The sequence below is a fragment of the Paenibacillus dakarensis genome (assembly GCF_001373415.1).
In the GTDB taxonomy this organism is placed as follows: Bacteria; Bacillota; Bacilli; order Paenibacillales; family Paenibacillaceae; genus Paenibacillus_AQ; species Paenibacillus_AQ dakarensis.
This window is the reverse complement of sequence record NZ_CDSE01000010.1, coordinates 1-115,343: the sequence shown is the minus strand read 5'-3', so window position 1 is coordinate 115,343 and position 115,343 is coordinate 1. Positions and strand designations below refer to the sequence as shown.

Genomic DNA, 115,343 nt, shown 5'->3' with positions numbered 1-115,343 from the left:
CCGTCATACCGTGCGGCGTCGTATAGCTGCCTGATAGTTCTTCATATCTAGTCTGTCGGTTGGCATCTTTCATATCGATATCGAAACTGAAGTTCCAGTTCCCTTCAACAGATTTTTCGTTCGTTCTGCCTAAAGATTCAATAATTCCTTCAATGGTAATCTTGTCCGTCTGCATCGGTTCATCGATGAATGCAACCAAATAATAAAAATCATTCGTAAATCCCATGTCATACATCGTATCTACCGTGTTTCCTTGATCATCTTTAATCGTAATATGGTTAACATCACCAAGAACTAACTTATCGCGTGCATGCTTTCCTTTCCGATCGAATAGTTGAAGAGCCATCGTCACTCTCGTTGGATCAGCCACAGCTTCATTGATCACTAACGTATAACCTTTGTCTTTCTCTTTGATATGAGGATTATTTACGAGCCCCAGTTCCTGCGCCTTCAAAAGGCCCCTATCCGGATGATTCTTAACAAACAATGACCGGATCATTTCCGCAAAAGTCGGGACCGTATAGAATGAAACTGTACTCAAAACGAACAAGAGAGCTATAGCCGCAGCTGCCCATCTCCATCGTTTCATCGGATAACCCCTTTTTACATGCTGCTCAGATAATGAGGAAAGTGAATTTTCTATAGCGAGCTGTACCGAATCAGGAACAACCACCACTTGTGCTTTGGAATTAAAAAATCGTTTAAGCTCACGGTCATCCGGATCATGATAATTCATACTTAGTCCCTCCTTCCTTAAAAACGAGCTTCGATAATTGCTGCCTTGCCCGGTGTAACCGTGATTTCACGGTTCCTTCGGAAACTTCGAGTACCTTCGATATTTCCTTGACTGAAAGATCCTCAACATAAAAAAGTGTAACAATCATTTGAAGCTGCTCATCCAGCTCATCAATAACCTCAAATAATTCGATTTGTTCATAGTCATCTATATATGAGGCTTTTCTGATATCATAGGGGGTTGGGTAGACCCTCTTCTTTTTTCTGAGTATGCGATTACACTCGTTGATCAAAATTCGTATGAGCCATGTTTTAAAGTAGGCCGGTTCTTTCAATGTATGTATATTAGAAAAAGCTTTGGCGATGGCTTCCTGGATCGCATCTGCACAGTCTTCATCATTTCTCAGAATAGATCTAGCTATAATATAAAGACTTTGCTGGCAGGCCCGTACTAACGCTGCAAAAGCTTCCTTATCTCCTTGCCTTGCGAGCGTGGCTGTCTCATATATATCCACGATGTTCCCCCTTTCTTTCAAATCCTTTTAACATATTAGATCATCACTGCCTTGATAAGGTTCACAATATAGCAGAAAAAATTAGATGAAACTAAAATAGCCTGTCAGTCTGACAGGCTCCTTCTCTATTTATAACATTGTTTATCCAATGTAGTAACTACATAGCATTGTAATCTGAAAAGTAGATTTCATCGCCATCTAACTTGTTATCCACCTTTAATATCCAGAAGCCCGCTGCATCGTATCCAAACTTTTTTCAGAGAACAGCAATCCATGAGAAATCTTTTCACAAGTCTCATACTAAAATAATGTTCATGAACAACGAAAAATGCAACTGCGGAAGAATTGACCAAGTCGTGGATATAAAAACTAAGGAGAATTAAAATGAGAAAAGTGGTTGTATCTGAATTTGTATCTCTGGATGGCGTCATGGAAAATCCGCATTGGACGATCCAATTCCGTAGTGTGGAAACAAAACAATTCAAGTTTGAAGAACTGAAGGCAAGCGATGCTCTTCTGCTAGGACGCGAAACGTACGATAATTTTGCAGCGGTTTGGCCTAATTTGATAGAGCAGGAGGGAGAATATGGCCTGATGATGAACGGTAATCCGAAGCATGTGATTTCAAAAACCTTGGATAAAGTGGAATGGAATAACTCATCGCTGATTAAGGAAAATATCACAGAGGAAATATCCAAGCTTAAGCAGCAGCCTGGTAAGGATATCTTGGTATTTGGCAGCTGCACGCTTGTTCAAACACTGATGCAGTTTGACCTCATTGATGAATATCGGCTCATGATTTTCCCAGTTGTGCTTGGAAACGGAAAACGTCTCTTTGGAGAAGGAATCGACAAGAAAGTACTGAAACTAGCGGAAACAAAGACATTCGACTCAGGTGTCGTTGTTCTGACTTATCTTCCGGAAAGATAAAAAATTAAATAGCCTGCCGAAACGACAGGCTTATTTGTCTCGATTATAACTCCGTATGTACTCAGATTAATCCATTATAGTCAATATCTATCCGACGGTAGTTACCACATTCCCATCTTGATCCCTGATGTATGTTTTAACGACTTGTATGCTCAGGTCTTTATATGAAGACAACCGAATCTCATCTTCCTGCGGCTGCAGTTTATGCATGAGCTCGTTAATAACCGTCTCATCAAGCTTCAAAAGGACTTTGTCCGCGTTCATTTCAATGCTTGTCGTTGCAGCGGGCTGCAATGTCACGCTTAAATCCCTGTTCGCCAATGTTAATTCTTTTCCTTTAAGCAGTCTTCCCCGCAGCAGTTTTTCAACCGTTTCTGCCTGCTTCGCACCAATTGTAAGCACAGACGGCTTCTTGCTGAACAGACCATTCTTTCCAGGATTCCAAGCCAATTGGTCTACAAATAAAAAACCTGTACTCGACCCGTCTCGCCCTATCCCACTATGCACACTTTCCTGTACAGCAGGGACTCGTAGAATGGATTCTCGAGATAGATCCGTGATATAACCCGGGATCTCGGCTTTTCCGGCTTCGAGTACGCCCCGTGTATTCCATGTTTTCATGGCTTCCAGCTCATCTTCAGTGATTCCAACCATTTGCAGGAATTCAACACGTCCATTAGGTGTATGTATCGGTTCAAGCTCTGGATCTGGTATAAAAGCAAGCGCTGTTAATTGCGTATCGGCTCCCAGACAAATCGGGCCATTAGCATCTAAGTAATCACCTGAAGCAAATACATTACCGCTGTTAAACACATATCGCCCCATATTTTGCAGCAGGTTTAACGCCCATGCCGGTGGCTCCTCCTCGTCCATCTGCCGGGCCACCCGGAAAGTAAGCTCAAATCCATACCCGCTATAATCGGGATTCTCCAACTCCTTCTCATAAAGCTCCGAGAATCCGAAGGTTACAATATGCCAGTGTGGAGAAGGTGATTCCGCTTTATAAGCACTAAGGCCATCTAACGGGTCTTGACCACCAAGCATATAAGGAATAGCGGTACCATAATGCTTCGGCTCCTGTTCCCCGTATAGCTTCGTTACTTCTTCTTCAATTGCATCCCAACCTGTCGTATTTACTTCGTCCGTCACGATTTCACCCTCCATGGCCGTCTATTCATTCTTAAACCCTACGATTACTGATTATAATATATTCACCTGGAAAAATGACCCTGTAAATACAAACAAGCCACCGATCAAAGATCAGTGGCTTGTTGCAATTCCTTATATCATAACGCAAGCTCGGCTGCTTACAAATCGCTCTATCCGTTCAAGCGCCTTGGTCAGATTCTCTGTTGAAGCTGCATAGGAGCAGCGGATATGTCCTTCGCCTCCGGATCCGAATACATGACCCGGTACTGCCGCAACGCCGACTTCACTCACCAGTTGAGTGGCAAATTCCTCAGAAGTAAGTCCTGTATGGGCAATGGAAGGAAATGCATAGAATGCACCCTGCGGCTCATGACAGGTAAGCCCGATTTCTCTCAATCCTTTTACGAACATCTGCCGGCGGCCATCATACACCGCCTTCATCTCTTCCTTCGCTTCTAATCCGCAGCGTAAAGATTCGAGTGCCGCAATTTGACCCAGAACAGGCGCACACATCACGGTGTATTGATGGATCTTCAGCATAGCTGCGATTAAATCCTGAGGTCCGCATGCATAACCGATTCTCCAGCCTGTCATCGCGAAGGCTTTAGAGAAGCCGTTAATAATGATTGTCCGTTCCTTCATACCCGGAAGCGATGCTATGCTTACATGCTGTTGACCATATGTCAGCTCTGCATAAATTTCATCCGAAATGACGATCAGATTGTTCTCAATTATAAGCTTGGCAATGGGCAGCCAGTCCTGCTCAGTCATCACCGCACCTGTTGGATTGCTTGGAAAGTTCAGCATCAGCACCTTTGTGCGCGGAGTTATTTTCTCCTGCAGCGCCTCTGCTGTAAGCTTGAAATTGTGATCCGCAGACGTCTCAACCTCCACTACTTTCCCGCCATACAGGTGGGTAATCGGTGCATAGGCAATGTATGTTGGTACAGGAATGAGAACCTCATCCCCCGGAGAAATGAAAGTCCGGAAAGCCAAATCTACCGCTTCACTGCTTCCTACCGTGACGAGAATTTCATCGCACGGCTGATATGTAAGATTAAAGCCATTCTCCAAATATGAAGAAATAGCTTCACGAAGCTCCATTAAGCCTGCATTCGGCGTATATTTCGTTCTTCCTTCGTTTAAAGCGCGCACGCAAGCTGCACGAACAGGCTCCGGTGTTTCAAAATCCGGCTCGCCAACACCCAGGGGAATGATATCCCCACTCCCCTGGGTCAGCTCGAAGAAAGCACGAATGCCGGATGGGGGAATATCTAAAACCCGTGATGTAATGAATTCATTCGACATTATTCATCTCTCCCCGTTTTTTTGTGCGTTCCTCCCAGGAACAAGCAATAATTCGGTCAAGCAGCTCACTGAAGGGAATCCCTGCCGCTTTAGCACTTTTCGGAAGCAGGCTGTTGGTCGTCATGCCGGGAAGAGTATTCACTTCCAGAACATACGGGATGCCGTCTCTGATCATCATATCTACTCTTCCGTATACGCTGCATTTCAAGACCTTGAAGCAATTCATAGCCATCGATCTGACACGTTCATCTAGCTTGGTTGGCAATGTAATGACTTGCTCTTCTGCGCCGCCATCCACGTATTTAGCCTGGTAGTCGAACCATTCGGATTGAGCGGAACGGATTCCTATGATGGGCAGAAGTTCCCCGTCCAGAATGGAGCATGTAATTTCTTCTCCTTTAATGTAACTCTCGATCATAACCGACTCATCCCAGCGAAAAGCCTCTTGAACCGCCTTGTGCAGTGCGTTCTCATCGGTCACAAGCTCTGTTCCAATGCTGGAGCCGCCGGAATTCGGCTTCACAATAACCGGGTATCCCATTCTCCCTATAGCCTCAGGATCATATTCCTCAATGCTGTTCCAGCAGACCCAGTCCGGTGTGGAAATTCCCTCCGCACGAAGAAGCTTCTTGGACAAGTCTTTATCCATACATATGCTGCTGGATAAAACGCCGCTGCCTGTGTAAGGAATGCCGAGCGTTTCCAAGGCACCTTGAACGGTACCGTCCTCCCCATAGGAACCATGCAGCGCCAGCAACGCAATATCGATGCCCTTCACCTTGTCGATTAACTCTTCCCGCTTCGTGATGGCGATCGGTTTAACGTCATATTTTTCCCGATCCAGATGAGCAAGGATGACCTCGCCCGTTTTTAGTGATACCTCGCGTTCTGATGAAATACCGCCCATAATTACGCCAACCTTCATAACCGCACCTCTATCCTCTCAGTTGTCTGGCTGTTTCGCCGATAATCCGAATTCCCTTGTTAATCTCATCGTCTGACACTCTTGAAAATCCGATGCGCATCGTATTCCGCCCTTGACCATCCTTCGTGTAGAAGTTGTCACCAGGCGTGAAGATGACACCTTTACGGGAGCAGGCTGCGAGCAATTCCCTGGTATCGAAACCCTCTTCAAAGGTAACAAACAGGTGAAGCCCTCCATCACCCGACAACCGCTCATAGGGAATGAATTCCTCACAGCACTGCTTTGTCCATTCGTATTTCCGCTTATATTCGGATCTTGCCTTTTTTAAATATTTTTCAAAATTGCCGTTATACAAGTATTGATAAAGAATCGACTGATCCAGTGTAGATGTATGAATACTGCGTGCACGCTTGATGCTAACCAGATAATCAATCAATTCCCGGTCTGCAAGGATCCAGCCGACCCGGAGCCCGGGAAACAATACTTTGGAGAAGCTGCCAATGTAGATAACGCCATTGCCCTGTCCTGCCGTAGCGATTAGCGGAGCTACATGGGAGCCGGAGTAACGAAGCTCTTCGTTGAAGCCATCTTCAATGACGGGAACCTGATAACGCTCCATCAGCTTCATTAGTTTTAATCTTTTCTCAGGTGACATCACAATCCCCGTAGGATTATGGTAGGAAGGAACAAAGTATGCACAGTCGAAGGCTTTCTCCGATAAAGCCTGTTCCAGCTCAGAAAGACTGATGCCGTCCTCTTCCATCGTAATTCCTGTTATCTCATATCCATGAAGCTTAAGATTCTTGATCGCGGTATTATGCGTCGGATTCTCGCAGATGATCGAGCCGTGCTTCTTGCTTAATGCTGACAGGACGATATCGAAGCCCTCCGTGAACCCATCGGTAATCAAAATATCCTTTTCCTTCAAATTGACGCCCTTTTGATCCATATAATGAAGCAGGTATTCGATTAACGGTTTATATCCCTTTGCATAACCGTAGTTAAGAAGGACATTGCCTTCCACCGACATTCGATCTTGAAATGCCCTTTTAACATTTTCGAGATCGAACAGCTTCTCATCAGGAGCAATGCTCGTAAAGGAGATCGTCCCCTTCCCGGCGCGAATTCCGCGTTTCATCATATCAAGCTCCGATGCTTGCTGCGCATACTCGTTCACGCGTGCCCCCCAGTCCAAATCCCAGGACGTGTTCGCTGCACTGCTTGAAGTTTCTGCAACATAACTGCCTTTTCCGTGTATGGTATAGGCAAATCCGTCATCCTCTAAGCCCTCGTAAGCCGAAATAATGGTGTTGCGGCTCAAATTCAGCAGTGTGCTTAGCTCACGCGTAGACGGGAGCTTTTGGTGAGGCTGCAGTACCCCTTTTATAATTAATCGTTTCAAGTATTCCTTCACTTGAAGCGATACGGGACGATCATTCATGGGCTTGAAATCATAAAACACCTTACATCGCCCTCCTATATCATTCTGGCATACCAATAAATATAACAAAAGAACCACTTCCATCGATTTTTCATCGTGGTGTGGTTCTGTGCCTAATCGTTCAGGTTAACCAGGACATCCATCGTAAATCGATGCTCTTCTCCGTAAGAAACAGATATCTGTTATTATAACGAAAGCGGCTCTGCAAAAATAGAACTAACCATCAATTCCCTTCCACTGTTCATTTAACCTAGTATAAAAGAAAAAGCCGCTTTTCAGCGGCGTGTTATATCTTCTCATCGATTCTTGGATGGTCCGGTTGACATTTCGGATCAGGTACCAATTCTAATTGAGCAAGCTTGGTTAAATAATAGCACTCTTCTCGCAGCATATGATCTGGCATAAGCGGGGATATGCGGTCGAGCACTTCAGCCGATAGCTCTAAATCTTCCAGTTCTTTCAAAAAACCTCTGAATAAATTCATTTCAACATTGACGTCAAGATGAAATTTACGGAATGCCGGAAAATCACAAAGCTGCGTTCGCATGTACCCCGCCATCTCGATACTTTTCATATAAAATTGAACAAAATGTTCTTCAAATGCCTTGCTTTTGTGAATCAAGCGCTTTTCAACAAGATCCAGATCACTTGCTATCGCAGCAGCATGACCAACGGCATCGGGCAGCCACAGAAAATCATGATGGAGTGCATCGAATCTCGGAACTCCCTTCCCTTCAAGCAAGCTGGTTAGAATTCGCAAATACTCTTCGAGCTCGTTTACCATATGATTGATAAAGGTTGGCGTCAGGCCAATCGTGATCTGGCCTAGCAGAAGCCGCTGAAGGATACTGAGCTTGAACTGTCGCAGTTCGGTCGTCAGCTTGCAGGCCTGCTGATTCAGAGAAGCAAGTTGTGAATCAGATTGGATGCTTCTTGCCTGATCCAGAAGCTGGTCGAATGCGTGTATGAAATATTCGGCGTTTTGAATATCTGTCGTTTCCTTCGGGGAGAGCGTGTTAAAAATAAATCTTCCATGATCACCTAATATCTGCAGCCAGAAGCGATGTTCAAAAAGGGCTGATTGGTTCAATGGCATACCTCCTTTGTTCCTGCTAACAAAGGTTTATGAACATATTTCATAAATAATAACAACATCTGAATAAAATGCTGCCGGCTGCTTGCCACTTAATTCTCTATGTAGCTACCAAGTTGATAATTCAGTTCTTTTCCAGCTGTCCTCGGCAACACAGACATAGACATACTGATCGTCCCAAGCCATTTGCCCTTGACTGCAGGAAGCTTTGGAGGAAGCAGGCGTATACTTTTCGCGGATTCGCAGCTTGTCTCCGTTTATATCAAGCTTGGTGTCCGGGTCATTCGCGCCAACTCCTATATTACCGTTAGTGCGCTGTATCGTAAGCGGTGCATCGATCACTTCGCCATCATCACCATAACGGACAAACTGCAGGTTGGTCCCCGTATTGTCCCCGGACTCCTTGGAGTTGTCTGCCCGTACTGTCCATCTTGGTGTTGTTGCATTGTCATTGCCGGACTTACTGAACTGAAGGTCCCGGTTGGTTTCGCTTTCACCTGCTACCCGCAGAACTCCGCTCATTACATTGAAATTGGATGAATGGGTACGAATCTCACTTACATCGGTGTCATAGGGGATTTCAAAGCGGGTAAATAACTGGTCTGCATGTTGACCTGTCGGGGACATTGTAGTTTCGATCGAGATATGCTTATGGTCCTGCTGCTCCGGATTATTGGCTTTTTCGTGGGAGATGATCGCTGTTTTATCTTTTCCTTTCTCGTCGGCCCATGCAATCGCCGGTTTGGCCCTTTCCGCCGTCCATTGCAGCCGTATCAGGTCGGACTGGTGTCCCTGTTCCTCAATCCACTTCTGGTCAGTGGATAAATTCAGACGCTCGTTGTGCGGTATTCTGATATCCTTTCCATTTTGTGATGATTTCTCGAGTGTTACCACCGTCTGCTCTATCTTTTCTGTATTTTTTTGATCTGCTTTTTTCTCATCAGTACAGCCTGTTGCTACCAAACAAATGCCACCTAGTACAATCAAAATTGCTTTCGAAATTTTCACAATTTTTCCCTCCATTAACGATACAGCCCATTTTTACATGTTATTTAGCAAAAAAGACATTTGTCTGATCGTATTACATACCACAGCCGGAGTACACCCATTTCATCGAATTTCCCGGAAAAATGATTCTTTTCGTCTATAAACTCCCGATCGATCATATCCGATATTAGCGGTGGTCCCGATTTAGGTATTTAGATAGGTTCCTTTGTCTCTACAGGGAAGTAATTATGGAATCATAGGTCTTTTCTAGTGAACAATTTTACCGTTAAGAAGTAAGAAGCCACAAATATCAGTAAGATGCCGATTGGGAGTAATAGCATAACCGGATCGTTGTAGAAATCTTCCCCGTTCACCAAAGTTATAAGCATAGCTGTTGGCTCCGATAAAATAACTAATGTTATTAAAAATACGATGTTTATAATTCCGGTACCTTTTTTGTTTAGAGCATAAAATAAAGGCATATAGATCGAAATTAAGATAAGCACGGCTCCAATTGGAATCAATATAGATAATAGAGAATAGTCCGGCTTTTGAAATTGCGGGAAAGCTAATTTTGCAATCCAGTGTATTCCATAGTTGGCGAACACCCCGAGAAGCATGAATACTACAGCTGTTATGAATTTGGCTTGGATAATATGTTTACGGCTAACCGGCAGTGTGACCAAAAAGGTATGGTTATTGTTTTTAATATCGATATTCGTTACAAGAAATATGGAAGCGAAAGCTGTATATATCCCTACAAAATACATGGACAATTCACTTTTTGGAATGAAAACAATACTATATACCGCGAGAAAAAAAAGCACCATCCAAAGTGAGCTTTTTAAGGCTATGAAATCTTTACGAAGCAAATGAAGCATCGACACGTCCTCCCCGGGTTGTAAAATACATGATATCTTCTAAAGAAGGTTCTTCCAAAACTGCATAATGGCCGAAGAGCATTTCTGCCTCCGGCTTATTGCTAACCAAGCCCTCAAAACCAACAGATGTTTCACGAAGCCCAAGAAACATTTTTCGAATATCGGAATCAAGAAGCTGGACATCACCTTTCACGATCGCGTATTTTTCAAACAGATCTTCTTTAGCTTCATTGAATACAGTCTGCCCGCGATTAATGAAGGTAATGTAGTCAGCAATACGGTCCAAATCTGTCGTTATGTGGGTTGAGAACAGAATGGTGTTTTTCTCGTCCTGCATCATATCCGTAAGAAGATCGAGCATTTCCCTTCTAAATATCGGATCAAGTCCGGATGTCGGCTCATCCATGATTAATAGCTCTGCTTCATGGGACAAAGCAATCGCAAGAGCCAGCTTCACCTTCATCCCTTTAGATAAATTTTGAACTTTCATTTTGTTAGACAACTCAAATTGATCAAGATAACTATTAAATTTCTGTTCATTCCATTTCTGATAAAAAGGTGCGATCATATTCTTCGTGTCACGAATCGTAAGATGGTCATAATAGAAGCAATCATCCGACACAATACCAACACGCTGCTTTATATCTACCTCATCTCCAGGCATTTCACGGCCCAAAATGGTTATACTGCCAGAGTCCGGACGGATCATGCCAAGCATCATCTTGATCAACGTGCTTTTACCAGCGCCATTAGGACCAATCAGACCTGTGATATAGCCTTTCTTAACATTCAAAGATACCTGATCAACCTTAAATAAAGAGTATGCTTTTGATAGATTATGTAATTCAATTGCGTTCATTACATTTCTTCCTCCTCAAACAATACAGTCAAATGATCAATCAGATCTTGTCTGCTCATATTTAATTCCTTGCTTTCCCGAATGATCTCCAGCATTTTTTCTTCTAACCGTTTCATTCGCTGCTCCCGTATAAAGTCCTTATTAGCCCCGGATACGAAACATCCCTTACCCACGATGGAGTCTATAAGCTGTTCCTTTTCGAGTTCTTCATAAGCACGCTTAGTTGTAATTACGCTAACTTGCAGCTCCTTGGCCAGCTGCCTGATGGAAGGAAGGCTGTCCCCAGCACTTAATTCACCACTTAGAATGCTCTGCCTGATCTGGTTCATGATCTGTATATAGATTGGATCACTGGATGAATTGGATAAAATAACTTTGATGATATTTCACCTCACTGCTTTTTACGAGTATATACCGTATATATATAATATATACACTATATACTTTATCGTCAACTCCCTGACATATAAAACAGTGAAGCTGCCCTTTCGTAGTGAACTACGATTAGACAGCTTCTAAAATTATGGTTTACATAATATTTATTAAGTAACTATGAATCACCTGGAACTATTTCATAGATCTTTGCCATCAGATCCTCTGAATTCGTATGGAGTATTTTGTTCGAATCGTTCCAGGATGATTTTAGAAAATACGAAGCATGAAATCGCCATTTCTGGTGATCCGGATTAAACTCTAGTTGAATTTCACGCCCTGGCTTTCCTCGGTAAACTTTGGAGCCTCGCTTGCGCCACCTTCCAATATGAGTGACCCTGTCCGGGTTCTGACCTGTAATATAAGTAAATCGCTCATTAAACGGAATGTCTTTCAAGTGAAACTTCGGACTGCCCACAGCAAAAACCTGGGTACACCGAAGACCAAAACTCTCCTCTAAGTAAAGTGCAGTTCTATAAGCAATAACACCTCCGGCACTATGGCCGATCAGGATCAGAAGTTTTGCGCTTTCTGCATGATCGCGGATGATTTGGGATGCTTCTATTACTCTTTTCGATCGGTCATGGGACAGGTCATAGCCTGCCTGAGCAAGTTGCCTGACGAGCAATCGCATTAATGATCTGCCCTCTAACCCATTTGCGGTTCCATAGGGAAAGATCGCCACGATCTTGGCATTTCTATATTTCAGAGCTAGCTCCCTCGCTGCATCTTCGAAATTATTACGGTAAGTCAAAACACCGGCAAAAAAGAAGATGACTGTTCGGCAATCTGCATTACATGTGCTGTTGGAGGATATGAGAGTCACGAACATGATGCCACAGCCCCTCTTTATAAATAATAAATATAAGCTTCTTATTCTACTTCTTCATATAGGATATACCCATATCTTTAGTCAAGCACCATCTACTCTCCTTTGAAGGCAATAATGATTTTACCCTACTTAATGCATTTTAAATAGGAATATATCGTCAGTTGTATCCTCATTTTAAAAGCCTCCCTCTCATTTGTGGACGAGAGGGAGGCTTTGATTATTATAGATCTATTTACGTCCATACCAATAACCAGGTATACCTTTTGCAAGACGCATTAGTGCTTCCAGATAGTAATAATCGCCCCAAATCGTATAGTCATCAGGGGAGAATCCACCAAGAACATGATACGAGCCATGCTTAAGGAAGCCTTCTGCTGCATCATCACCGATCGTAGCATAGTTGTTAATCAGCGATTGCATACTGATGGCCAGCATCTCCTCAAAATAAAGCCGATCTGGGTCAGCAGCATCCAAATGTGAGATAATCTCGACCAGTCCGGCTGCTACAATCGCTGAGGCTGAACTATCGCGATATGTATCATCAGCTGGAGGAGCATTGAAATCCCAATAGGCAACGCTGTCCTCGGGTAAATGCTCAAGGAAATAGCGTGCCATACGCTTGGATGTCTCCAGAAATGCCGCATTCCCGGTATAACGGTAGGATAATGCAAACCCGTATACTCCCCATGCTTGCCCCCTCGTCCAAGTTGAACCGTTGTTATATCCTTGATGTGTTGCTCCACCGATCGGAATACCCGTCTGCACATCGAAGAAAAAAGTATGATACGAGCTATCGTCTCCTCTAACGAGATAGCGCCGTGTTCTCTCAGCCTGAATCTCTGCTGCTTCACGGTACTTCGGATCACCTGTCTGCTCACTTGCCCAATACAATAACGGCAAATTAAGCAAGCAATCAATAATAATCCTTCCTGCTTCATGCTCGTTATCCTTTGCTCCCCAAGCTTGAATATAACCGCTGCCGTCGTTCGTGTTCCGCCAGCGTTTCATTAATACATCCGCAGCAGCAAGAGCCAACTCACGTGCACTTTCATCCCCTGTTATAATCCACTGTGCCTTGGCAGACAAACTATACAGGAATCCAATATCATGGTGGTCCAGGTTGAATTGCTGATCCAGCCGCTGGCGAAAACTAGCTACCGTCCCTTCAGCTGCCTTAAGATATCGTTCATCTTGTGAATATTCATAACATAACCACAGTATTCCCGACCAAAAGCCATTTGTCCAATCATCGTTATCATTCAATATATATTTTTCATCAATGCTCGCATGTGGAAAGCGAGTTTCAAACCTATCAATATTCATAAGCGTTTTCGATAGAATGTCCTCAATTGCCTGGATATAAAGCTCATTCACTTGCATATCCGTTGTTTGCTGTACCCCATTTGTAGACATCGCATCCAGTCCTCTCTTATTCTAATTAACGTTCACCGTTGTCGTATGCTCATGATAGTGAATTACGACTCTATCCTTTTCCAGCTTCACCTCAGGCAGCTTCAACTTGCAACCCGTTGGAACTCCTGCCATCACACTTACTAATAGATGCTTGCCTGGTTTAAGCTCAGCACGCAGTGCAGGCATCAATGTTCGCTCATAGAATAGATTGGTATTCGGCTCGGTGCGAATAATCTCCGCCTGCTTGAAACCTGCAATAGCCTTTGCGATCGTGAAACCGACAGGCGAATCGTAACTTGCCTTGCTTGTATCGATTACTGCTTTGTCGTCACTGCTGGCAGTGAGGAACGGTGCTGAGAAACTGGCATCATAAGCTATTAAAGCCCGGCTCGTTTCCAACTGGTGAATACGTACATGACTGTCACCACATGGCACAATCGTACTGCATATTTGAACTCCCAATAGCGGCTGCCAGTGATGTACAATATAGTCTTCATGCAGCTCATAGCTTAGATCGAGCGGCTTGTCACGATAATGTACGCCATCCTCACTAACAGCAAGCACACTATCAAAAGCACCTTCATAGTAATAATAGTTACTGCGCGGCACACTAAAGCCAAACAAGGTAGAGTAAACAAACTTAGAATACTTCGCACATGCATGATTTTGATAGCCAATAAATTGACCTGCCGGGTACATAAGCACATGCTGTGAATGATGAGTATGTTCAATCATCGCCTTCATACTGGGCAGCGACAAGCGGCAAGATGATATCATTTGCTCTGCTTCCTCTGTATGCCAATAAGGATGATCCTCGGCAACGGCCAGCAGCAAGAAGCTCTTGAACGCCCAATACGGAGAACCCGTACCATTATATCCTTCACCCATCACCAAATTCTGATAATGATAGCCCACGCTTAACATGCCATCTGTCGTAAAAATATGATGATTCATCCAGCTTCGCATATTGCGCGCATACAGACCTTTAATGACGCCCCAAGGCAGTGCTTCTACATCCGCAAATACAAGTGCGCTCCAGAAGCTTGCTTGAGCAAAGCGATATGTTAGACTGCGGCCAAAAGGAATGGCCTCCCCCTTACAATCAAACCAGTATTGATAGCTGCGGGCAAAGAGAACAGCCCGTTCTTTCAACTTAGCTGCCCGCTCCGGATCTTCATCCGCCATGAACTTAACATAGATTAAGCTATAGTAATGAAACGCCCACGGGATGTAATAATCAAATTGCTGGTCCACCCCGTCAAAATACCACCCATCGCCTGCATAGCACGACTCAATCAAGGTGAAATCTTGTTCGATCATCTCCTGTGAATATTTCATTCCTAATCGTTTCAATGCCACATTCACTAGGATGCGAAAGAAGTGCCAGTTGTTCGGTGGTAAACGCCGCTCATTAATTTGCCAGAGCCAATCCGCCAAATGCTGCTGTTCCGTCCTGGTAAGAACATCCCATGTTCGGTGCGGTGCAAGCAGCAGGGTTGTGGCGATCGATGCCATCTCGACCAATAGCTGATCATAGTCCGTAGTCTCGCCATAATAATGATCGCCGAGAGGGCTGCAGCCTGCGGTAAGGCCGCACCGATATTGCTGTTCAAGCTGCTCGTCATTATAATGAACAAGAAATGGGCCGAGTCCCCATAGCATTCTTAAGAATCCTTCCGCATGTCTGCGATTTTCAGTATATACAGTGCCATGGGTTCCTAGAGCTAAATGCCCCGGCTGTTCTGCTAACCGTGATCTGAGCGGCTGCACCATCGACAGGAAGGCTGCCGCTATTACGTCCCGATTATTCCATCGATTCCTGCGTATTTCTTCGATCACACGAATTCCCTCTTCCTTTAACAAAGACTAACAGCAAAAAGATTAGTCTCTGTTTCGGCTTCGTATTCGAGATTATGGCTGCTTGCCAATGTAGGCAAGGATCCCGCCATCGACATATAGAATATGCCCGTTGACAAAGTCACTCGCTGGTGAAGCCAGGAACACCGCTGGACCTGCTAAATCTTCCGTTTCTCCCCAGCGCTCTGCAGGCGTCTTGGCAATGATAAACGAATCAAAGGGATGACGGCTGCCATCAGCTTGACGTTCACGTAATGGTGCTGTTTGTGGCGTAGCAAAGTAGCCTGGTCCGATACCATTACACTGGATGTTATATTTGCCGTATTCCGAAGCGATATTGCGGGTTAACATCTTTAGACCGCCTTTGGCAGCAGCATAAGCAGACACGGTCTCCCGTCCTAATTCACTCATCATCGAGCAAATGTTAATAATTTTACCGCCGCCCTTTTTAATCATCCCTGGAATCACTGCTTTGGACACAATGAATGGTCCGTTCAAATCGATATCAATTACTTGACGAAACTCTTCCGCGCTCATTTCTGTCATTGGAATCCGCTTAATAATACCTGCATTGTTGACTAGAATATCGATGACTCCGATTTCAGCCTCAACCTGCTGAACCATCGCCTGTACACTTGGCTCATCGGTTACATCACACACATATCCACGAGCCTCAATTCCCGCTTCCTTATATGCTGCTGAACCGCGTTCAACACCCTCTTGATTAAAATGATTAAAAACCACCTTAGCCCCTGCTTGTGCCATAGAACATGCCATTTCAAATCCAATCCCATGCACTGCACCCGTAACGAGAGCGACTTTACCATCAAGACGGAAACGATCTACTGAAAATGGTGACATCCAAACACTCCCCTTTCTTAATGATCTATGGGTAATTGGTATCTACTTTAGATCGTTCATAGCGACCATATCCATATCCGTGTATGTGATATTCTCGCCGCACATTGCCCAAATAAACGTATAGTTGCTTGTGCCAACGCCCGTATGAATAGACCAGCTTGGGCTTATAATCGCTTGCTCATTGCCGACGACAAGATGCTTCGTCTCATCAGGTTTGCCCATGAAGTGAAATACCTTGTTGTCACCTTCCAAATCGAAGTATACGTATGCTTCCATACGACGCTCATGCGTGTGGCACGGCATCGTGTTCCACGCACTGCCTTCCTCTAGATGTGTATAACCCAGCTGCAGCTGACATGACTGGCATACATTCGGATGAATATACTGATAGATTTTACGCTTATTCATCGTGTTATCTGAACCAGTCTCCATCGGCTTAATATTTTCAATGGAAATGCGTACATTCGGGTACTTATGATGCGCCGGACTGGAAGCAACATAAAATTTCGCTGGATTACTGGCATCTTCGCTAGCAAACCGTACTTCTTTCGTTTCTTTGCCGATATAATAGCCATCCTGGTTGTTCATTGGCTCTTGTAAGCCATCGATCGTAATAAATCCGGGACCACCAATATTGATTACGCCTAATTCACGACGCTCCAGAAAATACTCGACACCTAAATCTTTACTGAGATTAATTTCGAGCGGCTTTCCCGCAGGTGTAACGCCTCCAAATATCAAACGATCATTATGCGTATAAGTCAGGCGAATTTCACCGGGAACAAACACCTGCTCCACTAAAAACTCCTTGCGCAATTCCTCGGTTGTCATGCGTTCGATTGACTGTGGTGCAAAGGCATAACGCGTCTCCATAGTTTGCATCGTTTGTAATTCCTCCTGATTTCATAGATTAGTCAATTGGCCTCCCGCCAACTCAACGGCATCCGCTTCTACGCTTATCCATACACTTTGTGCCGATGGATTATGAACAATCCGGTAATCGGCTGAGAAACGAAGCTGCCTCAATGCATGCATATAAGAAACGATTTCAGCGTTGGTAGCAAACCAGATATTTTCATTTCCGGCAACAAGCTCTCCAAACCGGTCGATCAAACCCCAATTGTTATCATTTTCAAATTCATAGCTGTGTCCCCAAACATACAGAAGAGCCATCTTGGTATGTCTCTGTTTTAAAGCCAATAATTGTTCGGCATAGTCTACCATTTGCCGATAATGACAGGTAGGATCCCATCTCAGGAAATCTGAGGGCATATTAAAGCCAAGCTCGTTTGCTGTTGTTCGGGCATACTCGATCCCAAGCGAAGGCAATAACGAGACAAGTTGATCGTTGTGTGTACCAAACGGGTAGCTCATTCCCCGCACGGGATAACCAACAAGCGCTTCCAGCTTCTTGCGATCCTCCGTGATTTCCTGAACCATTTGTTCGATCGGGGACTGTTCAAGAAAAGGATGGCTTACGGTATGAGCCGATACTTCATGGCCCATGAACAGAGGACGGATTTCCTCCCTCGTAAGAAATCCTTCTCTTCCAAGTGTACCGCTGTTTAAGTGAAACGAACCTTTGAGGCCATATTCATTAAACTTCTCGACCAGTCTCCTGTCATGAACCTGCCCATCATCAAAGCTCAGGGTGATTGCCTTGTGAACCCCACCCGGAAAACGATCATAACGAATTCTCATACCGATTCCCCTCAAACTATATTACAGACAAGTGTAGACCAGATTTCTCAAACGAGGATGTACATAGGGTTCCTGGTTGTTTAACATATGCTGGGCATACATGACGGTCAACTGAGAGGCAGGATCGATGATAGCCAGAGCACCGGCAGCGCCGCTCCAACCGAATTCACCGAGCGGGCTAAGTGATCCGCTAATCTCTCTCAACATATGAGTCCGAACACCCAAGCCATATCCATATCCCGCTAATTGCGACCACGAGAAATGACTGCGCATAGCCTCAGTCAAGTGATTCGTTCGCATAAGCTCCACCGTCTCTGCTGCCAGTATCCGTATGCCTTCAGGGCTTGTTCCCTTATTGGTAAGCGTATTCAGAAATACAGCGTAATCGTTCACTGTAGAGAATAATCCGGCACCGCCGCTCTCGTATTCTGACCCGATCCGGTAATCGTTCCCATCCTTGCGAATAGGTTTGCCTAAAGACTCACTGTATTCATACTGTGTGGCCAAACGGCTTCGATCCTCCTCCGGTACATCGAAGCCGGTATCACGCATACCAAGTGGGCCGGTGATTTCATCCCGAATGTAAGTGCCGAACTTTCTTCCTCCAACCACCTCAACTAAAGCGGCAAGTACATCATGGCTCAAACTGTAGCTCCACCTTGAACCTGGTTCGAACAGGAGCGGTTCTTTAGCAATCGCTGCCGCAACCTCGCGGGTCGGAGCTCTGCCGTCGGTGCGTCTTACGACTTCCAGGATAGATGGCGAATGGATATCGTAAGATAATCCCGCCGACATGGTAAAGAGATCCCGTACCCTGATCGGTCTCATTGCTTTCTCGAATGTAACCTCACCGCTGGGTAAGGTCATCTTCACAGTCATCTCTCCATACTCGGGAAGATAATTCGACAGCGGATCATTTAACAGCAGTTCTCCCTTCTCAACAAGCTGAAGTGCTGCTGTGCAGGTCATAATCTTTGTCAGGGAATAAAGCCGAATGATCTGATTTTCGTGGATGGGAATACATCCTTCCAAGTCGGCATAGCCTCGGCGGTACCGGAACACCTCGTGATTCTGGTGCAGAACGAGAACCTCTGCCCAGGGAATACGCCAATCCGTAATTCGGTCAATAAACTTTGATAGCGGTTTGAAGTCCATCGTTCTGCTTCCTTCCTATCCTAATTCACTCGTACTCGATAACGACCATCTGATGGCATTCAAGCTTTGGAATGGTGTAGAAGACCGAGCCATTCTCGAATGTATAGGAAATAGGCTGGTTTTGCGGCGCCAAATACACATTTTTCACATGACGGGGAGTCCGAATAGACACCTCAACATCATATAGAGGCAGAATATCCTCAATCACTTCGATGCTTTTCCCACGACGAACCGGTGACGCATACAGCAGGTGATTGACCAGTCGTTTCTCTTCCTTCTGTTCCTGCAAAGTGGTCACGCCTTGAGCTGGCAGATTGGTATTCAGCGTCTTTTTAGACTGCAGCAGGCGGTCCAGCGCGTACAGGATCGTCTCCTTCAATATCAGACTTCCTTGGTTTGCGTAATCCTCAAACACGTTCCAAGCCATATAAATTCCGCTGCTGCTCTCCACCATTCCAGGTCCTCCATAAACATGGCTGCAAGGTGTATGTTGGTGCGAGCAGAAGGTCAAGACATCGCGGTTAAAATAAGAGTCTTCCCTGCTTCCAAGCTCAGTCCCGCCGTCAAGTTCGAGCTTCTGGCCTTCCGAATACATAATAAAGGATGCCGCTCCCATGCTTGCAGGTTTGAACAAAGGACGGAAATAATCAGGGCGGTAAGGATTAACCCCCAGATACCGAGCTCCAAAGTCAAAGGTGAAGGAAGTGCAGTCTTGATCTAGACCCGACCAACCTGTAGCGAGAATCTTGCCTCCCTGCTTCAAAAACATATCTAACTTGTTCTTCAACTCGCCATTCACTGCCACATAATCCGGCAAAATCAATACTTGATAAGCCGAGAAATCATGCTCCATATCAATGATATCGAATAGGATTTTACCCTCCAGCAACATTCGTGTAGCACCTACATCTGAATCTGCTAGACTTCCGTTTTGTTTGGCTTTTGGATGCACGCCTGTTGCTTCTAATGACAAAATGGCTACATCCGCAACGTTCGTTGTATTTACGCACCATGCCTCCTTGCTCTCGACCTCCCGGTATGCCTTACCGATTATTTCATAGGTTACCGGATCCATAAATCCGTCAGGCTGCAGCTGATCTCCAATCGAACATCTTGCACCATGGGCGAGGCTAAGTGCAGCTTCATAACGGAGTGCATTCGGATGCTTATATCCGCCGAATTCCCCCCAAGCGGTATGGAATTTACCGGTCATGCCAAGAAAGTTGACTCCAAGCGTCTGTACGTACCTTGCCGAAAGCGGGAAATGGTCATAACCCCATCCACCTGTAGGCAGCGACTCCAGTTCCAAATGAGTATTCATTGAAGCCAAGTCTCGTCGTCCTCGTTTTATATGTCCACCGTTATGAAAAATGGGCAGACCTGGCTTTATCGATTCTACGGTATCCTTTACCCTGCCTGTATAATTAGCGTATGTGTTCTCCCAAAGGACCTTCATTGCTTCCTCATCACGAGGGTCCTTCCCTTGGCGGCGTATCGTTTCAACGCAGTTATGACAGTAGCATTTGCTTACACCTACAATATCTAGAAACAATCCGTCCGCATCATATCGAAGCAGAACTTCCTGGATCTGCTTGATCAGGATATCGAGATATGGAGAGTTCATGCAAAACTTATGATAGCCTGGTTCCATGAAGCCATCGGCCCAATTCGTTCGATCATTAATGTCACGGATGAGCCATTCTGGATGCCGCCGGGCTAGTTTTTCATCTAATCCAGCAGAAAGATATACCGGTGTTTTCACATTGATTTCATGGGCTGCCTCGATCTGGGCCGCAAGCAAATCGTAGCTTAACCCTGGATGAATCTCATTGGCCTCCGATGGATGGTAAGCCCAGCCGTGATGGCATTTGGAAAACACGGTTATGGAATCCACATGCCCTAGCTTCAGCATTTCCTGAAACTGTTTTTTGTCAAAACGGTCCCCGATCGGGGTAATGACCTCCGAAGTATGGAAGTCTAGATGAACTTGACGGAATCGCATGATTTCTCTTCCTTTCCCATTCATATAACTTTAATATAGTGCTTCTAACATTGAACGGATAGGTTCAAAGACGACTTTTTATAGCACATTTTAGACCACTCTTATTTCTGTTCATGATACAATAGAAACATAATTAACAGATGGAAAGGGCTGCCTGTTATGAATTGTCTTGAATTAACCATCCCACCGCTCCCGCAATTAGTAACGATCGGTCACTCGATCTGGGAACCGGGGCAGCAGCATCTGAGACGTAGCTTTGATGTGTATGACATGCTGTTCGTGATGAAGGGCACATTGTACATATCGGAAGAGGATGTGCCTTTCGAAATCAGAGAAGGCTCCATGCTTGTGCTCGAGCCGAACCGCCAACATGTCGGGTATCGACCTTGTGAGGAGGATACCGAAATTTACTGGCTCCACTTCGTTCACCCCGCACCTGTCCGAATGGTAGACAGTGGGCAAATTCCATGGTCGGTCCCTTTCACGAAAGGTTCTAATTTTGATGTCACACCGCACCGGCAGGTCATGTATATTCCAAAGTTCACCACATTGCATATTCCAAGCATCCTCCCGTTCCTGCAGCAAATGATGAAGTTCCATCAAGGCTTGTCACCCGCAACCTCCCTATCTCTGCAATCGCATCTGGCTGGCTTGTTGACAGAATTGCAGACCGCTGTTCGCTTGCAATATGCTTCGCGCTCCAGAACCCTGTGCGATCAAACGATCACCTATCTTCAGCAGCATGTAACGCGTCCCTTCGATGCGAAGCATATGGAAGAAACACTTCATTTCCATTTCGACTATCTCGCCCGCTGCCTGAAGAAATACACAGGACTAAGTCCGCTTCAATATCTTCATGAGCTTCAGATCAATAAAGCGAAATCTCTTTTGGAAAATACAGGACTTTCCATATCTGAAATCGGCGTGCAGGTTGGAATTGAGAACCCGAATTATTTCATTCGTTTATTTCGAAAAAAAATGGGAATGACACCCGGGCAGTATCGCATCACGCGATTGGGACAGACATAACAAAAACAGCAGGAACGTTAATTCGTTCCTGCTGTTTATTTATTAAGCTTATATATATTTTTCCCGGTATTCCGTAGGTGTACAAAGGTATATCTTCTTGAACTGGCGAGCGTAATAATTCTGGTCACGGAATCCGCTCTCTTGTGCCACTAGCAAAATGGAAAGCTCGGGATTACGCAGAAGCGTACATGAATAATCCAGCCTACGCCGGATTACATAGTCCATGGGCGTCGTATGGAAGTTCCTTGCGAATTCTCGAAGGAATTGCCTTTTAGATAAATAGGCCTTTTCCGCAAGCATCTCCAGATTCAGAGGCTGTTGAAAGTGTTCCTCCAGGTATGTAATGGATTCCGCGATTCGAAGCGCTTTATTCTGAGACCACCCATTGTTAGCTACATAGTAACGGGAGAGCAGACCAATCAGTGCCGTAAAGGTTGATCGGATAAGCAATCGGTAACCTTCCGGCCTGTTGTCATGCTCATCCAGGATTACATCCAGCAACCCCGTAACCTGCTGCAGCTGCTCCTCATTCAGGGTAAGCATTCCTTTAAAGTTCATTTCCTGCCGATAGAACGGTTCGAAATAAAATAAGGCTTGAAAGCCGGCCATCAGCTTCAGTTCCTGCAGTTGAGCGATCTGATCGGGATGAAACATCACGTTGACATACTGAATATGGTCCACGTCTTTATAGCCATGGGAAACATTACCGTGGATGAAAAATACTTGTCCAGCGGAGATCGGGTACTCCCTTCCTTCAATAATGTGGGTTGCTGTACCTCCAAGAATGACAACCAGCTCGGAATAGTCATGGTGATGGATAGAAATATCATGGGTTAAAGGGCACTTCTGTATGCGAAAAATAAAGTCCGGTTCCAGCCCCTGGTCGCGGTAGTGGCTTTTTCTACTCATGTCACTATTATGCTAAAGAAGGTCACTATCGTCAAGGAATCGTGAAACGTATTGCAGTAACATGAGGATGATAGACATAAAACGGAGGTGCCTTATGCATCGTTATCAATTCCGGGCTCACTGCCGGGAGAATGTGGACCCGCAACGATTATTTCGTGAAACTCTGCCTGCCCTTCAGAACCGAATGAGAGAACACGGAGCCAGTCATCTTAGTCTGTTTCATTTCGATATGCAGCTTTTTCTTTATTATGAAAGTTCCGCTCAGTCCGTTGATCCTCATGAACTCTTCGCTCACTGCGAAGACGCCTTGGAAGCTTGGCCCGGAACAAGTAATCCTAGAAGATGGATACCTATGACTGATATTTTTCACTATCAAAATCCGATCAGTGAGGAGCATTGGTTAAGAAAAAATGCTTCAGCCAGGCCGTATGCCAGAATTGCCCATCTCCAACCGGACAAAGTAGCCCGTTATGTGTTTTACCATTACCAGTACCAGGAGGAGAAGCCCGGTGATGGCGATAAATACGGAATGATTGGTCTTCATGAAAATCTGATGTTTTTCTACTCCGAAGATCCGGCGACGATCGAAATGCCTCCTTATTCAGGAGGTCTCTCGACTTCCAATACACCAACTGACTGGGCCGGAACAATGGAACCCCACTTCATACCCTGGAGTCAACCTGCGGAACCCTCCCGGATCTGGCTGGAAATTCCGCTCATCCTCCGGGCATAAGGAATATGGAATATGAAATGAAAGGAGTATACCTGACATGCGTATCGAACATTGCCTAAATGGCGAATGGAATTTCATGCCGTTATACGAGCAAGGGACCGGTTACGAGCTCCCTGCCGATCTTGTTTATGAAGAGCAGAAGGTTCAAGTTCCCTCCAGCTGGAGAAGCGCTTACGAAAGACTGCCGGGAAAGAATTTTGGGGTGATTCCAGAGCACGAGTATGCCCCATATGATCTGTTTCAGTATCCTAAGGAATGGACCCAAGCGGAAGCAGGAGTTCTTCACCGGACCTTCCGGTTGCCTCGAGCCATGGACGTTACAGGAATGCGCATCTTTCTTCGGATGGACGGAATCATGCAGAAGGCTGCTATTTACCTGGACCATCACCTCATTACTGTGTGGGAGGATGGTTACCTGCCGCTCTCGGTGGAAATCACTGAATTCGTCACGAAGGATGCCGAACATGATCTTCATGTGGTATGCGGCAATTTTGATAAGGTGGTTATTCCTTCAGCGCAGCAGAAAACCACGGGCCTTGTCGGCTCCTGGTTCGGTTTTATGGCCCGAGGTATTTGGCAGGATGTATATCTGGAAATCCGACCGGACGTCTATCTCGCGGATGTGTCGATCCGCACTTCGGTACGTGAGAACCGGCTGAATGTAGCTGCTGCAGTGATCCATCCCTCCTTGCAGTCTCTGAAGACATCCTATAAAGCAGTTCTTTCTGTACGTGAAAACGATGATTCGAAGTCCTTCCCTATTCTTCTGGCTGAAACCGAGGCGTTAGTCGTGAACGGCCAGGGGTATTCGAGCAGACTGAAGTTCCACTTGGATTGGGAAGACGCTAAGTATTGGAACCCTGAACAACCGACTCTGTACAAGCTGGAATTACAGCTTCTTGCCGGTGACGAGGTCATTGATCGCCTGGAAGAACGATTCGGCTTCCGGGAAATCTGGACCGAAGGCCCGCAGTTCATCCTTAACGGCACCCCCATTAACCTGCGCGGCGATTCCTGGCATTTCCAGGGCACAATTCAACAAACACGGGAATATGTACGTAACTGGTATCAGATGTGCAAGGAGGCCGGCGTTAACTGCGTTCGGCTGCATGCGGAGCCGCATCCGACTTATTATCTTGATATCGCCGATGAAATGGGCATGCTCATTGTTGATGAAACGGCTATTTACGGTTCGAGCAAATCCATGGCGGCAGATCATCCTGATTTTATTGAAAACTGTAAAGCGCATGTTCGCAGACTGGTGAAGCGTGACCGCAATCATCCGTCCATCATCCTGTGGAGCTTACAAAACGAGATGCGCTGGGTCGATGGACGTGATATTTTCAAACAACATATTCCTTCGATGATGGACCTCATTCGGGAGTTGGACGCTACACGTCCCATCATTCTTGAAGGTGATAATCGTCTCCTCTCCAAGAACCTCACTGAGATCGAAAGCAGACATTATAACATTGATGGCACGATTGACGGGTGGGATCGGAAGGTACCTCTGGTGTTTGGCGAGCATGGCGGCTGGTGGTATGTCTGTCCGCAAAACAGCAGTATGTATGTTGGATTATGTGCTTATCAAAATACAGATGACTGTGTAAAAGGTCTTGCTGAGAAGGAGCGGCTGTACGTGGAATATGCAAGGCGACAAGGAGTTTCCGGAATATCCACCTTCAACTTCGCCCATTACTTCATGCGGGCCATGCCGGAACACGATATTATGCTTCCTCCTTCTGATTTAGACACGCCAGGACCCAAACCGAAGGTCATTCCGAAATACTCTTTAACGCTTAATAACGGCCTTCTTCCGAAAGATTATCCGGCGTATATAAAGAATCCGTCTTTCCCGATCATGGAAGCTTCCTTCAAAGCAGCCACCATGATTCCGGCAGAATACAATCGTTCATTCTTCGATGATAAGCCGATTCTTCGAAGCTTCGATGTGTATAACGATACGTTCCATGCAAGTAAGACCCGAATCGAATTCAAGATTCATCAAGAAGGGAAGCTCCTGCACAGTGAGCACCTGGAATTCTCTCAAGAGCCTGCTGACCACAGACAAGTTACGGTCTCATGGAGTCCTGATCCAGTCAGCGTTAAATCATCAATCCAGCTCCGTGCCGTGATGTTTCACGATAACGAGCAGGTGCATGAGTTGAATTTACATTACAAACTATTCCCCTCTTATATGAAGAAAGATCCTGTATTGGTCGATCGTCCGGTTGCTTTTATTGGACAGGAGCAAGAGCTCCGTATCATAAACAAGCTTGTACCAGACTGCACACGAGTAAAGTCGAAACAAATCAAGGATCTTTCCTCAGACCATCTGCTCATTGCGGGCAGCAGACTTGAGGATGAGGACGGTCTGGAGATGTCTCTTCAAGAGTTCGTAGATAAGGGTGGGCGTCTGCTTCTGTTAGAACAGCAGCATCTGTCTCCTGGAACTCTGGTGATTTCCCGGCAGGACTTCATAAGGGCACATGCGGGCAGCTATAACCATCCTGTTCTTGAAGGCTTGGAGAATGATGACTTTATGTACTGGGATGAACAGATCCTTGAAAATGGCCCAGTTCCGATCATTCATGCCGCTTTCGAGAAGCCGCTCATTGGAAATTTCAATATGTTACTGGAATGCAGCGCGGGCGATTTCGGAGACGGCGGGGATCTATGGTCTCCGCTGCTGGAATACCGAAACGGAAACGGTCTATTTATCGCCAATCAACTACAGATCATGGAACATTTCCATAAGGTTCCTGCAGCTTGCTGCTTGCTTCGCAATATGGTGGCCTACGCAGGAAACACGGAAGTTTCAACGGTTCGTACCGGTGCATACGTAGAACCGGGAGGATCAGCAGAGCAATTTTTACGAAATATTAGCCTTTCCTTCGATGTAGTGGAGAGTGTCACGAGTGAGCTCATAAAGGACTATGGTCTCCTGTGTGTTCAACCGGAGCTCCTGGTGAATTCTGAAACTGCTTCTGCCATAAGCGAGTATGCTCATCAAGGCGGTACAGTCGTGGTTTTACCGGCAGAATCAGGGCAAGAAGCCGCAATATCTGAACTATTGAATCGCCCTGTCACCATTACACACCATGAAACTTACCACTTGGAGGCGGATTACAATATACCAGCTGCCCAGGGATTAAGTCCGGTTGATCTTTTCGGTTTCGACAAAGTGTTCCTTTCACCAAGAGAAGTCATGAATCATCCTCTCGCTTCTTTCAGTCTGAATGCCGATAATACCTCGGCTCTTTGCACCAGTGTGGAAGGCACAGCATGGAAGGATTATTTTGTGAATGAGCATACTTCCGAATACAGCAGACTGGCATTGGTCGAGCTCAACAAGGCGAAGGCTTCTCCTGCTGGAGAATTTGTTATTCAGGCAAACACAGGACAAGGACTAATTGTCATATCCCAACTGCTGCTTGAAGGAAAGAGCGACAAATCCATTCGTTTATATTCGCGGCTGCTCGCTAATCTTGGAGCTTCCTTCAACGACAAGCTGCTGAGTGGTACCAAAGGAGATCCACATTGGTCTGTCGAAAAGGTGATGGCGCTGCCTTGTAAGCCTTGGGTGAATTACGAAGAGATGAAGGCCTATTATACAGATCCGGAATTCTCGCTCAACAATCTGGGTGAGGGGCTTTACGGCTGGATGCTTAAGAAAGAACGAAACTCTTCTGACGGAACTTTCAGGATCACAAATGCTGAGCAAAACCGCTGGTTCCTGAGCTGCTTCGTTGATATATCAGATTTGGAATGCGGCCAAGGCAGCGGCATCCTTCATGGAAAGCTGAAAATAAACACGAACTGTGCGTTTGAGATTTATATGAACGGTGACCTTGTTTCGGAACCGGAGAAGCAGATCGAACTGCAATCCGGTATCAACCGGCTCATCGCGATCGTCCATGGAACTGCCGATGAACTACAGTTCGGCATGGTGTTTATGAATAAGGACGGTTCCTACATGAAGAACTTAAAGTACAGCCTGACCCTGGATGAAATTGAGCCTAAATAAGATCGGATTAGAAGTTGAGTTATCCCGAATAACAGAGAGGCGGATTCCATGCTTATGAGTTATAGAACTGCACTTGAGCTTCTGCTAACTGAGGCAGATGAGAGTCTGCTGCTGGATGCTCATGCTGTCTCGTCGTGGGAGATTCCTGGATTTTATATGGATGCTGAGGGGCATTGGGCAGCAAAGTTATTAATGGAGAAGGACGCTAAGACAGCCTATACAACCGCACTAGCCTACCATTTTACGGGGACAGCTGCCTACGCTAATAAAGTGAAGGATATTATCATGGTATGGGCAGAGGTCAATAAGCAAATTGCGGGTCCAGATGGACCTCTAGTATCTGCCTATCTCGGAGTTGGCCTGATCTTAGCCGCGGACTGGATCAAGGATTTCGAAGGCTGGAGCAGCAGTGAACGTAATTTATTCACCGATTGGTTAACGCAGGTGTGCCTGCCGAAGTGGGATCAAATCCCCCTCCGCAACAACTGGTGGAGCTGGAGTATATATGCTCAACTAGCTTTGTATCGTTTTACGGAGGATAAGCTCCATTTTGCAGAAGAGGTAAGTGCCCTTAAAGAGCATCTAGACCACTCTCTCTCCATCGAAGGATTCATTCCGGAAGAAGCATCCAGAGGTAAGCATTCCATGTGGTATCATTATTTTGCTCTCGCTCCGGTTACGGCCGCCGCCAAGCTGGTCTTGGACACGACAAGTGAAGATTTATTCCGCTGGATCTCTCCAGGCGGTAAAAGCCTCCAGCATGCTGTCGGACAATTCTTTCATTATGCTGATGGTCATATTAAAGAATGGCCCTACGACGAGGATCCGATTTTTCCGGAACAGCCCTCTGCCAGCACTTGGCCCCTCGATTTGTATGAGGCGATGTCTATCGTGTATCAGAACCCGGATTTTGAACGTTTTGTCGCTCCTTACCGTCCGATCAAGGGCAATACCAATTTAAACAGCGGATTTTACCATTCTTATGCCTGGGTATACCCGGAACTGCAATTCAAAGCATAGAAAAGAGCCTTCCCCCTGGTTTTGAGATCAGGGAGAAAGGCTTTTTTGCGTTGAAACCATTTCCTGGAATCAGGCGTATTAGCACTATATCGATTGTCTTTGGAAAGGATGAAATGTCATTAATATGGAGCTTTCCGCGAAGCTGTTAAAGCCCGCATCCATTCTTAAAATATTGGCTGTGTTCTTGGTGGGCGTTATGACCATTGTCTTTGCTAGATGGTACTTTAATGTGTATGTCTTCTATGTGGAGAATGACAAGTACAGGCAATCCGGCCAGCAGGAGCATCAGCTGACTTATGAGTCTTGGGGAGGTCCATCGCTTCAAGTAAATATTACTGACACAGATGAGCGTACGGTCATTTTAGAGGAAAGAGAATATCAGATCAGCCGCGTTACACATGATAACCAAACCTGGTTTTATGTAAAGTATCCAAGCGGCAGACGTTTCAAGGTGGAAGATTCCTCAAGATTAATTTTTTCCTATGACGAAAAAGGAAATCCGGTTTTTCCAGGCGGTACTTATTCAAACGGTCAAAAGCTGCTAAGCCCGGGAGAAGAATACTATTATCCCGGCGATTTCGTCACAGCCGCCTACCCGGAATACCACCACAAGCAAGGCACCCCATTCTATTATTGGCTTGGAATACTTCTTATCGTTTATGGCTGGTGCGCTTTCCGTTATGAAAAATTCCAAACGCTGACTTTTTGGCTTTCACTCCGGTGGATCTGGACCCAAGACCCGGAGCCGAGCGACTTTTATTACTTTATGGCCAAGGTTGGCGGTGTGATTACCATGATCGGTGGCGGGATGCTCATCCTTACATCATTGAAATAAGTAATAATTTTAAATAGTGCCTATCGAAATAGAACCCTTGAACATTTGTTCAAGAAAGTAGACAAAAGCGAAAAATGGCGGTGCATGGATGAGCTGAAGTTCTCCCTGGCACCGCCATTCTTCTTTAAGCGAGCTGCTCAATCGTGAAGCAGATTACTTTTGGAACAGCCCCTTATTCGTTCGTCAATTCTTTCGCTACAGCTCGCCCATCTCGAACCAGGTAGGCTGCAGCTTCCACCGTAATATGCTTACCGTTCTGGGCTTCAACCTCATGAAGGAAGGCTTCATAAGAACCATTATCCAGCTTCTTGAGTAAGCTGTTTGTGATTCCGGCATTGTCAATTAAGGAATGTTCCTGAAAGAGTGTTACTAACGCTTTCAGAGAGTTGACGTCTGCATAAGTAGAGAAATTAACCACAAATTTCTGTTCATTTCCCGCCTCATCCATTACGGTTACCGTGAAGGTATGGGCTCCTAACGGCAGTGTATAAAGCGGCACCACCGTCCCCTTCTCAATCTGCTGATCATTAAGCATTGCGGTGATTTTCAATCGATCTTCTTCGGACATCTCATCCACAGCTGTCCAGGCTAAATTCAGGGAATCTGCCCCTGTATAGTCTCTAGCGATCGGATCTGTCACCGATATGGTAGGTGCCGAGGCATCCAGTTTAAACACCAGAGATTTCGCTTCTTCTGTATTTCCGGATTGATCAAGCGACCGGTATAGAATCGAGTAACGGCCATCCTGGCTGAAGGTGAGTGAGTCTTGATATGCCAGCCAGGTATCCCCTCCATCCAGACTATATTCCGTAGATACGTCTTCAGAGCCATTTGATGAATGGAGCGTAACTGTTACTGGCTGTGTAAACCATCCATTCAAGCCATCCGGTTCATTCGGGCTCATGACGGCCGTGGTTTCAGGAGGAGTTCGATCGATATCGATTAGAGAAAACTTGATGTCATCAAACCACATTTCACTGAATCCGCCTACATAGAAACCTACCGTTCCAGATGCATTGTGTTTGATATCCGTTCCTTCAAGTCGAAGCTCACCGTTCACATATACACTAATCTCCGTACCTTCAACCCGTACGCGAATGTTGTACTCCGTGTCCGCCTTCAGATCCTCCTCAGGCAGGTTCATCGTTTTCAAAACATTCCAAGCTCCATCATATAGAAGCCATTGTGATGTGCCATCTGCCAGCTTCTTGTAGGCAATTTTACCTGATGTGCTACCCACGGAACGATCATAGACATACAGCGTTCCCGTTTCCGGCATAGCAGCTGGCATCTTCAGCGTGAAGTTAAGATCATAGTCCGTAAACTTCCTTGGATGATGAGCCGAAGCCCCTTTTAAAATTTTATATTTTTTGTTGCCGTCAACGTTTACTATGCTGCGGTTGGGGTCTACCGGCCATCCGTTCGCTCCGGAATCAAAATCTGTAAAGTGCATAACATCGGATACCTGAATACGTACGGCTGCAGTGGCTTCCGGATTGGCGACCGATGTTACGGTGATTTCAGCCTCCCCTTTCGCCAAAGCGGTTACCAGTCCGTTAGCGTCGACAGAGGCAATCTCCGGACGGGAGGAATGAAAGACGACCTCTTTATTCTCGGCATCAGACGGATCAAATTGAACATAAAGCTGCTTCTGTTCCCCGATTACCATATTAGCGCTGCTCTCACTAAGCAATAAACCGGACACTTCCGTACTTGGAACCTTGAATTTGATATCATCAAACAAGAGATCGCTGAAGCCCCCGGCATAAAACCCAACCTTGCCGGATGCATTGAATGTCGAATCACTTGCTTTCAGCTTAAGCATATTATCAACATACACACTAATCTCCGGACCCTTGACGACAATCTTCATATTATAAATGGTATCCGGCTGTAAATCGGGGGCAGGCAGTGAATTCAGCTTCACTGTAGCCCAGTTCGCATTATACAGCAGCCATGCAGATGTTCCGTTCGCATACTTCCGGTATCCAATCCTACCACCGTTTCCGCTTGGATTCAACCGGTCAAACACATATAATGTAGCATCATCCGCAATCACTTTCGGAGTCTTCAGCTTAAAGGTCAGCTCATAATTGTTATAATCATTATCGTTTAACGTAGTTGCTCCTTTAAGCAGCTTATACATATGGTTGCCGCCTTCAACCTCGACAATGCTCCGGTTCGGATCACTCGGCCAGCTGTTCCTGCCGTTCTCGAAATCGGTATAATCGATAATTCCATCTCCGACTTCGACCGTTACCTGTACCTCATCGCTTAGGTTCGGATTATCAACAGAAACTGCTGTGACGGTAGCATTCCCTATGCTAACACCCTTCAGATTTCCGCTTTGATCCACCTTTACAACAGAAGGGTCGCTCGAAGTGAACTGCAGCTTAGGATTTGATGCATTCCAAGGAAGTACTGCTGAATACAAAGAGTACGACTTACCAATCCCGAGGGTTACGTTCTCGTCATACAATCTGATTCCTTCGACAGCAATTCGATCCGAAGCCAGGTATGGACCAACTTTACCCACGGTTCCCATTTCGCTGAAAGGGATCGCTTGGAAGCCAGGTATCTTCGTGAACACTTCTGAATTCGCATTTAAATTCAAATCCCCGTCAGCCAGATTAACGAACCCAGGATCATGAGCTGTAATCCAGTTATTCGCATATTGAACCAGGTTAAATTTATCGTAAGCTCCCTGGTCATTCGTCGTACTGCTTATTTTTCTCGTTGGATTGTAGATCACATTGTTCTCAAATGTGTTGGTGTCCGGATAATAACGGTTTTCCGTGAAAAAGTCCGCCAGCTCCGGATATTTCTCCATATGTGGAGTCCCTTCGAAATTGTTGTTCTTTTCGAAAAGCGCCCGCCATTTTGGCATATAGTTCTTGGAGATTTGCTGTTCCGGTTTATCACCCAAGTACAGATCCGCATAATCATACGGCACTTTAGCATCGATAAAAATGTTGTTCCTGGTCTTGATATGAGCGCCTCCGTTATTTAAAATCGCAGAGTTACCCATTCCATTAAATATGTTCTCTTCAATGGTAATGCCCATTGTAAAGTTATCTGGATATACGCCTTGAACCCCAGCCAACCCTTCACCTATATTATGGAAGTAATTCCGACGGATCACCGATCCTCGTTCCTGAGGCGACTCACCCAGATTCATATAGATGGCACCAAGGTCCTGGAAGGTTTTGCAGACGTCATATATATTGTTATATTCCACGAGATGGTCATTACCAAAGATCAGCATTCCGGGATGGGGAGCATCATGAATTTCGTTATGGGAAACCTTGTTCCCTGCACCGGTCAGGAAGATGGCGGGATTATAGGCTTTATGATAGTAGGCAAAATCATGGATATGACTGTTCTCCACTACATTGTTGCCTGGCTCAAGCGTCTTTTTATCTCCCCCATTCAGAATGACCCCCGTGCCTCCAATATGATGAATATGAGTGCTTGTCACCGAATGATTCACTCCGTCGACTTTGGCGAAGTCGTTGTACAACCAGCGGCTCTGGGTATTAATCAATACGCCTCCATTGGAGAAATTGCGAATTTCGCAGTGATCGAATTTGACGCTGTCACCGCCCATAATGACTGCCGCCGAGTCACGGCCATTCTCCAATATCAGATCTTCAAAGGTCACGTGCGAGACATTGATTGCATTAATCATCGGGGTTTTAAGCATAGACACTGTAATCTCAGGTTGATCGCTTTCAAAGGACGCTGTAGGCATGAAGTAAAGAACGCCTTTATTCCGGTCGATGTAATACTCACCCGGCATATCCATCTCTTCAAGCAAATTCTGAGCGAAGTGGAAGTCCGGATACCAATTGGTAAACAGACCGCTCATCTCCCCGTATGCCAAAGTAATCGTCTTTTTACTTGTATCAATGGCAGCTACTTTGTTGTATGACCATTCCCAGCTATAGCCGAAAATACCGTCCAACCAAATATCATCCGCTTCTTTCCAGAGGTCTGGCCTTTCGTATGTGTAGGTAAAGGTACCTCCGCGTGTCTGCAGATCTGGATCATTGCGGGTGGGTCCGGGATCCTGGATGGTGCCCATCTGGACCGTTCCGTTGTTAGGCCAGCGGGCAAGCGTCATGCCTTGACCTTCGACATACAGCTCCATTGGAGGAACCTGGCTGACGTCATTGGCTTTATAATAACCGTGTCGGCTCATTACACCGTAATCGGTAATTCCCTGAGCCTTTAAGTCTGCCTGCAGGACTTTCGTTCTGGCATCCGGGCTGATGATTCGATTCAGAACCTTAGTGTCTGTTGCTGGAGTAAACCAGTTCTTTTGCAGCTCCAGTCCGCCGTTTAACCGCACGCTTTCTCCTGGATAGGCCTTGTAGGTTATCCGCTTATCCTCCGTGCCGGAATCCTGTTCCTCCAGAAGAAAGCTTTCACCTCGGCTATAGATGCCGCCTTTCAAATAGACCGTAATTCCGCCGTCAGGCAGCCCGGAACCCTGCTTCATTTGCCGAATCGCATCCCTTGCCTTTTCAAGCGTTCGAAAAGGAGCCGTCTCGGTTCCGGAATTCGAATCATCTCCATCATTCGAAATATAAAATACAGCACCAGGGTTCTGAGTGTCCTCTGCATACGCTCCGGCAACCGGCAGATAACCCGCCAGCAAGACAATGATCAATGACAAGATGATCCGTCTTCTCATCATCTTTAATAATCCCTCCCTATTACGTTCAATTTGATAAAATATAAATTTATCACTACCCTTTTACAGACCCAATCATGGTTCCTTTTTCAAAATATTTAAGCAAGAAAGGATACAATACAAGCACCGGCAGGGAGCTGACAATGACAGCCGCCATTTTCAAGCTCTCCGGAGCAGGCGGTTTAGTAAGCGTCGCCGTTGTAAACGGATCAAGCTTATTCTCGATAAGTATCTGGCGGACAACCTGCTGCAGCACGAATTTGGATGAATCGGTGACATAAAGCAAGTTATCCATAAATGCATTAATGTGATAAACCAGATTCCAGAGTCCGACTGTCACAAGAGACGGAATGGAAAGCGGGAGAAGAATGCGGAACAGTATCCGCAAATCCCTTGCCCCGTCGATGCGTGCGGCTTCGATCAGTGCGTCCGGAATCGAACGAAAGAACGAGATCATGACAAGTACGTGGAAAGCATTGGCTGCTGACGGAAGCACGTAGACCCAGTGTGTGTTAAGGAGATGCAGTTCTCTTATTAATAGGTACTGCGGCACAATTCCTCCATCGAAGATCATAGTGAACAACAGCAGCAAGACTAGCACGCGTTTCATGGGTAGATCCGGACGGGAGAGCGGATAAGCGGCACAGACGGTAACAAGAAGTGTTAACGTCGTCCCTACGACCATTCGGAACAGCGTATTTGCATATCCCGACCAAATTAAAGGATAATCCAGGAGCTCGCGGTATGCTTGCCATTCGAAATCCCGGGGATAAAAATGAAATCCGCTCCGGAGAGCTTCTCCCCTTCCGCTGAAAGAGACGGATATGACATGAATGAACGGGTATACGACGACGAGTGCCAGGATCGACAATGTAAGGTAGATAAAGGCAGGTGCAATTAGATCCTGCCATCTTTTTGTTCTCATGAATGTCTTCCTCCTGTCTTTACCATAGGCCACTCTCGCCACGGCTCAATTTTCTTACGGTATAATTAGCTCCCAGAATCAGCAGAAGCCCAACCAGCGATTTAAACAAGCCTATGGCCGCCGTGTAACTGTACTGGAACTGCTGCAGACCGACCCTGTATACATAAGTATCGATTACGTCACCGGTTTCATAATTGACCGGGTTGAGCAGATTGATGATTTGTTCAAAATTTGCGCTTAAAAAGCCGCCCAGACTCAGGATGAACATAATCGCGATGGTTGGCATAATGGATGGAATATTAATTCGAATGATTCGCTGCCACCGATTGGCTCCATCGATTACGGCCGATTCATGCAGCTCCGGATTGATTGCCGCTAAGGCAGCAAAGTAGATAATAGAGCCCCAGCCGATATCCTTCAGAATGGATGAAATGACCACAATCGGACGGAAATATTCCTTCTTACCCATAAAGAAGACGGGTTCCCCTCCGAACCATTTCACAATTTCTCCTACAACGCCTGACGTCGGGGATAGAAAATAAATGATCAGTCCGGACATGATTACCCACGAAACGAAATGGGGTAAATACATCGTCGTCTGGATAAATCTCTGGAAATATCTTGACCGAACCTCGTTTAGCAAGATCGCCAGAATGATTGGCGCGGGAAAAGAAAAGATCAGCTGATAGAGGTTCAGCAGCAGCGTATTTTTGAGTAATCGATAAAAATCGCCATTCTGAAACAGTTCCTGAAAATGGTGAAATCCTACCCACGGACTTCCCCATATCCCGTCAACTACCCTGAAATCCTTGAAGGCAATGACGACTCCATATAGAGGGCCATATTTAAATACGAAGAAGAACGCGAAGGCGAATAGAAATAGTAAGAGCAGCTCTCCGTGTTTTTTTATCGTTTTCATGACGCACTTCCTTGTAAAGCGAACCACTAAATCTCCCCGTAAGGGTTGTTTCAGCCCTTACGGGGGCTTAGGCCAAGTTCGGGTTATTTTTTAAACTGAGCTTGGTACACTTCATTGGCTTCTTTAGTTAATTCCTCGCCGCCCTTTGCCATCCATTCCGTGACGAATTTATCGAAATCATCCAGAGGAATTTCACCGCTGATGATTTGGGCGAAATATTTTTGCATGAGTGAAGTCAGATCTTGTTTGTATTTACCGTCAGAAGGCAGCGCCGAGAACAGAAGCGCATCGGTCCATCCAGGAGCAGATGAATAAGTTCTAATCGCCTCATTCAGCTTCGGATCGGAATATTTGTCCCTATAAGCTTGAGTTGTAATGTTACCGAAAGAGAACAAACGGACTCCAACTTGATCACGCTGCTCCTGCTTCTCGAAATTAGGCAGGAATTTTGTAGCTCCTGATGTAGCACCGCTCTCGACAAAATCCCATTGGGTTCCTTTTACGCCAAGGCTGGTCATATTGATCGTCTCTTCATCATTGCTCTGTGCCTGTAAAATTTCGAACAGCTTTTCAAGCTTCTCAGGCTGATCTTTCACTTTATTGCCGATAACGATAAAATTACTCTTTATTCCCCAATCCCATGATCCGTCACCACCAGGTCCCTTCGGATTTCTTGCAAACACCAGCTCGGAATCCGGGTTCAGTGACTTCATTTCCGTAACGATAGGAGATTCTGGCAGTGCACCTTTGGCAATCTGCTCCTCAATGACGCCAATCCGGTTATTATAGAGTTTCTTGCGGTATGAATCTTGTGTATCTGTGATAAATTCCGGATCAATGACCCCGTCCTTATACCACTGCTGAAGCTTCGCCAAAGCTTCCTTTGTCTCAGGCATGATCGATCCATTTATGATCTGACCATCTCTCTCCATCCACATCGTTGGTTCCACACCGAACGCCCCGAAGATGGAATAGAATCCTGAAGACCAGGTGGATGTAGCCGTTCCTGTTAAACCGTACGTATCCTTAACACCGTTACCGTCCGGATCCTTTTGTGCAAAGGCATAAACTGCTTCCTCGTACTCGTCCAAGGTCTCCGGCACTTTAGTGATTCCTACCTTATCCAGCCAATCCTTGCGCCATAACTGTGCTAAATCATATGGCTTCAAATCGATAAACATCGGAATTGCCCAGAGCTCGTTATTTACGCTAACGGTTTGGAACAACTCTTTCTTCTTCTCAATATCTGCGTAATACTCAGGCATTTTCTCTTTCAACATATTTGGATCAATGCTCATTAACACGCCTTGATTTTGGTAAGCGATTACATTCGAAGGGTCACCGAGCATGAATATGTCCGGCACTTCACCGGATGCGATGCTGGCATCCGTTACTTTCACCGGTTTGATCTTTACATTAAACTTCTGTTCCAGCCACTTTTGAACCTCAGAGTCATTTACGACTCCTTCAGCTGCAAAATGGATCCCCCATGTAATTTCGATCGGCTTGGACTGTGCTTCCGGCTTTTCTCCTGCAGCAGCAGGAGCCGGGCTTGCGGTCTCTGTCTTGGGATTGCATCCAGAAAGCAAGCTTGCTGCTAAACTTACTGTCAGTAAGATGGCGCTTACAAATTTGATTCTTTTCTTCAAAAGAACCTACCCCCTGTTATTTGATTTCGATTCGATGATCCGTGCCCCTAAGGTTATGACCCGGCCGGGTATTTATTGGGAACGGTTACACACCTAACCTTAAGCCTTCATCCCGGCGGTATACAATCATCTCATTCCGTTTTTATTATGTTTTTGGCGTTATTGGCCTTTTAAGGACCATGACGTTATTCCGTTTTTTATATGTTTTTCGATTTCTATCTGTCCGAATCCCGCTTATGTAAGATATAATTGGCATTGCACATCTGGTGAAAAATCATCCGGATTCTCATATGAAAGCGCTGCCACATTGGAAGCAAGGAGGATTGCCATGAGAGGACAAGTGAGTATTAAAAATAACTCTATGTTCGTTAAACTGCTGTTATCCATGACCGCCATTGCATTAATTACAGTCATTCTCATTTCTTCGGTCACATACATGATTTCGGCGGATAACAGTGTACGCAACTCCATTGGATACAATGAATCGGTCCTGACTCAGCAGCAGGAGCTTATTCACAAGGAACTGGCAACCATTAGGAATGCAGCTAATAATTTGCTAATGGCTCAATCCTACTTGTATCACACCATCGGAGGCAAACTCTCCGTAAGTTCATTAATCGATTTATCAGCTCTTGTGGAAGAACAAAAAAAGCTGAGTCCTTACATCGATTCTATTTATCTATATTACGACCCGCTGGAGCTTGTCCTTACATCACGCCCTGAGATAAAGACGTCTTCTATATCCAATTTTGCTGATCTGTCCTGGAAGGATAGCTTGAAACAAGACTCAGGATCCCGCACCGTGTGGTTAACCGGAAGGGAGAACGGTTTCTCTCCGAATAATCCTGCGACCTCCCTCATTCAAAAGATGCCACTAATCGGCCATGTGGAGGGCGCCATCGTCATTAATTTAAATCTGGATCGACTTTTCGCTGACTACTTAAGTCACTACAAGAACAAAAAAGGCACAACCATGGTGATCGGTCCACAAGGTGAACTTCTATACTCCGATTCTCTTGACAGAGAAACGCTGCTTCAGAAATTGAATGCAGGCCAGATCTCAGCTGATAATGGCTACTATATTAGCGATTCTGATCAGATCCTTACTTACACGAAATCGAATATTACAGGCTGGCGATTTGTCGATATTACCGAACGATCCGTCTTACTCCAGGGAATGAATCGTATTAAAACCATCGTTTGGGCCGTCGCCATCCTATACATAACGGCTGCTGTCGCAATTTCCTATTATTTATCGCGACGATTATATCGCCCTCTTCAAAGTGTAATTTCCTATATCGAGAGTTCTGAAGAATTCGAACGGCGCGAAAAATCAGGTGCCCCAACCCGTACGGACGAAGCCGGGTTTATCCGTCATTCATTTGAGCAGATGACTCATTACCGCGATAATTTAATGAAAGAAAAACGGAAAGTGGAGGATCTTCTCACCGGCAACCGTACAGCTATTAAGGAAAAATATTTGAACGATTTAATCCAGGGTGCCTGTCGGGATGAACCTGCAAACGGGTCCGACCTAGCGGCGGAGCTGCTTGAATTAAAGCTTGATTTCAATCGATTTGCCATCCTGATCCTAGAGCGCGAGGAACATGATCCGCTCAAGGGTTCAGATGATATTTTCCACTCACATCTGCTTCAATATGGACTAATAGAAGAGCTGGGAGAAGATATTGACGGAGAAATTTTTGTCAAAGACAGCAGGCATACGGTCATCCTTCTCTCCTTACAGCCGGATGTAGATGATACATATCCGATAGAACAAGCCAAGAGACTCAAACTGTATTTTTTAAGTCGTTATGGTATCTCTGTCACCATCGCTGTCAGCCGTGTTCACTCAGGAGAGCCATCCGTGAGTGCGGCTTACAACGAGACTCAGGAGGCACTAAACATGAAAATCTATATCGGTAAGGGTGAGATTCTTCCTTACTCTATCCTTGGTGAATGGAAATCGGAAGAAGGTTCCTACTATTATCCTTATGAGCTTGAATCGAAGCTGCAGCAATCCCTTTTGCAGACGGATAAGGAAGAATGTACTGCAGTGATTCGAGCCATCACCCGGAAGGTTCTGGACCAAAGGCTGGGCAGAGCTAATATTAACCACCTGTTTGTGCAATTAAGTGGCGAACTCGTAAAAACACTCGTTCAGACCGGTGGCGAGGTGACCGCTGTTTTCGGCGAAAAATCATCCTATACAGATGCCCTGGCGCGCGCAGAAACCGTGCAGGATATGGAAGAATGCATCTTAATGATATGCAGTAAGATCATTGACTACCATCAAGAGAAACGCTCTAAAATGACGGATGTGACGCTTCAGCTGGCAACGGAATTCATGGACAACAACTACAACAATAATATTTCTGTGGATAACGTGGCGGAACATGTAAAACGGAGCTCATCCTACTTGGGACGCATATTCAAAGAATCAAAGGGAATGACCGTCAATGATTATCTCATCCAGCTTCGCATCAAACGGGCAATGGAGCTGTTGAAGCAGACTGGCGCGTCTGTGGAAGAGATCTGCAGAGAGATCGGTTACGCGAATGTGAGCTATTTCAACAAGATGTTTAAAGCAAGAACAGGACATACACCGGGACAATTCCGACAGCAATACGCAGCAGAGCAGCGCCTTGCCCTGGGAAAGGATCCAAAGTCATCCTGATTCCGTCAAAATACAGCCCAAAGAGACGTTCTTACTCCGACTCTTTGGGCTGTATTTGGATATGTAATAAACTCGAAATATTATATTTCCTTTGCCTGTCGATACGCATTCACATAAGCGGCAGCTTTCTTTCGAATCAGTGAATAATCCTGTGCTTTCACCGCGTCATTCGTCAAATCGGAGCCGATCCCTACCGCTACTGCTCCCTCTTTAATCCATTCGCCAAGATTCTGAAGCGATACACCACCGGTTGGCATGATATTCGCCTGCGGTAATGGGCCTTTGATCACCTTGATTACGGATGGGCTATACAGGTTGCCTGGAAATAGCTTAACGATATCTGCTCCAAGTTCAAGAGCTTCTTTTATTTCCTTGACCGTCATCACGCCTGGCATAACCGGTACTCGATATCTATTACATAAAGCGACCGTCTCTATGCTAAGGCAAGGGGACACTACGAATTCGGCACCGCTCAGAATCGCCGCTCGAGCCGTTTCAGAGTCAAGCACTGTCCCTACACCAATAATTGCATACGTTGACTCATCCGGTGAATTCCATTTGTATTTTTGAGCCAGCTCCTCAATAGCCTTGAGTGCAAAGGGAACTGTCATGGTAATTTCAATCACTTTAATTCCACCCGAGATAGCTTCCTCAGCCATGGCAACAACTTCTCCTGCCGTTTCTGCGCGAAGTACCGCAACGACACCTTCCTGAACAATCTTCTGGATAAGCTGAATTTTCTTCATATGATCTCCTCACCCGTCTTATTTATTTAATCAGAGTTCATCAAATTGCGAATCCATTCGGTATTTTATTCAAACATATCTTTATCGTTCAATATGCGCGTTACCTGCAAGCAGCCGCTCGATTTGTGCTGCACTAGGGAGACCTTCCCAATCACCCACTGTCTGGATTACCTGAGACCCGATCAAATTACCGACTCGAACGGCTTCCTCAAGGCTGTATTCCCGTAATAAGCCGGCAAGAAATCCGGCACAAAAGCCATCTCCGGCTCCCACAGTATCGATTACCTGATCGACTTTAAAATATGGAACCACTGACATTTTACCGTTCTCCAGAATATAAGTTTTGTCCTCGCCGCCTTTGATAATGCTTACAGCAGACAACTCACTGAGCCTCGAAAATATCTGATCCGTCGATTCCGTCTCGTACAGCAGCTTCAATTCATCTAACCCTGGCAAGAAATAATCCGCTTTCAAAGCTAGCGGAAGAATAACCTTTTGGGCAGCTTCTATATCCCATAGTTTTAATCGTAAATTGGGGTCGAAGCTCACTTTGACTCCATGCTTCCTGGCTATGTCCATCGCTTCTGCTGCTGTCTCAGCGCAGGAGGTGCTTAACGCAGGTGTGATTCCGGTAATATGCAAAATTTTTGCGCCCGCAATGTACTCCTCATCCAAATGCTCAGGAGTCATCTTGCTTGCAGCAGACAGCTTACGGTAATAATAGACAGAGCTTTTCCCAGCCGCATGCTCCCGAATCATTAATCCTGTTGGAGCCTCATCTGTGAACGAAGCACGTGTAACATCTACACCTTCTCCCCTCACCGTCTTATATATCCGATGCCCGAACGGATCATTACCTAGTCGCCCACACCATCCTGCTGAATGCCCAAGCCTCGACAACCCGATCGCAACATTCGTCTCAGCCCCGCCAAAGGATGGCGTCAAATTTGATGTGTATTCAAGACCTTTTCCTCCCGCGGCAATCAACAGGCCCATACTTTCTCCAAAGGTAATCACTTCCGGATAAGAATGCTGATTATTCATACACCTTCACCGTCTCTTTCCTCTGATCGATATTTATATCATAATATCTTCTATTCTATGTTAGCTGTATTTATGAAGCTATTATATATTTAACTCCCCCCATCCTATTATCTCTTAGTAGTAATCATAGCACAGCAGGATGTGTAGAAATACGCATTATTTTCTATAAAGCTGCCGAACAGGTTTCATTCTCGCTTGATTATTACAGTGTCATCGCCTGGCCATACCTCGCAAGAAACGCTTCTTTATCTTTATAATCCTTCATTACGCTGCCGACAAGACGCCAGAAGGAACGGTCATGATTCATATGCACGAGATGACAGAGCTCATGAATGACAACATAATCAATGACCTCAATCGGTGCCATCGCAAGCCGGTAATTAAACGTAAGATGTTTCGCTGAATTACAGCTTCCCCACTTGGTATGTGACTCCTCGATTTTGAAGGATTTAGGCGTGACCTTCAGCTGCTTCTGATAGATTTTGATACGTTCTCCGATCACTTTCTTGCAGCTTGTGAAGTAGAACTTTTTCAGATCTAGCTGAAGTTCTTCAAGGCTTCGTCCATTCGTATCGATTAATTCATGCAGAAAGTAATACTGACCTAAATGCAGGAACTTCCCTTCAGCTTCGTATGCCTTGACCTTCGTTTCGGCCCGGGAAGCCTCAATCGCGTGCAGTTGCTGCAATATTTGATCCCCATGCCGTTTTACCGCATGGATTAACAATTCATCTCCTGTATGCGTTGGGGCCTTTACCGTAATCCACCCATTCGGGTCAATATGGATCGATATCTTCTTACGTGGACCATATTCCACATGGACTTCTATTTGCTCTTGCCCTAATTCTATTTTCATCATCAACATCATTTCTATTAGATTTTATCGATATAGCAGAACCATCTGATTCGCTATATACTCGGAGCTAAAATGAATTCCGTCTTTGATCCACCACATGATAACGCCAAGAATCGAAGAGGCTAAAATATCTCCCGATAGGATGTGTTCCGAAGTATTTGTTCCCTCTCGTTCCCGTTGAATTGCGATTGAGTCTTTTAAGAACATATGCATTTTCTTCTTGAATCCCGGATGCTCAATAAGTACAGCTAATATTTTTCGATGTCTGTAAAAGCAGTCAAGAAATGCGATTAATTGCTCTTGATTGTTTAAATCATTGATTTGTAATAGAGGTGACATTTCTAACGACAAGTCGTCGAAAATATCATAGACCACCTGTCTTAATAAATCTTGTATATCTATAAAATGCAAATAAAAAGTCGCACGGTTTAATTCAGCACGCGAGGCTATTTTCTGAACGGTGAGCTTTGAAATTTCAGGATTTTCAATGAGTAAATCCAGGACGGCTTCCTTAAGCATACGTTTGGAACGAAGTGCACGCGGGTCTTGTTTATTACTTATCGTCAATTTATTTCTCCTTCATCTAATAAATTTAAATTTCATTTATAGTTTTTTGAAATATGATGTTTAATCGACACTTTTCAGATCATTGTAAATAGGCATCCGTTTTAAAACATGTTATTGTCTATTTTATTGACATGGTGTTAATAAAGCAATGACAGAAAGGAATATATGAATGTCGGAATCCATCAACAAGAAAATATTGTTAACCGTATTAATTATGGGCTGCTTTTTATCCACCCTGAATCAGACACTGTTAAACGTAGCTTTTAGCCATTTAATTGAAGTATTTTCAGTAACTCCTACTACCGTACAATGGCTGTCTACAGGCTTCATGTTAGTTAACGGTGTTCTCGTTCCTATTACCGCCTATTTGATGAGACGGTTCTCTACACGTCAATTATTTATCAGTTCCATGCTGTTTCTTCTAATTGGATCTATATTATGTGCTGCAGCACCAAGCTTCCCGGTTCTGCTTGCAGGACGTATGATACAAGCAATTGGAGCAGGAATCATTATGCCGCTGCTTATGACTGTCGTAATGTTCATATTTCCAGCGGATAAACGGGGCAGTATGATGGGGTTGATTGGACTAGCCATGATTTTCGCTCCAGCCATCGCACCGACTTTAGCCGGTTTTGTTATCGAGTACTATTCATGGCGTTACCTCTTTGTCGGTCTCATCCCATTTATCGTTGTTGTGATTGGGTTAGCGATGAAATATTTAATTAACGTATCAGAGACGTCCAGACCGAAGCTTGATTTAACAAGTGTCATATTATCCACGCTCGGCTTTGGATTCATTTTATATGGTTTCAGTAATGCAGGGAGCCACGGATGGGATGATCCCGTTGTCATTCTTACGATATTGTCAGGCATTATGATTACAACGTTATTCTGTCTGCGTCAGTTCAAATCGGACGATCCCCTGCTCAACCTGGGCGTTTTTAACAATAAATTATTTACGCTTACGTCGATCATCAATATCATTGTGACGATGATGATGTATGCAGACATGATTCTGTTGCCTATATATTTACAGAATGGACGGGGCTTCACTGCATTTGACGCAGGATTATTATTACTGCCGGGAGCTTTGGTCAATGCGTTTATGTCTCCTATTACGGGCCGAATGTATGATCGTTATGGAGCCAAGCCGCTGTTTATTACCGGATTGCTCTTCGTCATTCCTTCCATGTGGGTCGTAACCGACCTTACGGTCACAACCACTTATCTCTTTTTAATGGTACGGACGATTTTCCTTCGTATAGGATTGAGCTTTATTACAATGCCGCTGAATACAGCTGGATTAAATGCTTTGCCTAGAAATCTCGTAACCCATGGTACAGCCGTAAATAATACCGTACGCCAAATTTCCGGTGCCATTGGAACAGCAGTAATCATTACTATTTTTTCTGGACAATTTAGCAGTCATTCGGCTGTCATGGCAGAACAATCTCCGAATATGGGAACGGATGAGATTCGCTCACTTGCTACTACTTTTGGTTCAAGCGATGCTTACTATTTCATGACGATATTAGCTGTAATCGCCTTTGTTATCACACTATTGGTTCCTTCCCGTAAAAAAATTGCACAACTCAAAAAAACAGCTATCCCGCAAGATCATTGATCTAACGGGATAGCTGCTATTTTTCATTTATATGTTTATTTGAACTTGCTTTCTGAAACATAGTATATTTTTTGGGTATCCTTCTTACTCTTCGGATTGGTTACAATCGTAAAATACACTTTTCCATCCTTGGTCTGAACACCCTCGATTTCACGCTTGCCTACATTTGTAATATTTACAAGGGTTTTGTAAGCGCCCTTGTTAGACATTAACGCAATCTTCGGGGTCTGGCCGTCCGCACCTCCTGATGTATAGATTGCTGATTTACCGAGCATATCTGCACCCTGGAAAGAGCCATTAGGTCTCACGATATTTTTGCCTGACTGTGTAAAACTTGTAACTGCCGCTTTTTTTGCCGCTGCACTGTCCATACGTACTTCTTTCTTGCTGTCAAGAAGCTTATTCAATGCCACCGTGTCATAGATAGCCCAGGTTACTTTCCCTTCCTTTGTTTGGACACGGAAAAAGGTGTGGGTGCTATTCCCTCCACCGTCTACACGGTAGGTTTCACCAAGTCTGGATCCTTTTTTATTAGCATAGTTCATATAAGTGAACCGCGGCAGATCCGTATAGTTCAATTTCTTGCCTGCTTTATATTGAACTCTTGCAACTTGAAGCGACCAATAATATTTGGTTGATGGATCAGCCTTTGAGCTGAAATAGAAATAGTTATCACCTTTATACGTGTACATGTCCAGGGTCTGGCAATGACCGGTATTGGTAATGGTCATCTCGTCCACATACTTTGCGTCTTTTCCATTAATCTTCAACCTTGAAAGATAACAAGTTCCTTTTGAGCGCTGCGTTACGTACACATACTTATCAGCGATATAAGCCTTCTGGACGGCAACATTATGCTTCAGCCCTTTCAAATTATAGGCCAATGTTGCAGAAGCATTTACAGTTTTACCGGGAGATGCCGCAAATGCGGGTAAAGCTGTCAAGCTAAACAAACTTAGTGCGAGTACTAGTGATAAAAGTACTTTTAGCGGATTTTTATCATGTCTCCTTGTTTGGATTGGATACATTAAAGCTACCTCCTGATATTTCGTTATAGGCAGTTGTAACTCCCTGTTATATGACGTCGAAGAAGGCCTAAGGGAGTCATTAATCACTGCTATCTAAATATACATAACCCAATTCAGAAGCATAAGCACCAATATAACTAAAATGGACTGGGACTTTTTCTTCATTCATCTAATTGTTTATTTTCTTTGACTTTCCCCTCTCCTATGGCTTAACTTGGTATTTAGCTGAATTTATTACCAAAGAAGGTGTTTCTACATTTGCTTAAGCTATTTCGTTACTTGCGTCCCCACTGGGCTGCTGCCCTGCTGGCACCACTCTTGATGCTGCTAGAGGTTGCCATGGACTTGCTGCAGCCGATCCTGATGGCGAGCATCATAGACAAGGGAGTCATGCAAAATGATCTTTCACACATCCAGAGATCAGGTCTCATCATGGTTAGCGCGGCTATTATCGGACTAATCGGTGGTGTGGGATGTACGATATTCTCCTCCATCGCCTCTCAGCGCTTCGGTGCTGATGTGCGCCGCGACCTGTTCCGTAAGGTACAGACGCTATCGTTCCGCAATCTGGATGAATTCTCTACCGGCTCTCTCATCACCCGTCTAACCAATGATATCGTGCAAATTCAGACCATGGTGCAGATGCTGCTTCGTATATTTGTCCGCTCACCGTTTCTAGCGATAGGAAGTATTATCATGGCGGTGATCATCAGTCCGAAGCTTGCGATTATTCTGGCTATGGCCGTTCCGCTTCTGTTCATTGTGATGTTTATGCTCATTCGTGCTACCCTTCCGTTGTTTTCAGTTATTCAGCAGAAGCTGGATAAAGTGAACACCGTCCTTAAAGAGAACTTTGCAGGAATACGGGTATCCAAAGCTTTTGTGCGAAGAGAATATGAGAACAAGCGGTTTAACAGCGCCAATTCAGATTTCACCCAGGTGTCTGTCAAGACCCAGCGTATAGTAGCCGTAAATATGCCGATTTTGACCATGATTTTAAATATTAGTATTGTGGCTGTGCTCTGGTTTGGCGGAAAAGATGCGATCAATGGTTCTTTTGAGGTCGGCAGTCTCGTTGCCTTTATTAACTATGTTACTCAGGTGCTGTTCTCGGTTTCTTCCGTTGCAATGATGCTTGTCCGGATATCAACCGCTAAAGTGTCCGCTGACCGGATTCAGGAGGTATTATCTGCCGAGCCTGACATTAAAGCGCCGTCGAAGCTGCAACAGAACACCTTACACCAAGGCAAGATCGAGTTCGATCAGGTTACATTCTCCTATCAATCAGGAACTCTTCAGCCTGTTCTTCATGGGCTCAGCTTTACAGCTGAACCGGGACAGACAATAGCCATTATGGGTGCAACGGGAGCCGGCAAATCATCTCTCGTGTCCTTAATTCCCCGATTATATGATGTAACTGAAGGGCAAATATTGCTCGATGGCACGGACGTTCGCAGCTTTGATCTTTCTACGCTACGGGGAATGATCGGAATGGTGCTGCAGGAATCCATCTTGTTCACCGGCTCCATCCGTGACAACATCCGCTACGGTAAACCGGATGCAGCAGATGAGGAAGTCATAGCAGCGGCCAAGGCTGCGCAAGCCCATGATTTCATTATGGGGATGCCAGAAGGCTACGATACCGAACTGGGACAGCGGGGAATTAATCTCTCGGGAGGTCAGAAACAGAGAATTGCCATTGCCCGTGCTCTGCTGCTCAAGCCATCCATACTCATTCTCGATGACAGCACCAGTGCGATCGATACGGGAACAGAGGCAAGATTGCAACATGAACTGGGGCAGCTCATGAAGGGACGTACTTGCTTGTTGATTGCCCAGCGGATTTCCTCTGTCATGGACGCGGATAAAATCCTGATCCTGGACGAAGGACGATTGGTAGCAGAAGGAACTCATCAAGAGCTGCTTGCCTCATGTGAAATTTATCAGGATATCTATATATCCCAATTCGGCAGGGAGGTGCCTTCCTATGGCTAAGCCAGGAGAACAGTCTTCTTCCTCAAATCACGAGACACCCGATTTCAGCATGCGAGGCAGCAGACCGATGAACGGGATGACCACCGGCATAGTAAAGCCAAAAAACACGATGATTACCGTTCGCCGAATATGGGGTTATATCCGCCCTCATCGAAGAGGCATGATCGCTGTATTTTTGTTCACATTGGTGTCTACTGTTCTATCACTTACCGCCCCCTATCTTCTAGGAATGGCGGTTGACGATTATATTGTTCCTGGTAACTATAAGGGATTAATCGGGCTGTGTGGTATCCTTATGTCTGTTTACGCAGGCACGGCATTGACTGCATGGCTCCAGCAGCATGTGATGGTAAAGGTATCCCAAGAGTCGGTGCAGGAAATGCGAAAGGACATTTTTGCGAAACTGCAGCTTCTTCCCTTACGCTTCTTCGATACGAAGACACATGGCGAATTAATGAGCCGAACCACCAATGATATAGAAAATGTATCCGGCACACTGAATTCCAGTGTAACCCAGCTGATTTCCAGCGTCTTATCACTCGTTGGTTCCCTCTTCATCATGTTATACCTGAATGTATGGCTGACTCTGCTGAGTATGGTTACGATTCCGTTTGTTATGCTGTTTACCAAGACCGTTGCAAGCCGCACACGGAAGCATTTCTCGGGGCAGCAATCACACTTGGGAGAGCTAAACGGATTTATCGAAGAAACGGTTTCGGGCCAAAAGGTTGTTCAGGTTTATCGGAGAGAAAAGGCTGCTGCTGAACAATTCGATGATAAGAATAAGAAGCTGACAGATGCAAGCATCCAGGCCCAGATTTACTCAGGTACAGTGGGGCCCGTCATGAACGTACTGAACAATCTTAGCTTCGCCCTTATCGCTGCGGTTGGAGGATACATGTCCTTCAGAGACTGGACGAGTGTGGGTGTTGTCGTTGCATTTCTGAACTATTCCAAGCAGTTTCAACGTCCATTGAACGACCTGGCCAATCAATTTAATCTGGTTCAGTCTGCAGTAGCTGGCGCAGAACGGGTATTCGAAATTATCGATACGGAGTCAGAATATATAGGAGATCCCGATATCCATAAGTCAGGTGAAATACGCGGAACTGTGAAGTTTGAGCAGGTTTCTTTCAGTTACAAAGAAGGTGTTCCGATTCTCAAAGATGTATCCCTAAGCGCAAAACCCGGCCAAACGATTGCTTTAGTCGGGCCAACAGGTGCAGGAAAAACGACAATCATCAATCTGCTGACACGTTTTTATGAGATTCATTCAGGCAGCATCACAATAGATGGCATGGATATCCGCCAGATGAACAAGGATGATCTTCGCAGAAAACTTGGTATTGTTCTACAGGATGCATATGTATTCTCGGACTCGATCCGTGAAAATATCAGATACGGACGTTTAGATGCAACGAATGAGGAAATTACAGCCGCTGCTAAACTTGCGAACGCGCATGATTTTATCTCCAAGCTGCCTCAAGGCTATGATACTCTGATTGCATCAGGTGGGAGTAATCTAAGCCAAGGTCAGCGACAGCTGCTTACGATTGCAAGAGCTGTACTTGCAGATCCGGCCATCCTTATTCTTGATGAAGCAACGAGCAGCATAGATACACGGACCGAAATGCATATCCAAGCTGCCATGAAGACTCTAATGCAGGGTCGAACCAGCTTTGTCATTGCTCACCGTCTGAGTACGATAAGAGAAGCGGATCAGATTCTGGTTATTCATCAAGGCGGTATCTCTGAACGAGGTACACATGAAGAACTTCTCCAGAAGAAAGGCTTCTACTATAACTTGTACAACAGCCAATTTAAAATATCTGGCTAAACCATGAGGACCCAATCTTACTCAAAATGAATAAACAGGCTGACAAGGGTTATTATCCTGAAACTGCAACTCAACGGTTATTGTGTTTCTAACCATTGAGAAGCAGTTCAACCCTTCATCAGCCTGTTTTTATTTACGGGATCACCTTTACTCCTGTTTAGTTTCCTCAGGAAGAGGCTTACCAGCTTCGATAAGCCGTTTGTTAGTAGAGAATAATAGAGTTAACACCAGCATGAACAGCCCTGTCCCAAAGAGCAGCCATTCGATTTGAATCACATCGGCAAGCGGTCCGAATATCAGCATCCCGATCGGCATCATGGAGGTTGAGATCATTCCGAACACGCCGAATATCCTTCCCAAGTAGTTGCCGTCCACCTTCTCTTGCAGCAAGACGGTTGTAGGCGTATTGAATATAGGCATCGCTATACCGAACGCCGCCATTACGGCCAGATATATCCAAAAGATTGGAACAATACCCAGCAGAACGGTACATATCCCCATGATGAGACTGGCCAATGTCATCGTAAATACCCTGTTCTTAAAACCTCCCCATGAGGCAATAACACCGCCTCCTGCCATCATACCGACAGAGAACGCTATTTCGATAGCGGTCAAACGCCACACATCATCACCAAAGGTTCTCGTTACTTGCAGCGGTGTCAAAAATGCCGCAGGTGCCATAAGAACAAAGAAGAAGCCGAAGAAAATAAAGAATGTCTTCAGAAAGGCATGCTGTCCAATATAGACTAAACCCTGTTTGAAATCGTCCAGGTATCCGGTTGTCTGATGATCAGATGCCTTCTGATGCAGTGGGATTTTGAGAAAGAAGAATAAGGTTAAGATCGCGATCGCCGCGGTAATGACATCGATGAATAATATCATTTCAATTGAAGCGACCGAAAGAATGCCCGCGCTGACGATCGGCGCAATGAACATCATAAGAGCCTGCAGACTTCCGTTGATTCCATTGATCTTCGTCAGATTGTCCTGCGGAACAATTTGAGGCAAAATGGCTCCTACCGCTGGTGTCTGAACCCCGGCACCAAGTGCTCGTACAGCAGAGATGACGAACAGAAGCCACATCGCTTCATATCCGAGCATAAAGGTAACCGCTAGTATGAGCGTAACCACAGCAATCATTGCATCCGATATCATGATAAGAAATTTACGGTTGAAACGGTCCGCCCAAACACCGGCAAACGGTGACAGCAGGAAAGTAGGAATGAATCCGCAAAGAATATACATCGTCATCATGATTCCTGACTGGGTTGTCAAGGTTATATGCCACATAATTGCATATTGAACCAGCGATGAACCGAATAAGGAAAGGGTCTGGCTGCTTAAAAAGAGAATAATATTCCTTTTCCAATGCTGCTTTTTGGTATCTTCTGAATGTACCATTTCTAATTCCTTTCATTTGTATTTCATTAATAATTATTCATTTAGTATATCCCTATTTCATGACTAGTCAAAACTCTTTTGACATTCTCCTTCTTCATTTATAATACATTCATTCGTACAATCTGGAAGATTTACTTTGGCACAAAAATAAAGAGTGTTCTTCATTTGTTTGAAGAACACTCTCGTAAATCATCTCTATTTATTTATCGCTGACTTTACCATCTAAATCATGGTGAATTTCAGTTACAGGGATTTCAGCTTTATATATTTGACCTTCCGGTACAGGATTTTCAACATACACATAATCCCCTGTTCCATCCGGAGCAGTGCCTGTAGCCCAGAGACCTTCTGCTGATTCTGTTCCTTCAGATAAATTCCAGAACTTGTACGCTTCTGTCTGTGATTCCATCTCAGCTTCTGGAGGGAAGGATGCAGGAACAACCACTCCATTCTTCTCTTCCAGTTCCTGAATAGCTGCCATCCATTGATACTGGTGGTAGCGGTCACGCGCCAGCATTTTACGGAATGCTGCACGAACTCCTTCATCCTTGGTCATATGATAGATTCTTGCAACCTGCAGTCTTCCTTGTGTTTCGGCATGAAGATTGGTACGCATATCTGCGAGCAGATTGCCGCTGGCTACAATGTAAGCCCCGTTCCAAGGTACTCCGTTTGAATTGGTTGGCATCGCGCCTAGGCCGCTCACAATCAGATGCTGAGGATTCACACCACCCATAATGGCTGCCATCGCTGGATCTTTTGCTGCTTCTTGCTGATCTTCAGGGGAAGCACCATCAAGCAGTTGGCTGATCATAGCACATAACATCTCAACGTGTCCGATTTCTTCGGTACCGATATCCATAAGCATATCTTTATATTTTTCCTCACCGCGGCAGTTAAATCCTTGAAACAGATACTGCATCATAACGGTCATTTCACCAAATTGTCCTCCCAGAACTTCTTGAACGCTTTTGGCAAACTGAGGATCTGGACGCTCTACTTTCACTTCATACTGGAGTTCCTTCTGATGTCTAAACATTCGTCGATTCCTCCTATATTTATATTATGGTTCCTGACTCTTACTTAAACAAATCCCTTAAATTTTACTCATCTTTCTCAAAAACTTCGCTCCAGTTAGCACCAAAAAAACCTTCAAGCAGCTGCAATCATATCTGAAGATATGAATGACAGTCTTGAAGGTTTCGATTTGTAATTAACGATTCATAACGGTCAGCCCTGGACTGTGCTCATTAGCGGTCTCAGGCATTCATTCAGAGGCAAGTCGGTATAGTTTCCCTTATAGCAGTGAACCCTCGCTTTTCAGCAAACTTGCTGCTCAGGCGAGGGTTCGGCATTCAGACCGTATTATATTTATTCATTAATTACCTGGCGGATCATATAATCCGGAAGTATCTTTAAACCATTCAAACATGTGGGATATACATACTTTGAGAACCGCATAACCCGGAACAGCAAGCAGTACACCAACCACGCCAAACAGATTGCCTGATGTCAGAATAACAAAGATTATTGTGATTGGATGAATTTTAAGCGTTTTACCCATGATTTGCGGAGATATAAATTTGCCCTCAATTAACTGTACAATCGTCCACACAGCAATCATCTTCAGCAGCATAACCGGTGAGGTGACCAGAGCCACTATAAGTGCAGGAGTAATTGCAATCGCGGGACCCAAATAAGGGACAACGCTTGTGAATGAGGCAATAATTGCAAGAACTAGCGCATAATCCAATCCGATAATCATATAGCCGATATAGAGCAGGATGCCTATACAAAAGCTGACGATAATCTGACCACGGATAAATGAGCTGATCTGATGATTAATATCATGAAGTACATGCAGGATGCCGGAACGACTTTTGGTTGGCAGGAAAGACAGAATCTTTTGCGGAAGCTTTTTCCCATCCTTCAGCATATAAAACAGAACAAAAGGCACAGTCACAATCGATAACAAAATCTCGGTGAACGCACCCAGGAAGCCTCCTACCTTGGACCAGGTTTGGTTCAGAATATCTGAAGCTTTTTTGGAAACTGTACTCCACCACTCTTGAGAGTTGACACTCAGTGCCTCCTGAATCTGGCCGAATAATTGGCTGCCGGTTAGTTCTTCAAATTGCAGCCTGACATTTTCACTGTATCTCGGTAAATTGTCAATCAGGCTCGTGATCTGGGTCCGGATAACAGGAATGACAGCAAGCACGACAACTGTCAGAATGCCTGCAATAGCCAAGTATAGAATCAAGATGGACCATCCGCGCTTGATTTTTCTTTTCTCCATCACGTCTACAATGGGATTTAATAGATAATACAAAATTCCGGACAAGATGATCGGTAATACGATGGTTTTAATCAGGACTCCTACCGGGTACAGAACAAATGAAATTTTGCTCAGAACGAAGATATTAAGTCCCGCTAGCAGCATTATTAATAACAGAAGCACAAACTTGTTGTTAAGAAAAAATCGCCTAAACCGATCTGGCCAAATGCGAGGTTGTTCCATTCATGTCCTCCTTCTCTTATGTAATTCTCATTTATGTTTTAGTATACTGGCTGATAGCGCTTCCCAACTAGTAAAATTGTGTCCAGGTAATTATTTCATCATTCATATTTTTGCTAGCTTGGTCATCCTCTTAAATATTTATACTCTACTTATATATAGAATATTATAGATTTTATTAAAAAGAACCGCGATGGTCGCGGTCCTGAAACGGAGAAGGTTCATTCCTCCACCATTGCTTTGTTAACACCATAATCACTTAGATCAATATCAAGCTCTAAACCTAATGCCAGCTTTGCTAATTGACTTCCAATGAAGGGTCCCATCGTTAAACCTGAAGCTCCCAGACCATTAGCAGTCAGAAGACCTTCCCAGCCTGGTACTGCACCCAGGACCGGAAGAAAACCGGGAGTAAACGGACGGAAGCCGACTCTTACCTCCTGAAACGTGCTATCCGCTAAACCTGGAGCTATTTCCAGCCCTTTATTCAATACTTCCTGAATGCCTCCCGCGGTTACTCTCGTATCGTAACCTTCAACATCATTCTCGTGAGTTGCTCCAATAATGATCTTCTGATTGTCGAATGCGAGCAGATATTGATCCGTCGGCGGGATGACAACAGGCCATGAGGCCGTGTCTTGCTCCTGATCCTCGATCTTTAAATGCAAGATTTGTGCCTTCTGATAAGTCACTTTAAAATGTATACCCAGCGGCTGCAATATCTGGTTGGCCCATGCACCTGCGCATACGATAACCTCGTCAGCAGTGAAGCTCTCTAAGCCGACAGTTACTCCAGTAACACGGCTGGACTGGAACTGAAGTTTGGCCTCTCCGGTTACCAGAGTGGCGCCGTTTCGTTGTGCTGATCGAAGCAGTGCATCTCTCAAGGCACGTCCATCTACACGAGCCGCACCGCTAATGTGTACCGAGTTATATCCTTCTGCTAATAGAGGGAACCTCTGATGTGTACCTTGCTCATCAAGCAAAGTTATGTCACCGATTTCCGGAGCATCTGCTCTACGCAGCAGCGCCCGCTCCTCCATCTTTTTGATTTTATCTTGATCCTCATGAATACTGAGAGCACCTACCCGAGCATATCCTGTATCGGTTTCCCCCTCGCTCTTGAGTTCATTTATTAATTCAGGGTAATAACGCGCACCTGCTTTGGCAAGCCGGTACCAGGCTTGATTCCGTCTTTGTGATAACCACGGACATATAATGCCTGCCGCCGCATCCGTTGCCTGTCCTATATCTTTACGGTCTATGATCAGGACTTCAGCACCCAATCTTGCTAATTGGTAGGCGGTGGATGCCCCAACAATTCCTAATCCTACGACGATGACTTTCTTCATCAATGACATCCCTTTCTTAAATCACTCCTATCATTATAACGAATGTGGCTAGTGAGTGTTATCGTTACTTTTTCCGGATGATTTAGATGAGAAATTCAACTCCATAATAACATGTTCACATAATGTTCACTTATGTAATCGACTTTACGATCTATATAATTGCAAAGGTAACTTAAGAGAGGATGAGAAATTTGCCGACAACGAAGAAAGAAGAACTTTATTTTGGATTAATGATGTGTACAGGGATGGTGATTTTCATGACTACCTACAACCTCATAACCAATGACTTGATTGGAAAAATGACTTGGATCATATTAATGATGCAATATGTTATAGGCTTTATCATTGCATTCATATTGGAATCCTTTATTGTTGGGCCACTGGCTAAAAAAGCAGTAATGTCTTTACCCTTTGATAAGTCTAAGAAAGTTATGTTCATTGTATCGCTTGCTTTTTGTATGGTGACTGGAATGGTCCTATGTATGTCCGTCTACGGTTTATTGTCTTCTTACCGGTCTAATGGATTAGCTGGGGAATCCCTGCTTAAGAGTTACTTCACCATTGTGATGAAAAATTATGTATTTGCACTGCCACTCCAACTCATCGTAATTGGACCCTTAATGCGTACACTGTTTAGCAAATTCGTTAAAGGTTCACGTGCAGATGAGGCTTATGCCCAATCATAAAATCCAAGTAAAAAAACCGCTATGAATAGCGGTTTTTTTACGAATTAAATAACATATCATGATGCATTTACATTGATGGTAACCTGTAGAACTGGACCTACACCATGCGCAACTTCGCCTTCGTATTCCTTTACCGCCTGTACTCGTTCTTGACCATCCGGTATAAGGATAGGCGTCATAACAGACAGCCCGGCCTGTTCTATGAGATCTTTGTTAAATTCAAGTAGGAGTTGTCCCTTCTTCACATCATCTCCTGTCTCAACATGAGCCGTAAACCCTTCCCCTTTTAAGGAGACCGTGTCTATACCAACATGGATCAATAATTGAATACCATTTCGATCCGACAGGATGATGGCATGTTTGCTCTTCTTAATAAGATGCTCTACCGTTCCGTCAAAAGGAGCGTATACTTTTCCCTCTGCAGGAATGATAGCTACCCCTTCGCCCATTTGTTTTCCCGAGAAGGCAGGATCAGGGACTTCGGTTAAAGGCACAATTCTTCCATCCATCGGAGAGTCAATTTCGATCACTTCTTCTCCAGGCATAACCCCGAGCAAAATTGAATCCTCTTCCAGTTCAGCTCTTGCCTCGTCCAAATCACAATCCATACTTGCACTTGCAGCCTGTTCATCCGCAGCCGTCCCCATGGTTGTGTAGGCACCGGATTTTCCGGCTGTTCTGGTCATCTGATATCTGCCATACAATAAGGTTCCGGCAAAAGGAATGACCAACACGATCGCCATACCTATGAAAAAGACTCCCCATTGATTTGGAAAGATAGACAAGAACCCCGGTATCCCTCCTACGCCAATAGAAGAAGCCAGGACGTTGTTCAAAGCTAATAGCACACCTGCAATTCCTGAGCCGATCATTCCGAATATAAAAGGATACCTATGACGAATATTTACACCAAAGATCGCTGGCTCCGTAACCCCTAAAAATGCTGAAATCGATGAAGTTACTGCAAGCCCTTTCGCCTTCTGCTCTCTCAGGATAAACAGCATAGCAAGCGCTGCCGCACCCTGTGCAATATTAGAAAGAGCAAGCATAGGCCACAGGAAGGTTCCTCCCTCACTGCCAATGAGCTGAATATCCACCGCAAGAAATGTATGGTGCATGCCCGTTATTACAAGAAGTGCATAAAGTCCTCCATAGACTAATCCGCCAAGCGCGGCAAAAGAGTCAAAGATGCTGACAAGCCCGGAAGTAAGAGCATTACCAATCATGAATGTAATCGGTCCAACCACAATAAATGCAAGAAATCCGGTCACTAACAGCGCAACAGGAGCTACAACCAGCAGCTTCATTGAATCATGCACATGTTTATTCAGATATTTCTCGATCTTTGCGAGTATATATGCGGATACCAGCACAGGCAGCACCTGGCCTTGATACCCGATTTTCTCCACTTCCAGGCCGAATAAATTCCAGATGGGAACGGTGCCCTCCAGCTTGGCGTTAGCATATTGATATGCGCTTAACAGCTCCGGATTTACGAGAATCAAGCCAAGCACAATCCCGAGCAGCGGATTTCCCCCAAATTGACGCACGGCGGACCATCCGATCAGGACAGGGAGAAAGGCAAAAGCGGTGCTGGCAATCAGATTTATAATGGATGCTACATCCGCCCACTGTGGATATACTTCTATTAGGGATTGACTATCGAAAAAGATGTCTTTACCCGTTAAAATATTGTTAATTCCAAGCAGAAGACCAGCCATAACGATAGCAGGCAAAATGGGAATAAAAATATCCGCAAGCGTCTTTATCGCCCGCTGGAGCGGGTTTTGTTTTTTACTGGCAAGCGATTTAACTTCATCTTTCGTTGCTCTCGCTCCGCCCGTAATGGCAATCATTTCGTTGTAAACCTGGTCAACCAGACCGGGACCGATGATCACCTGGAATTGGCCTTGTGAAGAAAAGTGCCCTTTTACTAAATCATTGGCATCCAGTGCCTTGGTGTCGACACGTTCTTCGTCCACTAGAGAAAACCTCAACCGGGTTACACAGTGTGAAGCTGCCTCGATGTTGTCTTTACCGCCGATGGCTTCAATAATCCGCTCCACATTCTTGCGGTCAACGTTTGCCATACTCATCACTCCTGCCTTAAGAGGTTTAATTGGTTATTCTTTATCATCTTGAATCAGCCACATGTATGATCCAAAGGGCTGAATTCTTACCGAAGGAGATAGCACCAAATTATCTTCCATATTACTTATAAGGAGCTCAGTTGACCGTGCATGATGAAGACGTGCGGAAATTTCCTGAGGGAAATTGAACAATGCTTCTTCCCTGCTGAAATTGGAAACAACAATGAGCATTTCTTCTGAAGTTACCCTGGCATAGGCATACACATGAGGATGTTTGTCATCCAGACGTATATATTGACCATGTATCAGGATGGGAAGCTTTTTACGGAGTTCAATCAGTTTACGATAATGATGATAGATCGAATCGGGATCTTCAGTCTGCGCCTTTGCATTAATGACAAGGTAACGCTCGTCAATCTTAATCCAGGGTTCACCTGTTGTAAATCCAGCCTGATCACTATCATCCCACAGCATAGGCAGCCGCGAGTTATCCCGGGATCGTACACTTACGATATGGGCAGCTTCCTCGGGTGTCTTTCCATTCTCTATAAGAATTTTGTACATATTGAGTGTTTCAATGTCCCTATATTCTGAAATGTCGTTCCACTTGGGATCGGGCATTCCGATTTCCTCTCCCTGATAGACATAGGGGGTGCCTTGTAATCCATGGAGCGTAGTCGCGAGCATTTTGGCACTTTCCTCCCGATATTCTCCGTCGTCTGTAAACCGGGTAAGCGCATGCGGCTGATCATGATTATTCCAGAATAGTGCATTCCAGCCGCCGCCCTTCTGCATCCCGGTCTGCCACTCGGAAAGCACGCTTTTTAATTCCTCAAAGTCATAGGGCTTAAGCTCCCATTTCTGACCGTTTAAATAATCTACTTTCAAGTGATGAAAGTTGAAGGTCATGGAGAACTCTTTTTCCTGTGGATTCGAATAACGTATGCAATGCTCCAATGTCGTCGAAGACATTTCACCAACGGTAACTAAATTGAACGGGGTAAACACTTTTTCATTTAGCTCTTTCACATATTCATGTACGCGTGGCCCATCGGTATAGAACCGACGTCCGTCTCCGGGCGGTACCGTTCCGTCATCATCCGGAAAATCCTGATCCTTGGATATCAGATTAATGACATCCAAACGGAATCCGTCTACACCTTTTTCCGCCCAGAATGTCAGCAGCTTAACAACTTCCTCTCTTACCTTTTCATTCTCCCAATTCAAGTCAGCTTGGGTCTTGTCGAACAGCGTTAGAAAATACTGTCCTGTTCCTTCATCGTACTGCCATGCAGAACCACCGAATTTAGACTGCCAGTTGTTAGGCGGCCCTCCATCCTCTGCAGGATCTCTCCAGATATAATAATCACGATACGGATTATCCCGCGACGACCTGGCTTCCTTGAACCAGCGGTGCTCTGTTGAGGAGTGATTGACGACAATATCGATCATAAGGTACATGTCCCTCTTCTTGAGCTGATGAACAAGCTCGTCAAAGTCCTCCATCGTCCCGAACGCCGGGTCAATATTATAATAATCAGCAACATCATAACCGTTATCATTTTGCGGAGATACATAAACGGGCTGGAGCCATACAATATCGATTCCCAGGTTTTTTATATAATCAAGCTTTTCAATAAGTCCACGAATATCTCCCGTGCCCCGCCCTGTTGTATCTTTAAAGCTCTTCGGGTAAACCTGATAGACCGTAGAGGTCCGCCACCAATCCGATGTCCGTTTTCTGTTTGATTCCATAAAATGCTCACCCTCCTCACCATGATGTATACAAGCAGCCTAGCCTGTCGCTTAAGAATATGTACCCAATTTTGAACATAAAAGGTTGAAATCACCCAAACTTTTTCAGGAAAATATTCATGCAAATTGTAAATCCCCGAAAATGAGTACCCTACCGAGCGGTGGTCACCCATAAATGGCAGCAAAAAAAAAGACCGCATCGCTGCGGCCTTAAGCTGTACTATTGTTCGTGTCCCCTAGAATACTTTCGTTGTCCAGGATTCACAATTCCAAATATCCGTTGCAATATCATTGTAGAATTCAGGTTCATGCGAAATCATCAGAATGCTGCCTTTGTACGCTTTTAACGCACGTTTCAATTCGTCCTTCGCATCGACATCCAGGTGGTTCGTCGGCTCATCGAGCACAAGCAGATTGGTTTCACTGTTAATGAGCTTGCACAACCGAACCTTGGCTTTTTCTCCCCCGCTGAGTACAGCGATTTTGCTCTCAATATGCTTCGTTGTGAGACCACACTTCGCCAGAGCAGCACGTACCTCGAACTGACTCAGTGATGGGAACGTCTCCCATATTTCTTCAATACAAGTATTGTAATTGCCTTCCTTCATTTCCTGCTCGAAATATCCGATCTCCAGATTGTATCCAAGCTCCACGGAACCGGACAAGGCTGGAATCTCCCCTAAAATACTGCGAAGCAGTGTTGTTTTCCCGATGCCGTTCGCACCCACAAGCGCAATCTTCTGACCGCGCTCCATCCGCAGATCCAGCGGTCTGGAGAGAGGGCTGTCGTAGCCGATGACCAGATTTTTCGTTTCGAATATATCCTTGCCGGCGGTCTTGCCTTCCTTGAAGTTAAACTGCGGCTTCGGCTTCTCCTTGGAAAGCTCAATGACTTCCATCTTGTCGAGCTTCTTCTGTCTGGACATCGCCATATTCCGGGTAGCTACGCTTGCTTTATTGCGGGCAACAAAATCCTTCAGCTCTGCGATTTCCTGCTGCTGGCGATTGTACGCCGATTCCAGCTGCTGCTTCTTCATCTCATAAACCTGCTGGAATTGATCATAGTCACCGACATAACGGGTCAGCTTTTGATTTTCCATATGATAAATCAGGTTGATTACGCTGTTCAGGAACGGAATATCGTGCGAGATTAAGATGAATGCATTCTCGTATTCCTGCAGATAACGCTTAAGCCATTCAATATGCTGTTCATCCAGATAGTTGGTAGGCTCGTCCAGCAGCAAAATATCCGGTTTCTCGAGCAGCAGCTTGGCCAGCAAAATCTTGGTACGTTGTCCGCCGCTAAGGTCATTCACGTCACGATCCAGACCAATGTCTGTAATACCCAGTCCGCGTGCCGTTTCCTGCACCTTCGCATCAATCATATAGAAGTCCTGATTCGTCAGCGTATCCTGAATCGTACCAACCTCTTCAAGCAGCTTCTCCAACTCTTCAGGGGACACCTCGCCCATCTTGTTATACATCTCATTCATTTCGTTCTCAAGATCGAACAGGTATTGGAATGCACTCCGCAGCACATCCAGTATTGTCATTCCTTTGGTCAACACCGCATGTTGATCCAAATAACCGACACGAACCCGTTTGGACCATTCCACCTTGCCCTCATCAGGCTGGAGCTTATTGGTAACAATGTTCATGAAAGTGGATTTACCTTCACCATTGGCACCAATGAGTCCGATATGCTCGCCTTTTAGCAGTCTGAAAGAAACATCTTTGAAGATCGCGCGATCTCCAAAACCATGACTTAACCCTTCAACGTTTAATATGCTCATTATTAGACACCTTTTTCTAATTTTATCGATCTATTATAGGCATGAAAAAGGTGAAATTTCAATCTTCCTTAAAGAATTGTTTATCGAAATAAGGAAGTGCGGATGACGATCCCCTAGTCGCTTACGATTGTTACTACAAACAGCATGACCGTCATCAACATGACAACTACGCCTGCTTGGTAGTCTACTGCCTGAAATTTCAATGTCTTGTAGGACGTTCTCCCTTTTCCCTTCCCATAAGCTCGTGCTTCTACGGCAAAAGATAACTGCTCGGCTCGTCCAATAATCGTAAATAACAGCGGAACGAGAATGGGGATATATGCAAAAATCCGTTTAGGAGCACTGAAGGCCTTAATATCGTAGCCCCTGGCTCTTTGTGCCAGCAGAATGCGATCCAGTTCCTGCAGAATGGTTGGAATAAAGCGGATTGCGATCACAATCATTAACGAGAATTGCTCCACAGGGATATGCAGCTTGGTTAACGGTGATAACAGTTTTTCTAAACCGTGGGCCAGGTCTAATGGTTTCGTCGTATATGTTAATAGCGATGCCAGCAATATCAATAATATGATTCGCCAAACCAGACGCAGCCCGGACTTCAGCCCTTCTAATGTAATTTCAAGGAATGACCAGGACCATACGACATTCCCTTTAGTGAATAGAGCTTGATACAACAAAGTAAACAGCAAAATAAACAGGATGGGCTTAAGTCCTCCCATCATCACACGAACCGGGATTTTGGAAATCTGTATGATGACTGCAACGAACAAGGTTGCGATGGTATAACTAATGAAGCTTTCCAGTGATATAAAACTCAGCATAAGAAGCACAATACTTACAATTTTGGTACGCGGATCGAGTCTATGGAAGAGCGAATTCGTCTCCCAATACTGTCCGATAAGTATCGTATTATTCATGATCCGATCTGCTCCGCTCGTTCATTGTCCACCTGGCCAACTGCTCTAGAATATCCTGTTCCTTACAGCTTGGGGCTTCCATTCTTCGGCCTGACAGCTCTTCCATCTGTCTAAGAAGCTGCACGGGTTCAGGGAGTGAAAGTCCGATCTGCTCAAGAAACGGCCCGTGCTCAAGAAAAAGCTTATTCGTGTCCATATGTTCCTTGAGTTGACCGTTTTGAAATACCATGACCTCATCAGAGTATTCGGCAGCCTCATTCATATCATGGGTGACGAAGAGAATAGTCCGGTTGTTCTGCTGCTGCCATTCTTGCAATAACCTGAGCAGCGCCTTGCGGCTTACAGGATCAAGACCTGCTGTCGGTTCGTCTAGAATAAGTAATTTCGGCTCCATCATCAGGATAGAAGCAATCGCAACACGTCGTTTTTGCCCGCCGCTTAGCTGAAACGGTGCTAATGGAAGAACATCATCAGATAGGCCAAGCCGCGGTAAAATTTCGTCCATGGATTCCTTGATTCTCTGTTCTGAATAACCGTGCAGTTTGGGGGCAAAGACGAGTTCCTTATAAACCGTCGTCTCAAATAATTGATGCTCCGGATATTGAAATACATATCCGATGTCAGCGATAACCTTAGGATTCCCTTTTCGGTCCCTTGGTGCGGACTGCCCATCAATCAAATACATGCCCTCATCGATCGGAAGAAGTCCCTTAAGCACTTTAACAAAGGTCGATTTACCCGCTCCTGTTGGACCAATAATAGATATCCATTTGCCCTCCTGGATCGTACAGCTTATATTCTTCAAGGCTGTCCGCTCTCCATAATTTACGGTTACATCATTGAACTGATAGACCATTGTGAGCGAATCATCTCCTTCCAATCGGCTGATAAAGGCACAGAGGAGCGGAGCATTCGGTGTACACGCACTGTAAAAGGCGGCTCCAGTTGATAATCAGATACCGGAACCGTTTCAAAAAAACGTAAAGGATCCCCATCATATACAAGCTTTCCTTGATGGATAAGCAGAATGCGATCTGCACATAAGGCTTCCTCCATATGATGAGTAATGTGGATGATCGTTTTACCCTTGCGGTGAAGGTCCCGCATGATGGAGAGCACCTGCTCCCTTCCATGCGGATCAAGCATGGATGTTGCTTCATCAAAAATAATAATCTGAGGGCGCATGGCGATGATGGCAGCAATTGCTATACGCTGCTTCTGACCGCCGGATAGCTGATGAGGCATGGCCCCAGCATAATCCAGCATCTGAACAGCGCTTAATGCATGGATAACCCGGTCTTGCATTTCTTCCTTGGGTACGCGAATATTTTCCATTCCGAAAATGATTTCATCCATAACGGTTGTCGTAATAAATTGGTCTTCCGGATTTTGAAATACATAGCCAATCTGTTCATGAATCCGGTGAAGGTCTTCTGGTCTTGACGTATCCAGCTGTTCCAGCTTTATTCTTCCTGTTGTGGGAGTCAGTAACCCGTCAATCAGCTTGGCCACTGTAGATTTTCCGCAGCCGTTCGCCCCGACAATAGATACAAACTCGCCGTCTCCAATTGTAAAGCTCATATCTTCTATAATCGGCTGACCCTTCTTATAATAAAAATGGACATGCTCAAATGTTAACATGAACGCTTCCTTCCACTTTCGCGGTATCTACCTTTTCCTCAATAGGGCTGAGCGCTTTGATCTGCATAATAATCAGTGAAGCAACGATCGCTTTTAAACAATCACCAGGGAGGAACGCCGTTGCTCCCAAAAGTCCTGCCCAGATGGATGTATTCGTCATGAGCGCCATCACAGGCGCTCCGATCAAACTGATCAGTACGACACCGAATACAAAATTGACTGCGAACAGCTTCCAGGTCTTGAGTGATGACCATACTTTTTCTGTCATATATCCGATGCAGAATACGGCCACTGGCCAGCTAAGTAAATAACCTGTTGCTGGGGCTACAAATACAGATAATCCCCCTCGCCCGCCTGATAATAGCGGCAAGCCTAGAGCAACCATGACCATAAATAACACAATACTGATGGTACCGATCTTCCTTCCCAGAAATCCTCCAGCCAGCATAACTCCCAAGGTTTGCAGGGTGATTGGAACAGGAATAAATCCGAGTGGAATAGGCGGTATCAAACCTAATACACCAATAAATGCTGCGAATAGTGCAGCAAACATCATTTCTTTTGTTTTCATCTTACTACCTCCAATAAACCATCCATTTAATAAGTACTATATTAGATTCTCTGCTATGTACTAGATACAGTTTAATATGATCAGCCTCTTTTGTAAACCATTTTAACTGATATTTTGGTTAACAATTATCTATAGCTACCAAACATGAGTAATCGAGTTGGCTAAACCATACAAACTATCGATTTATATCAATAGTAATCGTAATAAAATGAACAGGTCCTAATGTTTATTAGGACCTGCTAAAATTCTCCTATGAGAAAAACTGTGATTATAGTGACCGCGCAAGACGGAATCCAAGGTCATCGATGCTAAATGTTGGGTGGCTTCGGCGACGACAAGAAGCACCGCATCCTCTCGCTTCTTCAGCCCAGCTTCCTCCTCTAAATATGCGGTAAGAGCCATACACTTGTTCATCGTATAAATCAAAGCACCATTCCCACACATTCCCGAGCATATCATACAGTCCCCAAGCGTTCGGTTCCTTTTTTCCAACTTCATGAGGTGTGCCTGCGGAATTGTCACGATACCAAGCGATCTTATCCAGTTCACCGTATGTATATCCCGCCGTTCCCGCTTTACAAGCGTATTGCCATTCCGCTTCTGTCGGCAGCCGGAATCCGTTTGCTTCCCAATCCATTTGAATATGTTCTCCATTCTCATGGACAGAGTAGCATTTGTTTAGTCCCATTCTTTCTGAGATTACATTACAGAAGTTAATGGCATCGTTCCATGATATATTCACAGCCGGTTTCGAATCTCCAGCAAAAGAAGCTGATGAATCATTGAGAACCGTATGATATAACTCATTGGTTACAGGATAACTGGCAAGGAGAAATGGTTTAATTTCAATATTCCACTCTCTCTTCAATCGATCATCCCGTAATTTAACGGTTCCACCCGAAATGTCAACCAGAGGATACTTCATACTATTCAGTTCTATGATCACTAAGGCACTCTCTTCTCTCATAATATAACAAAATCATATCCTTAATTCCCGCTAATTGTCGTATCCCATGCCGTCACAATTTCTTCTTTCCGTTCCTTTAGCAGCTCTTCCTTATCATCTCTATAGAAGAGGTTATATGTATCGAATGGAATCATTCGGCCGTCCGGATGCACAATATGAACACAGGATTTCTTTACCGATCGCACATCGAAATTATAAGCATCCAGGAACTGCATGATAATCACCCTGAAAACATTGTCATACGATATCTGCTCTGGTACGGCAGCTAAAGGCAAGCAGCACAATAAACTCTTCAAGGAGAGTGCCGATGATGTCGGCGAATGTCCTGTAGACAGCAGCTCGAACATCTTGCTGCGGATCACCGGGTCCTGCTCAAAGACGATCGTATTGCTGTCTCCTTCAAGTAAAATTTCAGGGTCGATCATTCCCGTCAGAGGCAGCACTTCGCCGCCAAGCTTCAGAGCATAACCCATCGCCAGGCAATCCGGATGACAAGGCACCGGCAGTATATCCGCATCCTGGAATACTTCAGTCTGATCGATTATCATCCGCCGCACTTCACTGACCGTGAGCCGGTCCGTTGCCGGATCATATCCTTCCAGCCGTCCTGCAGCTTGAATCGGTTGAATTGTTACTCCTCGCACTGCTTTCTGCTGTAGACCATAATTAATGATATGACCGATCTCCCCGTCATTCAGTCCCTTTTTCAAAGTAACCACGAGTGTGGTGGAGATATTATATTCGTTCAGATGGTCGATGGCCTGCTGGCGGATACGGCGCAGATCCGCTCCTCTTAATTCTTTCAGAACATGAGCTTCAAAGCTGTCGAACTGTAAATAAATCTCAAAGCCTGGCATGTATTCGGAGAGCCGCTTGGCAAATTCCTTGTCTTGGGCGATACGAATCCCATTGGTGTTCACCATAATATGCTTGATGGGTCTGCTTTTGCACATGTCCAGAATTTCAAAGAAATCCGGATGCGTTGTAGGTTCACCACCACTAATCTGGACGATATCCGGTTCACCTTCATTCTCCACAATACGATCCAGCATAAATTCAATTTGTGCAAGTGACCGATAAGAGGTGCGATGAGGTGATGACTCTGCAAAACAGATCGGACACTGCAGATTACAGTGATCTGTTATTTCCAGAAGGGTCAGACAGCTGTGCTGCTCATGATCCGGGCACAAGCCGCAATCATAAGGACAGCCATAACGAATCGGCGTATTCCATTTCAGCGGCATCTCTGACGGTTTGATAAACCGGCGTGTCTGGTGATAATATTCCACATCCGTGGAAATCAGTACTTTTTCGGGACCGTGCACAAGACATCTTTTGACCATATAAATCTTGCCGTTCTCTTCAATAATCTTCGCTTCAACTTTACGGTAGCAAGTAGTACAAATACTATTGGTCAGTTCATGGTACAGATAAGGCCGATTTGGCATGAGTTAGCGCTCCTTTATCAGCTTGGAATATGTGAATGTGGAATCGAGGACCTTTTTTTGTAATTCGTGCTGATCAGCCATGTATAGTAGATAAGGCCGGCTATGCAGGCAAGCTGAATATTGTTAAGGCCAAAATACGGATGCAGGGTTGGCTTAATCCATTCAATAATAAAACGGAATATTAAATACGATGCCATAAACCACTGAAACATTGAACCGGATACATAGCTTTCTTGCATAACTGCGTCGCGGCTTTGGCGATATAACGGTATTAAGAGAAGCGATAACAAGATCAAGAACAGAATCTCATATAATTGCGTAGGATGCCGCAGAATACCGTCACCGAAATCGACCCCCGTAATCCAATTCGTTGGAGTTCCATAGGTGTGGTCGTCCAGACCGGTCAGGAAACAGCCAATTCTTCCTAATCCCAGTCCCAGAATCAATGGATATACAAAATCATCACCGGTAGATTGCTTCCAACCGACCCATCGCTTCGTTAATTCTACTCCGATTAGGCCTCCTAGCAGGCCCCCCACAATCGTTTTCCCGCCCCATAACAAGTGAAACTGGCTTAACTGTTCCCATGAAGCAGCCGGGTCTTCCAGCCAGAACAGCAGCTTGGCTCCAATTGCCGCGCCTGCAATAATACCCGCAATAATCTGCAGGCTCATTAGTTTAGACATTCCGCTCGGGCGCCGGGTCCATAAATACACACGAAAGCCGATGAAATAAGCAAGTGACTCCATCAACACATGCGGGTGAATCCGCCAGGAACCTAGATATAGATATACAGGAAACTCCATCTGCTGCTCCTTATCGAATGGTTTAATATGAAAATAACATCGCCCCGCAAATCGTGAGCAGTAGTACGGCAAACCCGCCAAGGATTGCAAGGAGCGTTACCACAAAGGTCCAAAAGGTGCTTTTCGGCTGTTCTGTCATGTTTGGAGCATGATGATGCACCATCTCACCACACCGATGCCGGCACCGGCCGGTCTCAGGGTCATAACATTGCTGACATACCGGTTTCCCGCATCGACTGCATTGGGCAACAGAAGCTTCCATGGGATGATTCATACAGCGATAGAAATCCATTCCTCCACCTCACCTGGGAATTTATTCATATGGGTCTATTCTAAACGTTATCACTTTTCTTAGCTACCGTTTCTGATAAATTAGGACAAGTGCTATCTTATTAAAGAAGGAGCTCCGCCAGATCTCAGATCTATTGGAACCCCTCGCAGTTTTATTTTATTTTTTGCCCAGATATTCTTTAATGCCGTCTACTATAGCTTGAGCCACTATATTCTGTACAGAATCCGTGAACATGGCTTTCTCATCAGAGAGATTACTCAGGAAGCCGAGTTCGAGAAGAGCCGCTGCCATCGTTGTTTCCCTGATGACATGAAAGTTACCCTCTTTTACTCCGCGGTCATGAAGACCCATCGCTTCGATGATTCTCTTATGCAGCATTTCAGCTAATTCTTTGCTGCTGATGCGTTGATAGTAATAAGTCTCAGTTCCTGATGTCTGTGGGGAATTCTGGACACTGTTTCCATGGATAGATACAAATAAATCCGCATTGAATTCTTTTGCAAGCTTTACACGATCAGCTAGAGTAGGATAGGCGTCGCTGTCCCGGGTCATTATAACTTCAATCCCTGGCTCCAATAGAAGAAGGGCTTGTACCTTCAGAGATAAAGCCAAAGTGAAATCCTTCTCTTTACGATTCGAGAAGCCGCTCGCTCCCGGATCACTTCCTCCATGCCCGGGATCAATAACGACAACTTTTCGCTCAGTCTCAAGAACCGGTTGATCAAGAACCGGAGGTTCAAGAACGGGAGGTTCAGACCCCTGCTCCAATACGTTTACGTTTAAATCCAGAATGAAATGATTGTCGATAAATTGATGATTGTATTGAATCGCACTTGCATTGATGGTTTCAACCACAATCCGCACTTGATCTGGATTACGTTTAAACAGAGAATATCTTACCTCTGAAATATCAGGGTATGTACTTACATCCAAAGAACCTGCCATACGATCATTCAAAGATTTATATACGTCGCCCAAGGTGGTATTGGGTAAATCTATGACAATCCGATCAGGATTAGCCAGCACAAAAATATGAGGAGACACATCACCATCCATTGATATAATAAGCTGATTGTTTTCCAATTGAATATTGTGAACTTGCTTCAGTGGTTCGACTTGGTTATCTTCTGAAACGGGCAGAGACTCATCGTCTGGAACAGGATCCGTTATACCGCTTGTAAGCTCCACAATCTTTTCTTTGTTATTCCACCCTACCTTCAACCCCATCTGCTCACTTACAAAACGAATGGGAACGACAACGGTCTTATTGATAAGTTGTGGCGGAACATTAAGCATTATCTGTTGATCTGCTGCTATTGCTTCCTTTTGGTCTACACCTAATGAAATGATCCTGGAGTCTTGCTGGATCTGTACACGACGCAGCTGTTGATTCCAATCTACTTTGAACTTTAAATTCTCAGCAACAACACGAAGCGGGATCATCACATTGTTATCCACCATCGTGACCGGGGTATCCGCAGCAAGTGGCAGTTCCTGTCCATCCAGAATGATCTTGAGCGGCTTCGCTGATGCTGCTTCACTTTCGTGGGGTAGGAGAGCAAATAAGATCAAGCTTAATAACATCAAGAGAATGGTTTGGTTCATCCTGCAGCGAAACAAGCGAATTGGAATCTTGGCGTTTATCGTCATCACCTCTCTATCAATTCTCATACGATCATTCAAGTTACTAGATCTAATAGGACAATATTCTACATATATCCATATTTATCCTTCTAATCTTTCAGGTTTTCACTACAAAATAATAAAAACACCGTCAGCATGACGGTGGATTAATTGTCGAATCTTTTATGATCCAGCAGCCATAGCTGCGGCTTTGGTGGGATGTACGGTTCCATGAGGGTGGTGTGGTGGTGCGTAAATCACATATAATTTTAGAGGTTTGCGGCCCGTATTAGTCACATTATGCCATGTTCCGGCAGGAATCATGATAGCATAGCCATCTTTCACTTTTTCTTCAATGTTTAAATGATCTTTTCGATCACCCATTTGTACAAGTCCTTGGCCTTCTTCGATGCGTATGAACTGGTCTGTCATCGGGTGCACCTCGAGCCCAACATCCTCCCCAACCGGAATACTCATCAAGGTTACTTGAAAGTACTTCCCTGTCCATAATGCGGTACGATAATTACGGTTTTCTTCCGCTGCATCTTCAATATTTATGACAAACGGGTTAGGGCCAAAATCCTTCCGGGCCTCATCGATTAATGATCCAAATCGCGCAGCATGTTCAATTTCAATAAGGGCAGCTTTCGTGAACAGCTGATTGATTGGCGTATTTGAAATAAACGAGCTATTTCTACGGTATTCACTATATCCTGCTATTCCAGCTTCATGTGCCTTTTTCAGTCCTTCTTCGTAACCCTCATAAGTAACTTGATCCATTCGATAGTCAGGCTGTACTCCTGTTAAGGTTACATACAGATTCGTGAATTGATCAAAGTGAGTTTTTTTTAGCTCCAATGCTTGGAGAATTTGATCTTTCTGATATTCGTCCTTGGCGTCTTCGGCCAGCCGACTGTACAAATCAATGGATGCGGCTTCACGTTTAATTCCGGTGAATATGGCTTCAATTACTTGAGCTGACATCTGTTCTTGATTCATTGCCAAATCGCTTGATGGATATGTTGATGACTCTGATCTGTAGAACATTTCGGGTCATTCCTTTCGTTGCATGATAAGATCATCATATGCCCATGATTGAGGAATGTACTTTGGAAATTGGATCTAAATAGATCTTGTTAGTATTTCATCGTTGCGAATGTAGAGCAATTCTATGATTTTAGTTAGTGTTTCAACACTCCGCAGGCAGATTCTTCTTCCGATCACTCTTGCCCCCGGATTTCTTCTGAATTTATAAATAGTGATGAAATCCGGGGACAAAGGTGCACGCTTCGCTTCTACAGAATAATTCTGCCTTCTCCGTTGGGGAATACTCAAAAAGACTTTCGATTAATCATGGATCAATCCTGATCTTATTTTTTTGGGGGTAAAAACACACCCCTTCAGTTTCATCGGTATTATCCATGGACTTGGATTTTCCGGTGATACTTAAAGGGGTGTAGTTGTAGTTCAAGTATTTAGGGTGCAAATTCTATTAGATGTTAAGTCTATTCATATAAGCTCTCCAGCTCATCGATTAGCGAGCCGACATAGGCTACTGCGCTGCGGATGGCGTCTGGCTTTGACATATCGACACCTGCCAGATTCATTAGCTCAAGCGGGCTCATCGATCCGCCTGCTTTCAGTACATCAAGCCAGCGGTCAACTGCCGGCTGTCCTTCTTCACGAATGAGCTGTGCAACAGCCGTTGAAGCGGTTAAACCAGCTGCGTAAGTATACGGGTATAAACTCATATAGTAATGAGGCTGGCGCATCCAGGTTAGCTTCGCGTCTTCATCAATAACTACATCCTCTCCCCAGAAGGAGGAAAGAATATTTCCTTTTAAATCGCATAGTTTAACTGCGGTGATCGGTTCATTTTGCATAGCGAGGTCATAAACACGGCGCTGAAGCTCTCCCTCCAGGAGGTGAGTAACATAGTTGTGGAAGTATGTGCCGAGCAGCTGTGAAATAACCCAGCGGCGCATTCTTGGATCATCTGAACGAGCTAACAGATGATTCGCAAGCAGCAGCTCATTCATCGTGGACGGAGCTTCGATGAAGTAGAGCGAAGGTCTTGAATTGACAAGACGCTGATATTTGCTCGCCAGCATGAGGTGTCCGGCATGACCCACCTCATGGGCCATTGTGAAAGCACCTCTCATACTGTCTGCCCAGCTGATTAAGATATAAGAATGCACTTCTGGAATGGACATGCAGAACGCGCCTGTTCTCTTCCCTGCATTATCCGCATAATCCACCCATCGATTCTTAAATGCATCCGACACAATTTCTCCGTACTCGGGTCCAAGAATGCTTAGCGCTTCCTTAATCAGCTGACCTGCTTCCTGAAAAGAGATCGCTGGATTAAAATCAGGATCAAGCGGAGCTTTCAGGTCTGCAAACGTCATCTGGTCAAGCTGGAGTACCCGCTTCTTAAGTGCGGCATATTTTCGCATATGAGGCGCGAGTTCCTCCTGCAGAATATTCAAAATATTGTTATACATGTCCTCTGTCACCTGCTGCGGCTCCAAAAGCATTTCTGTGACAGAGTTATATCTGCGAAGCCGCGATTCTATCACTTGCCGCTTGACTTCCGTTCCATAGGTTTCAGCAAATGTATTTTTATATTTATGGAGCGTATCACTAAAAGCTTTAAACGCATTTCTGCGTAAATCAGTGTCCGCGGATTCAACATACTTGTTCTCATACAAGGCAAACGACACAGGCACTTCTTTTCCTTGGCCATCTAGTGCAGGCTTGAATGTCATATCCGCCAGCTTACTTCGTTCATAGATCCGGTAAGGTGCTCCTAATACTTCACCGAAGGATGCAAGAACCTTTTCTGTTTCTGCGGACAATCGGTGCGGCTTGGTCTGAAGAAGCAGATTAAGACTGCGTTCCCACACTTGAAGCTCCGGCTGTTCCTTTATGTATTGTTCAATCGTACCCTCAGGCAGTGCGATAACTTCGGATTTTATAAATGAAAAGGCCGAGCTGACGATTGAGGATAAATCTCTTGCCTTTGCTGCATTTTTTTGATTCTCAGGATTAATACTATCACCCGATTGATGAAGATGGGCATAGGCACCAACGCGCTGAAGTCTGCCTTGCAGCTCTTCCTGAGCCTTTAGACAAGCTAAAAGTATATGCGCTCCTTCGCTAAGCCTGCTTTCATATTGCGTAACTGCAGGGATGTCCTTCTCCACTGCGATTAATTCCGCTTCCCACGCTTCCCTCGTTTCGAATATATCATTCAGATTCCAGGTGGTTTCAACATTCACTTCTGCCCGGGTTAAAATTTTAGACATACGCTAAGCACTCTCCTTTATTATGAATTGTCCCATGTTTAACCAATAAGCCCCATTGTATCACAGATAACAAGCAAAAATTCCCTTGGGCTAAGAAAAGTACCCGGCTCCTGCCATTCCAGAGGCTTCATCCACAAATACACAACGTCTGCTGACCACTCTAAGTTAATATGCTTACTGATAGGATAGCCATAATTGTCATAGAAACGGCGGATTACTCTATGCAACCGGGGAGTATACTGTTCAAGAATGATTAGAGAACCAAACAAACCTAATATTAATAAGACAATGACCGATAATAAGTATTCATTCGAGAGAGAAGCATACCCAATTAGAAACTCACCTGTATTTTCATATTTGGACAAGGCATCCCCAGCTTTTTCGCCGCTAAGGGTGTCATATATAATCCAATCAATAATAAGGTGTACACCACTACACAATAAAGACCATCTACAGTGGTTTTTTTCGTTTTATTCACAATATACTGCTTCTCATATAACGCAAAAATTGGAATGACTCTAATAATAGAATAAACAGGAACCAGAAAGAACAGCAGTTAAAATAGGATCAAGCTTCTTCCTCTCCCTCATTCACCAATATCTCCGTCAGTCGTTTCAGCTTTTTCTTCATCGTCTGCACCCTCAGCCGGTTCAACCACCTTCGGATGAGGCGTCCCGTCTAATCCGTATACTTCATCGTAAGCATCGAATATTTTCCTTGCAACAGGAGCCGCGCTGTACGCACCGAAGCCACCCTCCGGGATAACCACGGCGACAGCAAGCTTTGGGTTTTGCCTCGGGGCAAAACCTATAAAAACACCATTGTCGGTCACATATCTCTTTCCATCAGGAAATACATCTTGCTGGGAAGTGCCTGTCTTCCGGGCAAAATCATATTTAAAATCTTCAAAGGAAGGTAGTCCTTGCGTGTTCATACCTTGAATTACGGTATCCCAATACTCTTTAGGAAACTCCACTTTATTTAGAATCTCCCGCCCAAACTTTTTGACCACGCGGCCTTTCTGATCGGTAATCTTGCTTACCAGCTGTGGTTTTATCCTACTGCCTCGATTGGCAAGGGTCGTCACATACTGTGCCAGCTGAAGTGTAGTATATTTCCCGTTCTGACCAAAGGATGCATAAGCCAGCGATGCAACATAGCTCCCTGCCACCTTATAATTTCTATAATCAGCATGTCCTCGATGCTCTGATGGAAGCCCCGATTCGGTTGGAACACCCAATCCAAAATCAAACATATACTTTTCCCAAACCTTGAGACCTTTTTCACCGCCATATTTCTCAAACAGCTTTTCGCCTACCATATCGATCATAAAAGCATTCGAGGATTTCTGAATAGCCATTTGCGGTCTAATTGGACCATTTGCTGTATTGCCCGAGTTGCGGACCGTAGCATTCTTGTCATTTGCAATTTGAGCGATTCCTCGATCTGTGTAGTAATCATGTATTCCAAATAATCCTTCGTTCAGGCCAATGAGCACACTCAGCGGTTTAATCGTAGAACCCATCAGCAGTACCGATTCAAGATTGTTTTTGGATTTGCCTGAATTGAAAGGTGATATCGCTCCGTTTCCGTAGATATGTTGAATTTCTCCCCAATCCTCCGGATTAATTCCGTCTTTCCACACGTTTGCATCATAATCAGGCATGCTGGCCATGGCAATAACATTCCCCGTATCCACTTCCATCGCAACGGCGTATCCTGTTAAGGCATTCTCATGAGTTTGATCCGAAAATGGGGTTGTTTTGAGCCATTGAAGATGGTCCATAATCGCCTGTTCAGCTTCCATTTGTATCTTTTTATGTATCGTTGAATGAACATTGAGGCCTTTCTCAGGCGCTACCAATTCAGGCGGTCCATCAATCATATTTTGCGGATTAATCGGTATGCTGATATAGCCGTTCTTCCCTCGAAGTTCATCCTGCAGCATAAATTCCATTCCATCCCGGCCAACACGCTCTGACTCACTATATTTCAGCCCCGGATCTTTCTGTGTCTTGTTCAATTGATCGATCTCTTTATACTTTGATACATCTTTAACGCCGTCAAATTTCGCCAAGTAGCCAATTGTCTGTACAGCGACGGTATCGGTATCATAAAATCGAATGTTCTCTTCAATAACCAAGGCACCTGGGAAATCGTCCTTATTCTCAATAAAATAAGCAACCTCACGTTCTGTTAAATTCCCCTTGATTCTTCTGGGTTCATAGCCGCTTTGTTTTTTCGATTGAAGATCAAGCTCTTTAATAATTTCTTTCTTCGTCATCTTCTTCTCTTTCGGATCGCCATACTTAACAAACACCTCAGCAATACGACCCGCAATTTGGTCAATCTCGGGATAGTTTGCTTTCCCTGGATCTGTCCGGTCATCATAATTTTTAAGAAGCGTTATATACAGCGCATTTGATGGCTTGGAATAAGCAAGGGGTACTCCCGTAGCATCAAAAATCGTTCCACGGATCGGCTGTAGCGGAAAATTCTTGGTTTCGGAACTTGTCTCTTTCTCTGTAAGCTCAGGTCCCTCAACAAATTGCAGAATGGCAAGCCGGATAATGATGACACTGAAAATAATAAATGTGCTGAAAAAGAATACGTTAATTCTAAAATTCAATTGATGCGCTGCATCCGGATTTTCCTCATTAATCTTGCGGTTCTTCATAAACCTCATCTTCATCCTCCTTGATATCTCACTCACTGTAATAACACCTAAACCTTCCTCTTGGTTAACAGCGATGACATATCATTTGGAGAAATAAGGAAGCGTTTAATTCATTAGCTTACACTATAACTCGTCATAAAAACAACAAATCTATTAAGATTGAAATTATTAAACAGCTCTAATCGAAAAAGCCGCCCGATGGGCGTCTTTTTTGGTGAAAATCGTTCTTTTTACCTATCTGCACGCATAAAATCTGGCTTGTAATCGGGTAATAACTGGATACAGCATACATTTAACCAATAACAACCAGAATTGCTGATGAGCTGTCCGGAAAGGAGGGATATGAGCTTATATCAAGAACAATGAGCCAGTTTAGTCAGACCGGAAGTCCAAATCCGAAGGAGGCTGAATAATGTTTCATGAAAGCTCGCTAAGAGGCAAGAAAAGGATGACGTCAAAGTTTGTCGTGTCGCTGTTTACCGCCTTACTGGTCTTTGCCATTTCGGTTCTGCCGGCTGCAGCGGCAACACCGGAAAAAACAGTCAATGCCTCAGCAACGCTTGCTTTCAATCTCAAAGGACTTGCCCATAATGTTGTTGTTCAGAAAGCTTACATTGCGGATAAATATGTCTATGTCACCCAGCGGTCTGGAGGAAATTGCCATCTTTCTAGATTACTCATTGATGGAACAGACGCAACCTTTGTCGACAAAATGACGATTACCAACACCGGCCACTGCCAAACGCTGGATATGTACACTTACAACGGTGTAAACTACTTTTATTTCAGCTCCAAGGCAGACCCATCCACCACGTATTACTGGTCCCTCCAGGTTGCAAGAGTTCAGTATCAAGCAGGAACAACTCTAGATTATACTGACCTGCATCGGTTTACCTACATGAATTACGCCAACAAAAACGGCACACGATTAGGTGAAACCTACAGAGTGGACGGCGGCGGTAACAGCAACTATACGTTATTCCGTGTGCAGACAACGGAGGGAACTGTCACCTGGTCCATTTATGATACGGTAGCCTTGAATAAGCTGCTGGACAGCAATGAGCAGGTACAAATGAACAGTACAGCCGCAAAAAATGCTGCTGTCAGCAGTTTTACCCAGTCAGGCAGCAATATCGTCAGACCGAACGGGTCATTTCAGGGACTAGACATGCTGGACAAAACAAAAATATTTACCTCCGGCGGCGGAGACGGCCAAACACCGCAAATTGCGATGATGACAGGCTCCGGCACTTATAAAACGCTCGTCAAAATCACTAATGTAGGCAATCGTGAAATTGAGGGTGTTCAAACGAAGGACGGCAGAGTTTATTTTACAATCGTTCCGGATCCGACCAACAAGCAGAACACACAGAAGATCTATTATGTACCGGATACTATTTTTTAAGAATCGTCTAAAAAAGCCGCCAAAGGGCGGCTTTTTTCTATTTCCACATCTCTTTTCTTGCTAGCAATCTCTTCTGGTTCTCTTCCCTCCGCTAAACATTTAAATGTGATGTATCAAGAAATTATTTCCTTGTCTTTATTTCTTCTTGCGTATCAGAAAATGATTTGTTAACATAACTGACGAACGTTCGTTAATTTTCGAGGTGAACGCAATTGAAAAATAAAGAAATTAAAGATATTGCACTGAAGTATTTTACAATTCACGGGTATGAGGGAGCTTCATTGTCTCAGATTGCCGAAGAAGTTGGTATGAAGAAACAATCTCTTTATGCTCATTTCAAGGGGAAGGATGATCTCTTTCTCCAGGTTTTACATGATGCCAAAGAAACAGAGCTTACTTCAAAACTGGATTACTTAAGTAAACTCGATATCCATGACCCCAGAAAGGATTTGTTAGGGTATCTTCAATTGGTTATCGATATGTTTCAAAAGAATGAACAGTTGAAGTTTTGGCTTCGCGTATCCTTTTTCCCACCTCAGCATCTTGCTGATGCCATTGACCGGGAAGTTATCGATACGGAGGAAAGAATTCAAGCCGTTCTCGAAAGCAAATTCCAAGAATGGATTGATTCCAAAATGATCAGGCAAGATACAGCTATTATTCCCACGCTTGCTTTCTTAGGTGTGGTTGATTCACTCATGCTGGAGCTTGCATATGGAAATGATCAGAAACGTTTGATAGATAAAGTAAATGCCTCATGGACCGTATTTTGGAGAGGTATTTCACAGCCATGATTTTACTGAGAGAGGTATTGCTTCATGAAAAAACCATTAAAAGAACAAAAAGCAGTTTTACTCATTCTACTGAGTAATATATTTATTGTGTTTCTTGGCGTTGGACTTATCGTACCTGTAATGCCTTCTTTTAAGAATCTTATGCATTTATCAGGCGAAACGATGGGTTACCTGATGGCGGTCTTTGCATTCGCACAGCTGCTTATGTCACCTATTGCAGGAAGATGGATCGACCGGTTCGGCAGAAAGAAAATGATTGTCATTGGCTTGTTCCTGTTCAGTATATCCGAGCTGATCTTTGGTTTAGGCACAGATGTATCAGTTCTTTATGCATCCCGAATTCTCGGAGGTATCAGCGGTGCATTTATTATGCCTGGTGTAACGGCCTACGTTGCAGATATCACTTCCGCCCATGAAAGACCCAAAGCGATGGGATATGTATCAGCTGCGATTAGTATCGGCTTTATCATTGGCCCGGGAATCGGGGGATTTATTGCGGAGTTGGGTATACGCGCTCCATTCTATTTTGCTGCTGGGTTCGCATTACTGACCTGCATCTCTTCTATTTTTATTTTGAAAGAGCCTCTTACCAAGGAGCAGCTTGCAGAAATCTCTCAACTTAAAGAAGATACGAACTTTATTACTGATCTTAGACGATCGTTTCAACCCATGTACATTATTGCATTCATCATCGTGTTCGTTCTGGCTTTTGGTCTATCCGCGTATGAAACGGTGTTCAGTATGTATTCTGATGAGAAATTTGGTTTCACCCCTCGGGATATTGCAACCATTATTACCATAAGCTCCATCTTCGGGGTAATCGTTCAGGTCTTCCTGTTTGGAAAAATGGTCAATAAACTCGGTGAAAAAAGGCTCATTCAGATTTGCTTGATTGCTGGTGTGATCTTTGCCGTAATGTCCACGATGATGTCAAGCTATTTATCTGTTCTGGCGGTAACCAGCTGCATTTTCCTTGCATTTGACTTATTGCGGCCTGCCTTAACGACCTACTTATCCAAAACAGCTGAGAAAGAACAAGGCTTTGTCGCTGGTATGAACTCCACTTATACAAGCTTGGGTAATATCATTGGACCCGCTCTAGGTGGTATCTTGTTTGATATGAATATCGAATATCCGTTTCTGGTCTCGGCAATTATCATTTTTGTCGGCCTCCTCTTAACGCTGGTGTGGAAAGAGAAACAAGGTTTAGGCGGCTTATCTGGATAAAATAATGAACAAAAAGGAGCTGGATTTTTACCAGCTCCTTTTGTGTTTCCTCTTACTTATGAGTGCACTTTATTTAGCTTGAATGTAGCCTTCTGCTTTCAGCAGTTCAGCGATCAGAACAGCTCCACCGGCTGCACCGCGCAGTGTATTATGGGATAATCCTACAAACTTATAATCATAAATGGAATCTTCACGCAATCTGCCTACAGAAACACCCATTCCGTTCTCTATGCCACGGTCTAATTTCGTCTGAGGTCTATTCTCCTCTTCAAAATACGTGATGAACTGTTTCGGTGCGCTTGGAAGCCCAAGCTCCTGAGGTCTGCCTGCAAATTCACGCCAGCGATTTATTATTTCCTCTTTAGAAGGTTTGTTCTCGAAGGACACAAATACAGTAGCCAGATGACCATCGGTTACGGGTACACGAATACACTGTGTCGTGATTAGCGGTGTGCTTGCTTTAACTATTTCTCCATCGACTACACTGCCCCAGATCCGGAGCGGCTCCTGCTCGCTCTTCTCTTCCTCGCCGCCAATATACGGAATTACATTATCCAGCATTTCCGGCCAATCGGTGAAGTTCTTGCCCGCTCCAGAGATCGCTTGATATGTTGAAGCAACCACTTTGGTTGGTTTATAATCCAGCAAGGCGTGCAGTGCCGGAACATAGCTCTGAATGGAGCAGTTAGGCTTCACGGCAATGAATCCACGTGTTGTTCCAAGTCGTTTACGCTGTGCAGCGATAACTTCGATATGCTCCGGATTGATCTCCGGTGTAACCATCGGTACATCAGGCGTCCAGCGATGTGCTGAGTTATTGGAAATGACCGGTGTCTCTGTCTTGGCATAAGCTTCTTCCAATGCCTTGATTTCATCCTTCTTCATATCCACAGCACAGAAGATAAAGTCTACACCGGAAGCAACCTCTTCCACATTCGAAGCATCCTGAACAAGAAGATTCTTCACGCTATCCGGGATCGGATCAGGCATTTTCCAGCGGCCTTGAACCGATTCTTCATAGGTTCTGCCCGCGGAATTTTTGCTTGCCGCAATCGCCGTTACCTTAAACCAAGGGTGACCTTCCAGCAGCTGAACAAAACGCTGACCCACCATTCCTGTGCCACCAACAATACCTACTCTAAGCTTCTCTGACATTTTGTATTCCTTCCTTTCGCTGTATGCATCAAGCTATCCGAACCTCAGGCTGCTTCCCCAACCTGCTGTTCCTAAAGAAGACCTTGAAATATTCTCCTACTAGATAACTATTCATGCCGATTATAATGGTGTATTTTTTCAAACATTTGTACCTTTGTTTATAATGATGAAGCTATAAAAAAATCCCACCCCCAAGACCGCGGTCTTAGGGACGAGATTGTAATACTCGTGGTACCACCCCAAATTTACTAACATGTCACCATATTAGCCTCATCGAGTACGGCATTCTAATGATTGCATATACTCTAGCTCTGTAACAGGAGCTCCTGGCACACTATCCACACTTCAGCCGGTTTCCAATGTGCTGCTCAGAGTCTTTATTCGATAAGGGAATCTTCACTCCTTCTCAACTGCCGGAGCTCTCTGTACAAGGTATCACCTATCTACTCTTCTCTTCATCGCATTTATTAGTACTATTATATATAAAACCTTTAAAGTGTTAAAGACTTTTCTTTACTAAATTTTTCTGTGCAAGGCGGAGCAGCCTGATTCCGATTAATTTTCAAATTAGCCTGATTTCAGTCAAATCTCCACTGCAGAGAATATCAAGATGATCAAAAATTTTACGAGCAGGCCAATCCCACCATTGTAGATTAAGGAGATATTCGATGAGCTCGTCATCAAATCTTTTCTTAATCAGCTTACAGGGATTCCCGCCTGCAATATGGTAAGAGGGAACGTCTTTGACAACGACAGAATTAGCTGCAATGACTGCTCCATCGCCGATATGCACACCGGGCATAATGGTAACATTTTGACCGATCCATACATCGTTTCCAATGACCGTGTCACCTTTCAGCGGCAAGTCTGTAAGTGAAGGAGTCGCCTTCTCCCAACCATGGCCCATAATGTTAAATGGATAGGTTGTGACACTGCACATCCTATGGTTTGCACCATTCATAACAAATTCAATACCCTTGGCTATAGCGCAAAATTTGCCGATAATCAGCTTATCTCCAATAAACTCATAGTGATGTGTAACATGCTCTTCAAATTTTTCAGCGCCATTGATGTCATCATAGTATGTATAGTCACCTACAATAATGTTTGAGCGTGTTACCACGTTTTTTATATAACATATACTTTTAATTGCCTCATTTGGATAAACTGCATTAGGGTCAGGTCCATATTGCATTTGAAAAATCCCTCCTTTGCGTATTAATATCAATTTTCCGAAGATGTTTTAAAGATTTTGCTCCCTAAATAAATTTGCTATTTCTTCTGCTGTTTCCTGCATTCCTCTTTGGAACCAAACTTCTATCCAGCCATAAAGGCTATAGGCGACGAATGCTGTTGCATATGCTTCCTTTTTTGAATAGTCAGGCTTAGGCCCAACAATTCCGATAACAACATCCTTCAGAAGATAAATTAACTTTCTTTCATTTAATAGCTTATAAAAATCCTCATGCTCTTCAAAATGTGCGAATATTTTTTGAATCTGATTGCTTAATGAATGATCATTGCTTTTATTGTATTCGTTTATCCATTCCTGAAACAGTTGATTGATGTGTGTTTTTAGAATAGCTTCCTTGCTTTCAAAATTTCGATAAAAAGAGGCTCTTCCAACACCAGCTTTCTCACACAGTTCACTAATAGAAATTTCATGGATAGCTTTCTTTGACAGCAAACTAAGAAGTGCATCTGTTATATGTTGGACAACATATGAATTTCGCCCTTCGTTACTCATCGGTGATACAGTTTTCGAGGTTTGTCTCATTTTATTCCCTCCTATTGACGGTAAAAAACATCGCCGATACAATTATATCGCCGAAACAAATGTATCGCAATATTTTGTTCGGTGAGATCGCTATGTCAAGAAATACATCATGAAAGGTGAGTATGTTTAAAGGAAATGGATATTACAAAAAAGCGGGTTATTATTATGGTCATTATCATTATTACAGCGTTCGTTTTAGGGCGCCTTACAGTGCGAGCAGTTATGAATTTGCTGCTTGGAGGCACATTGTTCGGAGGTAATTTTCTATGAGAAAGGAAAAGAAGGGTAAAAAGATGAGGATGCTTTGGGGTTTTATTTATGTAGGTACTTTTATTCTTGTTTTCGCTGTCTCTGCTGTTATTAAAATGACCTACAACCCATTATCAAGTAAAACATCTGTAGATTGGAGCGACTCGGTTGGCCATATCTACACAGACATGATGTACGGCGAAGAGGATGCCAATAAATTTGACTTGTATGTCCCTGCCGATAACACTAAAGAGACATATGGTCTTGTGGTATATCTTCATGCTGGCGGCTTTACAAGTGGCGATAAACAGGATGATGCTGATATGCTGAAATGGCTCTGTTCAAAAGGCTATGTTGCCGCAGGAATCAACTATACGCTTCGTGACGATGCTCACCCCAACGCCAGTGTGTACTCACAATCACTAGAGATTAAAGATAGTATTCCAGCAGTTGTTAAAGAAGCGGAAAAGCTGGGCTACAAGCTCGATAGAATGGCTGTATCAGGCGGTTCTGCTGGTGGTACATTAGCGTTGCTTTATGCTTACAGGGATGCCGATACATCTCCCATTCCTGTTAAAATGGTTTTTGAAGCGGTCGGACCATCAAGCTTTTACCCGGAGGATTGGACACCATATGGTTTAGATAAAAATCCTGAGGCAGCGGCTAACCTATTCTCTATTATGTCAGGCAATGAAATTACGACAGATATGTTAGGTACAGAAAACTATGATAAAGCCGTAAAAGATATCTCGGCATTTATGTGGGTAAATGAAAATACAGTGCCTACTCTAGCTGCCTATGGAGTATATGACAAAGTTTGCCCATTTAAAACAACCAGACATCTCATCAACGCGTTGAAGGAAAACAATGTACCGCATGACTATATTGAATTCCCGCATTCCGGTCATGGTTTGCAAAACGACAACAAATTCTATGCTCAGTATTTGGACAAAATAGAAGAATATCTTGACACTTACATGGCGAATTAACATTGGAGAGATGTAACAATGAAAATCATAAAGGGCATTTCCCTTATTTTCTTAATAATGATTATTCTTTTGGCTGTGGTGGTTTTCGCATTTTTAAGTTATACCAATTATATAAACAGGAACTATTGGAAGTTTGCAACACCCGCAGGTGAAATTGAGAAGAAATATACTGCACTCGGTTTATATGATGTTTCTTATGTGGAGTTCGATGCAGATCATGAAGCGCATGGAAAATATGAAATATGGTATCCGACAGAAATGAATGAAAACCGGAAGACATATCCCCTTGTTGTTATGGCAAACGGAACTGGCGTGAAAGCGTCCCAATACAAAGAGGTCTTTAAGCATCTTTCTTCTTGGGGATTTATCGTTATAGGAAATGAGGACGAAAATTCAAGAACCGGTGCTTCTTCAGCCGCTACCCTTGATTTTATTCTCAAGCTAAATGATGATAAGAACAGCGAGTTTTTTGACAAAATTGATATTAAAAATATTGGTATTGCCGGACATTCCCAGGGAGGTGTAGGCACAATAAACGCTGCTACTGCCCAGCCAAACAGTAATCTGTATAAAGCCATGTTTACAGCAAGTACCACATCTTCCTATTGGGGACAAGACAACATCTTCGGTTCGGAGTGGAGATATGATGTGTCAAAGGTTGATATTCCGTACTTTATGGTTGGAGGGACTGGAGCCGCCGATGCAGGCACAGCAGAGAATATTGCAGCTACAAAGGGACAGGGCATTTGTCCATTATGGTCAATGACAGAAAACTATAATGCTATTCCTAATTCAATAAACAAGATAATGGCAAGAAAAGTAGGAAAAGACCACGGCGACATGCTGCGATATGCAGATGGTTATATGACAGCTTGGTTTATGTACTGGCTGAAGGACGATGATGAAGCAGGCAGGGCATTCTTTGGCGACCATGCCGAAATACTTACAAACGCCAATTGGCAGGATGTAAAGATTACACCGCAAAACTGATGTTAAAAACAAAAGTACAATATGGATCCATTTCCCTTCCCTTAAAATCCGAATACCCGTTGTTTCTTGTATCTTAGTAATAGTAAAGATATACTAAAAAGTCTTGCCTCTTACACTAACAGAGGCAAGACTTTTCATGCATACATTATTCAAAACCAACCTTTTGCCGCTCCCAGCGAATTCCGCTGTAAACCTGGAATCAGTGCATATGCAAACGTGAACAGCGGGCTAAGCCACAAGAAAAGCGCATAAGGTGCGAACTCGAGAACCGGTACGCCTAGAGTAACCGCGAAGAAAGCACCGCTTACCCCCCAAGGAATTAACGGATTGATCAGTGTACCGCAATCCTCTAATGTACGGGATAACGTCTTGGCGGGGATATTGCGCCTAGCGTACTCTTCCTTGAACATCTGTCCAGGCAACAGGATTGACAGGTATTGCTCACCGGTCATGCCGTTCACGGCCATAGAAGATGCACCTGTCATCAGCACAATACTGCTGCTGTGCTTCAGCGGCTGTATCAGCTTACGGAAGAAGACTTCAATGACGCCGCAGTACTGAAGCAGTCCTCCCAGGGATAAAGCGATAAGGATCAGTGAAATAGACCACATCATCGATTGCAATCCCCCGCGGTTTACGATCAAAGCAACCGTCTCATTCGATATCGTTGTTTCATAGCCGTTCTGCATGACATTAAACCAGACATCTACTGTGGTCCCATGCTGAACCAATGCGGTAATGAGCAGCCCGGTAACGATTCCTGTGACGAGTGTTGGCAGAATCGGGATCCGTTTGATCGAGCATACAATCACCGCAAGCGGAGACAGCAGTGTCAACCAGTGGATATTGAAGCCTTCTCGCAGTGCCAGTTTGATCTCATGAATGGAAGAGAGATCAATGCTGCTGCTCTTAGGCGCAAAGATAAAAAAGATAGTTGTTACCAGGAGAGCAGGTATGGTTGTATACATCATATGACGGATATGTGTGAATAAGGATGTGCCAGCCACAGCCGGAGCAAAATTCGTCGTGTCAGATAACGGAGACATTTTATCACCGAAACAAGCACCGCTTATAATGGCTCCGGCAGCAAGTGTCGGAGATATCCCCGTGGTTACTGCAATCCCCATCAGTGCAACACCAACCGTACTAACGGTTGTGAATGAGCTGCCTGTGAACATTGAAACGATGATCGTAACATACAACGCACTCACAGCAAAATACCTGGGTTCAATATAATCCATACCGTAATATAAGATGGTCGGCACTGTACCGCTCATCATCCACACGGCGATCAGGATGCCGATTAGTGACAGAATAAGCATTGGCATAATCGCCGTCTGAATCCCTTTGATAATGGCGGACTCTATCGTTTTCCATGTGATCCCGAACATCCACAGCAAAGCTGCTGTTCCCACGACAGCTGCCAGAAGTGGAAGATGCGGCTCTGCTTTTAATAGAAAGATCGAAACAAATAATAAGCCAATAATAAAAATAATGAGAAAGATGCTTTTCGAAAAGCTAAGCTGTCGGTCCATGATGCATTGAGCTCCTTAACTAGAATCTAAGGTTAATAACTACTTGACTGTACTTCTGAGTTTCTCGCTTACAGTTTATCGCTTTTAGGCATTGAAGTAACGTAGTAATATTAACGAGAACTGGAATTGGAGTCAATGTTAAGGTTATACATCACAGGATATTTCAGCAAAATCAATCTATTTATGCATCGCAGCCTGCCGTTTAAAATGATCCTCTAATACCAGACAAGCCATCGCCTCCACGACAGGTACAATTCGCGGACAAATACAAGGGTCATGCCTGCCTTCTGTTCTAATCTCTTGCTCTTCACCTCGAATATTGATCGTTCGCTGTGCGGCAGAAATAGACGAAGTTGGTTTGACACTGATTCGAAACACAATATCCTGACCCGTACTAATCCCGCCAATGATTCCTCCTGAGTTGTTGCTAAGAAACCCGCTGCTGCTCATTTCGTCATTATGCTCACTCCCCAGCATGGAAGCTGCTTCAAAGCCAGCGCCGAATTCAATTCCTTTTACGGCCCCAATCGAGAGCATGGCCTTCGCCAGCTCAGCATCCAATTTATCGAACACCGGCTCCCCAAGTCCCGGCATAACTCCACGAATCCGGCATTCAACAATTCCACCACAGCTGTTGCCCTCTAGAGCCAGCTTTTCGATTTTCTCGATCATCAGCGCCGCTGCTTCTGCGTCACAAGCACGAACCGCATTCTGTTCGATGATTTCCTCATCAAAAGTCTGACATGCAATGCCGCCGATTTCCTTAGAGAAAGCCACTACCTGCACGCCTCTTTGTTCCAATAGTTTTCGTGCTATAGCACCGCCTGCTACTCTGGCTGCCGTCTCCCTTCCAGATGCCCTTCCGCTTCCACGCGGATCTCGAATCCCATACTTCTGTAAATAGGTGAAGTCAGCATGGCCCGGCCGAAATGAATGCTGAATATCGTTGTATGCCTCCGGTCTCATATCGTGGTTATAGAGAATAACAGACAGCGGAGTTCCTGTTGTTTTCCCTTCATATACGCCTGAAAGAATTTGAACAATATCATATTCCTTGCGCGGGGTCGTAACCGAAGACTGTCCGGGCTTACGGCGATCCATCTGTTTCTGAATATAGGTCTCGTCAATCTCGACGCCAGGCGTTACGCCATCAACGATAACACCGACGGCTGCCCCATGAGACTCCCCGAATGTTGTAATCTTGAATACTTCACCGAATGAATTACCTGCCATGATGATCACTCCTCCTAAGTTAATAACTAATTTCGGCCCCGAGGGCAGACAACTGCTCAAAATAGTGCGGACATGTCTTCGATACACAGCCTGGGTCCGTGATTCGAATATCAGGAACCTTCAGTCCTATCAATGAAAGTGCCATAGCCATGCGATGGTCATCATGAGAATCCAGCAGTGCTCCCGCAGGCTGTCCGGGATACACGGTCAAACCGTCCTGATGTTCCACTACCCTTATGCCCAGCTTCCCTAATTCGGCACATATCGCAGATATACGATCACATTCATGATGCCGTATATGGGCTGCATCTGTAAGTGTTATTGGACCGTCTGAAAATACAGCCAGTGCTGCAACCGTCAACGTTTGGTCGGACCATTTGCCCATGCTTATAGTAAACCCGCCTTTTAACTGATTGACACCATGTACTTCAATAAAGCCCTCCCCGCGGATGACCTTACAGCCCATACGTTCTAGAACAAATAACATTTCAAGATCCGGCTGACTTGTGCTTCGGGCTTCCATTCCTTCAATACGGACACAACCGCTCGTTAGAGCCGCAGCTGCCCAGAAATAGCAGCATGTTGAAACGTCGGGTTCAAGCTGTATCGATCTCGCCTGGTATTTCCCTGAGGAATGATGATCGTCTGTCCGTCCAAGGATACCTCCGGAGTTACACCGAATGCGGACATCATATCCATGGTCATCTGGACATAATCTTTCTGCACTACTTCACCCTCGATGTGTACAGTAACTTGTTCCACCGCATAAGGAGCTGCTATTAACAGTCCGCTAATAAATTGACTCGAAGTCGATCCGGGCAGTGATACCCTTCCACCCCGCAGTCCTTCAGCCCGGAGGATGAATGGTAAACATTCATGTTCTTGCAAATATTCAAATCTTGCACCGAGTTGTGTTAATACTCTTAGTAAGGGAGATAACGGCCGCTCGCGCATACGTTTACTTCCATTTAGTCTCCACTCTCCGCTGCCAATTGCAAGAGCTCCAGGTAAAAATCGTGCAACTGTACCCGCACTTCCTACATACAATTCCCCGGGCGAGTTAGGCCACTGGCCATCGCAGCCTGTAACAGCTGCCCGATCCCCCTCCACTCTCACATGCACACCCAGTTTATTCAAAGCATCGATGCACCAATAGGAATCATCGCTTTTTAATATACCTTCCAATACAGAGGTCCCCTCTGCTAAAGATGCCATGAGGAGCGCCCGATTTGTCAAACTCTTGCTGCCTGGCACCCGAATGGTTCCGTTCACGGCAAATTTCGGAGGATTGATCTTTACTTCCAGCTTATCATTATGGGTCGACCATGGTGAACGAGCTTCCCAATCCGGTTGGGTCAACATACAGACCAGCTCCTTGGAATCATTTGATATATCCCAATTATAGTGAGATACTTGAAATAAATGAAATTGGAATTCAAGCACATTGTCATAGAAGGTGTCTATATCAAATGATAAACCTGGAATGGTACCGCATATTTTTAGTTACAGCTCGTTATTTGAATTTAACGAAAGCAGCCAAGGAGCTGCATATTACACAGCCTTCCGTAAGCTATGCGATTAAGCAAATGGAAGCGGCTCTTGGTTTAAAGCTGTTTTACCGGCAATCGAAGGGCGTGGAATTAACGGAGGAAGGGCGAGCCCTTCTTCACTATGTTGAACAGTCCTTTGGCTTGCTGGATTCTGCCCAGAAGCATCTTGAGAATTTGAAGCAGCTGAATGAAGGTGAAATTCGAATCGGTGCCAGCGATTCTCTTATCAAGCATCTGCTTCTTCCTCATCTAAACACATTCCATCAGAATCACCCTGGTATTCGGATTCAACTATCCCATGGGAAGACACCGGATATCACACAGCGGTTAAAGAATGGCGGAATCGATTGTGCTGTGCTGCATATGCCTGTCGATGATCCGCAGCTGGATATTCACGTGCTTGCGGTGCTTGAGGACTGTTTTGTAGTTGGTAAGGCATTTCAAGAACTGTCGAAGCACCCTCTTACGGTTAAAGAAATATCGGAGCTTCCACTCATCCTGCTGTCACAGGGAAGCAGTACAAGAATTTTCGTTGAGCAATGGTTCGCTGTAAAGGGGTTAACCGTGCAGCCGGATATTGAATTGGGAAGTATCGATCTATTGGCCGAATTTGCGAGATTAGGATATGGTGCAGCTTTAATTAGCCGTTCTTTTGTACAAGAAGAACTAAGGAGTGGAGATCTGATTGAATTAAAACTGACAGAGCCCCTTCCTCCGCGAAGTATAGGCTTCGCCGTTAGAAAAGATATGCATCTTTCCACAGCTGCCGAGAGCTTTGTCAGAATGCTTCGAAATTTGCAGCTGTGAATCCAAGAGAAAAAGTGCCGGCAAATATGCCGGCACTTTATGCGCTCTCCTTATATTTTAAGTGTCCCGGTTCACAAGATAGTCCAATAATTGCTTTAGGAAAATCTTATGTTGCGGAATTTCTTTCAATACTTCAACAGCGAGACAATAGTGCTCCCACATCGCTTTAGTTGCATCTACCAGCCCTAAGACAGTTACAAAAGACGAGGTGTTGTTCTCAATATCCTGGCCGGTCGGTTTCCCGAGCAAGTCCCGGTCTCCTTCATGATCGAGTAAATCATCCTTAATCTGAAATGCGATGCCTGCATGATACGCATATTTTTTCAGTATTGCAATTTCTTCTTCCGGGACTCTTGCCAATATCGCAGGCATAACAAGGGAAGCTTCAAATGCAATCCCGGTCTTGTAATAGCAGATCATATTTAGCTGATCAAGAGTCAGTGCTTTTCCTTTTGAATTCAAATCCATTGCCTGACCCATACACATCTCTCCTGCCTTTTGAGATGAATAATGGATCAACGAAACCACGGATACGGGGTCAAATTGACGAAGGGAAGATTGTTCTTCTATTGCTTTCTGCATCAAATACAGACCTGTTAATTCTGCTGTGGAGCTGTCATAGATTTGATGCAGCGTCGGACGGCCCCGACGGGTAGAGGCATTATCCTGAGAAGGGAGATCATCAAAGATCAGGGATGCAGTATGCATATATTCAAGAGATCGCAGAAGAGGTGCAATCGCCGCAGGGTCAAGCCCATAACTATAGACCCCCATGACCCATGTTAGAATCGGCCTTAAACGCTTGCCATCCCCATCAAGACTGTAATTAGCAGCGTCAATAAGCGGCTCTTTCATTGGAGAAATCCCGTTATCTTTTGGAATTTGCAGCAGGTCGTTGATCTGATTCCGGACCGTTTTGACCGTTTCAATGAAATACTCCTTGTCTTTCTTCTCGTTCTGCAGAGATAACACCATTTGGTCCCGCAGGAGTTTATCGAAAAAGTCTACATCATCCGCTTTTTGAACCATGCGGTAAATAAGGCGGTTGAATTTCGGGTTATCGGTTGCAAAAACGCCCATCATTTCGTTATATTTGTCCGAACCATGCCGTTCCTTATAACGCTTCAATCCGTTAATGGCACGGTTTAGCAGCACTTCTGCGGCATTCACATCCGAATGGTAGACCTGATGGATTAGATGTGCAATGACCGCCCAATACAATTCAAACGGGTTAATTAAGTCCTTCCGCTGAGTATGATATTTCAAATAATATGTATACGGGGTCACTGCACCATCCCGAAGGTCTTCGAACAAATCCGCAAAGTCATCTGCCAGTTGATTATAGATCCCGTAATAAAAGGTTCGCTGTTCATAACCCTCGTCTGTGGATGCACCAATGACGGGACGGACAATCAATCTTGAAGCTGAAGATTTCAAAATGATCGGCAGATATAATTCCTCATTAGTATATTGGTTATTGGAGAGGCTCTTCGTACGGTCCATATTCTGAGACTGATAAAATACATAAGCCTGCTCGAAAAATGCCTGCTTCGTCTCAGCGCCCTGATGATTCTTAATATACTCAAAGGCATCCCGAAGCTCCATATGGATAAAACGGATAATATCACCGTTATCACCGTCCCACATCCCGAGCTCCGGGACAATCCCTGTGAGAAGTGTGGAACGAAGCATTTCAGAATATCTCTCTTTCTCATATTCATTTAGAGCTCCCGAATCAAGGAGATCATCGATATATGGATATGTCAGACCATAAGAATAGCCAAGCCTAATGGCTTCATCCAGCTGCTTCGATCGGTCTGATGGCAATATATCCTCCTGCATCTCCTCCATCACATGCATCACAACGCCGATGATGATTTTAATTAATTTGCGCTGGGCATGCTCTGCGCTCATTTTTTTAGGTAAATGATTAGATACATCCTTCAGCTTTCGAATTAACCATATTGCAGTAGTCTCGATGTTTTCTTTCTGTGCCCAGCGATAAAACCCGGCAATGCTCATATAACCCGGTGTTTCACCTACAGCCATATTCGTAGACGGAACGAGATGAGATTTAAGGTTATTCACCAGCTTCTTGATTCTCATCTGGGTATGAGGACAATCCAGAGTTTTACCCAAGTCTCGCATGTACATATAAGAAACACTGCGGAATAGATAATCATCCAGTTTCCCAGTCTTCTCTAACCAGCGGATATATTTAAAACTGTCTTTAGAATGCGGCTCTCTTATCGTTCGCGCAGATAAGGAAAGCCAAGAGAGATGAATGTGATTATTCTTCCATGCTTGAAAATCTTCTGTCAGTCGGGTGGCATATGTCTTCTTTTTCACTTCTGATTGGAGTATTTCAAAATATTGTGCAGCTTTCTGTTCTGCTTGTCTAAACCATGCATTCGCCATTGTATTGTCTTCATTCATCGAAGTATTACCTCAAAGTTTATATTTGTTAATGATTTAGCGCCCAAAAGGAAATTAGTGCTAGTCTATCTTCATAATACGCAGATATTTATTTCTGGTTACGAAATCTCAAATGCCAAATTTGGCCAATCATTTTAACATATCCAGATCTAGTCCCCTCATTTATTCGTATGTAGAGTGGCTGCTGTTATTGTTATATTTTTAAAAAAACGATCAGCTATGCACTACCGCACCCCGTTGTATGCACTGCTAGCCTTCACTCCTCAGTCTGTTGGGCTGCAAAGCATAAAAAAAGGCCTTCCAATCGCATAACTGCATTAGAAGGTCTTATCACCTCATTCCTGCACTATATCATCACTTATAAGTCTGGTGTTCTAGTGGAGGGTTTGGTTTTAGACGCTAGGCCAAAGACTAAATAAAAAAGCACCTCTCACGGTGCTTAATTCAAGTATGTACAATTTTCATTCCTAAATAATGAGAGTCTACTAAACACAATAGGACCAGCAGCGGTGATAGGAGCACCTTGCTGGTCCCTTTACATTGTGTGGCCAGGACGTTACCCGTACGTTCACTGACCAATAAGGAGAAGAAGAAAAGGCAACGAAGCCGTGCCAGTCTTCTTAGTTAAATAGTATAACGTCTCTTTCTTTTTACTACATCAAGTAAGTTTTGGTAACAGATTCATATCTTGGATTACTTTCATCAATACCGCTAATATATTATTCCTGACTCTAAAGAATGGATTTGCTTCTACATATTCATAGAGCTGTATTCTTTTTAACAGGTACAACAACACATTTTCTATCAGCTCCTATGGACAAAGCACTATTAGGGATTTGCTTACGTACATTAACATCACAGAGAACCATGTTTAACGGATTCTGCAAGGAGGTGAACCTTTTTGCCTATAAAAACGGGGAAACAATATATCGAACGGATTGATCAGCAGAACATTAATATTTGGTATAAGGGAAAACGAATCTCCGGGCCCTTATCGCTGCATCCGGCATTTAAGGGCCTTATGCAAACGCAAGCAGCGCTGTATGATATGCAATGGGATAAACGTTTTATAAATCTAATGACGTATACTTCACCTGATACGGGAGATCCGGTCGGATTATCCTATCTTCCGCCTGCAAATGCCGCTGATTTAGTGAAGCGCCGAAACATGATGGAACTTTGGTCAAAGCAGCACCATGGATTTTTGGGAAGATCCCCAGACTATATGAACACCGCAATAATGTCCCTTTATACCGCAGCTGACCTATTAGAAGAGCATAATCCGCTATATGCTGATAACCTAAGAAAATATTATGCTTATTGCAGGGAGAATGACATAACCTTATCCCACGCATTTATCCAGCCTTATGCCAGTAATTTATCAGGGCAAATCGATTCAACAGAAGAATCCATCGCCGCTAAAGTTGTTGAAATGAATGACGAGGGGATGATCATCTCCGGAGCCTTTCTCATGGCTACCCAAGGTGCGACCTGCGAAGAGATACTCGTATTCCCCTCTCCTTCTCCAGCTTATTTTGAAGATATAAATCCTTTTGCTTTTGCTTGTGCAGTCCCTAATAACCTGCCTGGAATGACCTTTATTTGCCGTGAGAGCTATGGAGCCTTGTCGAGCTTTGACCATCCTTTAAGTTCAAGATATGAAGAAATGGACACCCTTGTTATTTTCGATCATGTGCTCGTTCCGAAGGATCGTATATTTTGTTACGGAGATGAATCCTACAGCAGACGACTATTTAAAGAAAGTCACTTCCATACTCATATAGCCCATCAGATAATTACACGCTATATCGCGAAAATTGAATTTTTACTCGGATTATATCAGTCATTAGCTAAGGAACAGGATGTGGAGGAGCAAACACAAACGGCGCTAAACACCTCGAAAATGATGACCTATCTGGAAATATTTAAAGCACTGCGCTTATCTTCTGAAACAGAAGCGGTTCATGACCGCTCAGGATATCTTGTTCCAGCTTCGGGACCTCTCCTGGCATCCAGTATTCTCTTTCCACAAATATACCCCGAGATCATTGAAATGATCACCATTCTTGGCTCAAGCGGACTCATCATGATCCCATCGCAGCATGATTTCACTTCCGATTCCGGCCCTTATCTTCATCAATTTTTAAGAGGAGAACATTCAGAGGCAAGAAATCGCGTTGCTCTATTCAGACTTGCTTGGGAGCTTGGAGCGAGCGCTTTCGGCGGCCGTCAAACCCAATTCGAACGTTTTTTCTTTGGTAATGCTCACACAACAGCTCTTCGAATGATCAACAACTGCAATAACACAGAACAATTTAAAACGATGATTCGTGATTTCATCACCTCAAACGACCCTTCCCCACATTAAAAAAACAGGTGGCCTTTAATGGGCCGCCTGTTTTAGAGTTGAAAATGTATCATTTACGGTGTTGGAGTACCGCCATTTGCATTTAAGGTTTCACCGGAAACATAACTTGACTCATGGCTGGCAAGGAACACATACGCTGGAGCCATTTCAGCAGGCTGTCCTGGACGTCCAAGCGATGTACTATTTCCGAACTCCGCCAGCTTCTCTACAGGTTGTCCGCCAACCACTTGAATTGCTGTCCATACAGGTCCCGGTGCTACTGCGTTCACCCGGATACCTTTACTTGCCACCTGCTGCGCCAAGCCTTTAGTGAAGTTATTAATTGCAGCTTTAGTTGTCGCATAATCCAGAAGGTTTGGTGATGGGTTATACGCCTGGATTGAAGAAGTATTAATAATGGAGCTTCCCGGCTTCATATGCTTAATAGCCGCTTTACATAACCAGAACAGCGCATAGACATTCGTCTTGAGAGTGGCATCGAATTGCTCTGTTGTGATATCTGCAATATTTTCCACGGACTGCTGCTTACCTGCCACATTAGCCAAGATATCAATTCCGCCTAATTTTTCAACCGCAGTCTGAATTAGTTGCTCACAGAATTGTTCATCTTTAAGGTCGCCGGGAACAGCTACAGCCTTCTGACCCGCTTCCTCAATAATCCTGATCACTTCTTGAGCATCCGCTTCTTCCTCTGGGAGATAATTCAATACAACATCTGCACCTTCACGGGCAAAAGCAATTGCTGCTGCACGGCCAATACCGCTGTCTGCACCGGTAACTACCGCTTTACGTCCTTTCAAACGTCCTGTTCCGCGATAACTTGTCTCTCCTGCATCGGGGACTGGAGTCATCTTGCACTGGAGACCAGGCTCCGGCTGCTGCTGTTTCCACTCTGGTGTCGCTTTAGGATATTGAGAAGTTGGATCCTGTATCATGAATTGGTCTTGTTCTTTCATCGATTGATTCCTCCGTCTCGTTGTATTTATATCCTTATGATACTGAGGATATTATTGTAACTCTCCTATAGTTTGTAAACTCATTTCCAAAATATTAAACGGTACAAAAAAACAGGCCCCCTTTCAAGGCAGCCTGCCAATACATTTATTGAGTGTTATGCTTCATTACTATTGCTTAACAGTCTCACCTTGATGATTCGATTGACCCGTTCAGAGCCAAATAACATCAAGACAATATATAGGGTAATGAAAAAAGGGAAAATGGCTATCGAGCTTACTGAGGACAGAGAACCCAGCATTGGTGGAAGTATAATGACTCCTGTATATCCGACTGCCATCTGGTAACCCATCAGATTCTGTGCCTGGGCCTTGCCGAAGCGTGCTGGCGTCTCATGCAGCATACATGGGAAAATAGGTGCAAACCCCAAACCGATCAGCATTAAACCAATAAGTGAAAAATATGATGGTACCGGAAGTAATAGCAGCAATACTCCAGTCAAAGAGATTAATAGGCCACTCCGAATCAATATTCGATTACTTATTTTAAATGTAATAAATCCTGTAATAAAACGGCCAACCGTAATTCCGCCATAGTACATGGAAATCCACTGTGCAGCGACTGCCGCTGATAAGTCCTTCGTGTTTACGAGAAAGCTGCTTCCCCAGAGTCCAACGGATGCTTCAGCACCGGCATAGAACAGGAAGGTCATCAGCGTTAACTTAACGCCTTTTATTCTCAGCGGACGCTCTGTGGCAGCAGCAGTTTCTACGTCTGAAGAATATTCACTTTCTTCTTCAATATTTTGGCTCTGTACTTTCTCCATTCGCTTCCACAATGGCAGTGTGACCAAGAGCAGGATGACTAATGCAAATTGGATCAATGAAATGGTAAGATATCCATTCCGCCATAAACTGTGATCACCAATAAAGGCTGACATAATTATAGGCCCTAGCGTTGCCCCGACACCCCAGAAACAGTGTAACCAACTCATATGATGTGCTTTGTAATGAACAGCAACATAGTGATTCAGTGCTGCATCTACGGATCCGGCGCCTAAACCGAGCGGCAGCGCTAATATCATCAACCAGAGCATTGAAGGAGCATAATAATATCCGAGCAATGAAGCAGCGGTCATGATGCAGCTAATTAAAGTGATCTGCCCTGTGCCGATCCGTCTGATCATCTGCCCGCTCGCCAAGCTTGAAATGACCGTTCCCGCAGCAATAATGATAGACAGCAAACCGGCAGAACTGATTGGAACACCAAATTCCGGCTGCATGACAGGCCAAGCTGCGCCAAGTAAAGAATCAGGAAGACCCAAGCTAATAAAAGACAAATATATGATAATTAAAAATAATGTTGCCACGTTAAAAATGCCCCCTACACATTTCAGTTCTGATCTACATATTGATTATCATCAGTAAACCTATGAAGGCAACCATGATAATAGTCCCAATCAAAGCTATACCGTTAACAATCTTTAGAGTTCTATCACCAAATATATAGGAGATCGAAGTGAAAACAAGAATTCCAATCATACCACCTAATGTATTGCCTATTAAGTCCGTTATATCACTTGCTCCTATGGCCAAAATATATTGGAAGGTTTCAAATGCCAGGCTAACACCAAAAATCGGTATACCTTTTTTTGTAAAACTCCACTTTTCCTTTAGAATAGACAGGTAGATTCCAAAAGGCACAAATGCGGCAATGTTTAATATAATCTCCGATATATCCACTTGCCCATTAACAATAAGGGGACTCGAAAACGGAATCAAATTGATATTTCGTAGGTTCATGCTTTTAAGAATTGAAAAATCCGTTTCCATTTTAAATAAGATAATCCATGTTAAGACGATTAAATAGGTGACCAGTAAGCTTAGAGTAATGTTTTTTTGCTTTTTTAAGTTCATTCTTGCTGTCTGCATTTTTTAACTCCTGCTTTTCTAGTATTTTTGGATAGGTGCCGTAAAAGAAAAAGCACCTTAGTTATAGCATGTTCAGGAACGTGAGGCTGCTTCCCATTGCTATATTTTTCAGGTGCGCTTTCTTATTTTTCACATGCGATAAAGTCCTTGTCACGGTCACTTTTTTTGTTGGCATCATATAATGCTTTTGAAACAAAGGGTTTGTATTTCGTCTTTCCGCCCTTATTCTTAACAGAAGCAGATCTGGCAACGCCGCCTTTATAATCTCTATTCAGTTCTGTACAATTTTTATATGTTTTTACGCCCTTCGCATCAACAGATTGAACATCTGCTGTAATCGAAAGACCGGTCAGAAGCAGCGCCGACAAAATAATCATTCTAATCCTTCTCACCCTACAACCTCCTAATTGTTACCTCTGGTAATGATGTAAGGTCAGCATATCACATTATATCCCGGCTAAATATTAACAATCTCCGAACAATAAATCAATAATTCTGTCATTGGCTTTGCGATTCTTCCCTTGATATGGGTAACAGTGAATATGAATGGCAGGGTTAAAATTAATTTCGATAATGCTATAGTTATCATCAGCCGCTTCTTCCGAAATATGATCAATCATCATATCCACTCCGCATATCGTTGCTCCGGCCGCCTTGGCAGCTTGAATCGCAATCTGCTTGTAGCTGTCTGGAATATCATCCGTATAATCGATACTGTCTCCACCTGTACTTATGTTCGAATTCTCTCTCAGATAGATAATCTCACCTGGCTTCGGAATATCACCCCAGCTATGCGAATGGTTTCTTAAGAACATTTCTTCGGCTTCGCCAGTCTTGATCTTCTCCAGTGGAGTTTTATATCCCTGCCCTCTTAGCGGATCTTTATTCTTCTCATGAACGAGCTGCTCAATCGTATGAAGCCCATCACCTATTACATTGGCGGGTACGCGATGGAGTATCCCTGTGACTTCATCACCCATCACAAGAAAGCGATATTCTTTTCCAGTGACAAATTCCTCGAGCAGGACGGTCTGATCATGAGCAAATGCCATTTTTAATGCTAGCTTGTAATCCTCATTCGTAAAAGCCCGATTAAAAATCGTAATCCCTAATCCAAAATTCGTGGATTTCGGTTTAATCACAATCGATTTATCGCAGTATGTCTCATATGCGCCCAGGGCTTCCTCAATATTCCGAAAAACTTCCCCTGCAGGTACTCTTATCCCTTGTTGTTTAAGTACTTCTTTCGTTACAATCTTATTCTCCATAATTAATACAGTACTGTAGGAATCTAAAGAAGTTTTAGTTGCTTGTTTGACATATTCCTTATGATCACCTTTCGTGAGTAACACAAAATTCTCTTCCCGGTCCAGAAACTGAAAGGTAATGCCCCGCTTAACGGCTGATTTAAGCAAAAGCTGTGTAGATAATTCCAGGTCCTCATATCCTGCAAATCGGTACCCGTTCTGGCGGCTCTCCTCGGCATACTGCTTCGCCTTATCCATGTGATAATTCAAGTAGGAGGATTTCATGACTCCAGATTTCACAATCGAGGAGTACGTTTCCTCCGGATTCATGATTTTATGTTCAGCACGTTCGAGAATATGGAAATATTCTTCCGCGTGAGGAAGCAAACGCTGCAGCATTTGTTTCATTTCATGAATACATTCCAGGGCTGTCTCCTCCAAGAGCACACAATCCCCACCTTGTACATGAGTGCACCCATGAATTCCGTCTTTAATCAGCTGCTCCAGAGACTGATCAGCAGCCTTTTGATCCTCAATCCCATAAGGCTCATCTTGTTTAAGCAGGATGAAAATCATAAATAAATGAATGAGCTTCATGGTCTCCAGGCTGATCCCAATGTTGTGAAGCGGGTTTAAATCTATAAAGCGAAGCTCCAGATAGGAGACTCCGTCGTCGATCAACTCTTGTAACGGATTTATCCCTTTTGCCGTCTTCAGTCGGACGGGGCTGTAAAACTCCTTAACGGATTGCAGCTCACCTGATGAAATCCATTTCTTTAAATCATGTACATATTCATCAATCGACCTGAAAGACACATATAAAGGCTTTGCATTCCGGTAGCCACATTCACTATTACGCAGTGAACTCATGTGTGAGAAATAGTAGCTCTTCTCATCAAAGGATTCACCCCGTGCAACGCATTGTTCAATATAGGTCTTGTCATAAACCGGACTAGCAGCCGTTAGATAGATGAGCAGCCAGCGATACTTCAGCAGATTACGGGCAATAGACAAATATAAATTGTCTTTAAAATCTTTAAAGCTCTCATCATGCTCTTCTATCTCATATAATCGTCTGAGAAATCCTTCATCGAACGAAAAATTGTAATGAATCCCGCTAAGCAATTGTCTCTTTCGTCCATATTTATTGGCTAAATGATGCCGGTACTGTTCCGCTTCAGGGTCTTTCATATGGGCAATTGGAATGTCCTGTTCTGGAGGTAAAACAGGAGGATTGCTGCTCGGCCACAAGTATTCATCCTCTAAACCTTGAGTAACGATGTCGTGCAGTGCCTCCATGAAATGATAGGTCTCTTCAACCGAGCTTAAAGCCGGCGTTATCATTTCAATTTGACTCTCGGAGAAGTCGGTCTGAATATAGGGATGATCCGATTTATCACCAAAAGCTGCCGGATGAGGTGTTAATGCAAGTTTCCCGTAAGAATCAATCCGCACGTTTTCTTTTTCTAACCCAAAACGGCCTTGGAGCATCGCATTTTCTAATCTATAATCCTTCAGAAGCTGGATTCGTTTATCGTTCAATAAAGTACCCACTCTTGTTTCCCTTCCTTCCACGCCATTTAAGCTGATGCTTCTGTTACTTTCGTCATCTTCTTTAAAGATTTCTTAAACCAGAACACCAGAGTTAATCCCTTTAATACACTGCTCAGCGCGATCGACATCCATACCCCATTTAATCCAAATGGTCCGGATAACCATAATGCCAGTGGAATTCTTAATGCAGTAAATGTGATGCTGAACATAGGTGGTATATGTGTTTTTCCCATTCCATTGAACGCACCTACGGTCATTAACTCTAAACACATAAATAATTGGGAAAATCCAATAATGCGCATATAATCCGTGCCAAGCATTAAACTTTCCTCATCCGATAGGAACACTGAGAAGAGCTGCTCGGGGAACAGAACAAATACTAGAGAAATAATGATGCCAAATATGGTGGTGAGCAGTAGTGATTTTTGATACCCCTGATGCAGGCGATCGATTTTTCGAGCACCATAGTTTTGCCCAAAAAATGCAGCAATCGCGCCCTGCAGACCACCAATCGTCATATAAGAGATCGCTTCAATCTGAATTCCGACTTTTTGAACGGCAATCGCGCCTGCTCCGAACTGGACAATGATTTTGGCAATAATGATCGATATGATCGTGAAAGTAACCCGCTGAATAGTAATTGGAATCCCCATTCGCACAACATCAATCATCTGTCTGAAATTCCAGGGAGAAGAACTGGATATCAGCTCTGAATTTCTGGTCTTCAACACAAATAAAGTGGTTACTACAATATTTGCGGTGACGGTTGCGATAGCCGCCCCTGCTGCTCCCAATCCTTCGAATGAACCAATCCCAAAGATGAATAATGGGTCAAGAACAATATTAACGATCAGTCCCACTGTTAATATCCGAAACGGCTGCTTGCTATTCCCCATCGAATTCAATATCGTGGCAAACAATATATTGATAATGTTGAATACCGTTCCAATCATGGAGATCGTTAAAAAGTCTACAGCCATCTTCACAACTTCATCTTGACCAAGTTCAAAGAACCCGATGAGCTTGTGCCTTGCCAAGATAACAAAGCCCAAATAGAGAAACCCCACAAGAATTGACATTACAAAACCATTTCGAATATAGGATTTTGCCAAGTCTCTCTGCCCTGCTCCTATACAATGGGAAACTTTGATCCCGGTGCCGATTGTTATCATGGTTGATAATGCAATGGCTAAATTGATGAAGAAACTCGCTGTACCAATAGCTGCAACCGGTCCGCTGCCCAGCTTGCCAATCCAGATCATATCCACCATGCCATAGGTAGTTGATATGAAATTGGTTGCAATGATCGGTAGGGCCAGCTTCGTTAAGGTTGGCATAATCGGCCCTTGTGTTAAATCCATGCTGCCTTTCATGATTCGTACTCCTTCAAAGATCAAATCTGACCTTATAATGTGTCATTTACATTCATCCAAGTCACACACAATGGCAGCTATTTTCTGCTGTATTCCTCCAGAAAGCTGCGGTAAATATTGCAATGCATTTTTAATATGAGGTTTATCTTCGATGGAAAGTGAATAATAGATCCACTGCCCTCTTCGATCTTCTTGAACTAAACCTGCATTCTTTAATTTTCTTAGATGCTGGCTAATATTAGGCTGGGTTGTTTGAAGCAGCCCGACTAAATGACATACACACATTTCCTGTTGATGAAGAATCAATAAGATATTCAATCTCGTCTTATCACCCAATAGTTTAAAGTGTTCTGCCATCTCCTCGATTGAGACCACCATATAGTGAGGCACCTCCTTTTAATCGTTTTTATTGTATAATCAATCGCTTATATAATCAATTGATTATTTGATGGTGACTATGCTGAGCAAATCAATTCAAATATAAAAATGGGCTGTCATTATTATGACAGTCCATTTTTTCGTAAGATCCACTCGTATTCATCGAGTTTGCCCTTTTCCTTATGTAAAATCCTTTTTATATTGGACAGCCATGTAAATACCACCCGCTAAAAATGCCAGTGTATATTTGATCATGAAATAAATAGCCCACATATCGTCTTTAGGAAAAATCAGGTCGCATAGAATAATCGCCAACAACATACAGTAACTGTTTTTCAAAAAGATTGTGTTAGTCCGTTCATCGCCTTGCCCAATCTTCTTATACAATACATAGACAAAAATCGCACTACCAATAAGCAGCAGCCCAACAACTCCGATGAGAATATTCCAGTTTCCCGGAGATTGTTCAGCCCATGACTTTAAAGGGTGAAAAATTGAGTTAGTGATATCTAAAAATGACTTATTTTTCATTTTGATCCTTTCCTTTCACATAACTAAAAATATCATTCACATCAACATTAAAAAATTCGGCAATTCGAAAAGCTAACAACAGAGTTGGAACATAATTCCCTTTTTCCATTACAAAGATGGTTTGTTTAGAAACCCCGACTTGCTCCGCTAATTCTTGCTGAGACATTCTGGCAAGTACACGATATTCATAAACTTTATTTGATATCGAATCACCAAAATCTTTCTTCACCACAATCACCTCTTTAAACAAACTATAAACTAACATATACCAAATGTAAAGTAAACTTATATAAAATAATTATTAACCTTTACATTTACCAATATTATGTTGATTAATTTAGATCCACAATGCAGAAAAAACCTGACGAAATTTGTGATTCCGTCAGGTTCTTGTTCCTTCTTTTGAATTATATCATGAACTTTTCTGAGCTTTCACAATAAGAAAATGCGGATTGGTCATTAAATACTTATCCCATTTCTTATACCACTCCAAGGCTTCGGGACAGCTTCTGTATTCATCGCTTGGCTGAGGCTCGATCATCTGGTCGATTCTAAAATATAAAGCGGTATCGTTGATGATCTCCTGCATCGGTCTCCGGTAGAAGGTAACCTCCACGGGGCCTGCCTCCTGTTTAGTCCATTTATCCGTAAGTAACTCCAGCGCGAAATAATCCGGCCGATCAAACAGTTTAAAATCCATAAATGGATGATGGACAGAAAATATGAGATGACCTCCTGGTTTCAGGATGCGATGAAACTCACGGAAAGTCGGTTTCCATTCTTCTATATAGTGGAGTGTTAGTGAACTAATAATCCAATCAAACGATTCATCTTCATACGGTAGTGGCTGGGTCAGGTCACAAGTCAACACAGCTGCCTCATTACCGAGTCGTCTCTTGCAAGCCTCTACCATCTCAGGGCTGATATCCATGGCAGCGACTTGAGCGCCTCGCTTAAGAAACTGCTCCGAATACCAACCTGCTGCACATCCCGCATCAAGGACAGACTTTCCGGCCAGTTCGGTTGGAATGTGCTTCATCATTGCAGGCCGTTCGTAATATGCGTTATGTCCGCTTTGAGTATCGACATGCTTTTCGTAGTCTTTTGCCAGTTTATCGTAAACTTCTAAGACCTTCTCTTTCATCATTAGGCCTCCCCTTATTACTATTAAAATACAAAGAGTAATATATAAACGACACCTATGATCCATGAAATTATCGAGACAATATGTTCATTGGATTCTCTGATATACTTCCAGTAAAGAAATGTGTTATATCCAGACACGATAGTTACCACCAGCAAACAGGTCCATTTCATAATATTAATATTTGTAAAATCAAGAATAAATAACAGACTGAATATAATTACAGCGGAAATAATACCTCCTGCTATATATAGACGCTTTCCCGGTGTATCTGACATTCGATCTGCATCTTCAGGAACGAACTTTTTTCTTAAACGCCACTCTATAATAATTATCAAAATGGGTAAAAGCGATAAGGCTGAACTCATAAGTCTCCCCCTTAAAAATCACATGCTGCTCTATATAACAACACGCTAACTAATATAAAAGTTGGAGACTTAATGAAATCAATCATAACCACCTTCAGCAGCGGGCAGCGTCTGATACGCCTCCTTACCTTGAACCATTTCAAAAATTTCATTGCGGAGCTCTAATAATTGATTCGCATCATTTGATATTTCGCAGTTTTTATCTGACCATGACATCATTTTGATGTTTCCATTCACGGTTATTCTCCACTCATCTTCATTGTAAGGAACCTTTGAACAGTTTGGGTTAGATGGAACAAGATCTTGAATATTCATGATATCCATCTCTTTCATCTTGTCATAAATTTGGCGTTTCTCTTGCTCATCGAAGGTAATATTCGCAGCTGCTGTTCCTTTCGCAATCAGATCCTTCGTAACTGTACCCTCATATGTGTTTATTTCATTCTTCTGAGTTTCACCGTATCCAAAGCTAACTTTAAAATCAAAATCCCCCGGCATGCTTTCAGGCATAGGAAGCGTGAATTGTTGTGCAATTTCCTTGCTTTCAATCGTATTACCACGACTCTCTTCAGCAGGTGTCTGTGAACGGCAACCCGTGATTAATATCATCAATCCAAGCATCAATAAGGCAAACCGCTTCATATTTCACACCTCACTTTTAATAAAGAGCAGTTATCCGCGAGTCAAAAAACTCTGCAGGATACCGCTCTCCTGTTAGTATTATTTTTGCGCAATGATCATAGAACGCTTGGCATTCGTTTCTATCCCTTTGCTCGTCTGATTCTCCTTGATGTATCGATCCAATATCTCAAAATCATGTTCATCTTCTCCAAAGTTCGGAATTGTCGGAGTATGCTTGAGCAGAAACAGTAAATCCTCATAGGTTTCATAATATTCCGTTGCATCGTACTCACTACATTGAACTGAGGTGAACCCGCAAGCTCGAAGTTCATTCATGTATTGATTCATCAAGGTTCCATCAGGTGAAGCACTCTGATTCCGTCCAAAAGCCTGTTTAACATTTATTTTGTCACCTTCACTGACTTGCTGCGTTAAGAACAATCCACCCTTCACTAATACTCTTGCAACCTCTTGCGTACAGAACGGTGAATGACGACAAGTTACGATCTGAAAATGACCATCAGGGAAATTAAGTTTCTTGGCATCCATTCTTAAAAAATGGACATTTGTGGTACCGGATTCACGTAGATTGGTTTTCGCTGTTTCAATCATTCCTGCTGAGTTATCAATACCTACGAGATGTGAGGCGTACTCCGCTATCGTTAGCAGCGCTTCTCCCCCGCCTGTTCCGATGTCCAGCAGATGATCTGAGTGGGAGCATCTTTTAGACACTTCCTCATAGAAATCCCACGCTGCTCCTTCGGATACACATTTGACCTTACTGAAGTCCCATCCGTTTATTGCTCCAACACGCTCGTAAAATTTCTTATATTCTAATTCGTTCATTGGTTTTCACAATCCTCTCCACTACCCAGCCCGATAACTACATACCTCGAACGATACGGAATGCCATCCATTTCACCTCAATAGAAAAGATTAGTTACAGTATAGCCTCTTGAGTATTCGTTGAACAGAAAATGATTAACAAGCAAGCAGAAAGCTTTTCAGTTCATTGTAAAACATATCCATGATATGGTATCATCCTCCATTAAGGGAGGTTTATCATGAGAAAATTAATTACCGTTATGGTATTACTCGCTTCGATATCCATCGTTGGTTGTACCGATAATCAAGAAGCCGATGCCGATCACGAGTCAGCACCAGGGTCAACCCAGGAAACGGCAGTTACAGATCAAGAGATAGATTCTCTACGTAAAGAAAATGATGAACTTAAAACAAAAGTGGCCGAACTAGAAACGCAGATAAAAGATCAAGAAACAGCCAGGGTTCTCCTAAATCAATCCTTCAAAATTATATCGGCGATGGAGAAAAAGGATTATAACTACTTGAAATCAGTGGCTGGACCGGATGTTACAATCTCCGAGAAGGACAACAAAATAATAACCGAAAAACATGGCGAATATAAGTTTTTAGTAGCTCCAATGGATAAACTCGAATATAGGGGCGGGGGTTATCCAGATGGCTCTAATGACCAGTTTCATATCTTCCTGGCCACCGTGTCGACAGAAGAAGGTAATGAAGGCAGCTCCGAGATCTACATGCATTTTGTCAAAGTGAACAACGAGTGGAAGTATGATGGATATATAACAAACTGACTATTAAAGAAGCTCGCCTATTGGCGAGCTTCTTTAGCTTGTCGAGCCTATGGAACTGTTGCCGGGCATCGACTACCCTCCGGATATATCATGAGAAGTTCCGAAGAAAATGGATTAGTCATTGAAGTAAAGAATATTCTTTTAAAATGTTTGGCCAGTTTTTTCAATGTTACACTGGCTGCAACATCATTCTCATTCAAACCATGACAATAAAATATGAAATGACCGGATAGATTCAACTGCTGCTCAATATAATCAAGGAAAATCACTTCGTTTTGGTTCAAAGTTATCTCCTTTAAATCGTCGAAGCAAGGCTTATATTGAAAAATAGCGCTCCCCCTGCTTTCCATTTTCCCTACTTTCATTTCTTTAATAAATGCAGCAATAAAGGGATTCAGCAGGGACTTTTCATATAATTCCTTATATAGATTATATATTTTTATTTTTGTATCTATATCGGATATCGTCGCAACAATAAGAATCGCATGTTTTTTGTAAACCACATTCAAGGAATCAAAGACAGAGAGCAAACCAGGTAATAATTCACTACTTATCTTACTTCCTTCATTGGGATAACGAAGCTCATAAACTAGTTTTTCCTTTTTATGTGCTTCTTTATTCTGGACTCCACTGTAATAGGCATAAAATTGATACAAAGAAAATTGAATATTCATGTTCTCAACGATCACATTTGCTAATGCCTTTGGTTCGAATACGGATTCCGTAAACTCTATGTCACCATCAACAATCGTTCGAGTTACTATTTTATTGTTTTTGACAGAGTGCACTTCCTGTTTAATCGGTTCCTGATTCATAACAGCAGCATCATATTGATTGTTAAATGCCTGCTTATCGATTCTAGTAAGAGTCTTCATTATAATAAAGCTCCCTTGAATATAGGATTAAACACCCGATCATTGAGCACGGAGCTTATTGGCAGTGAATTCATAGAAAGCACGAGCTTCCTCCCAGGTCGGGAATCCAGCCTGAGCGAGAATGTCGCTGCCTCCGCCTTTGCCGCTGAAATCCTTCAAGTATGTTTTAAAGAAAGCGCCGCATGATTGGCCCAGCTGATTATTACGGGCTAACACCACTTTATTTTCGGTCTTCGTTGCAAGCAGAACATAAGCATCGCTGTGAGAAGTGAGTTTACCAGCCAAAGACTGCAGCTCTTTCATCGTCTTGTCTTCAAAGATCGCAGTTATAACCGCGCCGTTCTGGCCGCTTAGCAATTGCTTAGCTATGAATTCGCTGTTCTCTTCTCTCAATATAGCAAGTTCTGCTTGGAGCTCTTTTTGCTCAAGTTCCCACTTCTCTAAACGCTGGATGATCTCATCTTTACCGGTTTTGAATTTCGAAGACAATGCTCCGAGTATTCTCTGACTCTGATTGAATTCCTCAAGAGCCCGGTAACCGCATTTAAAATAAATCCGGATATTCCCCTTCTGCTTCTCCGCTTTAAGCAGCTTGATCATTCCAATTTCACCTGTAGCAGATACATGCGTGCCTCCGCATGCGTTATATTCCACATCTTTAATCTCAACGATACGAATATTCTCCGTTACTTTCGGCTGCTTCACAAGCTTGATCAACTTGGCTTCATCCTCATTAACCCAATAGCTAAGAATAGGGTGATTCAAATAGATTTGGCGATTCACTTCATGCTCGATTGATTCCATTTGATTCGAAGTTAATTCCTTCGCTTCCACATCGATGGTGCAGTAATCATTCCCCAAGTGAAAACTGAGAGTTGTCATATCGAACATTTCCAGACAAACTGCCGAGAGTAAATGCTGTCCGCTATGATGCTGCATATGGTCAAATCTGCGATCCCAATCAATTGAACAGGATACGCGCTGTTCCGCCGGAACCGATTCGATTTTGTGCAAGATATGATCATCTTCAAGTATAACGTCAAGTACAGGAATACCCTGAATCATTCCTAAATCACAAGGCTGTCCGCCTCCATGAGGGTAAAAAGCCGTCTCTTCCAAGACAACATAATGACCATCTGCCTTCTCGACAGTTTCGATTATGCTGGTCTCCCACTGCTTCAGATATGCAGAATTGTAATATAAACGGTTAGTCATGAATGAAGTTCCTCTCTTTATGTACATTACGTTTAATATATATTTGTTTGACTATTACGTCAAAATATGTGATTCCTGCTCTCTTTTTATACGATCTTGTGTAATAAGGTGATAAGAATGAGATGATTTTGTAATTGGACTAGGGAGAGTAGTGTATTTGCATTTACTATTATGAATTTTTCATATGTTGTAATTTTCATCTATATAGTTTGAATTAATTGTTCTCTTGCTGTCGTTCTAAACATTTGCAAAAAAAAGAGAGCCGTTTGGCTCCCTCTTAAATTCATTATTATTGTTATTTATGTCATAGGTAGTCGTTAATGAAATCGCCGTTAAAAATGATCCAGCAGCCAGGTCTTCTCGTAAGGAATGATCGACTCAAACAGGTCTATTATTAAAGCCTCTCCATGAAGGCAGTCCATCTGTGCTAATTCCCGCGGACGCTTATAACCCATCAACAGTGCGGTAAGCGCCTGGATATCAAGGGCCAATTGTGGTGCAGTTTCCTCCTCTATGGATAGCTTGATGAGATCCGCCCTGCCAGCCTCGTCAACAGTCAGATTCCAACATCCTTCATTCCAAGGGGCAGTTGGATCGTTTACTAGTATAGTAAGGCGAACCTCACTATCCCGCTTTCCTGTAAACGTGTATTGCTTGATAAAGGATTGCACATCCACAATACGGGCCATGAAATAAGGAACAGTTTCCTGGATTATGTATGGATTAGGCAGCATAAAAGGTAATAGGTCATCACTCGGAACCATGATCAGCTTTACCTGATCAATCCGCGAATCATGGTTCGCAAAAAAAGTCCACAACGCACTTCGAGCTTCTTCATTCATAAATATAAATTCGTCGCATATGAGTTCTTTGTCTTTTATTTTATATAACACGTAGCCTTGCGGTTCATCGTCCGCTGTGTAGTAAACAGCTCGGAATAGGCTGCTGTCAAACACCGAATTCTCCCACCAGTCTTCATCACGCACTAAAGTTCCGTTATATCCCTTTGCAAAGGAATTATACAGCGAATTATAGACTGAAATATCGGTTACACCGCGTACGATTTTGCCTGAGACTGCTTTTTTGGAAGGGAATTTATCTGCAGTGATGTTGTACTTCTTAAAATCCGTAAAGAGCTCCCACCCAAATTTCCGATAAAACGGTATAGAGAACGGGTGTAGAAAAGATATAGTCTGCCCCTGATTCTTCATCGTTTCAAGCGCATGCTTCAGTAATGCGGCCACATGTCCCTTACGTCTGTTCTCCGGCCATGTTGCAACACCTGCAATACCCCCCATCTCTACTACTCGTCCCTGCATGTGCACTTGAAACGGAATAAGAGTTAGCTTTGCCTGCAGTGCACCTTCTTCAAAAACTCCCCAATATTGCTCAGGTTTAAACCGTTTTTTTCGGGTTTCCTTCTCCTCAGCCGATAACTGGTACTGAAAGGCATACTCGGATAACTCCACGCTTGCTTCGTATTCGTCCTGACGCAGTTGCCTGATTTCCAATGTGATCGCTCCTTCATCATACGGATAAAATCTATGTACTAAGTACATTATAGTATATTTTTCAAGAGGCAGTTTAGGAAAAAAAAGCCCCTCATGTTATTAAACTTCATAAGGGGCGATTAAGTATTCACTATGATATCTTCGTCATTTCAAACTCCAAAGCACCGGTACATTAAATGGCTCCCAGGAAGAATGTGAAGTGTGCGCCTGGCGGCAGACATGTGCTTGCCCTCCATAAGTAACCTTTATCAAAAAAAACCGAGTCAGAAAAGGTATACCGATGGATTCGTGCTAGAGTACTGCCTACGGACGGAACCAGCAGCTAATACAATATCTGCTTCTGATCCTCCTCTAAGCACATCTCTCAGCAGAATTCCTTCTTTCCACTCCATCACAGCCCACGGCTGATTCATTAGGCTAAAGCTTGTATCTGCATACAAGAACTCCGCAACCGGCACATTTGATTTTACCAGATTGGCAATTGCTATCTCTTTATCGAAACATTCCTTCGATTCCAGAAAAATCCAGTGATATCGAAAGACCCGTACGCTCCCAATTATCCTTCATCTACAAAGCTCCTTCTGTATACAACTAGACCTCTTTATCAATGATTTCAACAAATTTCTTGGCGGCTGGTGAAAGTGAAACACTGTTTAAATAACATATCCCGATGCTTCGCTTTGGTATCTCTTCAAGCAGCTGAACTTCATATAAGAGTCCTTGATCTAAATAATCCTGGGAGAATTCTTTCGTCACGCAAGCCACGCCCAGATTGATTCTGGCGAACTCCAACAGCAGATCATGCGATCCAAGTTCGAAATCAGGTGACATCTTTATCCCTTTAGATATCATATAATCTTCTACATAATGTCTGGAATTGGATTTCGATTCAAGGAATATTAAGGGCAGCTTTGCTAATTGATCTAGATCCACAGGCCCTGATAGGCTGCTCCTGAATTTCTCCCCGCACACAAAAATATCTTGAATTTCGATACATGGTTGTAACTTTAATGCCGGATCATCCAACGGGAAGTTACATATGCCGATATCTACTTCTCCAGATTTAATGATAGAACAGATTTCAAATGTTGTTCCATTAATAATCTTAAACTTGAGGTTAGGATACTGATTATGAAAGGCCTCTAAATACGGCAGTAGAAAGTATCTGGAAATCGTATCACCAACGCCGATCTTCAGCTCGCCCGCGGTTAAATTCTTATACTCGAGTATCTTTTCTTCTCCTGTGTTGATTAAATTAATCGCTGAATTAGCATATTCCAATATAAGACTGCCCTCGTTGGTCAATGTAACTCCTTTAGGTGTTCTTGTGAAGAGCCTGGTATCCAATTCGCTCTCCAGCTGCATGATCGCTTGGCTAACTGCAGGCTGAGTCATGAACAGTTCTTTGGCCGCTTTAGAGAAGCTCTTTCTTTTCGCAACAACACAAAACACTCGATATAAATCCAGTTTACTCATAATATAAGCCTCACTTATATCTGTTATATAATATATTAATTTCACTTATATCATGAGTAAGTGTATATTACAAATATAAACGTTCATGATTTTATTCTTTACATATAAAAGGAGCGATTGTTTTGGAAAGAGTCCTTGGAACAGTTGTCAGAGGTATTCGCTGCCCTATTATTAATCAGGGTGACAATATTGAAGAAATCGTTGTAGATAGTGTACTGAAAGCTATTGAAATAGAAGGTTTGAACATTCAGGATAGAGATATCGTAACGGTAACGGAATCCATTGTAGCTCGCGCACAAGGGAACTATGCAACCGTTGATCATATTGCGCAAGATATACAGTCCAAGTTTGGCGATGAAACGGTCGGAGTTATTTTTCCAATCCTGAGTCGTAACCGCTTTGCTATCTGTCTTCGTGGTATTGCGAAAGGTGCGAAGAAAATTGTGCTTATGCTCAGCTATCCATCGGATGAAGTCGGCAACCATCTGGTCGATCTGGATATGCTGGATGAGAAGGGAATTAATCCATGGACAGATACCCTGTCAGAGCAGCAGTTCCGTGAGCATTTTGGTTATGAAAAGCATACCTTTACCGGTGTTGACTATATTGATTACTATAAATCGATCATCGAAGAATATGGCACAGAATGCGAGGTCATTTTCTCCAATAATCCAAAAACCATTCTGAATTATACCAAACATGTTCTTACTTGTGATATCCATTCAAGATTTAGAACAAAGAAGATTCTAAAAACGCATGGCGGAGAGAATATTTACAGCCTGGATAACATCTTGGCCGAATCTGTAGCTGGCAGCGGATGTAATGAAGCTTATGGTCTGCTCGGTTCCAATAAATCGACTGAAGATAGTGTTAAGCTGTTCCCTCGCAACTGCCAGCCTGTGGTGGATAATATTCAACAAAAGATTAGAGAATTAACAGGCAAACAGTTAGAAATCATGATTTATGGTGATGGTGCATTCAAAGATCCTGTAGGTAAGATTTGGGAGCTTGCAGATCCTGTTGTATCACCTGCCTTCACCGCAGGTCTTGCTGGAACTCCAAACGAAGTGAAACTCAAGTATCTTGCTGACAATAACTTTGCACATCTCAGAGGTGAAGAGCTGAAGCAGGCTATTACACAGTACATTAACAACAAGGAGTCCGATCTTGTAGGTGCAATGGAAGCACAAGGTACAACTCCAAGAAGATTAACAGATCTCATCGGTTCTTTGTCTGACTTAACATCAGGAAGCGGAGATAAAGGAACACCAATCATCTTTATCCAGGGTTATTTCGATAACTACACAAGCTAGTCCTAGTGACATCTTGAAGCAAAAGTCCCCTTCGCATATTGGCGAAGGGTTTTTGCTGTCCTCGGACACAGCGCTGGCAGATTTGACTGATATCTATCCCGGCAGCTTGCTCTCAGCTAATCGAATGGTATTTCGAATACTTCCTTCCCATTCAAAGATCTTCTTCTGAAATGCTTGTATTCGGCTGAGTTCGCCCGTTATCAGCTTCAACTCTAAGGCAGCTGTTATCGCATTCCCTTGCTTGATCGCAGCTTTGTATCTTTTATCCGCTGAAATCCTCACTTTGTTCGCATCTGCAATTTTCTTGTTCTCCGCCGTAATTTGTTTCTTTAACGATTGTACTGGCAGTAATGCATCCTTAACGACTTTAGACTTGGCTGATGCCTGCTTCTTCACAGCAGCTAGGGCATCCTTCTTCCCCTTAATCTCTTGGCGCGCTGCAGCTGCAGACCCTTTTATACGGTTGCGTTTAAGGTCATACATTAATGCGGACTTCGTATTCTTGCTCTTTCTGGCTGCGGCTGCCTTCTTTCCCAGATCATCATATTCAGTGAGCAGAGGAGCATGCTTCTTCTGAGCCAGTAACACATCCTCATTCAGATTATCAATCCTGACCTTGTCGATCAGCTTTATTCGTTCATTAATTGCTTTTAGCTTATCATTGTTTTGCTTACGCAGCTCCAGCGTTTGCTGTTTAACCAACTTATTCGATGTTTCCAGGACAACCAGGCTGTCATACAGTTGATCAATATTCTTCAGTGCCTCATCCCAACCTGTGCTCGAAGCTGCCGCGTAGTGCGGTCTGATTGCAAAAACCAGTGAAATCGTTAATAAAATTCCGATACAAAACATATAAAACAGCTGTTTGTTACCTTTTGAGAACAATGACTCCATCTCCTCTGCTCAATCGTTTACCAATTAAAATGCATACAAAAAGCACCCCGCAAGAATAGGCAAACAGCCTGTTCCTGCGGGGTGCTTCTCCCGCACTTCTAATTGATTTGATATTAATATATATTCATTCCATGATATTGTCAATCATTTTCAGGAACGCTTGTTCCCTGTTTTTCCTTTGCCGAATTTGATAAATGACCAGACCGTGAGCACCGCCACAACGGCTAAACAAATGCCTATACTAAACCGGCTCTGCTTGTCAAATACAAACATGATTGCAATAACAGACAGACAAATTACCACAAAGCCTGTTACATAAGGATATCCCCAAACCTTGAATGCCGGTTTAACGGGGTACTGCTTCCGCAGCTTCAACTGTGATGAAGCAATACATATCCACACTAATATAACCACAAAGCCTGGAACAGCCATCAATATATGGAATAATTGATCTTGTGCAATGATGCCGAGCATAGAGCCTCCTAGCAAAACAATCGCACACACTAAAAGGGTGTTTACAGGACTGCCCTTGTGATTGGTTTTGGCTAACGCTTTAGGTGCTTCTCCGGCTATAGCCATGGAATAAAGCATGCGTGTTGCACCATATATGCCAGAGTTCGCTGCTGATAGTACGGCTGTAATCAGAATGAAATTCATAATATGTGCAGCACTCGATAATCCTGTTGATGAGAGAACTTGCACAAACGGACTGCTCTCTGGTCCAAGCTGATTCCAAGGGATTAATCCACAGATAATCAGAATCGGCAGTGTGAAGAACAGAATAACTCTGAGAATAAAGCTACCAACCACCCTCGGTAAAACCTTCTCGGCGTTTTCCGTTTCAGTCAGCGTAAGTCCGATAAGCTCAGATCCTCCATAGGAGAACATGACGACAAGCATAGCTGAAAATATTGAAGACCAGCCATTAGGGAAAAATCCGCCATAATCCGTAAAATTTTTCAAATAAGGCGTATGATCACTCGGTATGAAACCAAAGATCAATCCAGCTCCAAGCACAATGAATATCAGAATCATCGCAATTTTAATGCCTGCAAACCAAAATTCAAATTCTCCGAATGTGCCTACGCTTAGCAAATTGATGAGAATAATAAAGGCTGCACATCCCAGACTTAGCGCCCATAACGGTGCATCAGGGAACCAGTATTGCAGAAAGCTTCCTGCCGCAATCACTTCTATGACACAAACAGACAACCACATAAAGCAGTACATCCATCCCATAATAAATGAGACCTTTTCTCCGAATGCTTCGCGAATAAAATCTTTCATATTCCGGTTAGGATATACCGTTGCCATCTCTGCCATAGCAGCCATCACAACGAGAAGCAGCAGTCCCGCTAAAATATAGGTTACGATAACACCTGGACCTGCAAGCCCAATTGTTTCTCCGCTGCCCTTAAAGATGCCTGTACCGATTACGCCGCCCATTGCCATAAAACCGATATGTCTAGGCTTTAATTTCTTTTGTAGTGATCCTTCTTGTTGTCCCATCCATATCCTCCTGCTAGTATCATTCATGAATAACTATGAATGTAGTCAAGTATTTATTATAACGTACAAACCATCATTGTGAATATATTAATCATTTGGTATTTCTGCTGAATCCTTGGCTGTAACGGTAGTTACGATAACGCCATCCATGTTATTGCCGGATAATTCATAATTGCTCTGAACGGGCACCTCTATGCTCATATTCTCAGACTCTGGTATGTAGTAAATGGTATACTCCTCATTTTTATCCGTTCATATTGGATGCCTGTTATGGCGGTTTT

Annotated in this window: 95 protein-coding genes, 1 pseudogene and 1 other annotated feature (1 of these 97 running past the window's edge); of the genes and pseudogenes, 20 read left to right on the top strand and 76 right to left on the bottom strand. The window is 43.9% G+C overall.

From position 1 onward, the window contains the following. Both BN1234_RS02980 and BN1234_RS02975 read right to left on the bottom strand, forming a co-directional pair. A protein-coding gene (locus BN1234_RS02980) for a DUF4179 domain-containing protein (protein WP_054955175.1) crosses the window boundary here: on the bottom strand, positions 1-736 show its beginning. Its footprint begins 740 nt before the window's first position; 736 of the gene's 1,476 nt are visible here — the first part of the coding sequence; its start codon is at positions 734-736; its stop codon lies beyond the left edge, outside the window. Continuing rightward, positions 723-1,250 (bottom strand): sigma-70 family RNA polymerase sigma factor, encoded by a 528-nt coding sequence (locus tag BN1234_RS02975; RefSeq protein WP_054955174.1) that lies wholly within the window; start codon positions 1,248-1,250, stop codon positions 723-725. The genes BN1234_RS02980 and BN1234_RS02975 overlap by 14 nt, the downstream gene beginning before the upstream one ends. 384 nt (positions 1,251-1,634) lie before the next feature. Between BN1234_RS02975 and BN1234_RS02970 the strand changes: the two genes are divergently transcribed. Further along, positions 1,635-2,180 (top strand): dihydrofolate reductase family protein, encoded by a 546-nt coding sequence (locus BN1234_RS02970; protein WP_054955173.1) that lies wholly within the window; start codon positions 1,635-1,637, stop codon positions 2,178-2,180. A gap of 87 nt (positions 2,181-2,267) precedes the next feature. Here the strand turns inward: BN1234_RS02970 and BN1234_RS02965 are convergent, their stop codons facing one another. From BN1234_RS02965 to BN1234_RS02885, 17 genes are all read right to left on the bottom strand, one after another. Continuing rightward, a complete protein-coding gene (locus BN1234_RS02965; protein WP_054955172.1) occupies positions 2,268-3,329 on the bottom strand; it encodes a suppressor of fused domain protein in 1,062 nt (353 codons plus the stop codon). Between the two features lie 132 nt (positions 3,330-3,461). Beyond that, complete coding sequence (locus tag BN1234_RS02960) at positions 3,462-4,637, bottom strand: pyridoxal phosphate-dependent aminotransferase (RefSeq protein WP_054955171.1); 1,176 nt, start codon at positions 4,635-4,637, stop codon at positions 3,462-3,464. Further along, positions 4,627-5,562, bottom strand: a complete 936-nt coding sequence (locus BN1234_RS02955) for a D-alanine--D-alanine ligase (protein ID WP_054955170.1) — start codon at positions 5,560-5,562, stop codon at positions 4,627-4,629. The genes BN1234_RS02960 and BN1234_RS02955 overlap by 11 nt, the downstream gene beginning before the upstream one ends. 10 nt (positions 5,563-5,572) lie before the next feature. Next, complete coding sequence (gene pdxR / locus BN1234_RS02950; RefSeq protein ID WP_054955169.1) at positions 5,573-7,024, bottom strand: MocR-like pyridoxine biosynthesis transcription factor PdxR; 1,452 nt, start codon at positions 7,022-7,024, stop codon at positions 5,573-5,575. A gap of 265 nt (positions 7,025-7,289) precedes the next feature. Continuing rightward, positions 7,290-8,099, bottom strand: coding sequence for a DUF2935 domain-containing protein (locus tag BN1234_RS02945; RefSeq protein ID WP_054955168.1), 810 nt, complete (start codon positions 8,097-8,099; stop codon positions 7,290-7,292). Between the two features lie 105 nt (positions 8,100-8,204). Further along, entirely contained in the window at positions 8,205-9,104 is a 900-nt protein-coding gene (locus tag BN1234_RS02940) for a hypothetical protein (RefSeq protein WP_054955167.1), read from the bottom strand. A 233-nt stretch (positions 9,105-9,337) separates the two neighbouring features. Next, complete coding sequence (locus tag BN1234_RS02935) at positions 9,338-9,964, bottom strand: ABC-2 transporter permease (protein WP_054955166.1); 627 nt, start codon at positions 9,962-9,964, stop codon at positions 9,338-9,340. Next, the gene (locus tag BN1234_RS02930) at positions 9,945-10,823 is read right to left on the bottom strand and encodes an ABC transporter ATP-binding protein (RefSeq protein ID WP_054955165.1); all 879 of its coding nucleotides are present in this window, start codon (positions 10,821-10,823) and stop codon (positions 9,945-9,947) included. The genes BN1234_RS02935 and BN1234_RS02930 overlap by 20 nt, the downstream gene beginning before the upstream one ends. After that, a complete protein-coding gene (locus tag BN1234_RS02925) occupies positions 10,823-11,152 on the bottom strand; it encodes a GntR family transcriptional regulator (RefSeq protein WP_245640072.1) in 330 nt (109 codons plus the stop codon). The genes BN1234_RS02930 and BN1234_RS02925 overlap by 1 nt, the downstream gene beginning before the upstream one ends. 221 nt (positions 11,153-11,373) lie before the next feature. Continuing rightward, complete coding sequence (locus tag BN1234_RS02920; RefSeq protein ID WP_054955163.1) at positions 11,374-12,087, bottom strand: thioesterase domain-containing protein; 714 nt, start codon at positions 12,085-12,087, stop codon at positions 11,374-11,376. A gap of 228 nt (positions 12,088-12,315) precedes the next feature. Beyond that, a complete protein-coding gene (locus tag BN1234_RS02915; RefSeq protein WP_245640071.1) occupies positions 12,316-13,500 on the bottom strand; it encodes a glycoside hydrolase family 88 protein in 1,185 nt (394 codons plus the stop codon). A 21-nt stretch (positions 13,501-13,521) separates the two neighbouring features. Next, positions 13,522-15,339 carry a DUF2264 domain-containing protein gene (locus BN1234_RS02910; protein WP_245640070.1) on the bottom strand — a complete coding sequence of 606 codons (1,818 nt, stop codon included), beginning with the start codon at positions 15,337-15,339 and terminating at the stop codon, positions 13,522-13,524. Between the two features lie 72 nt (positions 15,340-15,411). Continuing rightward, positions 15,412-16,218 carry a gluconate 5-dehydrogenase gene (locus tag BN1234_RS02905; protein WP_054955162.1) on the bottom strand — a complete coding sequence of 269 codons (807 nt, stop codon included), beginning with the start codon at positions 16,216-16,218 and terminating at the stop codon, positions 15,412-15,414. A 42-nt stretch (positions 16,219-16,260) separates the two neighbouring features. After that, entirely contained in the window at positions 16,261-17,091 is an 831-nt protein-coding gene (kduI, locus tag BN1234_RS02900) for a 5-dehydro-4-deoxy-D-glucuronate isomerase (RefSeq protein ID WP_156337127.1), read from the bottom strand. Positions 17,092-17,121: 30 nt separating this feature from the next. Further along, positions 17,122-17,919 carry a polysaccharide deacetylase family protein gene (locus BN1234_RS02895; RefSeq protein ID WP_054955160.1) on the bottom strand — a complete coding sequence of 266 codons (798 nt, stop codon included), beginning with the start codon at positions 17,917-17,919 and terminating at the stop codon, positions 17,122-17,124. Between the two features lie 21 nt (positions 17,920-17,940). After that, on the bottom strand, positions 17,941-19,074 hold the full coding sequence (locus BN1234_RS02890) for a serine hydrolase domain-containing protein (protein WP_054955159.1): 1,134 nt from the start codon (positions 19,072-19,074) through the stop codon (positions 17,941-17,943). Between the two features lie 25 nt (positions 19,075-19,099). Next, positions 19,100-21,076, bottom strand: a complete 1,977-nt coding sequence (locus BN1234_RS02885; protein WP_054955158.1) for a beta-galactosidase trimerization domain-containing protein — start codon at positions 21,074-21,076, stop codon at positions 19,100-19,102. Between the two features lie 159 nt (positions 21,077-21,235). On the opposite strand from BN1234_RS02885, the gene BN1234_RS02880 reads away from it, so the two are divergent. Further along, on the top strand, positions 21,236-22,105 hold the full coding sequence (locus BN1234_RS02880; protein WP_054955157.1) for a helix-turn-helix transcriptional regulator: 870 nt from the start codon (positions 21,236-21,238) through the stop codon (positions 22,103-22,105). 48 nt (positions 22,106-22,153) lie between these two features. Here BN1234_RS02880 and BN1234_RS02875 read toward each other — a convergent pair whose 3' ends face one another. Further along, positions 22,154-23,014, bottom strand: coding sequence for a helix-turn-helix domain-containing protein (locus BN1234_RS02875; protein WP_054955156.1), 861 nt, complete (start codon positions 23,012-23,014; stop codon positions 22,154-22,156). A 94-nt stretch (positions 23,015-23,108) separates the two neighbouring features. On the opposite strand from BN1234_RS02875, the gene BN1234_RS02870 reads away from it, so the two are divergent. From BN1234_RS02870 to BN1234_RS02855, 4 genes are all read left to right on the top strand, one after another. Further along, on the top strand, positions 23,109-23,747 hold the full coding sequence (locus tag BN1234_RS02870) for a hypothetical protein (protein ID WP_054955155.1): 639 nt from the start codon (positions 23,109-23,111) through the stop codon (positions 23,745-23,747). 37 nt (positions 23,748-23,784) lie between these two features. Further along, the gene (locus BN1234_RS02865) at positions 23,785-27,774 is read left to right on the top strand and encodes a glycoside hydrolase family 2 protein (RefSeq protein WP_054955154.1); all 3,990 of its coding nucleotides are present in this window, start codon (positions 23,785-23,787) and stop codon (positions 27,772-27,774) included. 54 nt (positions 27,775-27,828) lie between these two features. Continuing rightward, entirely contained in the window at positions 27,829-28,794 is a 966-nt protein-coding gene (locus BN1234_RS02860; RefSeq protein ID WP_170307977.1) for an alginate lyase family protein, read from the top strand. Positions 28,795-28,918: 124 nt separating this feature from the next. Continuing rightward, entirely contained in the window at positions 28,919-29,629 is a 711-nt protein-coding gene (locus tag BN1234_RS02855; protein ID WP_054955152.1) for a DUF6199 family natural product biosynthesis protein, read from the top strand. Positions 29,630-29,801: 172 nt separating this feature from the next. Here the strand turns inward: BN1234_RS02855 and BN1234_RS02850 are convergent, their stop codons facing one another. The 4 genes from BN1234_RS02850 to BN1234_RS02835 form a co-directional block, all read right to left on the bottom strand. Further along, positions 29,802-34,328, bottom strand: a complete 4,527-nt coding sequence (locus BN1234_RS02850) for an Ig-like domain-containing protein (RefSeq protein WP_054955151.1) — start codon at positions 34,326-34,328, stop codon at positions 29,802-29,804. Positions 34,329-34,380: 52 nt separating this feature from the next. Then, positions 34,381-35,250: a carbohydrate ABC transporter permease gene (locus BN1234_RS02845; RefSeq protein WP_054955150.1), complete on the bottom strand. Its 870-nt coding sequence runs from the start codon at positions 35,248-35,250 to the stop codon at positions 34,381-34,383. A 19-nt stretch (positions 35,251-35,269) separates the two neighbouring features. Then, positions 35,270-36,169, bottom strand: a complete 900-nt coding sequence (locus BN1234_RS02840; RefSeq protein ID WP_054955149.1) for an ABC transporter permease — start codon at positions 36,167-36,169, stop codon at positions 35,270-35,272. Between the two features lie 83 nt (positions 36,170-36,252). Next, positions 36,253-37,818 (bottom strand): extracellular solute-binding protein, encoded by a 1,566-nt coding sequence (locus tag BN1234_RS02835; protein ID WP_054955148.1) that lies wholly within the window; start codon positions 37,816-37,818, stop codon positions 36,253-36,255. Between the two features lie 328 nt (positions 37,819-38,146). Between BN1234_RS02835 and BN1234_RS02830 the strand changes: the two genes are divergently transcribed. Next, positions 38,147-40,495: an AraC family transcriptional regulator gene (locus tag BN1234_RS02830; protein ID WP_054955147.1), complete on the top strand. Its 2,349-nt coding sequence runs from the start codon at positions 38,147-38,149 to the stop codon at positions 40,493-40,495. 80 nt (positions 40,496-40,575) lie between these two features. On the opposite strand, the gene BN1234_RS02825 is transcribed toward BN1234_RS02830, so the two are convergent. From BN1234_RS02825 to BN1234_RS02810, 4 genes are all read right to left on the bottom strand, one after another. After that, positions 40,576-41,241: a bifunctional 2-keto-4-hydroxyglutarate aldolase/2-keto-3-deoxy-6-phosphogluconate aldolase gene (locus BN1234_RS02825; protein ID WP_054955146.1), complete on the bottom strand. Its 666-nt coding sequence runs from the start codon at positions 41,239-41,241 to the stop codon at positions 40,576-40,578. An 81-nt stretch (positions 41,242-41,322) separates the two neighbouring features. Then, positions 41,323-42,285: a sugar kinase gene (locus tag BN1234_RS02820; protein WP_054955145.1), complete on the bottom strand. Its 963-nt coding sequence runs from the start codon at positions 42,283-42,285 to the stop codon at positions 41,323-41,325. A 202-nt stretch (positions 42,286-42,487) separates the two neighbouring features. Then, entirely contained in the window at positions 42,488-43,141 is a 654-nt protein-coding gene (locus BN1234_RS02815) for a M48 family metallopeptidase (RefSeq protein WP_054955238.1), read from the bottom strand. A gap of 24 nt (positions 43,142-43,165) precedes the next feature. Further along, positions 43,166-43,708 carry a TetR/AcrR family transcriptional regulator gene (locus BN1234_RS02810; protein ID WP_245640069.1) on the bottom strand — a complete coding sequence of 181 codons (543 nt, stop codon included), beginning with the start codon at positions 43,706-43,708 and terminating at the stop codon, positions 43,166-43,168. A gap of 169 nt (positions 43,709-43,877) precedes the next feature. Here BN1234_RS02810 and BN1234_RS02805 point away from each other — a divergent pair, with 169 nt between their 5' ends. Continuing rightward, positions 43,878-45,332, top strand: a complete 1,455-nt coding sequence (locus tag BN1234_RS02805) for a DHA2 family efflux MFS transporter permease subunit (protein ID WP_054955144.1) — start codon at positions 43,878-43,880, stop codon at positions 45,330-45,332. 35 nt (positions 45,333-45,367) lie between these two features. On the opposite strand, the gene BN1234_RS02800 is transcribed toward BN1234_RS02805, so the two are convergent. After that, positions 45,368-46,360, bottom strand: a complete 993-nt coding sequence (locus tag BN1234_RS02800; RefSeq protein WP_054955143.1) for a helveticin J family class III bacteriocin — start codon at positions 46,358-46,360, stop codon at positions 45,368-45,370. Between the two features lie 258 nt (positions 46,361-46,618). On the opposite strand from BN1234_RS02800, the gene BN1234_RS02795 reads away from it, so the two are divergent. Then, on the top strand, positions 46,619-48,355 hold the full coding sequence (locus BN1234_RS02795) for an ABC transporter ATP-binding protein (protein WP_054955142.1): 1,737 nt from the start codon (positions 46,619-46,621) through the stop codon (positions 48,353-48,355). Then, the gene (locus tag BN1234_RS02790; protein ID WP_054955141.1) at positions 48,348-50,192 is read left to right on the top strand and encodes an ABC transporter ATP-binding protein; all 1,845 of its coding nucleotides are present in this window, start codon (positions 48,348-48,350) and stop codon (positions 50,190-50,192) included. Before BN1234_RS02795 ends, BN1234_RS02790 begins: the two co-directional genes overlap by 8 nt. A gap of 147 nt (positions 50,193-50,339) precedes the next feature. Here the strand turns inward: BN1234_RS02790 and BN1234_RS02785 are convergent, their stop codons facing one another. The 4 genes from BN1234_RS02785 to BN1234_RS02770 form a co-directional block, all read right to left on the bottom strand. After that, positions 50,340-51,593: an MFS transporter gene (locus BN1234_RS02785; protein ID WP_054955140.1), complete on the bottom strand. Its 1,254-nt coding sequence runs from the start codon at positions 51,591-51,593 to the stop codon at positions 50,340-50,342. 199 nt (positions 51,594-51,792) lie between these two features. Then, positions 51,793-52,632 carry a manganese catalase gene (locus tag BN1234_RS02780; RefSeq protein WP_054955139.1) on the bottom strand — a complete coding sequence of 280 codons (840 nt, stop codon included), beginning with the start codon at positions 52,630-52,632 and terminating at the stop codon, positions 51,793-51,795. Between the two features lie 339 nt (positions 52,633-52,971). After that, positions 52,972-54,114, bottom strand: a complete 1,143-nt coding sequence (locus tag BN1234_RS02775) for an AI-2E family transporter (RefSeq protein ID WP_054955138.1) — start codon at positions 54,112-54,114, stop codon at positions 52,972-52,974. A 218-nt stretch (positions 54,115-54,332) separates the two neighbouring features. Continuing rightward, positions 54,333-55,463 (bottom strand): NAD(P)/FAD-dependent oxidoreductase, encoded by a 1,131-nt coding sequence (locus BN1234_RS02770; RefSeq protein ID WP_054955236.1) that lies wholly within the window; start codon positions 55,461-55,463, stop codon positions 54,333-54,335. A gap of 191 nt (positions 55,464-55,654) precedes the next feature. Here BN1234_RS02770 and BN1234_RS02765 point away from each other — a divergent pair, with 191 nt between their 5' ends. Next, a complete protein-coding gene (locus BN1234_RS02765) occupies positions 55,655-56,149 on the top strand; it encodes a DUF2798 domain-containing protein (protein WP_054955137.1) in 495 nt (164 codons plus the stop codon). Between the two features lie 56 nt (positions 56,150-56,205). Here the strand turns inward: BN1234_RS02765 and treP are convergent, their stop codons facing one another. The 16 genes from treP to BN1234_RS02690 form a co-directional block, all read right to left on the bottom strand. Further along, positions 56,206-58,239: a PTS system trehalose-specific EIIBC component gene (gene treP / locus BN1234_RS02760; RefSeq protein ID WP_054955136.1), complete on the bottom strand. Its 2,034-nt coding sequence runs from the start codon at positions 58,237-58,239 to the stop codon at positions 56,206-56,208. A 33-nt stretch (positions 58,240-58,272) separates the two neighbouring features. Next, a complete protein-coding gene (gene treC / locus BN1234_RS02755; RefSeq protein WP_054955135.1) occupies positions 58,273-59,994 on the bottom strand; it encodes an alpha,alpha-phosphotrehalase in 1,722 nt (573 codons plus the stop codon). 236 nt (positions 59,995-60,230) lie between these two features. Next, positions 60,231-61,787: an ABC-F family ATP-binding cassette domain-containing protein gene (locus tag BN1234_RS02750; protein WP_054955134.1), complete on the bottom strand. Its 1,557-nt coding sequence runs from the start codon at positions 61,785-61,787 to the stop codon at positions 60,231-60,233. A 113-nt stretch (positions 61,788-61,900) separates the two neighbouring features. Then, positions 61,901-62,704 (bottom strand): energy-coupling factor transporter transmembrane component T family protein, encoded by an 804-nt coding sequence (locus BN1234_RS02745; protein ID WP_054955133.1) that lies wholly within the window; start codon positions 62,702-62,704, stop codon positions 61,901-61,903. Further along, positions 62,697-63,560 (bottom strand): ATP-binding cassette domain-containing protein, encoded by an 864-nt coding sequence (locus BN1234_RS02740; protein WP_054955132.1) that lies wholly within the window; start codon positions 63,558-63,560, stop codon positions 62,697-62,699. The genes BN1234_RS02745 and BN1234_RS02740 overlap by 8 nt, the downstream gene beginning before the upstream one ends. Next, a complete protein-coding gene (locus tag BN1234_RS02735; RefSeq protein ID WP_054955131.1) occupies positions 63,536-64,345 on the bottom strand; it encodes an ATP-binding cassette domain-containing protein in 810 nt (269 codons plus the stop codon). Before BN1234_RS02735 ends, BN1234_RS02740 begins: the two co-directional genes overlap by 25 nt. Next, on the bottom strand, positions 64,332-64,916 hold the full coding sequence (locus BN1234_RS02730; protein ID WP_054955130.1) for a biotin transporter BioY: 585 nt from the start codon (positions 64,914-64,916) through the stop codon (positions 64,332-64,334). Before BN1234_RS02730 ends, BN1234_RS02735 begins: the two co-directional genes overlap by 14 nt. 268 nt (positions 64,917-65,184) lie before the next feature. Further along, complete coding sequence (locus BN1234_RS02725) at positions 65,185-65,841, bottom strand: formylglycine-generating enzyme family protein (RefSeq protein ID WP_170307979.1); 657 nt, start codon at positions 65,839-65,841, stop codon at positions 65,185-65,187. Positions 65,842-65,903: 62 nt separating this feature from the next. Further along, positions 65,904-67,331 carry a radical SAM protein gene (locus BN1234_RS02720; protein ID WP_054955128.1) on the bottom strand — a complete coding sequence of 476 codons (1,428 nt, stop codon included), beginning with the start codon at positions 67,329-67,331 and terminating at the stop codon, positions 65,904-65,906. Between the two features lie 17 nt (positions 67,332-67,348). Continuing rightward, positions 67,349-68,137, bottom strand: a complete 789-nt coding sequence (locus BN1234_RS02715) for a prolipoprotein diacylglyceryl transferase family protein (RefSeq protein ID WP_054955127.1) — start codon at positions 68,135-68,137, stop codon at positions 67,349-67,351. Between the two features lie 22 nt (positions 68,138-68,159). Beyond that, on the bottom strand, positions 68,160-68,429 hold the full coding sequence (locus BN1234_RS21695) for a hypothetical protein (protein WP_082423079.1): 270 nt from the start codon (positions 68,427-68,429) through the stop codon (positions 68,160-68,162). A 156-nt stretch (positions 68,430-68,585) separates the two neighbouring features. Beyond that, a complete protein-coding gene (locus tag BN1234_RS02710; protein ID WP_245640068.1) occupies positions 68,586-70,100 on the bottom strand; it encodes an N-acetylmuramoyl-L-alanine amidase family protein in 1,515 nt (504 codons plus the stop codon). A 135-nt stretch (positions 70,101-70,235) separates the two neighbouring features. Then, on the bottom strand, positions 70,236-71,099 hold the full coding sequence (locus BN1234_RS02705; RefSeq protein WP_156337123.1) for a cupin domain-containing protein: 864 nt from the start codon (positions 71,097-71,099) through the stop codon (positions 70,236-70,238). Positions 71,100-71,557: 458 nt separating this feature from the next. Continuing rightward, positions 71,558-73,360, bottom strand: coding sequence for an oligoendopeptidase F (pepF, locus tag BN1234_RS02700; RefSeq protein ID WP_054955126.1), 1,803 nt, complete (start codon positions 73,358-73,360; stop codon positions 71,558-71,560). A gap of 38 nt (positions 73,361-73,398) precedes the next feature. Next, entirely contained in the window at positions 73,399-73,725 is a 327-nt protein-coding gene (locus BN1234_RS02695; RefSeq protein WP_156337122.1) for a DUF6688 family protein, read from the bottom strand. Positions 73,726-73,946: 221 nt separating this feature from the next. Beyond that, positions 73,947-76,046: a peptidoglycan D,D-transpeptidase FtsI family protein gene (locus BN1234_RS02690; RefSeq protein ID WP_054955124.1), complete on the bottom strand. Its 2,100-nt coding sequence runs from the start codon at positions 76,044-76,046 to the stop codon at positions 73,947-73,949. Between the two features lie 403 nt (positions 76,047-76,449). On the opposite strand from BN1234_RS02690, the gene BN1234_RS02685 reads away from it, so the two are divergent. The 3 genes from BN1234_RS02685 to BN1234_RS02675 all read left to right on the top strand — a co-directional run bounded on the left by BN1234_RS02685 (position 76,450) and on the right by BN1234_RS02675 (position 79,463). Continuing rightward, on the top strand, positions 76,450-77,442 hold the full coding sequence (locus BN1234_RS02685) for a helveticin J family class III bacteriocin (protein WP_054955123.1): 993 nt from the start codon (positions 76,450-76,452) through the stop codon (positions 77,440-77,442). 212 nt (positions 77,443-77,654) lie between these two features. Further along, positions 77,655-78,236, top strand: coding sequence for a TetR/AcrR family transcriptional regulator (locus tag BN1234_RS02680; protein WP_054955122.1), 582 nt, complete (start codon positions 77,655-77,657; stop codon positions 78,234-78,236). 24 nt (positions 78,237-78,260) lie between these two features. Continuing rightward, complete coding sequence (locus BN1234_RS02675) at positions 78,261-79,463, top strand: MFS transporter (protein WP_054955121.1); 1,203 nt, start codon at positions 78,261-78,263, stop codon at positions 79,461-79,463. A 69-nt stretch (positions 79,464-79,532) separates the two neighbouring features. On the opposite strand, the gene asd is transcribed toward BN1234_RS02675, so the two are convergent. From asd to BN1234_RS02660, 3 genes are all read right to left on the bottom strand, one after another. After that, positions 79,533-80,618, bottom strand: a complete 1,086-nt coding sequence (gene asd / locus BN1234_RS02670; RefSeq protein ID WP_082423078.1) for an aspartate-semialdehyde dehydrogenase — start codon at positions 80,616-80,618, stop codon at positions 79,533-79,535. A gap of 204 nt (positions 80,619-80,822) precedes the next feature. Next, positions 80,823-81,086, bottom strand: a binding site (T-box leader). A gap of 94 nt (positions 81,087-81,180) precedes the next feature. Beyond that, positions 81,181-81,813, bottom strand: a complete 633-nt coding sequence (locus tag BN1234_RS02665) for a Vat family streptogramin A O-acetyltransferase (protein ID WP_054955120.1) — start codon at positions 81,811-81,813, stop codon at positions 81,181-81,183. Positions 81,814-81,861: 48 nt separating this feature from the next. Next, positions 81,862-82,395, bottom strand: a complete 534-nt coding sequence (locus BN1234_RS02660) for a TetR/AcrR family transcriptional regulator (RefSeq protein ID WP_082423077.1) — start codon at positions 82,393-82,395, stop codon at positions 81,862-81,864. A gap of 266 nt (positions 82,396-82,661) precedes the next feature. On the opposite strand from BN1234_RS02660, the gene BN1234_RS02655 reads away from it, so the two are divergent. Both BN1234_RS02655 and BN1234_RS02650 read left to right on the top strand, forming a co-directional pair. Further along, positions 82,662-83,633 (top strand): alpha/beta hydrolase, encoded by a 972-nt coding sequence (locus BN1234_RS02655; protein WP_054955119.1) that lies wholly within the window; start codon positions 82,662-82,664, stop codon positions 83,631-83,633. Between the two features lie 18 nt (positions 83,634-83,651). Beyond that, positions 83,652-84,623, top strand: coding sequence for a poly(ethylene terephthalate) hydrolase family protein (locus BN1234_RS02650; RefSeq protein ID WP_054955118.1), 972 nt, complete (start codon positions 83,652-83,654; stop codon positions 84,621-84,623). Positions 84,624-84,772: 149 nt separating this feature from the next. Here the strand turns inward: BN1234_RS02650 and nhaC are convergent, their stop codons facing one another. From nhaC to aroA, 3 genes and pseudogenes are all read right to left on the bottom strand, one after another. Continuing rightward, positions 84,773-86,158, bottom strand: coding sequence for a Na+/H+ antiporter NhaC (nhaC, locus tag BN1234_RS02645; protein ID WP_054955117.1), 1,386 nt, complete (start codon positions 86,156-86,158; stop codon positions 84,773-84,775). Between the two features lie 177 nt (positions 86,159-86,335). After that, positions 86,336-87,391: a chorismate synthase gene (gene aroC / locus BN1234_RS02640; protein ID WP_054955116.1), complete on the bottom strand. Its 1,056-nt coding sequence runs from the start codon at positions 87,389-87,391 to the stop codon at positions 86,336-86,338. 19 nt (positions 87,392-87,410) lie between these two features. Next, positions 87,411-88,606, bottom strand: a pseudogene (aroA, locus tag BN1234_RS02635) (3-phosphoshikimate 1-carboxyvinyltransferase). Between the two features lie 254 nt (positions 88,607-88,860). Here aroA and BN1234_RS02630 point away from each other — a divergent pair. After that, on the top strand, positions 88,861-89,748 hold the full coding sequence (locus BN1234_RS02630; protein WP_054955115.1) for a LysR family transcriptional regulator: 888 nt from the start codon (positions 88,861-88,863) through the stop codon (positions 89,746-89,748). 57 nt (positions 89,749-89,805) lie between these two features. Here the strand turns inward: BN1234_RS02630 and BN1234_RS02625 are convergent, their stop codons facing one another. Further along, positions 89,806-92,184, bottom strand: a complete 2,379-nt coding sequence (locus BN1234_RS02625; protein ID WP_054955114.1) for a polyprenyl synthetase family protein — start codon at positions 92,182-92,184, stop codon at positions 89,806-89,808. Positions 92,185-93,085: 901 nt separating this feature from the next. On the opposite strand from BN1234_RS02625, the gene BN1234_RS02620 reads away from it, so the two are divergent. Continuing rightward, the gene (locus BN1234_RS02620; protein ID WP_054955113.1) at positions 93,086-94,552 is read left to right on the top strand and encodes a 4-hydroxyphenylacetate 3-hydroxylase family protein; all 1,467 of its coding nucleotides are present in this window, start codon (positions 93,086-93,088) and stop codon (positions 94,550-94,552) included. Between the two features lie 53 nt (positions 94,553-94,605). Here BN1234_RS02620 and BN1234_RS02615 read toward each other — a convergent pair whose 3' ends face one another. The 13 genes from BN1234_RS02615 to BN1234_RS02555 all read right to left on the bottom strand — a co-directional run bounded on the left by BN1234_RS02615 (position 94,606) and on the right by BN1234_RS02555 (position 105,499). Beyond that, on the bottom strand, positions 94,606-95,508 hold the full coding sequence (locus tag BN1234_RS02615) for an SDR family oxidoreductase (protein WP_054955112.1): 903 nt from the start codon (positions 95,506-95,508) through the stop codon (positions 94,606-94,608). A 155-nt stretch (positions 95,509-95,663) separates the two neighbouring features. Continuing rightward, a complete protein-coding gene (locus BN1234_RS02610) occupies positions 95,664-96,875 on the bottom strand; it encodes an MFS transporter (RefSeq protein ID WP_054955111.1) in 1,212 nt (403 codons plus the stop codon). A gap of 34 nt (positions 96,876-96,909) precedes the next feature. Further along, positions 96,910-97,437: a VanZ family protein gene (locus BN1234_RS02605; RefSeq protein WP_054955110.1), complete on the bottom strand. Its 528-nt coding sequence runs from the start codon at positions 97,435-97,437 to the stop codon at positions 96,910-96,912. A gap of 122 nt (positions 97,438-97,559) precedes the next feature. Continuing rightward, entirely contained in the window at positions 97,560-97,814 is a 255-nt protein-coding gene (locus tag BN1234_RS02600) for an excalibur calcium-binding domain-containing protein (RefSeq protein WP_156337126.1), read from the bottom strand. Positions 97,815-97,901: 87 nt separating this feature from the next. Next, on the bottom strand, positions 97,902-100,238 hold the full coding sequence (gene gshAB / locus BN1234_RS02595) for a bifunctional glutamate--cysteine ligase GshA/glutathione synthetase GshB (protein WP_245640067.1): 2,337 nt from the start codon (positions 100,236-100,238) through the stop codon (positions 97,902-97,904). Positions 100,239-100,264: 26 nt separating this feature from the next. Next, positions 100,265-101,611: an MATE family efflux transporter gene (locus BN1234_RS02590; RefSeq protein WP_054955108.1), complete on the bottom strand. Its 1,347-nt coding sequence runs from the start codon at positions 101,609-101,611 to the stop codon at positions 100,265-100,267. A 42-nt stretch (positions 101,612-101,653) separates the two neighbouring features. Continuing rightward, positions 101,654-101,989, bottom strand: coding sequence for an ArsR/SmtB family transcription factor (locus BN1234_RS02585; protein ID WP_156337121.1), 336 nt, complete (start codon positions 101,987-101,989; stop codon positions 101,654-101,656). 180 nt (positions 101,990-102,169) lie between these two features. Further along, positions 102,170-102,520: a hypothetical protein gene (locus tag BN1234_RS02580; RefSeq protein ID WP_054955107.1), complete on the bottom strand. Its 351-nt coding sequence runs from the start codon at positions 102,518-102,520 to the stop codon at positions 102,170-102,172. Continuing rightward, positions 102,510-102,749 carry a helix-turn-helix transcriptional regulator gene (locus BN1234_RS02575; protein WP_245640066.1) on the bottom strand — a complete coding sequence of 80 codons (240 nt, stop codon included), beginning with the start codon at positions 102,747-102,749 and terminating at the stop codon, positions 102,510-102,512. The genes BN1234_RS02580 and BN1234_RS02575 overlap by 11 nt, the downstream gene beginning before the upstream one ends. A 183-nt stretch (positions 102,750-102,932) precedes the next feature. After that, positions 102,933-103,664 carry a class I SAM-dependent methyltransferase gene (locus tag BN1234_RS02570; protein WP_054955105.1) on the bottom strand — a complete coding sequence of 244 codons (732 nt, stop codon included), beginning with the start codon at positions 103,662-103,664 and terminating at the stop codon, positions 102,933-102,935. Positions 103,665-103,687: 23 nt separating this feature from the next. Further along, positions 103,688-104,032, bottom strand: coding sequence for a DUF4181 domain-containing protein (locus BN1234_RS02565; RefSeq protein WP_054955104.1), 345 nt, complete (start codon positions 104,030-104,032; stop codon positions 103,688-103,690). A gap of 78 nt (positions 104,033-104,110) precedes the next feature. Further along, entirely contained in the window at positions 104,111-104,674 is a 564-nt protein-coding gene (locus tag BN1234_RS02560) for a hypothetical protein (RefSeq protein ID WP_054955103.1), read from the bottom strand. Positions 104,675-104,752: 78 nt separating this feature from the next. Beyond that, positions 104,753-105,499, bottom strand: a complete 747-nt coding sequence (locus BN1234_RS02555; protein WP_054955102.1) for a class I SAM-dependent methyltransferase — start codon at positions 105,497-105,499, stop codon at positions 104,753-104,755. A gap of 218 nt (positions 105,500-105,717) precedes the next feature. Here BN1234_RS02555 and BN1234_RS02550 point away from each other — a divergent pair, with 218 nt between their 5' ends. Beyond that, complete coding sequence (locus tag BN1234_RS02550) at positions 105,718-106,269, top strand: coiled-coil domain-containing protein (protein WP_054955101.1); 552 nt, start codon at positions 105,718-105,720, stop codon at positions 106,267-106,269. A gap of 47 nt (positions 106,270-106,316) precedes the next feature. Here BN1234_RS02550 and BN1234_RS02545 read toward each other — a convergent pair whose 3' ends face one another. The 5 genes from BN1234_RS02545 to BN1234_RS02525 all read right to left on the bottom strand — a co-directional run bounded on the left by BN1234_RS02545 (position 106,317) and on the right by BN1234_RS02525 (position 111,349). Beyond that, a complete protein-coding gene (locus BN1234_RS02545; RefSeq protein WP_054955100.1) occupies positions 106,317-107,144 on the bottom strand; it encodes a hypothetical protein in 828 nt (275 codons plus the stop codon). 39 nt (positions 107,145-107,183) lie between these two features. Continuing rightward, entirely contained in the window at positions 107,184-108,359 is a 1,176-nt protein-coding gene (locus BN1234_RS02540) for an alanyl-tRNA editing protein (RefSeq protein ID WP_054955099.1), read from the bottom strand. A 332-nt stretch (positions 108,360-108,691) separates the two neighbouring features. Then, positions 108,692-109,870 (bottom strand): GNAT family N-acetyltransferase, encoded by a 1,179-nt coding sequence (locus BN1234_RS02535; protein WP_054955098.1) that lies wholly within the window; start codon positions 109,868-109,870, stop codon positions 108,692-108,694. Between the two features lie 144 nt (positions 109,871-110,014). Then, positions 110,015-110,122 carry a carbohydrate-binding protein gene (locus tag BN1234_RS23020; protein ID WP_370733780.1) on the bottom strand — a complete coding sequence of 36 codons (108 nt, stop codon included), beginning with the start codon at positions 110,120-110,122 and terminating at the stop codon, positions 110,015-110,017. A 339-nt stretch (positions 110,123-110,461) separates the two neighbouring features. After that, positions 110,462-111,349 carry a LysR family transcriptional regulator gene (locus BN1234_RS02525; RefSeq protein WP_054955229.1) on the bottom strand — a complete coding sequence of 296 codons (888 nt, stop codon included), beginning with the start codon at positions 111,347-111,349 and terminating at the stop codon, positions 110,462-110,464. Positions 111,350-111,468: 119 nt separating this feature from the next. Between BN1234_RS02525 and BN1234_RS02520 the strand changes: the two genes are divergently transcribed. Continuing rightward, positions 111,469-112,659 carry a coenzyme F420-0:L-glutamate ligase gene (locus BN1234_RS02520; RefSeq protein WP_054955096.1) on the top strand — a complete coding sequence of 397 codons (1,191 nt, stop codon included), beginning with the start codon at positions 111,469-111,471 and terminating at the stop codon, positions 112,657-112,659. A 93-nt stretch (positions 112,660-112,752) separates the two neighbouring features. Here BN1234_RS02520 and BN1234_RS02515 read toward each other — a convergent pair whose 3' ends face one another. Both BN1234_RS02515 and BN1234_RS02510 read right to left on the bottom strand, forming a co-directional pair. Further along, positions 112,753-113,544, bottom strand: a complete 792-nt coding sequence (locus tag BN1234_RS02515; protein WP_054955095.1) for a hypothetical protein — start codon at positions 113,542-113,544, stop codon at positions 112,753-112,755. Positions 113,545-113,703: 159 nt separating this feature from the next. Then, positions 113,704-115,062, bottom strand: a complete 1,359-nt coding sequence (locus BN1234_RS02510) for an amino acid permease (RefSeq protein ID WP_054955094.1) — start codon at positions 115,060-115,062, stop codon at positions 113,704-113,706. Positions 115,063-115,343 lie beyond the last annotated feature (281 nt).

What these genes read in the sequence shown, in the direction of transcription:
- BN1234_RS02655 (WP_054955119.1), top strand. Translation starts at nt 82,662, where the DNA reads ATGAGAAAGGAAAAGAAGGGTAAAAAGATGAGGATGCTTTGGGGTTTT.
- BN1234_RS02860 (WP_170307977.1), top strand. Translation starts at nt 27,829, where the DNA reads ATGAGTTATAGAACTGCACTTGAGCTTCTGCTAACTGAGGCAGATGAG.
- BN1234_RS02510 (WP_054955094.1), bottom strand. Translation starts at nt 115,062, where the DNA reads ATGGGACAACAAGAAGGATCACTACAAAAGAAATTAAAGCCTAGACAT.
- BN1234_RS02750 (WP_054955134.1), bottom strand. Translation starts at nt 61,787, where the DNA reads ATGAGCATATTAAACGTTGAAGGGTTAAGTCATGGTTTTGGAGATCGC.
- BN1234_RS02815 (WP_054955238.1), bottom strand. Translation starts at nt 43,141, where the DNA reads ATGAAAATAGAATTAGGGCAAGAGCAAATAGAAGTCCATGTGGAATAT.
- BN1234_RS02960 (WP_054955171.1), bottom strand. Translation starts at nt 4,637, where the DNA reads ATGTCGAATGAATTCATTACATCACGGGTTTTAGATATTCCCCCATCC.
- BN1234_RS02955 (WP_054955170.1), bottom strand. Translation starts at nt 5,562, where the DNA reads ATGAAGGTTGGCGTAATTATGGGCGGTATTTCATCAGAACGCGAGGTA.
- BN1234_RS02570 (WP_054955105.1), bottom strand. Translation starts at nt 103,664, where the DNA reads ATGAAAGAGAAGGTCTTAGAAGTTTACGATAAACTGGCAAAAGACTAC.
- BN1234_RS02870 (WP_054955155.1), top strand. Translation starts at nt 23,109, where the DNA reads ATGCATCGTTATCAATTCCGGGCTCACTGCCGGGAGAATGTGGACCCG.
- BN1234_RS02970 (WP_054955173.1), top strand. Translation starts at nt 1,635, where the DNA reads ATGAGAAAAGTGGTTGTATCTGAATTTGTATCTCTGGATGGCGTCATG.
- BN1234_RS02555 (WP_054955102.1), bottom strand. Translation starts at nt 105,499, where the DNA reads ATGAACGAATTAGAATATAAGAAATTTTACGAGCGTGTTGGAGCAATA.
- BN1234_RS02540 (WP_054955099.1), bottom strand. Translation starts at nt 108,359, where the DNA reads ATGACTAACCGTTTATATTACAATTCTGCATATCTGAAGCAGTGGGAG.
- BN1234_RS02550 (WP_054955101.1), top strand. Translation starts at nt 105,718, where the DNA reads ATGAGAAAATTAATTACCGTTATGGTATTACTCGCTTCGATATCCATC.
- BN1234_RS02685 (WP_054955123.1), top strand. Translation starts at nt 76,450, where the DNA reads ATGTTTCATGAAAGCTCGCTAAGAGGCAAGAAAAGGATGACGTCAAAG.
- BN1234_RS02855 (WP_054955152.1), top strand. Translation starts at nt 28,919, where the DNA reads ATGGAGCTTTCCGCGAAGCTGTTAAAGCCCGCATCCATTCTTAAAATA.
- BN1234_RS02875 (WP_054955156.1), bottom strand. Translation starts at nt 23,014, where the DNA reads ATGAGTAGAAAAAGCCACTACCGCGACCAGGGGCTGGAACCGGACTTT.
- BN1234_RS21695 (WP_082423079.1), bottom strand. Translation starts at nt 68,429, where the DNA reads ATGGATTTCTATCGCTGTATGAATCATCCCATGGAAGCTTCTGTTGCC.
- BN1234_RS02745 (WP_054955133.1), bottom strand. Translation starts at nt 62,704, where the DNA reads ATGAATAATACGATACTTATCGGACAGTATTGGGAGACGAATTCGCTC.
- BN1234_RS02830 (WP_054955147.1), top strand. Translation starts at nt 38,147, where the DNA reads ATGAGAGGACAAGTGAGTATTAAAAATAACTCTATGTTCGTTAAACTG.
- BN1234_RS02675 (WP_054955121.1), top strand. Translation starts at nt 78,261, where the DNA reads ATGAAAAAACCATTAAAAGAACAAAAAGCAGTTTTACTCATTCTACTG.
- BN1234_RS02580 (WP_054955107.1), bottom strand. Translation starts at nt 102,520, where the DNA reads ATGAAAAATAAGTCATTTTTAGATATCACTAACTCAATTTTTCACCCT.
- BN1234_RS02720 (WP_054955128.1), bottom strand. Translation starts at nt 67,331, where the DNA reads ATGCCAAATCGGCCTTATCTGTACCATGAACTGACCAATAGTATTTGT.
- BN1234_RS02730 (WP_054955130.1), bottom strand. Translation starts at nt 64,916, where the DNA reads ATGAAAACAAAAGAAATGATGTTTGCTGCACTATTCGCAGCATTTATT.
- BN1234_RS02690 (WP_054955124.1), bottom strand. Translation starts at nt 76,046, where the DNA reads ATGAGGTTTATGAAGAACCGCAAGATTAATGAGGAAAATCCGGATGCA.
- BN1234_RS02840 (WP_054955149.1), bottom strand. Translation starts at nt 36,169, where the DNA reads ATGAAAACGATAAAAAAACACGGAGAGCTGCTCTTACTATTTCTATTC.
- nhaC (WP_054955117.1), bottom strand. Translation starts at nt 86,158, where the DNA reads ATGGACCGACAGCTTAGCTTTTCGAAAAGCATCTTTCTCATTATTTTT.
- BN1234_RS02785 (WP_054955140.1), bottom strand. Translation starts at nt 51,593, where the DNA reads ATGGTACATTCAGAAGATACCAAAAAGCAGCATTGGAAAAGGAATATT.
- BN1234_RS02625 (WP_054955114.1), bottom strand. Translation starts at nt 92,184, where the DNA reads ATGAATGAAGACAATACAATGGCGAATGCATGGTTTAGACAAGCAGAA.
- BN1234_RS02605 (WP_054955110.1), bottom strand. Translation starts at nt 97,437, where the DNA reads ATGCAGACAGCAAGAATGAACTTAAAAAAGCAAAAAAACATTACTCTA.
- BN1234_RS02545 (WP_054955100.1), bottom strand. Translation starts at nt 107,144, where the DNA reads ATGAAGACTCTTACTAGAATCGATAAGCAGGCATTTAACAATCAATAT.
- aroC (WP_054955116.1), bottom strand. Translation starts at nt 87,391, where the DNA reads ATGGCAGGTAATTCATTCGGTGAAGTATTCAAGATTACAACATTCGGG.
- BN1234_RS02585 (WP_156337121.1), bottom strand. Translation starts at nt 101,989, where the DNA reads ATGGTGGTCTCAATCGAGGAGATGGCAGAACACTTTAAACTATTGGGT.
- BN1234_RS02925 (WP_245640072.1), bottom strand. Translation starts at nt 11,152, where the DNA reads ATGAACCAGATCAGGCAGAGCATTCTAAGTGGTGAATTAAGTGCTGGG.
- BN1234_RS02590 (WP_054955108.1), bottom strand. Translation starts at nt 101,611, where the DNA reads ATGAAAGGCAGCATGGATTTAACACAAGGGCCGATTATGCCAACCTTA.
- BN1234_RS02845 (WP_054955150.1), bottom strand. Translation starts at nt 35,250, where the DNA reads ATGAGAACAAAAAGATGGCAGGATCTAATTGCACCTGCCTTTATCTAC.
- BN1234_RS02615 (WP_054955112.1), bottom strand. Translation starts at nt 95,508, where the DNA reads ATGAAAGAACAAGACCAATTCATGATACAGGATCCAACTTCTCAATAT.
- BN1234_RS02735 (WP_054955131.1), bottom strand. Translation starts at nt 64,345, where the DNA reads ATGTTAACATTTGAGCATGTCCATTTTTATTATAAGAAGGGTCAGCCG.
- BN1234_RS02945 (WP_054955168.1), bottom strand. Translation starts at nt 8,099, where the DNA reads ATGCCATTGAACCAATCAGCCCTTTTTGAACATCGCTTCTGGCTGCAG.
- BN1234_RS02705 (WP_156337123.1), bottom strand. Translation starts at nt 71,099, where the DNA reads ATGTTCTACAGATCAGAGTCATCAACATATCCATCAAGCGATTTGGCA.
- BN1234_RS02920 (WP_054955163.1), bottom strand. Translation starts at nt 12,087, where the DNA reads ATGTTCGTGACTCTCATATCCTCCAACAGCACATGTAATGCAGATTGC.
- BN1234_RS02725 (WP_170307979.1), bottom strand. Translation starts at nt 65,841, where the DNA reads ATGAAGTATCCTCTGGTTGACATTTCGGGTGGAACCGTTAAATTACGG.
- treC (WP_054955135.1), bottom strand. Translation starts at nt 59,994, where the DNA reads ATGGAATCAAACAGAAAACGGACATCGGATTGGTGGCGGACCTCTACG.
- asd (WP_082423078.1), bottom strand. Translation starts at nt 80,618, where the DNA reads ATGTCAGAGAAGCTTAGAGTAGGTATTGTTGGTGGCACAGGAATGGTG.
- BN1234_RS02560 (WP_054955103.1), bottom strand. Translation starts at nt 104,674, where the DNA reads ATGAAGCGGTTTGCCTTATTGATGCTTGGATTGATGATATTAATCACG.
- BN1234_RS02565 (WP_054955104.1), bottom strand. Translation starts at nt 104,032, where the DNA reads ATGAGTTCAGCCTTATCGCTTTTACCCATTTTGATAATTATTATAGAG.
- BN1234_RS02715 (WP_054955127.1), bottom strand. Translation starts at nt 68,137, where the DNA reads ATGGAGTTTCCTGTATATCTATATCTAGGTTCCTGGCGGATTCACCCG.
- BN1234_RS02630 (WP_054955115.1), top strand. Translation starts at nt 88,861, where the DNA reads ATGATAAACCTGGAATGGTACCGCATATTTTTAGTTACAGCTCGTTAT.
- treP (WP_054955136.1), bottom strand. Translation starts at nt 58,239, where the DNA reads ATGGCAAACGTTGACCGCAAGAATGTGGAGCGGATTATTGAAGCCATC.
- BN1234_RS02770 (WP_054955236.1), bottom strand. Translation starts at nt 55,463, where the DNA reads ATGAAGAAAGTCATCGTCGTAGGATTAGGAATTGTTGGGGCATCCACC.
- BN1234_RS02740 (WP_054955132.1), bottom strand. Translation starts at nt 63,560, where the DNA reads ATGGTCTATCAGTTCAATGATGTAACCGTAAATTATGGAGAGCGGACA.
- BN1234_RS02600 (WP_156337126.1), bottom strand. Translation starts at nt 97,814, where the DNA reads ATGATTATTTTGTCGGCGCTGCTTCTGACCGGTCTTTCGATTACAGCA.
- BN1234_RS02895 (WP_054955160.1), bottom strand. Translation starts at nt 17,919, where the DNA reads ATGAGAATTCGTTATGATCGTTTTCCGGGTGGGGTTCACAAGGCAATC.
- BN1234_RS02885 (WP_054955158.1), bottom strand. Translation starts at nt 21,076, where the DNA reads ATGCGATTCCGTCAAGTTCATCTAGACTTCCATACTTCGGAGGTCATT.
- BN1234_RS02790 (WP_054955141.1), top strand. Translation starts at nt 48,348, where the DNA reads ATGGCTAAGCCAGGAGAACAGTCTTCTTCCTCAAATCACGAGACACCC.
- BN1234_RS02665 (WP_054955120.1), bottom strand. Translation starts at nt 81,813, where the DNA reads ATGCAATATGGACCTGACCCTAATGCAGTTTATCCAAATGAGGCAATT.
- BN1234_RS02775 (WP_054955138.1), bottom strand. Translation starts at nt 54,114, where the DNA reads ATGGAACAACCTCGCATTTGGCCAGATCGGTTTAGGCGATTTTTTCTT.
- BN1234_RS02820 (WP_054955145.1), bottom strand. Translation starts at nt 42,285, where the DNA reads ATGAATAATCAGCATTCTTATCCGGAAGTGATTACCTTTGGAGAAAGT.
- BN1234_RS02930 (WP_054955165.1), bottom strand. Translation starts at nt 10,823, where the DNA reads ATGAACGCAATTGAATTACATAATCTATCAAAAGCATACTCTTTATTT.
- BN1234_RS02825 (WP_054955146.1), bottom strand. Translation starts at nt 41,241, where the DNA reads ATGAAGAAAATTCAGCTTATCCAGAAGATTGTTCAGGAAGGTGTCGTT.
- kduI (WP_156337127.1), bottom strand. Translation starts at nt 17,091, where the DNA reads ATGGAGACGCGTTATGCCTTTGCACCACAGTCAATCGAACGCATGACA.
- BN1234_RS02865 (WP_054955154.1), top strand. Translation starts at nt 23,785, where the DNA reads ATGCGTATCGAACATTGCCTAAATGGCGAATGGAATTTCATGCCGTTA.
- BN1234_RS02850 (WP_054955151.1), bottom strand. Translation starts at nt 34,328, where the DNA reads ATGATGAGAAGACGGATCATCTTGTCATTGATCATTGTCTTGCTGGCG.
- BN1234_RS02880 (WP_054955157.1), top strand. Translation starts at nt 21,236, where the DNA reads ATGAATTGTCTTGAATTAACCATCCCACCGCTCCCGCAATTAGTAACG.
- pepF (WP_054955126.1), bottom strand. Translation starts at nt 73,360, where the DNA reads ATGTCTAAAATTTTAACCCGGGCAGAAGTGAATGTTGAAACCACCTGG.
- BN1234_RS02710 (WP_245640068.1), bottom strand. Translation starts at nt 70,100, where the DNA reads ATGAGAATTGATAGAGAGGTGATGACGATAAACGCCAAGATTCCAATT.
- BN1234_RS02780 (WP_054955139.1), bottom strand. Translation starts at nt 52,632, where the DNA reads ATGTTTAGACATCAGAAGGAACTCCAGTATGAAGTGAAAGTAGAGCGT.
- BN1234_RS02935 (WP_054955166.1), bottom strand. Translation starts at nt 9,964, where the DNA reads ATGCTTCATTTGCTTCGTAAAGATTTCATAGCCTTAAAAAGCTCACTT.
- BN1234_RS02915 (WP_245640071.1), bottom strand. Translation starts at nt 13,500, where the DNA reads ATGTCTACAAATGGGGTACAGCAAACAACGGATATGCAAGTGAATGAG.
- BN1234_RS02890 (WP_054955159.1), bottom strand. Translation starts at nt 19,074, where the DNA reads ATGGACTTCAAACCGCTATCAAAGTTTATTGACCGAATTACGGATTGG.
- BN1234_RS02650 (WP_054955118.1), top strand. Translation starts at nt 83,652, where the DNA reads ATGAAAATCATAAAGGGCATTTCCCTTATTTTCTTAATAATGATTATT.
- BN1234_RS02800 (WP_054955143.1), bottom strand. Translation starts at nt 46,360, where the DNA reads ATGTATCCAATCCAAACAAGGAGACATGATAAAAATCCGCTAAAAGTA.
- BN1234_RS02805 (WP_054955144.1), top strand. Translation starts at nt 43,878, where the DNA reads ATGTCGGAATCCATCAACAAGAAAATATTGTTAACCGTATTAATTATG.
- BN1234_RS02660 (WP_082423077.1), bottom strand. Translation starts at nt 82,395, where the DNA reads ATGAGACAAACCTCGAAAACTGTATCACCGATGAGTAACGAAGGGCGA.
- BN1234_RS02905 (WP_054955162.1), bottom strand. Translation starts at nt 16,218, where the DNA reads ATGTCACCATTTTCAGTAGATCGTTTCCGTCTTGATGGTAAAGTCGCT.